Source organism: uncultured Campylobacter sp., assembly GCF_938039245.1.
Classification (GTDB): domain Bacteria; phylum Campylobacterota; class Campylobacteria; order Campylobacterales; family Campylobacteraceae; genus Campylobacter_A.
On the sequence record NZ_CALHVN010000040.1, the window covers coordinates 1 to 115,343 of the forward strand.

A 115,343-nucleotide genomic window follows, 5' to 3' on the forward strand; every position below is an offset into this window, starting at 1 on the left:
ATAGGTTGAGTTGTTATATCGGGCGAAGTTTGTATTTTTTAATATAGAAGTAAATGGTTATGGCTGAATATTTTTGCAATAGTAATTAAATTATGAGATTCTTTGGATACGGTTAATGAGATAGAGTAAAGAACAATAAATACAGATTATGTATGGCTAAATTTTTATCTTGTTAAGACATTAAATGCCAGGTGGTTGTTTAAATAAAAACTTCATCGCTACTAAAGGTCTGAGCTAGCAGAGCGGCAAATTGCCATTTTTAAACAAGATCAAAATTATCCAAAAGGGCATTAAATTTATGTCGGTGGGTACTTATGCAGGAAAAAATGAGCTTTATTGTCTGCTTCGTATCGGCAAGTCGGAATGAAACTATTTTCACTTTAACGAGAATTGCAAAGAGGAAGCTTACCGCGAAAAAATAGAAAGATCAAAGACAAAAACGGCTACTCAAAGCTAAGATGGGTAAAAATTTTCGATCGAAACGAAGCATTTAACATTATCCTTTTAGCTTATTCTGGAGTAAAAATGACAAATTTGGTATTAAATAGCAGGAGATGAAAATCGTAATTTTATAGCACTGCTGAAAGTAAAGCCAAAAGACAAAAATAGGAATCCTTGAAGTAGAGTTTTAGGGTGCGTCTCATACCCAAAGGATGGCGGTAGCGGCTAAATGGAAGCCAAGTAGTAAAGCTTTTGCCTGCAGCATGAATTAAATTTGCGCGAGGAGTAAGGGATGATAAATCCATAACAATCTAAAAATCAAAAAACGCGGTACGATTTTAAGATCAGCATCGACAACGCATCTACTTTTGAGCTACTTTGCGAAGCTTACGAGATGAAAAAGAGCGGTATAATAGATCTTATCATGGAGAATTTTACCAAAGGCAACCTCAAACTAAAGCACCACATTCAAAGCATCACCGAGCAAAAACGCGCATTAAAAGCAAAATGTGAAAGCGAACTATCGCTTTTTACAAAATCGGACGACAAATGTTAAATTTATACCGTTATTTTAGCGAACAGAGACCAAAATTTCAATTTTTACGTCGACTCCGAGAGCAGCGGTGTGCTTTAGATGGTTGCAGGAGTGAAGCTGCCGTTCGCAGTTCCTGCTTTACTCGGGCAAGGAGTTAAAATGGACGTGACGACTAAAGAGCTAAGCGATATTTTATCTCTTACTCAGCGGCGTATCCAAGATCTGGAAAACGAGGGCGTGATAACCAAGATCGGGCGCAATAAATGGGATCTAAAGGAGTGCGTCCAAAGCTATATCGAGTATAAAATAGCAAACGCTACGAGCACCTACGGGCTAACCGAAGCTAGGGCGCAGAAGGAATTTGCTGACGCTGAGATAAAAAAGCTGATTTTGGCCGAGAAAAAGGGCGAAGTAGTGCCGATTTTCAAGCTTGAAAAAGATCTTAGCGATATTAGCCTCGACATTATCAAATAGGCTTGATAATCTCCCTAATAAAATAAAAATGCGCGTAAATTTAAGCGACGAAACGCAAAGCGCGCTAAACTATGAAATAGAAGAGACGCTAAAAGAGCTCAAAGAGTCTAAAATTTATAGACAATACGCTTAAAAGGCTAAATTTAAAGCCCTGCTAGTTTTAAATTCGCTGCATCGGTTAGAAATTTAGAGCGATTTGAGCTTACCTTATCGATCGCCTCAAGCAGCGATTTAGGTAAATTTACGTTTACGCGCACGCGTTTTTCCTCGCTTATCGGCTCCGGAATCATCGCACCGCTTTCGATCAAAGTTTCTAAGGCTGCTCTAAAAGCTACTTCAAGCTCATCCAAGGCTTCATTTTTACTCTCGCCGTCACCGTAAAAAAATGCTACGCCGTTAAATTCAGGCATAAACGCGCCCCATCCCCCGCCTTCACTTTGCGGGATTTTTTTTAATTCTATTTTATACGGTAAATTTAAGTAATAATCTAGATCTTTTTTCATTTTACTCTCCTTTGGTAGCTTTTAAAACCGCTTTTACATAAAAAATTTTCATAGGTTTATGATACGGTAGAGTGATTAGCAACTTGCCGTTTGAAAAACTATGATGAGATCCTTTGATGCTTTTTAACTCAAATCCGCTATCTAGCAAAAGTTTTTCCAGTATCTCAAATCTTACGTTTGTCGGATTATTTTCAAGCTCTTTTAATAACTTATCTTTTTTGCTCATTTTTTAAACCTTGTATTGTGTATTATACACAAGTATTATTAAAAATCCCTTGTATAAGCCAAAAAGACGTTTTGATAATATGGCGTTCATGCGAAATCAGCAATGCGACCTAAGTGGAGTAGAGTAGTGGGTCTAGCGTGCAATGAAGTAGTAAACTAGAGAAATGAGAAGCTCTCTATACCGTCGTTGATTAGTAGCTGGATAAAAACTATGAGAGCATGAGTGATCGGGTGTTTAGGATATAAAAAACAATCAAGCTTTAAATACTTTTAAAAGGCAGCTTTAAGGAAATTTACGTTAGAAATCAAAGTAAAAATCGTAGTTTTACGCTTACATTAATCTGAAAAACAGTTTTACAACGCTTCTGTCTTCAAAAAAACGGATAGACATACATCTCAAGCAGCCTCTTATCTCTGTTTATGGTGTTTGGCTCTACACTAGTGGCTTTTGTTAAAATTAGCCTGCTCGTTTATCTCGCTCCCATGTTTGACGTCGATGCTGTCTCTTACCTTTTGCTCCAGCTTAAATCTCTCCTTGGGCGCCATGGCCAAACTAAATTCAGGGAAGTCTCCTAAATTTAGCCTTTTGATTTTATTGTCGGCCGGGCTTCGTAATTTGCGAAAAGCGACGAAATAGGTTTTTATGAGCTTGTATGGTGAGTGAATTTAGTGAGTTTTTTTGTCGTAACGGCTCAGTAAGTGACGGTAGCGCTTATAAAGATTGGTCAGAATACGATGTTTTGAAACATTTTTCCATAAATCTGGTTACCCTGAAAGGATTCGAACCTCTGTTAGCTGATCCAGAGTCAGCAGTTCTACCACTAAACTACAGGGTAACGATAGGCGAAATTATAGCGAGCGAAATTTAAATCAGCTTTAATTATCTCAAATTTTGAGGATAAAATCGTAAAAAATAATCAAAGCGCGATAAAATGAGCTTGCAATCGTCGCTGGCAGCACTGCAAAAATATTCGAGAGTAAAGGCGGAAGTTCTTGCGGTCAAAATTCGGAAGCAAATTTAACCGCATTAAAAAACTTTTCCGAATTTAATACGATAAAATCGCCGCATAAATTTGACCGGATTTAAATTCGCAAAATTTAAACGCCAAATTTGACTACAGAACAAAAACTAGGCCAAATTTACTTCCAAATTTTCCTACAGCACCGCGTTTTCGTAAATTTCACAGCCCGAATTTTTCAAGATGCTCTAAAAACTTTTCGGGCGAGTAAAAGCCGATGAGCCGTGCGTTTTTTAGCTCATCTTGCATGTGGCTACCTGCGCGAAAAAATAGGATCGCAGGCGGTCCGATGAGTCCGAATTTTTTCATTATCTGCGCGTCGTCACTGCTGTTTTTTGTTACGTCCACTCGCAAAAGAGTGAAATTTTCCAGTTTTTTTAGCACGGCTTCGTCTTTAAAAGTGATCTCGTCAAGCTCGTTACAGCTAGCGCACCAAGTCGCATAAAAATCGATCAGTACGAGCTTAGACGAGCTTTTTACTGCATTTTCTAGCTCGGTCAAATTTGAGACGGCGATAAAATTCGGTTCATTTTTGCTCAAATTTACGCCTGCACCGCCTGCATTTTTAAAACCTTCAAGCGGATTTAGCGCCGATTTAGCGCCCGAAAACGAGCCCGCGATCAGCAAGACGGAGTAGATAAAGGCTAGTAGCGCCGTGCCTTTTAGTAGTTTTTTGCCGCCGCTTTGCTCGCTACTTGTCGCATCAAAAGCTCCGAAAAATACGCTAGCAAACACGCCGATAATGCCGTAAAGCAGTAGCTCCGCCATAGCTCCCAGTACGCGCGCGCTCAGCCAAACCGCCATTATCAGCATGATAAAGCCAAAAATCGTCTTGATTTTGTCCATCCAGGCGCCCGGCCGCGGTAAAATTTTACCCGAGCTTGCTCCGATCAGCAGTAGCGGCACGCCCATACCAACCCCCATCGTAAAGAGCGCAAGCCCGCCAAACAGCGCGTTTCCGCTCTGCGCTATGTAAAGCAGTGCGCCCGCAAGAGGCGCTGCCACGCATGGGCTAGCGATGAGCGCGGATAAAAATCCCATCGCAAAAACACCGATTATGCCGCCCTTGCTTTGAGCTTTTTTGCTAAGCGCGTTTTGCATAGCAAGGGGCATCTGAAGCTCGTAAAGTCCGAACATCGAAAGCGCGAGTGCAACGAAAACGAGGCTAAAGCCGATCAGTACGGCTGGGGTTTGTAGCACGCTTTGTACGCCCGAGCCAAAAACGCTAGCCGCCACGCCTGCTACCGCGTAGGCACAGGCCATCGCAAAAACGTAGACGACAGAGAGAAAAAAGCCGCTAGTAGCGCGCGAGCTTTTGCTTTTGATGTTTTTAGCGTGCGGGTTACCGCTATCAAATTTGACCGAGTTTTCGTCCGACGCGCTTAAATTTACGGCGCCGTTTTTGTCACCGTGCGCGCTGCTAGCTTGCTTTGAGACGATGATAGAGGATAGGATCGGGATCATCGGAAATATGCAAGGCGTGAGCGATAGCAGCAACCCGTAGCCAAAAAACGTGGCGAGCGAGAGGAGGAAATTTGCGCTGCTAAGGCTTGCGGCGATGGAGTCTTGCTCGGAGAGCGGGGCTTGCGAGCTTGCAAAATCAGGCTCGGCGGCCTCTATAATCTGCGCGACGGAGTAGCCGCCAAGCCCCTTTTTGACGCTAAATTTGAGCACTTGCGGTTGGTAGCAGATGCCGTCTTTGGCGCAACCTTGGTATTCGAGCTTTAGAGTGAAATTTTCGCCGCCGCCAAGCCCTTTTAGCAAATTTATCGGCACGAAAAGGCTAAATTTATCCGTATAAACTTCGCGTTCGTCGTAAATTTCGCCTTTTGGGAAGTTTAGATGCGAGTTTAAATTTTTATCACCCAGGCTCGCTGCTAGGCTGTCTTTATAGACGTGGATATTTGGCGCGGGGGCAAATCTAAACTCGACATTTTGTTCGTCGGCATGCGTGGTGAGACCGAAGGCTTCTTTAACCGAAAGCGGTTCGGCAAACATAGCGCAGCAAGTCAGAATCGCCGCAAAAATCATCCTAAAAATCATAATATTCCTTGAAATTTTTGTCGCATTTTACACAAGCTCCCATAAAGTCAGCGTTAAATGTAAAATTAAGAGGCGTATTTTAGCTAAAATTTAATCATTTGATAGTAACATTTTAAAAATACCCAAAGGAGGTTTAGAGTGAGTAAAAACGGCACGGATAGCGTGAAATTCGACTACGAGCACGAGCTTAGAAAGCTGCAAATCGAGCTTTTAAAATTTCAAAATCACGTAAAAGAGCAGGGTCTACGCGTACTCATCATCATCGAGGGGCGCGACGCGGCGGGCAAGGGCGGCTCGATAAAGCGCCTAACCGAGCATCTAAATCCGCGCGGATGCCGCATCGTGGCGCTTGAAAAGCCAAGCGACGTCGAGCGCTCGCAGTGGTATTTCCAGCGTTACGTCGCGCATTTACCGAGTGCCGGCGAGATCGTGATCTTTGACCGCTCGTGGTACAACCGCGCTGGCGTGGAGCCCGTGATGGGCTTTTGCACACAGGAGGAACACAAGGAGTTTTTGCGCGAAGTGCCTAAATTTGAAGAGATGATCAAAAACTCGGGCATTATTTTCTTTAAATTTTACCTCTCGGTTTCAAAAGAGGAGCAAAAAAAGCGCTTCAAAGAGCGCCTCACCGATCCGCTCAAGCAGTTTAAAATCTCCCCAGTGGATGAAAAAAGCCAGGAGCTCTGGGATCAGTACACTATCGCCAAATACTCGATGCTGCTAGCCTCAAATACGCCGTTTTGTCCGTGGACGATCATCGTCTCAGATAGCAAAAAGCAGGCTCGCATAAACCTTTTTAGATACATCCTAGCAAATGTCGATTACCCGAAAAAAATAGACGCCAAAAACTTTGAGTGCGACAAAGGTATCGTAAGGAGCGGCGAGGAGGAGATCCGCCAGATGGAGGCAAATCTCAAAAACGAGAAGCTATCTAAGATGAACGGATAGGGCAAGTTTGGGTCAAATTTGACGCGCGGCGCGGCAAACGGTCTCGCGAGAATTTGCCTAAATGTGTCAAATTTGACTCGGCTGTTAAATTTATACTCAGGCGGCCAAACCCGCGCCTTTTTGATACGAACGGCAGTAGAATCAGCGCTTGTCCGTTTTATAAAAATAAACTTGCAAACGGCTATCGCAAATTCAATAAAGCCGGTCAGAGCTAAATTTAACTCAAATTTGCCAAATTCATCGCCACAGGGCATATCAAATTTAAACCACGCAGAGCCGTTATCAGCGCATCTTGCAGTCAAATTTAAACATCCTCCACGTCATCCACGCCGTACCATGCGCCAACTAGCAGAGCCTGAGCCGTCGCTGTTATCAAGATATTAGCCCAGTGGAGCGCGCTGCCGATTTGCACTTTTGCAAAAACCGCGATGTAGCCGGATAAAACCGAGAGTATAAATATGTAGGCATAAATTTTAAACAGCGGATTTTGCGTGACGCGCGCCAACCTAAAATTTAAAATCGTCCAAGAAATCGCCGACAAAGTAAATAATGTAAAAAATATAAGCATAAACTCGGCGCTATAAAATCTTTCCTTAAAATATGCCGTCGCCACCATAACAATCCAAAAAATCCAACTCGCATGAAACGGCCGTACGAGATTTATCTGGCATAGAGGCTGAAGCGCTTTAAAAGCCGCATAAAAACAAACGATTGCGCCTATGGATACGAGTACCCAATGGTTTCTGTCCTGAAACTGCGGCGAAAAAACTACAATGTAAGACGACAAAATCGTAAGCGACATGCAAATAGCCGCTAAAAATCCTAAATTTCTTGCGTTGTTTATTGTTTGGGCTTTGTCTTCGGTCAAATTTTGCTCGTTTTCGTCCACTTTACTCCTCCTTTATCATAGTCCAGGCGTATAGATAAAACGCAGTCGGCAGCACGTATAGTATCGCGATGCTTAGCGCCGCGGCTAACATATACATACCTCCTCCAAAAAAGCCAAACATCGCTAGAGTTTTTATCGCTCCTCCGACGACGGCGCTAATGATAGCAAAAAATACGTAAGTCTTAAAAAGCTTATTATTCGTGATTTTGGCCAGAGCAAAATTTAGCTTAAACCAGAGTATAAAAAAATATATGCCGATACCGACTAATACGTAGCTAACGGCTTTGACGGCGCCCGGCGTTATCCCTTCTAGACTAAGCGCTAACGAGATAAAAATCGCTAGTACGACCGCGATTACGGCTTTTATGAAGATTTCATAGACATCGGTGTCATAGATATCGGCTAGTTTTTTAATCGCTAACCAAATATAAATAGTAGCCGTTAGCGTCGTTAAGTTGGTGATTACGCTATCTATTAGCTCTAAGTTTTGCAGTTGCTTTAAGGTATGGGGTTGCGTAAAGGCTTTGTAAACCGCTATCAAAAACGATGCAGCAAAATTGGCTAGCAAAAACCAGCATGATATTATGCCTTGTCTTTTTGCTTCTTTTAGGACTTTTTGTTTATATGATATTTCTTACACATTTTTCCTTTTGCTTAGATTTGTTTACTTTCTTGGGTTTTTAGCGGCATAAATTTAGGCTCTAGCTCCTCCGCGTTTACGCCTGTTTCGTTTAAATTTGCTTTACTTTCGTTGCTAAATTTACCCACGCTGATCCATGCCGCAAGCAAAATGCACGAGGCCGCAAGATCAAGGGACGCGGCTACGGGGGGTTTTAAATTTAGCTATGGGCAAGATTAGGCCGGGCCAGGCGGCCTCTAGCGCGTAGTATGCGGCATTTACGGCGACGTTTACGGCAAACGTCCATCCGTAGACGCGAAAAAGGATGCGGTTTAGCGCGCGGGATAGCTTAAAATTTACCGCGATCCACGAGATCGCTACGGCAAATGCGACTAGCGGAAGTAGGGCGTAAAATATGACGTCGAGAAAATTTTCGTCAAGGACGTAGAGCGCGATGAGGCATAAAATAGCCGTTAAAAAGCCGTTGTAGGCGTTATTAAAGAGGTTAAAAACGTTTGCGCCCGATAGGTCTTGGGCGTGGGCTAGGGCGTAGTTAAAAGATGTTAGCGCAAGCAGCCACGCAAAAATATGAATCAGCCAAAATATGTTCCAATCGCCCGCCAGGTAGCTAGCATTTGTCGCTAAAATGCAAACCGCGCCGATGATGCCTTGGGTTTTGGCTTCGCTAAATTTTATTTTCAACCTTGCTCCTTTGTCGCGCTCGGGTCGTTTTTGGCTTTAAATTTATAAATTTGCGACCCGTAAAATCAGAGAATATACATAAATTTGTTTTAAACGACTATTAAATTTAAGCTAAGCTCCGTAAAAAGGTGAAAACAGACCAAGGGTCATAAAAGCTCAGACTAAATTTAGACGCCGCCCTAAAATTTATAAATTTAAACGCCGCGAAAAAGGCAAAAATTTTTGTATGGGTTTAGGTTTGGGCTTGGTACGGCAAGCTCGTTATTTTAAACGGTTTTGGTATTTATTTACGTTTCTACGCCGTTTAAAAAAATTTAGAGCGATAAATCGCAAAAGCGCCTAGGTTGGCGAGCTAAAAAACGCTTGCGTGTCGCGTTTAGGGGGGGCTACGCTAAAAACGCAGACATTTTGGCTAGATAGGGCTAAATTTACGGCTCAAAGGACATTAGCAAAATTTGGATGTTTGTAAATTTGAAGGCGTTAAATTTGACGTATTTTAGGCTAAATTTAGCGGCAAATAACGCAAAAAATCAAAGGCTATAAACTCGCTCTAGCCTTTTACTTTAGTATATGCCGCGTCTTTGCGCTTCCTGAGCTTATTGGCTTGTTGTTAGGACAGTCCTCTTAACTGATTTTAGCTAGTTCTATTTGCGCCGTCTATGCCTTTTTGGCGATCTGTGTTAAATTTTCCATAACTCATTTTGATTCGGCGCTACATTTATAAATATCAAATCTAAGACTAAAATAAAAGATTAACAATATATAAATTTTAAAAATGAAACGTAATCCTACCGCGCCGAATTTTATCTACGTTAAATTTATAAGTGCGGTGCAGAAAGACAAACGCTACGTTAAAGCATAAGTAAGCAGCAGACTTAACCGCCGTAAAACAAAAGCTCGCTTAAGCACTACTTAAATCTTTTTTCTAAAATTTTAGAAAATTCCCAAGTCTTTCTAGCTTCGCTCAGTTCTTTTTTTTCGAGTTTTGCTACCATCATCTCCTCGTTTTTGCCTAGGCGTGAAACCACCTCGCCAAAGGGGCTAATAAGCATCGAATCGCCGTAAAAGCTCCACTGTTCGCCGCTTGCGGCCTTGTGGTTGCCGACTCGGTTTACGCGCAGGACGTAGACGTTGTTTGTAAAGGCGCGGGTTTTTAGCAGCTCCTCCCAGCGCGACTCGCTAAAAAACGTGCACGCGGTAGGAACTACTACGGCATCGACTTTCTTGCGCGCCATATACGCCCACGCCGCGCCAAAATGCGCCTCAAAGCCAAACATCACGCCGATTTTAAATTTTTCGTAGCTAAAGACGGGTAAATTTAGCTCGCCCTCGTCTTTGTTGGTAAAAAATTTCGCCTCGTTCCAGTGCGGGTAGGGCATCAAGATCTGCTGCTCGTAAAAGCGCGAGGACGCGGGGCTAAATCTCGCCGCGACCTTTACAAAGCCTTTGCCTTTGGGTAGTACGAGCGGGGCTAGGATTTCTAGATTGTATTTTTGCGCCATCGCGGCAAGCGCATGCTTTTTGCGCTCGCTTTGCTCCTTGATGAGGCTTTTTGGCATGAGCTCAAGCTCTTTAAAAAAGCTATTTAGCACGTATTCTCCGAGCACCACGAGCCTAGCGCCCTCATCCGCGCAAATCCTAAAATAATAGTCTAACCGCGACTCGCTCATGGGCTGAGTCGGCAGCTGCAAGGCGCAAACGGCTGCGCTACTCATCGTCCGCGTCCTTTACGACTAGCTTTGCATTTTGCAGGATTTTGTCTGCTTCCTCGAGCAGCTTTTTGCCCTCTTTGTGTAGCTTGACGCTTTGCTCTAGGCTTAAATTTTCATCGCCGAGCTGTTTTAAAATTTCATTTGCTTTGGCGAGTTTACTCTCAAAATCCTCGCTTAAATTTTCACTCATCTAAAACCTTTTTTATGATTTTTTCAAATTTATCTACTTCGACCAAAAACGCGTCGTGACCGTAGTCGCTGTCTATCTCGTGGTAGTCGCACGCCTTGCCGATGCCGCGTAGCGTCTCGTGCATCTGCTGCATACAGCTTGGCGGAAACAGCATATCGCCGCTAAATGCTATAAGCGTAACTTTGGCGCAAACGGGCGAGAGAGCGTGCGCTAGGTCGTCGTAGTGGCGCGTGCAGTCAAAGATATTCATCATCTTTACTATATAAAGGTAGCTCAGCGGATCAAAGCGCTTGGGAAAACCGCGGCCGTTGTACTCCATATAGCGATCGACCTGAAACCGCCCCGTAAGCTCGTAAAGGCCGTCGGTCTCGACGTAGTTGCGGCCGAATTTGGAGTCCATGGAGCTAGGAGAAAGAAAGCTGATGTGCCCCGCCATGCGTCCTAGCGCCATGCCGGTTAGCCCCTGCGCGGCGATGTCGTTTTCGTCGTACTGGCCGTCTTTGAAACCAGGATCGCGCAGGATGCCCTCGATCGCGATTTTGTTAAACGCGATCGCCCAGGCCTTGCATTGATAGGTGCTGGCTAAAATGATGACGTTTTTAGCAAAATTCGGAAACTCGATCGCAAAGCAAAGCGCTTGCATACCGCCTAGGCTACCGCCCGCGACCGCATGCGCTCGCTCGATACCTAAGTGCTTAAAAAGCCTCATCTGCGCTTTTACTACGTCGCTGATGGTTAGCACAGGAAAGCGCAAGCGATACTGCTTGCCCGTGCTTTTTTCGATACTGAGCGGATTTGTCGAGCCGAAATTTGAGCCGAGGATGTTTACGCAGATGACGAAAAATTTGCTCGTATCTATGCCCTTGCCCTCGCCCACTAGCGCGTCCCACCAGCCGAATTTCTGCTCGTTTTCGTATCTGCCCGCGGCGTGGTGGCTACCGGTTAGAGCGTGACATACGACTATGACGTTGCTTTTATCCTCGTTTAGCTCGCCGTATGTTTCGTAGGCTAGCTCAAATTCGGGTAAAATTCGGCCGCTCTCAAGATAAAGCGGCTCATTAAATTTTACCTTGCCGGTTTTTAAATTTAACACTAATTGACTTTGTAGTTAGGGGCTTCTTGCGTGATTACTACGTCGTGGACGTGGCTTTCTTTTAGTCCTGCGCTCGTGATCTCCACAAACTCGGCTCTTTCTTGAAAGTCCGCGATATCCTTTGCACCCACGTAACCCATCGAGCTTCGCAGGCCGCCCACCATCTGATGCACGACGTCTTTTATAGAGCCCGCATACGGCACGCGGCCTTCGATACCCTCGGGCACGAGCTTATCTTGCGCAGTGCCTTCTTGAAAATACCTATCGCTGCTGCCTTTGGTCATCGCGCCGATGCTACCCATGCCGCGGTAGGTTTTATACTGGCGTCCTTGAAAGGTTATCATCTCTCCGGGACTCTCGTCGCAGCCTGCTAAAAGGCTACCGACCATGATGCAGCTAGCGCCGGCGGCTAGGGCTTTAGCTAGGTCGCCGGAGTATTTTATACCGCCGTCTGCGATTACCGGGATGCCGTATTTTTTAGCTTGCGTAGCGCAGTCGTCGATGGCTGAAATTTGCGGTACGCCTACGCCCGCGACTATACGAGTGGTGCAGATGGAGCCGGGTCCTATGCCTACTTTTATACCGTCAGCGCCGGCCTGCGCTAGGTCTTTAACGGCGGCTGGGTTCGCGATGTTGCCGACTACGACGTCTACGTTTAAATTCGACTTGACCCATTTTAGAGTGTCGATGATGCCTTTTGAGTGTCCGTGCGCGGAGTCGATAACGATGACGTCTACGCCCGCTTCGGTAAGAGCGCGAGCTCTCTCGAAGTGTCCTACTCCGATGGCTGCGGCGGCTCTTAGACGGCCTAGCTTATCTTTGTTGGCGTTTGGATACTCTTTTCGCTTTTTTAGGTCTTTTATGGTTATAAGACCCTCTAAGCGGCCGTCCTTATCGATGATAGGGAGCTTTTCTACGCGGTTTGAGTGGAAAATTTTCTCCGCTTCGTCTAACGTGCAGCCTTTTGGAGCCGTGATGAGCGGGGCTTTAGTCATCCTATCTTTTACCGGAGTGCCTCTGTTTGTCTCAAAGCGCAAATCGCGGTTGGTAAGAATGCCGATTAAAATTTTATTCTCATCCACGACCGGAACGCCCGAGATATGAAGGTCGGCCATGAGATCAAGCGCCTCGCCTACGGTAGCGTCGGGGCTAACGGAGATCGGATCGAAGATCACGCCGCTCTCGCTTTTTTTGACGCGGCGTACTTCGTGCACCTGCGATGCGACGTCCATATTTTTGTGTATGACGCCAAGGCCTCCTAGACGCGCCATCATGATAGCTGCTCTATGCTCAGTTACCGTATCCATCGCGGCTGAGACGAGAGGGATGTTTAGTGAGACGTTTTTACTAAACATTGTTTTTATATCGACCTCTTTAGGCAAAATTTCAGAATACTGAGGCACCAAAAGAACATCCTCGAAGGTCAAAGCTCGCTTAATTATCTTCATCTTTTATCCTTTTATTAAATTTTCAAGGCTAAGAGCGCCCTCTAGTAGCGTTTTTTCATCCCACGCTTTGGCAATGAGTTGAGCTGAGACGTTTAGTCCGTCTGCGTCTTTGCCTACGGGAACCGAGATGGCGGGTAAGCCGGCTAAATTTACGCTGATCGTGTAAATATCCGATAAATAGGCCTCTAGCGGATCTTTTAGATCGCCGAATTTATACGCCGTACGAGGGGCGACGGGCATAAAAATGAGGTCGCATTCGCTCAAAATCCGCTCGTATTTAGCTTTAGCGTAGGCTCGAGCTTTTTGCGCTTTGATGTAATACGCGTCGTAATAGCCGCTGCTAAGCACGAAAGTACCTAGCAGGATTCGTCTTTTTACCTCTTCGCCAAAGCCCTCCGAGCGCGAATTTACGTAAAGTTCTTTTAAATTTTTAGCCTCTGCCCTGCGTCCGTATCTCACTCCGTCGTAGCGGCTGAGATTTGCGCTGGCTTCAGCGGTGGCGATGATGTAGTAAGTTGCGATGTCGCATTTTGAATTTTCTAAATTTTTATAGATTATTTTATGACCTGCGGATTTTAAAATATCGACCGCTTTTAAAAGCGCTTTTTTAGTCTCCTCTGAGGCCTCGTTTACGTAGTTTTCGATTACGCAGATCGTGAGCTTTTTGTTTGAGTCTAGCTTATCTGCGATGCTCTCAAATTTTATATCCGCGCTCGTGCTGTCTTTATCGTCGTGGCCGGCGATGATGTCGTATAGGATCGCGGCGTCTTCTACGTTTTGCGTTATAGGGCCGATTTGATCGAGCGAGCTGGAGTAAGCGCCAAGACCGTAGCGGCTAACGCGCCCGTAGGTGGGCTTTAGTCCGACGCAGCCGCAAAATGCCGCAGGCTGGCGTATCGAGCCGCCCGTATCGCTGCCTAGGGCGGCAACCGCTAGCCCCGCCGCTACCGCAGCCGCCGAGCCGCCCGAGCTGCCGCCCGGTACTCTTTCTCGGTTTAGGGGATTTAGCGTTTTGCCGTAGTAGCTACTTTCGGTCGTACTTCCCATGGCAAATTCGTCCATATTCGTGCGGCCAAACGGCGCTAAGCCCGCCGCTAGCAGCTTTTCGACGACGGTCGCGTTATAAGGCGCGACGTATCCTTGCAAAATTTTAGACGCGCACGTGACGCTCCAGCCTTTTACCTGGATGTTGTCTTTGATAGCGATCGGCACGCCCGCGCCCAGTTTGCCAAGCGGCAAATTTGCCAGCTGCTCGACGTAAGCGCCGAGTTCTTTGTCTGCGAAAATTTTCTTTTCTAGCTCGTTTCTAAGCTCGGCTACTTCGCCCGCGCTTAGCTTTAGAGCTTGCTTTAAAGTTATCATTTTTTATCCTTAAATTTATTTACCGCTACGATGCCTACGGCCGTAACCGCGAGTATCGCCGCGATGGTCGCCGCTACGAAGCTAAAGCTAACCGGCTCAGAGAGCATTTAGCGCCTTTTCGCATCTAGGGCAGGTTTCGCCGTCGTGCTTAGCGGTAAATTTCCAGCATCTCGGGCATTTGAAGCGTTTTGATAAAACAAGCTTAAATTTATCGTTTCCGACGTCAAATTCGGCTAAGCCGTCGCTGCCGTCTAGGCTTTGGACGTCGCTAACCATATACCAGTCGCTGATTTCGTTTATATCTTCGCTCAGAATCAAATTTGAGCTGGTTTGCAGTACGAGTTCTAGGGTCGATTTTATCTTTTTATCTTTTTTGAGTACGTCGATTAGCTCGAAAAACTTCTCGCGGCTAGCCACTAGCAGCTCGTCATCCACGTTAAACTCAAAATCTAGCGGTGCGTACTCTAGATCAAAGGCGTCGGTTGCACCGTTTTTTATGATCTTAGGCGCATAGTCCATCGCTTCATCCACGGTGTAGGTTAGCGTCGGAGCGATGAGCGGTAGGAGCGCTCTGGTGATTAGCGCCATGGCGCTTTGAGCCGAGCGGCGCGTATCGCTGTCTTTGGCGTCGCAGTATAGGCGGTCTTTGCAGATATCAAGATATATGCCGCTTAAATCCGCGCTTAAGAAATTCATCAGCAGGCTAAAGCCCTTTGAAAAGTCGTAATTTCTAAACGCCGTTTCAGCCTCGTCGAATGCTTTTTTCGCGCGGCTTAGTATCCAGCGGTCTAAGATGTTGAAATTTGACGTTTCGATATCTTCTAGATCGTTTACGTTGGCTAGTAGAAATCTTATCGTATTGCGTATTTTTCGGTATTGTTCGCTTACTTGTTTTAGGATATTTTCGCTGATTTTTAGGTCGCTGGAGTAGTCGCTAAGCGCAACCCAAAGGCGTAAAATTTCCACGCCGTAGGTTTTAGCGACGTCCGCCGGAGCTACGACGTTGCCCTTGCTTTTACTCATCTTTTGACCGTTTTCATCGACTGTAAAGCCGTGCGTGAGCACGTTTCTATACGGCGCTCTTCCTTGCGCGGCGCAGCTTAGCAGTAGCGAGCTTTGAAACCAGCCTCTGTGCTGATCGCTTCCCTCTAGGTACATATCCGCAGGATAGCTGCCCGCATCGTAGTCGCCGCTTTTTAGCACCGCAGCCCACGTCGAGCCGCTGTCAAACCAGACGTCGAGGATGTCCATAACTTTTTCTAAATTTTGCGGATCGTATTTGCAGTTTGCAGGCAAGAGATCCTTTATCTCGCTATCCCACCACGCATCCGCGCCTTTTTGCTCAAATATCGCCGCGACGTTATCTAAAATTTCATCGTCAAATATCGGCTCTTTTGTATCCTTGCGTCTAAAAAACGCTATCGGCACGCCCCAGTCGCGTTGGCGCGAGATGCACCAGTCGGGACGATTTTCTATCATTGAGCCTATCCTTTTTACGCCGCTTGCAGGGTAAAATTTGACGTTTTCTAGCTCTTTTAGCGCGACTTCTCGTAGCGTTTTGCCCTCGATTTTAGGCTCGTCCATCGCGATAAACCACTGCTTGGTAGCGCGGTAGATAACGGGCTTATGCGTCCTCCAGCAAAACGGATACGAGTGGACGAATTTACTAACTTTTAGCAAATTTGAGCCTAGAAGCTCTAAAATTTTCTCGTTGGCTTTAAAGATATGCATACCGATTAGCTCGTCTACTACGTCATCTGGGAATAACTTTTTCGCCTTTAGCGTCTCGTCGTATAGACCGCCTTCATCAACCGGCATGATGACTTCGATGCCGTATTTTAGGCTCACGTGGTAGTCGTCCTCGCCGTGACCGGGAGCTGTGTGAACCAGGCCCGTACCGCCGTCCATCGTGACGTGATCGCCTAGGATAAATAGCGATTTTCTACCGTTTAGCGGGTTTATCGCGTGCAGATTTTCAAGCTCGGCGGAGGCGAATTCTTTTAAAATTTCGCCCTTAGTTAGCCCTTCTTTTTCCAGTTCGCCAAGCATCTCTTTGGCAAATATCAAATTTTCAGACGTTAAAACGTAAATTTCATTTGGACTTAGCGAGATGGCTTGGTTTGCCGGCAGCGTCCAAGGCGTGGTCGTCCAGATGACCGCTCGAGCGTCTTTCGCGCCGATTTTTGCGGCGGCTTCTTCGCCTAGTTTAAACGCGACGTAGATGCTGTAGTCCTCTTTATCCTCGTACTCGACCTCGGCTTCTGCTAGAGCGCTTCTAGCCGCCCAGCTCCAGTACACCGGTTTGCTTCGCTCGACTAAAAGCCCGCGTTTGGCGACTTTGCAAAGCGTTTTGTAAATTTCTGCTTCAAATTTAAATTTCATCGTCAGATACGGGTCGTCCCAGTCGCTAGCGACGCCTAGCTGTTTAAAGCTCTCCTTTTGCACGCCGATAAATTCTCTGGCGTGCTCGCGGCAAAGCTCGCGGATTTGCGTTTTGCTGAGACTTTTTTTCTTCTCGCCCAGTTTTACCTCGACTTGCTGCTCGATCGGTAGCCCGTGGCAGTCCCAGCCAGGCGTAAATCTCACGTTTTCGCCGAAGAAATAGTGCGTTTTTAAGATAATGTCTTTTAGGGTTTTGTTTAGCGCGTGTCCGATGTGGATGTTGCCGTTGGCGTAGGGAGGGCCGTCGTGCAGAGTGAAGCTTTTAGCCGCTTTTTGCCTTTTAGCTTTCATTTTTTCGTAGATTTTTCTATCGTCAAACCACGATTTTAAGCGTTTGGGTTCGTTTTCCGGCAGGTTGCCGCGCATGGGAAATTCGGTGTTTGGAAGCAATAAAGTATCTTTGTAATCCATAGGTTCGCCTTGAAGTAAAAAATTGGTAGATTTTATCCAAACGGCGATTAAACGCTACTGAAAAAACGCTATTTTAAGCTAAATTTATGTAAGATATTTTTAGCTTTTAAAGGAGAAAACAGTGAAAAACGCACTACTGATCATCGGCGAAGATATCGGCGTAAACGCGCCTTTTTTAGATTATATTATTTGCGCTTACAAGCGGCATTTCGGCGAGTTGGGCGAGTTTAGGTTTGTTAGTCGCAGCGACAAGGAACTGCCGTTTATCATCGAGCATCTTTGCGCGCGCTCGGACGGTCTTTGTATATTTGCGTCAAGTAAAAACTACTCCGTCGCGGCTAAAATTTTAGCTACGCTTAGCGGCGACGTTTTGGAGCTAAAATCCCCTCAGATGCTAGCTCCCAGTAGAGCGGAAATCTTTAGCGATGAGAGCTTTTTAGTAAGACTAGACCAAACATACGTAAATTTAATAAAAGCCGACGCAAATCAAAAATTGCCCGCCATAGAGATCAAAACGCAGCGCGATTTCGGATATTTTCACTTGGTAGACTTTGACGAGGAGAGCGCGAAAATCCTGCTCGAACCGCTAGCTAAAACATACGAAGTGCAGATTTATTCGTCTCAAATTTTATCAAATTTGGCGTTAATCAGAGTAGAAGCGAATAAATTCGGTCAAATCGGCGGCTTTATAAACGGCGCGAAAAATCTCTTTTCGGGCAAATTTTTTGAAGGCGAAGACATCGCGGCTCACGTAGCGCGTATACTTACGTCAAGCGGGCTGAAGCTTACCTTTGCTGAGTCTTGCACTGCGGGACTTGCGGCGGCAAAATTCGGCGCTTTTGCCGGAGTTTCGGCGGCATTTAACGGCTCGCTAGTGACCTACGCAAATAAGATGAAGCGCGACTGGCTGGGCGTTAGCGATGAAATTTTGCAAACCTACGGCGCGGTGAGCGAGCAGTGCGTGATGGCGATGCTAAAAGGCGCTCTAAAGGCGAGCGAATCGGACTTCTCTCTAGCTATCAGCGGTATCGCGGGGCCTGAGGGCGGTAGCGAGGCAAAGCCCGTGGGGACGGTATTTGTAGGAGCTTACGCAAAGGACGGCGAGTGTATCATCGAAAGGCTAAATTTAAACGGAGACCGCAACTATATAAGAGAGCAAAGCGCGCTGGCTGCGTATGTTTGCCTACTAAAGCTAAAGCCGAGGCTGTTTTTAGCGTAAATTTGGTCAAATTTGGTGAAATTTACGCTCGCTAAAATTTAAAGCAGATGCGTTTTGTTGTATTAAATTTGCAAAAAACGGCAGTAAGTTTAAAATTTGCCGCCGTCTTGCGCGAGAGTAGAGTGTAAAACAGCTACGCTAGACTTAAAATTTAGCGCATTTAAGTCTAGCGGATAAAGTAAATTTGCGGATTATTTTTGATACGGCGCAGTTTCGTAGCCTTGATTTATTAGGCTGCTCATGCCGCCGTCAAGATTTATTATATTTAGCTCCGGCGAATCTATCGCCATAGCCGCCGCAGCGCTTCTACGCCCGCTCCTGCAAATTAGCGCGACGGGCTTTTTTAGATCGAGATTGGCTTTTAGTTCGTTTAAAAAGCTATCTTTGTCGGCGGGGTTAAAAGTGATGGTCTTTGCGCCTTTTATCACGCCCGTTTCCGCCCATTCAGAAGGCGTTCTGATATCCACGATTTGCTTGTAGTTTTTTATCGCCTCGGGACTAACTTGCACCGTAGTAATTTCAGCAAAAGCCATCGCTGCAGCCGCTCCTAAAAGTATAAATTTTCTCATTTTTTCTCCTTAAATTTTGTAGCGCAAATATTAGCACCGAATTTTAAACATTTTGTCATTCTAAAGTCACTCCTAAATTTTTTATGAGCTAAGACGACGCAATCTCAAATTTACGTCAATGAAAAAAATAAAACATAAATTTGCGCTTTTTTGTTTTAATCGCCGCTTTATCCAAGGCATAGTTTTAGCAAAACCTCTTTTAAAACGCAGCCATAGCGATTTTTGTCGATTGTAAAATTATAAATTCTCCGGTTTTGCCGTATCTAGAGCTGCATTTTTGCCTCGCTCGGCGACCGAGGCGCAGCGATGCGAGCTTTTATGCCTGAGCGGTCTACTAAATTTTACTTCTAACGGTGGTTATCGTAGCTGCCTTAGCATCAAGCCGATAAAAACGCGCGACCGTCGAAGAAATATAAAATCTCTAAGCCAAAAGGCAAAACTTTTTGATTAAATTTTGGGCGCCCGAGCGCAGGGAGCGGCCTTTCGCTAGATAAAAGCCCACATTAGTTAAGCAATTTCGCTAGTAAACGTGCTAAAAAACAAGCTGAAATTAACGATAGCATCAAACGGTTTTGGGTTAAATTTAGGCTTTTGCGGAGTTAAATTTAAAGTCGTCGCTAGTTTAAATTTACGGATTTACGATAAATTTAAATTTAGCTTTGCTTAAATTTAAATGGGCTTAGCATAGTCGCGCGATTTTTCGCTTTTGTCGTCTAAATTTGCTCGAAACGCGAATTTGACGGGACCCACTTAGTCTTGATTGCGATTTTCGACGTGATCTACCCTCGACCAGGCAAGCACGTAGATAAACCCTAGCGCTAGGTAGATGCCAAGCACCGCAAGCTCGATAGGATAAGGGTCGCGCAGGGCTTTGGTAAGCAAAAACTTTAGCGCCGCGGCGATAAACGTCCCTACGATGCAAAGCACCGCGTAACCTGAAAATAGGGCGTTTTGCGTGACGGCGCCGAGTTTAAAATTTATCTTTATCCAAAGCAAAAACGCAAGCACGGCCGTGCCGCAAATGACGAAAAATAGGACCTTGTGCGTGCTAGCGGGGGCATAATTTGCGCTAAAGCTTAGCAAAATCATCGCGCTACTAACCGCGATAAAAATGCGGTAAAGCTTAAACACGCCTCCGCCTGCAAGTTTGTTTACCTTTGATATCGCGCCGTAAAGGCAGATGACGGAGACGAACAACATCGCTACGCGCGCACTCGTTGCGATATCAAAGAGGCTTTTTGGTAAAACCATCTCTTGCGAAAGTAAATTTAAAATAACTAAAATCCCGGACGTCATGCCTAGCGCTTTTGCCGTGTTTAGAGGCTTCATAAAGCTCGTTTGCATCTTTTTCCTTTATAAATTTTTGGGATATTTTATCTAAATATATTTAGAACTAACATTAAATTTATCTCTTTTTGGTTCGGCGCGACAATGCGCGTGTAAATTTAAATAAATACTAGCTTAAATTTATAGGATAATATTAGTATCTTTTCTTAAGTTTATTAATAAAAAATGGTCTCAATGATAAAATAAAACGAAAATATCTTACAAATTTTTGATATTTGAAAGTCTATATAGCTATTTTAGCTTAAGACCGATTTAATATCAAAATTTATGCATATCCGCGTTTTTTCGGACATAACTAGCGCTTTTAGTATAAAATAAAGCTTAAAAAAATGATAAATTCGTAATAAAAAAATAAATAAAAAATTAAAATCTTAATTTAAAAATCAGTTTAATTGCGCTATAGTTTCATTATTCAATTTCATCACAAGGAGAACCGATATGGGAACCAGAAGAGAACACGACTTCATAGGCGAGCTAGAGATAGCCGACGACGTATATTACGGAGTGCAAACGTTTAGGGCGCTTGAGAATTTCCACATGAGCGGACGACCGCTTAAAGATTATCCGTATTTCGTTAAGGCATTTGCTCAAATCAAAAAGGCTGCGGCCTTAGCCAACAAAGAAGTCGGAGTTCTAGACGCGCAAAAAGCCGACGCCATCGCAAAAGCGTGCGACGAGCTGATCGCGGGTAAATATTTAGATCAATTCGTAGTAGATATGATCCAAGGCGGTGCGGGAACTAGCACCAATATGAATGCGAACGAAGTTATAACAAACGTCGCGCTTGAGAGCCTAGGACACAAAAAAGGCGAGTATCAGTATCTGCATCCAAACGACCATACGAATTTAGGCCAAAGCACCAACGACACTTATCCAAGCTCGATCAAAGTCGCTACATACGCTAAACTAACCGATCTTTTAAAGGCTATGGAGCTACTTAAAAACGAGCTGGAAGCCAAGGCAAAAGACTTTAAAGATATCATCAAAATGGGTAGAACCGAGCTAGAGGACGCTGTTCCTACTACGCTTGGCAACACGTTTAACGCATTTGCAAGCTACATCAAAAGCGATATCGAAAAAATCACCGCCGCAAGAGAGTCTATGGCTGTGCTAAACATGGGCGCAACCGCGATCGGAACGGGCATCAACTGCCATCCTGATTACAAAGCAGCTGTTCATAAAATTTTGAGCCAAATCACAGGCGTAAACTTTAAACCTGCCGATGATTTTATCGCGGCTACGCAAGATACCGCAGATTTCGTTCACGTTAGCGGCGCGCTAAAAACTGCTGCCGTTAGATTAAGCAAGATCGCAAACGATTTAAGACTAATGAACTCAGGCCCAAGATGCGGTCTTGGCGAGATAAATCTACCACAAATGCAACCAGGTAGCTCAATTATGCCTGGTAAAGTAAATCCGGTCATCGCAGAGGTCGTAGGCGAGGCGTGCTACGAGGTAATCGGCAACGACGTAACCATCATGCTTTGCAGCGAGAGAGGCGAATTTGAGCTAAACGCGTTTGAGCCAGGTATCGCTTACGCGCTATTTAACTCTATCTTTATCCTTGAAAATGCGATGAAAACCCTAGCCGAAAAAGCCGTTAGAAAACTAACCGCAAATCCTGAGGCATGCCTAAAATCAGTACTCGGCTCAGTCGGTATCGTAACTGCGTTTAACCCGTACATCGGCTACGAAAAGTCCGCAAGCATCGCTAAAGAAGCGTTGCAAACCGGCAAAGCCGTAGGCGATATCTGCTTGGAGAGAGGCTACCTCAAAAAAGAGGAAATCGACAAAATCTTAGAGCCTAAAAATATGCTAAACCCTCATATGGGTAAATAAATTTAGGCATTCGCGCGCCGAGAGAGCGATCTTTCGGCGTTTTTAAATTTATAAGTTAAATTTACTTAAAGGAGTTTTTCTATGGATATTATGCTGATTTTGCAGTTCATAGTCCTACTTGGAGGCATCTACCTAGGCGTTAAGCTGGGCGGTATGGGTATCGGTTACGCCGGTGGCGTAGGCGTTATTGTTTTGACGCTCGTCTTGGGAATGAAAACGGAGATGAAACATATCCCAACCGACGTTATTTTAATTATCGCATCGGTTATCTCTGCGATTTCCGCTATGCAAGTTGCGGGCGGCCTTGATTGGCTTGTTCAGCAAGCAGAGAAAATTTTGCGTAAAAACCCAAAGCAAATCAACTATTTAGCACCTATCGTTACATATTTGCTTACTATTTTTGCAGGCACCGGACACACGGCATTTTCTATGATACCTGTTATCGTAGACGTTGCAAAGGGGCAAAATATAAAACCTAGCGCGCCTCTTGCGCTTTCAGTGGTTTCGTCTCAGGTGGCCATTACCGCTAGCCCAGTAGCGGCAGCATTTGTCGCTATGACTGGCGTAATGGAAAAACTGGGTGTAAGCTATCCGATGTTACTTTTTATCTGTATTTCTACGACTTTTATAGCTATGCTGATTACTGCATTTATCGTAAATAAATTTTACGATCTAGACCTCTCAAAAGATCCTATATACCAACAAAGATTAGCCCAGGGTTTGGTTTCCGATGTCAAAGGCGAATCGGGACATAAAGAGTTACCGCTGTATGCGAAACGTTCAGTAGCAATCTTTGCTATAGGAGTTCTTGCGGTAGTGTTCTACGCTCTTGCTATTTCTAAAAATGTCGGCATCATAAAACCAAGCTATGTCGTAGGATATGAAAAAGTCTATGAAGCTAAAGCCCCTGAAAAATTTCAGCAAATCGCTTCAATGCCCAATGTTAAAGTTAGCATAGACGATGCTACGGGTGCAAAATACGTTGAAGATAAAGAAAAGCCAAGCAAGGTTTTAACTCTCGATAGAGATGGCGCTATTATGACATTTATGCTTACTATCGGATTTCTTATCGTCGTACTTTGCAAGGTGGATACTAGCAAGCTTCTTTCGACCAGTACTTTCCAAAGCGGTATGAACGCATGCATCTGCGTCCTGGGTATAGCATGGCTGGGTACCGTTTTTGTGCAAGGACACTTGGGGCAAATTACCGATATTGCAAAAAACGTCGTCGTTAAGTATCCTTTCGTACTCGCTATCGCTCTATATTTCCTAAGCTGCTTGCTATATTCGCAGGCTGCAACTACGAAGGTTATGATGCCTGCCGTTGCGGCTGCTATGGGCATGACCAGCCCTGAAAATGCACAAAATGCTTGGATATTGGTTGCTTCATTTGCCGCAGTTTCAGGACTATTCGTACTTCCTACGTATCCTACGACTTTGGGCGCTATCGCCATGGATGACACGGGTACTACTAGAGTCGGTAAATTTGTTATAAATCACAGCTTTATCGTTCCGGGAACCATCATGGTTGCACTTTCGGTTGCATTAGGATTTGTGGTAGCTCCTATTCTTCTTTAATAGCTAGAGCTAAATTTAGCCGAGACTTCGCTCTCGGCTTTTTAAATTTAAGGACTTTTTCATGAAACGAATCGGAATTTTAGGCGGTATGGGACCGCTAGCTACGATAGATCTATACGCTAAGATCGTAGAACTCACAAACGCCGCAAAAGATCAGGATAACATCCCCATCGTCATCGACAACTATCCGCAGATACCCGACCGCACGGCGTATATCTTGCACGGAGGCGAGGATCCGTTTCCTTTTATGAAAGAGTCTGCAACCAGGCTAAAAAACGCCGGTTGCGAGGCTATCTGTATAGCTTGCAACACGGCTCACTATTTTGCCGAGCGCCTAACGCAGGAGTGCGGCGTAAATATCCTGCACATCGCTAAAATCGCGACCGCATCGATAAAATCAAGTTTCCCGCACGCTAAAAAGATCGCCGTCATCGCCACCACCGGCACGACCACAGCTAAAATTTACGAAAACGAGCTGGTAGCAGCAGGCCTAGAGTGCGTAAAAATCCCGGAAAATTTGATGAGCGACGTCATGGACTGCATTTATAAGGGCGCAAAGGCAAACAGGCTAAAAGAGTACGTGGGTCTTTTTAACGATACTATCGCGGCTATCGAGGCTGACGCGTATATCGCGGCTTGTACGGAGATACCGCTATTTTTGCCGTACGCGACGAAAAAAGATAAATTCGTAGACGCCACTCTCGAGCTTGCTAAAGCAGCCGTCAAATTCGGCCTAGAAAAATAACCAAATTTGCGTCTAATCGGCGCAAATTTACCCCCTCTTAAAATAAATTTTTATAAAATCCAAGCTAAATTTAAAGGATAAAAGATGAAATTTAGCGAATTTAAAAATGCAAAAACTTTAAGCCTGGCAAGCTTGCTCTGCGAGCAAAATCCGCAGCTAGCGGAGCAGATAAAGCAAAACGAGTTTTTATATATTTCTTGCTTTGAGGATAAAATTTTAGGCGCTGAAAGTCTCGTTCGCTGCGAGATCGGATCGGCTAGCTACGTGCTAGCGTTGCTTTGTAAATACTCGCTTGACGCGTCTAAATTTGACGAGCAAACGCGCGAATATTTTGAGGGGCTTGACGAAGGATACCTAAGCGGCGAGTGCAACGTCGGCGAGGAGGAGTTTGAGCAGATCGCGGAGTTTTTAGAGGAGTGCGAAAATATCGTGATAGATAGCTCCTTTTTGGCGCATGCGGACGCGAAAAATATATTCGAGTTTTTGCAAATGCTCGGCAAGAACGTCGTTTTGGCTGACGGCGCGCAGGGCGAGTTTAAAACGGACGGCAAGCTTACGCCGCTAAAAGAGCCCGAGAGCTTTGACGGTAGCGTCGTGTTTTTTATGGATGAGGCGGACGGGTCAAATTTAAGCAGCGAGATAAAGGAGCTAATCGGCTCGGCGTCGTTTGCCGCGGCCGCAAAGGTAAAAGACGGCGATATAGCAAGCGTGCAGGCTGATGGCGTAGAAATAAGGGCTAAATTTAGGTTAGAGCCGCAGATGAAGGGCACGGTCGCGCTTTGCAGAGCGAAATTTAGCGGATATGCGTTTAAGCTAGTTAATATCTCAAAAGAGGCGTAGCGGCAAACGGTCAAATTCGGAAGGCGGATTTATCCGCCGAGGCGGGCAAATTTTATAAATTTAATCACAAAAGCCGGACTTGCTACGTCAAATTTGACGTAGCGGACGGAGCTTTTGACGTGAGGCGATTAAATTTATCCGCAGCCACGCTGCTTTAAAATCCAAATTTCTTGCTATGGCAAAGTTAAATTTAGGCTAAATAAAATTTTATCCAAACGCGCTAAATTTAGTAAAAAAATAGCCTTTAAAGCGCGTAATATTCGCTTTTATAGCGCTTTTTAAACGAAAAAGGGTATAATGGTCGCATGAGAAAATATTTTTTACTTTTTTTACCGATTTTGGCGTTTTCTTTTAGCCTGAGCGTAAATTCGGGCGCAGAGGACGGCAGGCCCTACACCGTGATAAACATCAGCGACGAGAAGGGACTCGTTTGTAAAGAGGAGATCCTCGCCTACGACCGCAAGCTTTATTTTTGCGATCTTCCTGGCGGCGCGTTGCCGAAGGTCGAGGATAAAATTTTGGCTCTTGCGGAGGTGAGATTCCGCGAAGAAAAGGGCGGCATGCGAGTCTATATCGTGCCGCGCGCGAATTCTCGCTTGATATCTTCTAGCGAGTCTCTTTACGGCGCGCCTACCGTGCCTTTTAGCAAAAACGGCGGAGTAGCCAAACGCCACGCCATCGTGATAGATCAAAATTTAAACGAATTTAAAAAACAAGCAAATGCGGGGATAAATTTCGCCCCGATATTTGAGCAGATGACCGCGCCTAGCGTCGGACCGCTAGATCTAAACAAGGCTCCGATAGAAAGCAGCGATAGCAACGATATAAACATGTACCTAGACGTCAAAAAAAGCTATGAGGCCAAGCGCTACGATGAGACGATAAGCACGACGCAAACGGCGCTACGCCGCTATCCAAATAGTATCTTTGCCAGCGAGTTTTTGCTGTATAGGCTGCGCGCTTTGGATAAAATTTTAGACTCGCAAAATAGCTTTGAGGGGCTTGGCGCAGCTGATGTCGCAAGCGAGGGGCGCGCGTGGATGCGTAGGTTCGTATCGGACGAAAACTACCCCGAGGCGCTATATCTAGTGACTAGGGCTTATCTTAGACAGGAGCTGGTTAGCGATGCGAGCTACACGTTAGATATCCTTAAAAGCGAACATCCAAGCTCAAATTTTACCAAGCTAGCCGAGCTTGAGTTTGCCGATAAGCTCTACGCCTCCGGTAGGCAGGACGAGGCCGTGAGGATGTATGAGGACGTGCTGTACTCGGCGCAGACGCTAGACGTAGCTAGCCGCGCGGCTCTTAGCCTCGTGCAAGGCAGTATCGACAAGGCCAAATTTGACCGCGCCAAGGACTTTATGCTTAAAATTTTAAACAGAAACCAAGAATACCTACTAAACGATGCGTCCAAGCTAATGGCGCTGGCTGGGGTATTTCACGAGAAAAAGATGGACGATATCGCCGCGAGAATTTATGAAATTTTACTTGCTCGATTAGACAAAAACGACGATGATTACGAAACCGTGCTAAAAAATCTAGGCATCGCTCTAGCCGGCACCCCCGATACGCAAAAGGCCTACGACTACCTAAAAAGATACCAAAACGAGTTTGCGGACGGGCAGTACGCCGCCGCCGTGCAAAATGCGCTCGATAAGCTATTTTTTGCAAGAAACGACGAGAGCAACGCGACAAAGCTGCACCAGCACTATGATGCGCTTATAGATAAATACGGCAAAACGGACGTCGGCGTTAAAGCGCTAAAAGAGCAGGTCGCGCTCTATCTAAAAGAGCGTAAATTTGACTCCGTCCTGCGCTATACCCAGGCCGTGCGCGATCTAAACGATACGGACGCAAGCGCCGTTTTAGCTCAGGCTGCGCTAAATTTGGCGGATGAAGCTATCCGTCAAAACGACTGCGCTACGGCGGTAAATTTGACCGAAAACTACGGCGTAGGCGATAAAATCGGGGCTAAATTTAAGCTCTTTGACTGCTATATGCGCCTCTCTCGTTTCGCCGCCGCGCACGAGCTCGCCTCGCAAAATATCCTTGCGCCCGACATGCTCGACCGCGTGGAGTGGCTCATCAAACTAGCCTCCGTTTTGATAAAAACGGAAAAGTATAACGACGCCTTGCGCGTGGCCGACGAGGCGCTGGCTATCGCGTCTAGGCAGGAGTACGCCGACGTCTCGCCAGTGCTTTTTTATAGATTTGAGGCGCTGATGGGGCTAGGCAGGCTCACCGACGCCGCCGCGACGATAACGGCCGTCGAGACGCTACGCAAAAACGACTTTAAGGTCATCGAGCTATACGACCGCATGGCCGAGGCGACGTACGGCGCGAACGACTTTTTAAACGCGTCGGTTTACGCCAAAAAGGCGATCGACCTGCAAAAACGCCTGCATATCGCCACCTTTAGCCCAAAAATCGACTTTGAGTACATCGGCTCGCTAAGCAAGCTAGATAGACTAGGCGAGGCTCTAGACGCCGCGCGAGAACTCGTAGATACGCGCCTAGATCCCGAAAGCAGGCTACGCGCTCTAGCTCAGATCTCGGAAATCTACATCAAGCTAAAACGCGAAAGCGAAGCAAAGCCGTATCTGCAGGAGTGCGTCGGCTCAAATCTGCAAAGCTCGTGGAAGGCTATCTGCGCCGAGCAGATGAAGCTCGTGGAGTAAATTTCGAGCTTTTGCTTTTTACGTTAAATTCGGCCAAAATTTGACTAAAAAACCAGCTCAAAAAACGGGTCAAATTTAAGGCCATTTGACGTTAAATTTGACTCTCCTTGCCTTTGCCTGATTAAATTTGCCAAGCGGCGGCAAATCGAAAAAATAAAAATGCGGCTACGCCTTTGCAACCAAATTTAAGCCTGAATTTAGGCGTTTTACTGGGTTAAATTTTTAAAATGACTGACCGTGAATGCAAAATTTCAAGCTGAGATGAAAGAGTTGGACGAGAAATTTGCTGCTATCCCCGAGGACGCAAAAAGGCGGTATGATAGGCACAGGTTTATCAGACGGGCGATTATGACGTACTGGTCGTCGACGTTTGTCGTTTTTTATCTTTTTGCGATGTTGGCGCCGTATTTAAAATCATTTTTTGTAAACAACGGCATAGAATTGCCTCCTAAAATGTTTAGCTATATTCGGGGCGCTGTGATGATAGTTCTGCCTATTTGTGCTACTATTTATGTTTTAAGGCGAAGTAAAACTAAGCGATACAGCTATCTTTTCGTGAGGGATCAGCGCGCTAGCTTCCTGGCCTTTAGGATTGAAAATTTTGCCAGCATAGTTTTGATTTTATATCCGATTTTGCTTATTATCGGGTCGTTTTTCGTGAGGGATAGCGGCGGATACGGCGTTTATGCGTTTTTATACGGCCTTGTCGTGGCTCCGATTTGCTTGCTTGTTTTCGCTGTATGCTACTCTTTGAACATAAGCTCATATGAGCCCGCACCCAAGGATGCAGATCTGCGCAGGGAGTCCGGTCTAGCTCAAAGCGCGAAGTCCGCTAAGGAAAGACTCTGCGAGCTAAACGACCTGGACGCGGAATTTGATCAAATACCTTGGGGTTTAAAAAACCGTTACGACGTCCATAGGCTTATCAGGCGCGCTAGTATGGCATTTATCGGATTTAAGCTCATGGTTTCGTGGTTTGCGGGCTTTATAGGAAACATCTTAGGAGTTGCATACCTTGCCGTGGTGCTAATTTTGCCGTATATTTTTACTAAAATTTACCTAAAAAGCTACCCTACGAAAAAATACAGCAAATTTTTTATAAAAAATCAGCGACTTTGTTTGGCGATTTTTACGGTTGAAAATTTAGCTAGCATTGCTTTGATCTTGTATCCGGTTGTTCTCATAGTAGCGGCTCTAATCGCTAGAAATGAGGAAAAGACGATGAGCTTGCTTTTGGGCGGTTCAAACGTACTGTCTGCTTGCCTTATTATTTTTGCGGCGTGCTATCTGTTTAACCGAAGTACATATATCCCAAAAGACGAGGCATAATTAAATTTAAGCATGCTTGACGCGGTTTTTGCGGACGCGACAGGGCGACAAATTTGGGCGGTTGTGTAAAATTGGCTCGCCTAAACCCGGTTTGGCAGGCAAGCCTAAATTTGACGAGACTTGCCATCCGCGCTAAAAAGCGTTAAATTTAACGCGACTAAAACCTGCAAGCGGGCTTTAGATTAGGGTCTAAATAAATTCAAATTTGACCGCATAGCCGAACTTGGTTTTAAAGTATGTGTCAAATTTGAGCGAGTTTGGGGCGTTATGGCTTTGACGAACGGTTTAAATTTAACGAATCAGCGGCTAAATTTGTATAGCAAATCGCTCAAATTTAGCCGACTTTATTTACGAAATTTAAAAAATCAGCCCCTCGTCGTCTTGTTTTATTAGCATATCCTGGGCGTCGGGTTTAGGTACGGGCGAGATCTTCGTATAGATCTCCGCTAAGCCCTCGTGCGCGGTATGAAAGACGCCTTCAGGCTCGATGAAGGTTTTTTGTTTTAGCGGGTACTCCTTCATATAGCTTTCCATAAATTTCTTAAACACCGGAGCCGCCGTGCGTCCGCCGCCCTCGACCTTTCTCATCGGCGTATTATCGTCGTTGCCGTACCACACTAGCACCTCGACCTCGGGCGTAAATCCGCAAAACCACGCATCGACGTTATTATTCGTCGTGCCCGTTTTACCCGCGACTTGCACGCCGTTTAGCCTGGCGTTTTGCCCGGTGCCGCGCTCTACTACCGTCCTCATCATATCGGTCATCAGATATGCCTGCTCGGGTTCCGTAATAAATACGCGCGCAGGCTCGAAAACGGCTTCTAAATTTTGATAGTTTATAATGCGTTTTATGAGGCTTGGCTCTACGATTTCGCCGCCGTTTGGAAACATCGAGTAAAATTTAGCAAACTCTAACGGCGAGATGCCGAAGCTACCAAGCGCGATGGAGAGGTTTTTAGGGATGTTTTTAAAGCCCATCTCGGTTAGCTTTTTATAAGCCGTATCAAGTCCGATCTCGTCGAGTAAATTTATCGTAGCGAGGTTACGTGACTGGCGTAGAGCCTCTCGCAGCGTGATATAGCCCTGGAAGCCGCCGCTATAGTTTTTCGGTCGCCACTCGTACTGGCTGCCTTCGTTAAAAACCCTTGATATATCGGCGGCCTTGCTCATCGGCGAGTAGCCCATGTCTAGGGCGATTTGATAGATAAAGGGCTTAAAGCTAGAGCCAGGTTGGCGCATACTCTGCGTGGCGCGGTTGTAGCTGCTTTTGGCATAGTCTACGCCGCCTACTAGTGCGAGGATCTCGCCCGTTTTAGGTAGCGTAACGACGATAGCGCCGTTTAGGATACTGGCGTTTGCATCTTTGTTGCGTTTTAGTATCTCGTTGTAGCCGTATTTTAGCGCCTCAGACGCCATATCTTGCACCTTTAAATCAACGCTGGTTTCGATGACGTAGCCGCCGGTTTTGATATCCTCAAAGCGCTTTGAGGCCTCTTTTAGCACCTCGTCCACGATATACGGGGCTTTGTTTTGCGTGAGGGTGTCGTCAAAAACTACGGGCTGCTCGACTAGCGCGGCTTTGTACTCTGCGTCGCTGATCCAGCCTAGTGCGTTCATCCTTGCTATGACGTTGTTTGCGCGGCTAAGCGATAGATCTAGGTGACGGGTCGGGTCGTAGGTGCTAGGCGCCTTTGGTAAGCCCACTAGGATAGCGATCTCTTTTAGCGTGAGCCCGTCAAGCTCCTTTCTAAAGTATCCTTTTGCCGCGGTTTTTATACCGTGATAGCCGTGTCCTAGATAGACGTGATTTAGGTAGCGCTCTAAAATTTGCTCTTTGGTTAGCTCGTTTTCCAGTTTCATCGAGATGATCATCTCTTTTAGCTTACGAGTTAGCTTTTTTTCTCTGGTTAATACCATGTTTTTAACAAGCTGCTGCGTGAGCGTGCTAGCGCCCTCTACTAGTTTACCCGCTTTTATGTCCTTAACGATAGCTCGCGTGATGGCCTCAGGGTTTACGCCGCCGTGTTCAAAAAAGCTCGTATCCTCGATCGCTACTAGCGCCTCTATGACGCGCGGCGGGATGTCCTCGTACTTGACGTAGATTCTATTTTCGTCAAAGATATTTGCGATGAGTTCGCCGTTTCTATCGTAAATTTGAGTCGTGAGCTTTGGCTTAAAATCGATGATATTTGACGCATCAAAGGTAACTTGCGAGTAAAGATACGCAAACGCCGCGCTCAGCGAAACGAAGACAATAAACAAAATAGAAGCTAGAATTCTCATAAAAACGCCTTTAAAATTTTCACGTTTAGCCCCATTGCGGTGCTAGTTTCGCCGTTTTGGCTTAGGATATATTTTTTGTTGAAATTTTCTATCGTCATGGCTCCTGCCTTGCCCTGCCAAAGATCGCCCGATAGGTAGTTTTGCAAGTCGGCTTCGTCAAATTTGGCAAATTTATACTCGGCAAAGCTTACGTTAAAAAGCTCGAATTTCTCGCCTAAAAATATCGTCGCGGTTACGATCCTAGCGGTGCTACCGCTTTGCATTTTTAGCATTTTAAAAGCTTCTTTTTCGTCTTTTGCTTTGCCTAAAATTTTACCGCCACATACGACGACGCTATCGGCGAAAATGACGTTTTTTGCGCCGCTATTTGCCTTTAAAAACTGCTCTTTTTTTGCCGCGACTACCTTTTGGACGTAGATGTGCGGCGGTAAATTTTTATCTACGCCGCCCTCGTCGTAGTTAAAGAAGATTTGCTCGAAATTTATTCCGCTTTGCTTTAAAATTTTCGCTCGCGTTTGCGAACTTGAGGCCAAAAAAATCATCAAAACTCCCTATATGCTATGCCAAGATAAGTCGCTAGCAGCGCGAACGCAACGTTTAGCGGGATGAAATAATAAATCGTAACGATGAGATTCTCGTGAAGCTCGACGTATTCGCTATTTTTAAATGCTTTTACGGCCTTGTTTAGACGATAAGTAACATAAATTATATTTAGGAGCAAAAAGCCGTAAAGAGCCCACTTCGTCGTTAAAACCGTGTCTAGCATAGGATCGGCGGTTTTTGCCGCGCTTTCCTTAGCCAGCATCGGACCTGTCGCGCCTATGATTAAAATCGATCCATAAACCGCGTATCCTAGGCGCTTCATCATCGAGATTATCGTATCGTAGCTCTGTGCGTCGTTGCCTAAATTCTTCATAAAAAATTTAGCCATTAGTAAAAAATTCGCCTGAAATCCGATAAAAACGATAACAGCAAGGATATGGACGAAAGGTAAGGCGTTATCGATTCTTGCAAAAGCTATATTAAATTCAGGCATTTGCCCCCTTTGATTTTAAAATTTGTTTGTTTAAGTTCACCCTTGTCGGCGCCGAAATTTAACGACTTAATGCGCGGACAAAATTTTGGGCTTAGTTTATAAGCTATTAACTCCACGCATTTTTACTTTAAATTTAATCCTAGAAACCAAATAAATTAGGTTTGTAGCTTTATCCTAAATTTAGTATTAAAACCTACTTGAAACTCGCTTTAAGCCCCTTGAGATCAAATTTAGCCGGATTTTGGGTTAAATTTTACGGCTATTTTTGAGCTCGTTTTTAAATTTTAATTTAATAAAAATTGACGCTATAAACTAGCCCATTAAATTTGCCGACTTTCGACTATTTTAATTTAGCCTAGTTAAAGGTAGCTCAAATTTGCTTTAAATTTTACGCCTCAAAACCGCGGTCAAATTTAAGATAGCCGCTTAAATTTGACCGACGCGAGTTTATTTTTCAAGCTTTACTTTAGCAAATTCTAGCGCCTGCCTAACCGCATCCTCGATGGCTAGTACGTTTTTACCGCCTGCGGTTGCGAAGTCGTCTTTGCCGCCGCCGTTTCCGCCTAAAATTTGCGCCGTAAATTTGACCCATTCGCCCGCTTTTAAAGCCGCATTTTTCACGCCTGCTGCCAGAGCGATTTTGCCCTCTTCGTTTACTTGCACGAGCAGGATCGCCGCCTTTTCGTTCTCGTTTTTAAACTCGTCTATCGTGGCTTTTATATCGCCGCCGTCAAGCACCGCGACACAAAGCTTGGTTTCGTTTACGTTCACTACCGCCAGCGCGTGCGCGTCTTTGGCTTGCTTGGTCTTGTCTTTTAGGCTTTTTATCTCGGCTTTTAGTTTTTTTACCGCATTCATCGGCTCGGCGCTTTTTAGCTCGGTTTTTAGCTCCTCGATCTCGCCACGCCAGGCTTTTGCTAGATTTAGCGCGGCCTTAGAGCATACGGCCTCGATCCTACGCACGCCCGCGCTTACGCCGCTTTCTTTGGTGATAAAAAACGCGCCGATTTGGCTTAAATTGCTCACGTGCGTACCGCCGCAAAGCTCCTTGCTAACCTCGCCGAAGCTTAGCACGCGCACCTTGTCGGCGTACTTCTCGCCAAATAACGCGATAGCGCCGCTGTTTTTGGCATCCTCGATGTCCATTATCTCCGTTTTTGCTTCTATATTTTCGCTAATCGCGGCATTGACGAAATTTTCGATCTTCGTCAGCTCCTCCGCCGTCACTGCCTTTGGATGCGAGAAGTCAAATCTGAGTCTGTTTGCCTCGACGCTAGATCCGGCCTGCGCGATATGTGTTCCCAGCACGCTTCTAAGCGCAGAGTGGAGTAGGTGCGTGGCGCTGTGATGGCGCGCGATCTCGGCTCTTTGCTCACTTACTTTTAGCTTTACGGTATCGCTGATTTTTAGCTCTTTTTTAACCGCGACGTTTGATAAGCTTAACCCGAAAAATTTCTGCGTATCTAGTACGTCGGCCGCATCTGCGATCTCGCCGCTATCGCCTGCCTGGCCGCCGCTTTGCGCGTAAAAAGGCGTCACGTCAAACATCGCCCAGCCTTGCTCGCCTGCTTTTAAAATTTGAGTTTGCTTAAAGTCCTCGTCAAGTAGCGCTAAAACCTTGCTCGTGCGCTCAAGCTCCTCGTAGCCGCTAAATTTATTTTCGCCGAATTTCTCTAAAAGCGCCTTAAAATCGCCCTTTGCGCTCTTGTCGCCGCTGCCTTTCCAAGCAGCTTTAGCGCGCGCTTTTTGCTCGCTCATTAGCTCGTCAAATTTAGCTTCGTCTACTTTGAGTCCCTTTTCGCGTAGCATGTCGGCCGTGAGATCTAGCGGAAATCCGAATGTATCGTAAAGCTTAAACGCAGCCTCGCCGCTAAAAATATCTTTCGTGTGCGCTAGCTCGCTCTCAAAAAGCTCTAGTCCGCTTGCTATCGTGGCTAAAAATCTTTCTTCTTCGAGCCTGATTTGCTCTTTTACCGCCGCTTTTTTCTCGTTTAGGTAGGCGTAGTGGCCGCCCATTAGCTCGCAAACTTTATCGACGAGACGGTACATAAAGGGCTCTTTTATACCTAGTAGATATCCGTGTCTGATCGCGCGGCGTAGGATGCGGCGAAGCACGTAGCCGCGGCCCTCTTTGTCAAATGTAGTGCCCTGAGCTAGCAGGAAAGTTACCGAGCGGATGTGGTCGCTGATGACGCGGTAGCTAGCGCCGCTCTCGTAAGCGTAAGGCTTGCCGCAAAGCTTTGCGACTTCTTTGATAAGAGGCATAAAAAGCGAGCTATCGTAGTTGCTAAATTTACCTTCCATTATCGCCGTGACGCGCTCAAGTCCCATGCCCGTGTCGATGCTCGGTTTTGGTAGCGGAGTTAGCTTGCCGTCGCTACTGCGCTCGTACTGCATGAAGACTAGGTTCCAAATTTCAAGAAATCTATCTCCGTCGCCGCCCATGTAGTCCTCAGGCGTGTTAAAGTGCTCGCCGCCTTGGTCGTAAAAGATCTCGCTGCATGGTCCGCACGGTCCCGTATCGCCCATCTGCCAGAAGTTATCGTGATCGCCGAATCTATAAATGCGCTCCTTTGCGATGTGCTGCTCCCATAGCGCAAACGCCTCGTCGTCGCTCTCGTGAACCGTGACGTATAGGCGGTCTTTTGGTAGTTTTAACACCTGCGTCACAAACTCCCATGCATACGCGATCGCGTCTTTTTTGAAATACTCGCCGAAGCTAAAATTTCCCAGCATCTCAAAAAACGTGTGATGGCGCGCGGTGTAGCCGACGTTGTCTAGGTCGTTGTGCTTGCCGCCTGCGCGGATGCAGGTCTGGCAGCTCGTGCGGATCGGCGGAGTAGGGCGCGGCACTTCGCCGGTGAAAATGCTCTTAAACGGCACCATGCCGGCGTTTGTAAAAAGTAGCGTAGCGTCGTTTGGCACTAGCGGCGCAGACGGGATGATCTCATGACCTTTGCTTGCAAAAAAATTTAAATAAGCCTCTCTAATATCCATAGTTTTTTCCTGATTAAAGTTTTAAAATAGGGCTGATTTTATCATAAATTTGATAAAACTTGTTTGAGGCTAAACAATAAAAACGGTTGTAAAAAAGCTGGAAAAATCTAAAAATAGGGCGCATTATCCGTTTAATTACCGTTTTTTACTATAATTATTTTAAAAACATTAAAATTTGGGATTAATATGAAGAAAAAAGTTGCGATCATAGGCTTTACGGGCAATGCCAAAATTTATTACAATGAGCTGCGTCGCTCGGAAAATTTCGAGCTGGTTGGAATATTTGACGGAGTGCAAAATCACGAAATTTGCACGCGCATACCGTTTTTTAACAACATAAACGATCTTTTAAGTTCCGTTAAAATCGACGCCATAATCGTCACCGACACGCACAAGCACTTAAATTTAATACCAAAGTGCCTAAATTTTATAAAATTTATCATGCTTGATCCGTGGCTTTGCAAATCAGGTGAGATAAGAGAATTAAAATACTGCTTTAAGCCCCAAAATATCGGTGCTTACGTAGCTTTTACGGATAGGTTTAATCCCGTGATAGCCTCTATAAAAAAGGAGCTCGCTAAAGAAAGGGAAATTTTCTCGCTAAATATCTCGCGCGGTTTTAACAAAGGCGTAAATTTACAGCTGGAAATTTTAAAAAACGTCGATTTAGCAAGGTTTGTAACGGGTAGCGAAGTGGTGTTTGGCAACAAAATCTCTATCCAAAATGAAGACAAAAGAAGCGAAACCGATGCGCTTTTTCAGCTTAAATTTAAAAATCAAACCTTAGCCAGCATTCACAACTCGAAGCGATTTAAAGCCGAGCGATTTACGATCGAATTTGCCGCGAGCGGGGGCGTGTATTTCGGCGATATGTCGGGTCTTAAGCTAAACAAATATACTCTTGAGGGACAGCAAAATTTGAAAGTTTACGGCGATGTTTCGCCGGCTAAAGCATTGTTTGCAGAGTTTTATCAAGCTTGTTGCGGCGCAAAAAGCGATCTAAGCACGCTTGAAGACGCGCTAAAGGCTCAGGAGATTTGCGAATGAGACTTATTTTGCTACTAAACATGGGCGGGCCAAACGACCTTAGCGAGGTTGAAGTTTTTTTAAAAAATATGTTTAACGACCCCTGTATTTTGGGGATAAAAAGCCAGCTCTTGCGTAAAATCGCCTCATTTGCGATAACAAAATCCCGTCTAAAAACCGCGCAAAACAACTACCGTCAAATCGGCGGCAAGTCGCCTATCTGCGAGCTTACGGCTAGGCTTTGCGGTAAAATTTCGCATTTTTTAGAGGACGACGAGACGGCGGCATTTGCGATGAACTATACGCCGCCTTTTACAAAGGACGTTTTGGCCGAGTTTGCGCAGGCCTCGGAGATCGTCGTTTTCCCGCTATATCCGCATCACTCTATCACCACCGTGACGTCAAGTCTAAACGACTTTAAAAAGGCGTGCCGCGAGCTAAATTTAAAGGCGAAAATAAAAATCGTCGAGCCGTTTTTTGCGGACGATAGATATAACGAGATCATCGCAGACTGCATCGAAAAAAGCGCGCGTAATCTAAATACGGACGATATAACGCTAGTGTTTTCGGCGCACTCTTTGCCGCAAAAAATCATCGATGCAGGCGATGTTTACGAGGAGCACGTCAAGCGGCACGTTCAAATTTTAACCGAAATTTTGGAGAAGCGAGGGGTTAAATTTAAGCAAACGATGCTGGCGTATCAATCAAGACTAGGCCCCGTAAAATGGCTAGAACCCTCGCTAAATCAGGTCTTAGCCGAGCTAAAAGATAAAAAAGCGCTCATCTATCCGATCTCGTTTTGTATCGACAACTCCGAGACCGTTTTTGAGCTATCAAAGGAATTTAAGCGTATCGCAGACGAGCTAAAATTTGATTTTTACGACGTCGTAGCCTGCCCAAACGATGATGATAAATTTGCTAAATTTATCGCAGGTAAAGCTAGGGAATAAAATTTGCTTGTAAAAATGCATCTTGTATAAAGGATGCAAAATGACGATCGAAGAGCAGAAATTTATCCAAAAGATTTTGGCCGAACTCGCGCAAAAAGCTGCGCAAAATAGCGCAAAAGCGGCAAACGAGGGCGACTTTGAAAAGGAGCTTAAAAGAGCGGCAGAGCCGGTAAAAACCTCCAAAGAGCCCGATGTGGAGGGGTTTAAAAGGACTCTTACCGAGCTTGGCGCGGCCGGATATTTATCGCAGATGAACGAACAAAAAATCCAAGAAAAACTAAGAGCCAAAAAAGAGGAGCTGATGGAAGCTCTAGGGCTAAATACCGATATGAAAAAAAGTCTAAGAGACGAGCTTGAAGCCGTGCTAGACGAGCTTTTGACTAAATATGAAAAAGAGCTGCGAGCTAGTTTGCAAAGCAACTCATTACTAGAAAAACAGCAAGCTTTGCAGAATAAAAATCCGTCGATGCTAGGCTCGGCTCTGCTGGGAATCGTATAAAATTAGCATTGATTTTAAACGGCTAAGCGAAGACGAATTTGATGCTTTGCCGTTTAATTCTTTTAGTGTATTCTTCTATACGACGCCCTCGCATCAAGCAGAAGTTGTTTTAACGCAAGTTATTTAAAAGAGTATTAAGCCGCAACCTTTGTAGATAACGCAAAAGTATGCCAAGATAAAAATTTAGCGACTAGAATTTAACGGCTAGCAAGCATAAAAAGGTAAATAAATTTAGCTCCAAATTTTAAGCTTGAGAGCTTTTGCTTAAAAATACCGTTTTGCTTGTTTCATGATAAACGAAAGACTGCTTGCAATTGCATCAAAAAACTACAAACAAAGCGAGATAAGCTTAAAATATCAAAACTTGACGGCAAGGTAAAACGTTTAGCGTCTGTACCGTAAAATTTCAAAGAGTGCTTGCCGCCGGTAGCAAGTAAATCTGGAGCCAAGTATAAAAATAATCTCTTTAATGAGAGCGTGGCTTGGTTGTTTGAAACCGCGAGTCGGATGATTTTAAATTTAGAGTTACGCATTCAAAGATAAAACCGCATAATGTATATAAAATCTCGGAAATAGCGTGCCTCGTCGCTAGCGATAAAGCGCAAAAATCGTATAGTAGCCCAAAAAGGCTATGGGCGCAGCGAATCGGTAAAACGTCTAATCAAAAAGCAGTCGTAGCCGTAATAAAATCGGTAAAAAGTGCACTTCGTTAAAAGCGGTGGCTTTTTTGACTTGTACCGCGGTTGTGTAGTTTTTAAATATTCTTTAAAGAGCTAACGGCGGCTACGTAAAGCTAAGTAGAGCCCGGATATTTATAGCAATGCAAGAAAATTTATATCAAATCTCATTAAAGAAAAATATTTTTAGAACGGTTTTTAGAAGCGGGTGTTTTGCAAATTTGACCAAGCCGCTAAAATGGATTCAGATGTTTTAAAGATAGCAAGGCGCGTTTATAACTTTTGCATTTGGCGTACTTTGTTTGCAACTAAGACACGCTCATAAATTTGTTGAGTTTTATTTGTCTTTTGCCACTACGAACGCAGAAGAATAACTACCGCTCTTGTCTGCAAATTTAACGGCGGGTCAGTTAAGTATCTGTAGTTTTTGTTTCAAATATCTGGCTTGTAAATGTTTGAAGTTAGAGATAAAAAAATAGAGGGGAGGGCGAGAATTTATCCCGCCCAAGTTTGATTAGTAAAGCCCGAATTTGCCGTCGGAGCGTTTATAGATTACGCGCATTTTTGCGTCTATATCGTTAAATACGTAAAACTGCGCTTCGCTATCCTTTAGCTTTTGTAGCGCTTCTTCGATTTCTAGCGGTTTATACAACTCAAGCTCCATAGGGATTATCTCGTCTACCTCGCTATCGATTTTTTCCTCTGCTATGGCTGAGCGGATAGCCTTACCGTCGTCTTTGTTTTTGACGGTAGTATTTTTATCGTGTTCGCGGCGAAGCACCTTTGATGCGCGCTCAAGCGCGAGATCGACCGCAGCGTAGAGATCTTTGTCTTTATGGCGGATTACGATAGTGTCTTTTTTGGCTAAATTTAGCGCAAATTCTACGCTAAAGCCTTTTTTACCGTTTTTTTCGTCCGCTGAAACTACGCAACGACCCGAGATTATATCTAGGCCGTATTTGCCAAGCGCGTCAAATGCATTTTCTATGTGTTGTTTGATCGGATCTGTTAAATCAAACTGTTTGCCTACGATACTTAGGTTCATCTTCTCTCCTTATGTGCTAAGATTTTTGATTATTATAGCATATAAAGTATTATTTTAGAGTTTTTGGATCGTGCGTCTGTGGATTCTGATCGGCGGGACATTGGCATTTGCTGATCTAACGACTACGTCTAATATAACCGTTCCGGCAGACTCGGTCGTAGATATCGGGGTTACCGCCGTACCTCTACCGGCAGTACCGTCGCAAACCCCAACCTTACCAAACATTTTATTTATAGTTACGCTAGCTTGAAACAAAGACGTTGCTGCATTTTGGGTTGGAAAAAACGTTTGCATAAGGTTTGCATTAGTATCTATAAGCGCACAGTTTGCGGGTTGCATAAAATCTGTTTGCAATAGCCTTAAGATAGCTATTTCCGTAGCCCCTTTTGCTAGAAGTTCAGCTTGCTCTCGCAAGAATATATCTGATGTTTGTCTTGCGGTGGTTACTGAGACATTTAACGAAAACATAGCTAAAGTCGCTATTAAAACTACAAAAACAATCGCCGTTACTAAACTAAAACCTCTTTTCATTAATATACCGCCTTTGTTTTACATACCGTGGTCTCAGCCTCCGTAGGATCAAGAGACCTGCCGGCATCTCTTATGCACAGCTTTAAAACCAAAACGCCGTTTGCTTCTGTAAAGTTAAACCTAGTTACATTTGTTGCAAGGAGATTCCTGTTGCCATCCGTGTATTCTTGTCCTACCCATGGGCGGAAGTTATAGTGAAGAAATAAATCAAAATCGTTTTCGGCGCTAGCCTGACCGGGGACTATGGCATAAGCCGTATGAAGCAAATAATATTGCTCGGAAATAAGCGCACCTGCATATCCTTTAACGTTTAATGACGTATCTTGAGTATTTTTTGCAACCAAAGCCACTGCCCGGGCCGTCGAGTTGTTATATCCGAAAGACGAATTAGAGTTTAAATTCGTTCCCTTGAATATTACGCCTATATTTTCATTTTCTATACTAGCTTGATAGTTTGTTAGGTCTTTTATGTTTTGGTCTGCAGAGGCTGGACCTTGAGTCAGGAGTCTGCTTCCGGGCGTTGCTAGGGAACCGCCCAATGTATCAGTTGCTTTAGTGCTATTAGTAGATGGGTTGTTTAGGTCTATAAAACCGGTCCAGCTACCGTCCTGAAAGCTCTCATAACTATAAGCAACCCACTCTAAGATAGGAAAATTATTATTTAATTGTGTTGAGCTTGTGGATACAAAGTCTCCATGTCCACGTCCATTAATATCTATTTTTTTTCCTATTGCCGAGCCTTTGACTCGGATGGCAAGTCTTTTTGAAATTTGTTCCAAAACCAACTCGGTTTGCGTTTCTAGAGTATTAATAGCTCTACTTTGTAGATAGTTTTTATATACATTAAGAGTTATTTCCACGCCTATATAGGATATGATTCCTACTATGACTATTACGATAATAAGCTCGAGTAACGTAAAAGCTTTTTTCATTATACTTACCAAACTTTAGTTAAAATTACCGGAGCGTCGCCTATATTTGCCGAATATGACCGTAAAATGATCGTATAACCTACTGCCCCGCTAGCATCTCTAGTTGTTGCATTTACGCTAACTTCCCTCACGTCCTGATTTACCGTACCGTTCATATTTCTTGATAGGTTCACATTGCTAATCAAATTTGCCGTTATTATACTATCTCTATCGTATCCGGCTGTGCTAGTTATCTGTGTGCGTCTATTGTCAAACGATGCCAAGACTCCGGCTCTATTTTCCCATGCTTTGCATGTTACGCCCGTTCTTGCGATAGGTGAAAAGATTCTTCTTCCTTCTTGAGGTATATTGTTTTGGTCGTAGAAATTCGTCATATTCCCAAATACCGGAGTCGGAAGCCTTTGGTAGCTATCTTCCCCGGTGCAACTCCATGCGGCCGTAGATATAATGGCAAGTCTTGTTTTAGCGTCCATAACCGTCTCTTGTATTAGAGCCATTTTATTATTGTCTGACACCGTAGAAAATATTTTAGGCACGGCAGCCATCGTCAATCCCATAATGACGATGGCTAGTACGAGCTCTATTAGTGAAAATCCTTTTTTTGTCTTTACCATTCTATTCTCTTGCTTGATTTATCCATGATGTTGTTTAGTCTGCCGTTTCTACCCTCCGTACCGACTACGTTGCCTACGCCTACGTCCGTTCCGTTTTTATTGAGCGCTTGTCCTCCCCAATTTGTGTCGTTTGACGTAAAGTTAACCGTAAAGCGATTTACGGTAGCTGCCGCGTTAGAAGGGTCGAATATTAGCCAGCTTGAGGCATTCATTAGCACGATATCCGTTCCCACTGAGGTACTTGATAGATTTATCCTTTCCACGCCGTTATTTATAGGATTAGCTACGGTAACGGTAGTGGTGGCTGCATTAGTAAAGGCGCCGTGCGTTCCTTGATTGTTATTCCTGTGAGCCGCGTTTACGACCCAATTATCACCGGCTTGCGGCATAGTCACGTTAGTATTTGCTAAAGGATAAACGGCTTTATTGCATCTATTGCAGTAGATACCATAGTATATACTCCCAGCAAATCCGCTCATAGGCCCGGTATAAGTCGGCGCATATACTTGGCCGTAGTAAAATGTCGCATTGCTTACGGCAGTAGGTTTGACATACGCAGCTCCCGGTGCGCTAGCTAAGATACTAGAATTTGAGGATGAAATATTGTTAAAGGTAAACGTATTACTAGAAACGGTAAATGGATTTTTAGCCAAATTTGTAGTTCTGGCGAAGTTAAATCTTATATTTACTCTTGCCGTAGCGTCGGTATCGGCAAAAGCCGTCGCATTGACGCTATAGCTACCTATATTTGCCGCGCTACCGGCTATTTTTCTCGTGTCGGAGCCTGCATCGTTATCGAAAAATATCACCTCTCTTATCGCGCTTGCAAGGTTTCTGGCTAAAGTCGTGGCGTCGGTGGTAGATGCATCGGTAGTTTCGCCGTTATTGTCCGTATAACCAGGGATGATTCGGTCTATACCCATAGTAAAACTAGTTTGTTGTGCATAGCAACTTCTCGTATATAAATTTGCGACATTTCCATCTCCCAAAAGTGCATTTATATCAAACTTAGCCGTAGAACTCATGGCACTATCGTTTGAGACATAAGTCATATTGCTGCTACCAAAATTTGAAATTTGCAGATTTCTAACGGCTATGGATTGCGGTGCAAAGCTTAAAAATATTTCGCCTTTGATGTCGCAGCCTATTTTCCCATTTACTTTCGTAGTGCTATCGCTATTTTTTATACAATCATCTCCACTGCTATCTACGGCTGTAAATGTACTATCTTTTAGATATAAACTAGCAAGTCCGATGTCTGGGTAAGAGAAGTCGCCAATCGTCGTACCTACTACCTTTTTTAGTGTTCCTATGCCGTTAGTAAAGGATACCGTCGTTGTCATATTTTGTATATTGGTTATCACATTACTATTTATCGCATTTTGGCAAGCGGGAGTGAGATCGGGACTAAATCTTACGATTTGAATTTTATCTTTATCGTCTGTATGGTCAGTATCGGTCTTTAGATTTTTTTCAGCATAGTTGCTGGCTATTTTATCTGCGTTATATACCGCGGCAATGCCCATAGTAGGATAAGTTTTACCACCTATCAGTGAAATTCGGCTCGTATTTGATGTAGTTTTTACCGAGCCACCGTCGTAGCTTACGAATTTTTCAGGCCTTATAGCAAACAGGTCAGATATACATTCTGCTGCGGTATATTGTTTGGTATAAGGGTCTTTGTATGAAATTCTAAAAGATACAGCCTTATATGCGTTATTTATTAAGATATTTTGTAGATTAATGATCCCATTATCTTTGTTCAGTTCTACTTCTGCTATATTGTTTGCTAAAATAGAAGCCCCGGCAGGACAACTATTAACGGCGTCAATTTTTACTTTAATCGGTTCGTCTGGACCTTTTGGTACGCTACCGATAGGTAAGTCGGAGCTTATATATGCTATTTTTGCATTAAACGGCTTCCCTGCCAGCTGAGTATATAACTTTTCGGAGTCGCCATTTTTTTCAAAATTCTCGTTTGCTATTTTTATAGTAGACATGTCAAATACCGTTAAATAGTATTTTTTATCTACGCACTTTTTGATTCTCTTGTTTTTAATCTCAAATTTTATAGAGTCATTTTTAAATGTAGCTTCATATTCTACATTTGGTTGTAAACCGCCCTTAAGCGATAGGTCATACTGTATAAAAGCTTTTTTCGTAATGTCTAAAAGCCCGCCAACTCCTCGTTTCGCACCACTACCCAAGAAGAGAGTTAGTTCGCCGTTAGAATATTTTTGGAGTGCTCTCGTATCGCTGTCGTCAAATTTGTCCCCCAGAGAAAATCCGTCTCCGCTGCCTGCATAAGGTTTGACATAGGTAGAATTTTGTTGATATTTAGCATTTACGTCTGTTTTTGCAACTATAGATAGATATTCTGCATTGTCATTACTATTGTTTATTATGGTTAATTTTGTTCTTAATATATCTCCCGATCTCATTACTGTTTTGTCGTTTGCATTGGTACTTACTGGCTTAAATTTACTGTCATCATCGTTTTTACCCTTCACAAAGAGATCTTCTTCATAACAAACATTGGGTATATATGCGTCTGTTGCAAAAGCTACGAAGCTTATGTTTGATCTTTCGCCTAGTGTTATACCGGAGCTGGTTTCCTGTACTCTAGCCCTAAGCTTTATGTCAGCGCTAGTTTGCCTATTGGTTATGTAATTAGATATATCATATATGTCAAGATCTACTTGGTTGTTGTATTTTCTTGAACTATCCATATATTGTCCAAATTTTGAGATAGTGGAGTTAAACTGGCCACCAGACTTGTTCAGGCTACCATCTCCTATAGACTGAAACGTTGCCCCTTTCTTTATCTGAATATCCTCGCTATCGACTTCTTTTTTTGCTCCAAAAGAAAAAACGGTTAAACTTGATTTAATATTTCCTTGTGGCGGAGTATAAAAACCTTCAAATTTGACTAGCGCTTCCTTGTCCACAATACTCTTGCTGCCTAAATGTATAGGAGCTAATATGTAAAGTCCGTCAAAGATAGATACTGTTTTTGCTTTTGCTTTATCGTCGTCCTTTAGGTCATATACTACCACCAAAGCCCATCCGCCGTAGTGACCGGCAAAAGCGATTCCGTAGTTCCATCTGTTACTGCTACCATATCTGTAACCAAGCCAGCCGCCGTCACGGTACATCACAATACCCTGAGGATATCCCAGGGATGTCTTTATGCCTCCTACGTTAAAAGTTGCATTATTTAATATAGGATTGCCTTCCATGTTTCTGATGATGTGTGTTACGTCTACGCTAGCATGATACATAAACTGCATACCTCTTTGGGTATAGGCTCCATACCATCTAGTATCCGCTTCGTTTGCCGATAAACTATGATAATATTGCCCGTTGTATTTACTTGGAGTACCGAAGCTTATGTTTTTGAAACCTTGTATGTCGCTAAAAAAACGACTTTTCATGGCATTAAAATCTTGGCTCATGTTCCATACATTTGAAAGTCCTCCAGCCCAATATAACCTAGCAAACACTATATTTTTTGCTCTGATATCTACATTTACTGCTTGGTTTTTATCGTTTATTGGCTTACTGAAGTTAAAAGTAGCGCTATTGTAGCAGTTGGTATTTACACATTGAACACCCGTGAGGGTACTGTTGTATATGCCGGCTGACCCTACTGGACTAAAATTATACCCGCCGTTTATAGGAATGGATATAGTAGCGCCTATGGTTTCGATATCTCCGTTTATACTTCCTAGTCCTATATTTCTTAGATCTAGGCGTTCATCGCCTTTTCTATCTACGTATCCATCTAAGCCATTTGGGACGCCAACGTATTGAATATTATGATAGAAACCGTCGTTATCGTTGTAGGCAAAAGCATTTGCACAAAACACAATAACGGCAGTTAATGCAATATGAAATAACTTCATTTTACACTCCTTTATTATTTTTGATCTACTATAAAATCCGAAATTTTTTCGGCCTGTTTATACATCGGATACGCCCACGCATCAAGCACTATCTGCGAGAGCGTCATGTTTGTCATATTGCAAACGATAGGGGCGATAAAATTTACCGTCGAGGTCTCGATGGGGGTGCTTACAACCATGATGTTATAGATCCTTAGCTCGCTTTGGTCGTTTATGTCCATTAGCTCCTGATAGTATGTAGGTATTTCAAATTCGTAATTTCTCAAAGCGTATGGGTTTATCGCGGTAAAAGACGTCTCATCGTCCTTGCTTTGAAGCTTTACGAAAAATTGATCAAGCTCTTTTAGCTCGTAGCTTTTGATATGTTCAAAGCCCAGAATAGGGCTTTTAACCTGAAAAACCATATACGTCTCCTTAATTATACATTTACTTTTTAGGCAATTGTACCCAAATTTTTCTATTTTTAAGCATAAATAAAACCGAAATTTACCCAAAAGCAACAAAAACAATGGTAAAATAAACCGTCTGAAAAATTTAAATTTAAGGGAACGTATGAAAAAAACGATTAAATTTTTATCTGCGATTTTTTTTGTTTGCTTAGTCGGCGGCTGCGCTGAAAAATACACCGAGCTATATAATCTAACGCCCGATCAGTGGTACTCCGAGATCATCGGCGATATAAAAAATCGCGACCTAGAAAGCGCCGATAAACACTACACGGCGATGTCTAGCGAGCACGTAGCTAGTCCGCTTTTGGAGCAAATTTTACTAATCCTAGCCCAAGCTCACGCTAACGACGAAGAGTATCTGATGGCGAATTTTTACCTGGACGAATACCTCAAAAGATACGGCGATAGCGGCGCTAGGAGCGAATTTGCGCAGTATCTGAAGATAAAGGCGAATTTTGATTCGTTCTCGCAACCCAATCGCAACCAAAAGCTAATGCAAGACAGTATCGCCGAGATAGAAAAATTTCTCTACGTCTATCCAAACACGCAGTATCGCCCGCTGATCGAAACTATGCTGGTTAAATTTAAACTCGCTATCTACAACCTAGACGTGCAAATAGCCGATCTATACGAGCGCACGGGCAGAGACGAGTCGGCGCAAATTTATAAAGAAAAGGTGCAAGCCTCGCCGCTAAACGATGCAAATATCGTGCTCCCGCAGCTTCCTTGGTATAGAAAAATGTTTGAGTAGGAGCTAAATTTGCAAATTTACGAATCAAAAATGTTCCCTGCGCAGTTGCCCGTCATCGTAGAAGACGAGCTGTTTTTGTATCCGTTTATGATCACGCCGCTTTTTTTAAGCGACGAGGAGAATATCGAAGCGCTAAATTTGGCTCTCGAGTCGCAGAGCCCCATCCTAGTCGTGCCGGCAAAAGCGCAAAACGAGGGCGCGAGAAAATTTGACGCCGTATACGATGCTGGCGTCATAGGCACCGTAATGAGGCGAGTACCGCTACCAGACGGCAGGGTAAAAATTTTATTTCAAGGTACGAGCAAGGGCCGCATAGTCTCAAAAGTAGGTCAAAAGCCGCTGCGAGCCGTCGTAGACGTACTGCATGAAAAAAGACCCGAAAATACAAAAAGCGACGCGCTACTAACGGTGCTTCGCGAAAAGGTGCGAGATTTAGCCGCGCTTAGCCACTTTTTCCCGCCCGATCTTTTAAAAACGATAGAAGAGAGCGCCGAACCTAGCCGCGTTTGCGATCTCATCTTAAGCTCGCTAAGACTAAAGAAAAAAACGGCGTACGAGTTTTTTATCGAGGAAAATTTGGAGCAAAAGCTGCTAAAGCTCATCGACTACGTTATCGAGGAGATCGAGGCGAATAAACTCCAGCGCGAGATAAAAAACAAGGCTCACTCAAAAATCGATAAGGTAAATAAAGAGTACTTTCTGAAAGAGCAGCTAAAGCAGATACAGCAAGAACTGGGCTCAGATACCAGCCGCGAGGAGGAGATCGAGGAGTACCGCAAGAAGCTGGAAGCTAAAAAGAAATTTATGGGCGAGGATGCGTATAAGGAGATAAAAAAGCAAATCGACAAGCTATCGCGCATACATCCCGACTCCGCCGACGCAAACACGATACAAAGCTATCTGGACTGGGTAATCGAAGTACCGTTTGAAAATACGGCAAATAAAAAACTAAGCGTGCAGGAAGTCGCAAAGCAGCTAAATGCAGATCACTACGGGCTTGAAAGACCAAAGGATAGGATAGAGGAGTACTTTGCTCTGCGCGAGCTTTTGCAGCTACGAGGCGTCGCGGGCAAGGTAAATAACGGAGCGATCTTGTGCTTTGCGGGGCCTCCCGGCGTCGGTAAAACGAGCCTGGCAAACTCTATCGCAAGGGCGCTAAAGCGCGAGCTAGTGCGCGTAGCTCTGGGCGGCCTTGAGGACGTAAACGAGCTGCGCGGACACCGCCGCACCTACATAGGCGCGATGCCCGGCCGCATCGTGCAGGGGCTGATAGAGGCAAAACAGATGAACCCCGTCGTGGTGCTAGATGAGATCGACAAGGTCGGCAGGAGCTTTCGCGGCGACCCGACGGCGGTGCTACTAGAGATCCTAGACCCTGAGCAAAATAACAAATTTAGGGATTATTATTTAAATTTTAATATCGATCTGAGCAAGGTTGTTTTCGTCGCGACAGCAAACGACGTCGGCGCCATACCGCCAGCGCTTCGCGATAGGATGGAGTTTATCGAGCTTAGCTCATACACTCCGCAGGAAAAATTTGAGATCGCTAAAAAATATCTAATCCCTCAAGAGCTAAAAAAACACGGCCTAAAGCCCGGCGAAGTGACCCTAGGCAAAGACGTGCTAAGCCTCATCATCTCAGACTACACGCGCGAAAGCGGAGTGCGAAATCTACGCCGCCGCCTGGCCGATATCTTTAGAAAGGCGGCAAAAAGGCTGCTGGGGGGCGAGGCGCAAAAGATAACCGTAACGACTAAAAATTTGAACGAGTTTTTAGAAAAGAAGGTTTATGAGATCGAGCATGCGGACAAAAAGCCGCAAATCGGCCAGGTAAACGGGCTAGCGTGGACGAGCGTGGGCGGCGACGTGTTAAAGATCGAAGCTATACGCATACAGGGCAAAGGCGGCCTGCAGATCACGGGGTCTTTGGGCGAGGTGATGAAAGAAAGCGCGTATATCGCATTTAGTCTCGTTAAGGTGCTAATCGACGCTAAAAAGATAAAAGTACCCTCTAAAATCATCCCGAGCCTGGCTGAGGACGTCAAAGACGGCGTGAAAAAAGAGTTAAGCCCTAGCGAAGTGTATCGCCGATATGATCTGCACATCCACGTGCCCGAGGGCGCTACGCCAAAAGACGGGCCGAGCGCGGGTATCACGATGGTGACTGCGATCGCCTCGATCCTAACTGATACCAAGGTGCGAAGCGACGTGGCGATGACGGGCGAGATCACGCTAAGCGGTCGCGTGCTGCCTATCGGCGGGTTAAAAGAAAAGCTCATAGCTGCGCATAAGGCCGGTATCAAAACCGCTCTGATACCGCGCAAAAACTATGAGCGCGATCTAGGCGACATACCGCAAGACGTCAAAAACGATATGCAAATTTTACCCGTGGATGTCATCGAAGACGTGCTAAAAAATGCGTTCGTCGCAAAATAACTTTTGAAATTTGATTAAGCTTAGCCTTGCTTGCGGGGCTAAGCTTATTACTTATATCCGAAAAATCTACTTTAAATTTACTGATGTTTTTTGCGCGTAAATAGGCTGAGCCTTGCTGCTAAAATTCGGCATTTTGTTCGGTAAATTTTAATCAAGCTTGTATTTTTAAGAGCTAGAAGCAAATTTTAGACATTAAATTTCCATTTAAAGATAAATAAGCGAAAATTTTAAGCCCCTTGCGCGTATTTTGATATTTTCGCGTTTTTGAGCCTTTTTTGCTTAATGCGCCGGCGTAGTTACGATTTGAAGCGCTAAGGGCGGACTAGCCCGCCCGTTTGAGCCGGAAGCGGGCTAAATTTGTTTGCATCCCCACTCGGGATAAAATTTTCTAACGTAAGCGTTTAGCTCCCTTTCAGCTTCGCTATACTCGCGGCTTGAAGCGTTTTTGGCGTCAAATCCGCCGTCATGCAGATCGCCTAAAAACTCCGTTATCATACCCGCTCCCAGCGTCGCGTTGGTATAGCGGTCGATCACGATAAACGAACCGCTTTGACGATTTTGCTCGTATAAATCCGCACATACGCTCTTATCTAAGCTTACGGCGCATTTTGCTATGTCGTTTAGCTCCAAACGCCGGGCTTTAAGCTTGTCAAAATTATTAACGTCGCGTTTATATAAAATTTCATCAAATTGCGCGTTTATTAAGTTTGAGTTGATTTTGATTAGATATTGCTCGCCAGGCGTTAGCGGCGCTTCGTTCATCCATACGATATTTGCGTTAAATTTTCGCGTTACTCGCGGCAAATTTGAAGGTTTTGCTATCATATCGCCGCGGCTAACGTCTACTTCGCGGTCGAGGCAAAGCGTGATAGCTTGGGGCACAAAGGCTTGGGGCGCGGTTTTAAACGCGTCGTCTTTGCCTTTGACGCCAAGGTCTAGGTTATCAGTCGTTACTATAGATTTTACACGCGCTTTTTTGTTTGACGGCAGCACGACTACTTCGTCGTTTTCGCGTATTTCGCCGCCTGTTATAGTGCCGCAGTAGCCGCGGAAATTTAGATGCGGGCGATTTACGTACTGCACGGCAAATCTAAACTCGCTAGGGCGGTCCGGGCTAACGTCTAGCGCGTCTAGCGTCGGCAGTAACGCAAGCCCTTTATACCACGGCGTATTTTCGCTATTTTTTAAGATATTATCGCCGTTTAGCGCGCTAATGGGGATAAAGTCAAATTTTATCCGCTCGCTATGGGGTAAATTTCGGCTCATTTTTAGATAATCGCTCTTAATAGCCTCAAAAACGTCCTGCCTAAAATCCATCAGATCCATTTTATTTATAGCTACTATAATGTGCCTAATGCCCAGCAAGCTAGCGATAAACGAGTGGCGCTTGCTCTGCGTTAAAACGCCTTTTCTGGCGTCGATTAAAATAACCGCGACGTCCGCCGTACTCGCAGCAGTCGCCATATTTCTGGTGTATTGCTCGTGGCCGGGAGTATCGGCGATGATATATTTTTTCTTATCGGTGCTAAAAAATCTATACGCCACGTCAATCGTGATGCCTTGTTCGCGCTCGCTGGCCAGTCCGTCTACTAAATTTGCGAAATCTATCTCGCCGCGTTCGTTTCTAGCGCCGTTTAGCTGGTCTTCAAAGATACCCTTAGCGTCGTAAAGCAACCTGCCTATTAGCGTAGATTTGCCGTCGTCTACGCTGCCGCACGTGATAAAGCGCAAAATATCTACGCTCTCGTTTCGCTTTAAAAATTCTCTCAAATCCATTAAAAATACCCCTCTTGTTTTTTTGCTTCCATCGACGAGCCTTCGTCTGAGTCTATGAGCCTGCCTTGGCGCTCGCCGCTGTTTGCTACTAAAAGCTCGGCTACGATCTTTTCTAGCGTATCGGCGTCTGAGCTAATAGCGCCCGTTAGCGGATAGCAGCCTAGCGTGCGAAAGCGCACCAACTCGTCCTTGGCGGAGGCTCTAAGCTGTGCGGGCATCCGTTCGTCATCTACTAAAATTTTAGCGCCCTTATACTCTACGACGGGGCGGACTTTGGCAAAATATAGGCTTGGAATCGGGATATTTTCAAGCATTATGTACTGCCAAATATCAAGCTCGGTCCAGTTGCTAAGCGGAAATACGCGGATACTTTCATTCTCTTTTATGCGGCCGTTGTAGATATTCCATAGCTCGGGACGCTGATTTTTAGGGTCCCAGCGGTGAAATTTATCGCGAAACGAGTAGATACGCTCTTTTGCACGGGACTTTTCCTCGTCGCGCCTAGCTCCGCCGAAAACCGCGTCAAATTTATACGTATCTAGCATCTGTTTTAGCCCTTGCGTTTTCATGATATCCGTATGCATGGAGCTGCCGTGGACAAAAGGCGAAATGCCCATCTGCTCGCCTTTTGGATTTACGTAGACGATTAGCTTCATGCCGCTTTCTTTGGCTCTGCGGTCGCGAAACTCTATCATCTCGCGAAATTTCCACAGCGTATCGACGTGCACCAGCGGCACGGGCGGCACGGCGGGATAAAACGCCTTTTGCAACAAGTGTAGCATCACGGAGCTATCTTTGCCGATACTATAAAGCATCGCCGGATTTTTAAACTCCGCGACCACTTCGCGCATTATATGTATCGACTGCGCTTCTAGGGCTTGAAGATGGGTTAAATTTTGCATATTTCTCCTTTTTTTAAATTTAACTGCTTTTTAGCGACGACTTGAAATTCGCCGTTTAAATTTGGGCTTTTTAGCTCGCTTATTCGTCCGCCTACTTGTTTTCTCGCTAACTTCGCTTATGGGCGCTAGCTTCTGCTTTTTGCGCGCTTACACCGGCGACATAGCTAAATTTAGAGCCGTCAAGGGCGGGTCTAGGCGCATAAAATTTGAAACAAAATTTACAAATTCGACCTCAAATTCGAGCGCAAAGAGCTAAGGCAAAGTATCGCGCGATGGATTTAAGGGCTTTGTCTCCCTTGCGGTCGCATCTACTTGCAGTCGCGACGTAAAATTTAGCGAAGATAAGACATATAGTCTACCGGGCTAAATTTTTACTAGCTTTGTTAAAGACGCTTGTAAGACAAGCCGCCGGCTACAAAATTTTAATCTCGCCCTTTTATATGCAGCCCGCACTCTTTATGGTTAGGATCCTCCCACCACCACCTGCCCGCGCGTATGTCCTCGCCGGGTTTTATCGCGCGGGTACAGGGCTCGCAGCCAATACTGGCGTACCCCTTCGCATAAAGCTCGTTTACGGGCAAATTTAGCTCGCGCGCGATGCCCCACATAAACTCGTCGCTAAAATCAAATAGCGGGTTGATTTTTTTTAAATTAAAATTCGCGTCCGTTTCGCACAGGCTAACGCCCGTTCTAGTTACGCTTTGCGCCGCGCGTATGCCGCTTATCCACGCCCCTTTTTCGTTTAGAGCCTCGCGCAAAGGGATCATTTTTCGCTGATGGCAACAAAATTTGCGGTTTTCTACGCTATCTCTCATGCCCCATTGCCCGATCTTTTCGTCCACTTGGGCTAGCGTCTCGCCGCTAATAGCGTATGTTTTTATCTTGATACCGAAAAATTTCTCTACCTCTTTTTGATACTCTAAACTCTCTTTAAAAAGCTTATGCGTATCGAGGGTAAAAATTTCAAGCCTGTCTAGATCAAAGCCCGATTTTAGAGCCATATCGATCGCGATACAGTCCTCTATCTGATGCGAAAACGCCAGCGCGACGCGCCCCTTTATCTCTGCCAAAACCGCCGCCAAACGCGACGTCGCTTCATTATATGTAGTAATCACAAAAACTCCCGTCCTCTTGCGAGTAGCTATGCACGCTAGTAAAATTTAGATATACGAATTTTAAATTTTTCTCTTTTATGTCTTTAAATTTCGCGCTCGTGATATCGACCTCGACCATATCCGCGCTTTCTTGCATCTTAATATCAAGCCTAATGCGAGAGCCTAAAATTCGGCTATGCACGATCTCGCCCTTTTTAGAACCGACGCTGTATTCAAAGCCAAGCTCTATCTCGTGAGGCCGCACGAAAAGCAGATCTCCCGCGCTCTCGTCGCTTACGATACCATCAGCGCCCACTCTGCCGCGAAAGAGATTTACGTTGCCTAAAAAGCTATACACGAAAGGATTGGCCGGTTTTTCGTAAACGTCTACGGGCGTGCCTACTTGCTGGATCTCGCCTTTATTCATCACGACTATTTTATCGCTTACTTCTAGCGCTTCTTCTTGATCGTGCGTAACGAACACGCTAGTAATGTGAATTTCGTCGTGTAACTTCCTTAGCCATCTGCGTAGATCTGCTCTAACCTTTGCGTCTAGCGCCCCAAACGGTTCGTCTAGCAGCAAAATTTTAGGCTCCACCGCTAGCGCCCTAGCTAGTGCCACGCGCTGTTTTTGCCCGCCGCTTAGCTCGTCTGGAAAGCGCCCCGCCAAGCTTTCTAGCTGGATCATTTTTAGCAGGTGCATGACGCGCTGCTTTATCTCGTCTTTGCTCGGGCGCGAGGCTTTTGGACGGACGTTTAGTCCAAACGCGATGTTATCAAACACGCTCATATGCCTAAATAGCGCGTAGTGCTGAAAAACAAAGCCTATGCCGCGTTCTTTTATGCTTTTGCGGCTGACGTTTTCGCCGAAAAACGAGATTTCGCCGCTACCTGCGTTTTCTAAGCCCGCGATTATGCGAAGCAGCGTCGTTTTGCCGCTGCCGCTAGGTCCTAAAAGCGCGGTTAGCTCGCCTTTGTTTATCTCTAAATTTACGTTTTTAAGCGCTACGAAATCGCCGAAATTTTTATTTAAATTCGATATTTTTATACCCATTTAGCTCCTTTTGCTAGCTTTTTGAACTAAAAATTTTAGCGCCAGCGTGACTACCGAGAGCAGTAGCAACAAGCTAGCTACGCTAAAAGCCGCTACGTAAAGATAGTCGCTATATAAAATTTCTATATAAAGGGGCATCGTGGTAGTTAGCCCGATTATCTTGCCGCTTACGACCGCCACGGCGCCAAATTCGCCCATCGCTCTGGCGTTTGTTAGCACTACGCCGTAAAATAGCCCCCATTTTATGTTCGGCAACGTAACGCTAAAAAACGTACGAAGTCCGCCCGCACCCAAACTAAAAGCCGCCTCTTCCTCGCTATTTCCTTGCTCTTGCATTAACAAAAGCGTCTCCTTGGCTACAAACGGAAAGGTAACGAACGCGCTAGCTAGCAAAATCCCCGGCAGCGCAAAAATCACGTCGAAATTTAACGCGCTAAAAAATTTTCCCAAAAAGCCGCTATTTCCAAAAAGCAGCACGAACATTAGCCCCGCGATAACGGGCGAAACGGCAAATGGCATATCTAAAAGCGTAAGTAGCGCCGTCTTGCCGCGAAACTCGAATTTCGCCGCCGCGTAGGCTATCATAACGCCAAATACGGTATTTATAACAACGCAAAATCCCGCGCAAAGCAGGCTGAGCTTTACCGCGCTAATCGCGTAATCGTCGCTAATCGCGCTAAAATAGCCGCCAAGTCCGTCTTTTAGGGCTTCTGACATGATGGTATAAAGCGGAAGCGCGATAAAAACGAATAAAAACGCGGCGCTAATTAAAAGCAAAACGGGCTTTAAAAATTTCGGTTCGCTCATTTTGCGACCTTTTTTTGTATGAAATTTATCAAAAATAGCGAGGTAAACGCTACTAAAATCATGAAAAATCCGATTACGGCGGCTTCTTGATAATTAAAACTATCTAGGCGCGAGACGATTAAAACGGGTAAAATTTCGCTTTTAAAAGGGATGTTGCTCGAAATAAAAATGACCGAGCCGTATTCGCCAAGGCCTCTGGCAAAGGCTAGCGCAAAACCCGTTATCAAGGACGGAAGCAGGCTTGGAAGCATTATTAGCCTAAAAATTTGCCAAAAATTCGCGCCTAAATTTTCGGCCGCTTCAAGCACTTGTTTATCAAAATCTTTTATAACAGGCTCCGTCGTTCTCACTACAAACGGCATGCCTACGAATATCAAAACGATTACGACGCAAGTAAAATCCGCCCCTTGCAAATCTATGCCGAGCCTTAAAAGCGCAGCGCCCATAACGCCGCCGTGCGAGAATAAATATGCCAGGCAAATCCCAGCCACCGCCGTAGGCAGCGCAAAAGGAATATCTATGAGCGAGCTAATAAAGCCCTTGCCCCAAAATTCGTAACGCGCCAGGCACCACGCGATAATAAAACCGAAAAGCGAATTTATCGCGGCGGCGACGAATGAAGCCGTAAATGAAAATTTAAGCGCCGATAATACGCGAGGATCGCTAATAACGGCTAAAATTTCGCCTATGCCGCCCTTAAAGCTAAAAGCGCCCAGAGCCGCCAGCGGTAGTAAAACCAAAAAGCAAACGTAGCTAGCGCCAAGACCGAAGCAGATATTAAATCCCGGCAAAATCGAGGGCTTTTTAAGTAAAAATTTTCTCATTTTTTGCCCTTCGCTACGATCTCGTAAATTTTATCAAACTCGCCTCCGTCGCTAAAATGCCGCTTTTGCGCCGCGTCCCAGCCGCCAAAGCTCTCTATGCTTATTAAATTTATTCGCGGGAAAGTTTTCTCGTATTTTTTAGCGACGCTTTCATCCGTCGGGCGGAAGAAATTTTTCGCGATAATCTCCTGCGCATCGGGTAGATAAAGGCGTGCCAGATATTCGCGAGCAAGCGGGGCGTTGCCGTTTGCGGCGGCGTTTTTACTTAAAACCGCGACCGGAGGCTGCGCTAGGATGCTAAGGCTTGGGTAGATAATCTCAAACTCGTCCTCTCCTAGCCTTGCTTTGCTAAGATGCGCTTCGTTTTCCCAAGCAATCATCGCGTCGCCGATACCGCGGCGTATGAAAGTGTTTGCCGATCCGCGAGCACCCGCGTCTAGCACGGGAGCGTTGGCGTAGAGTTTAACCAAAAACTCGCGAATTTTATCCTCGTCGCCGTCAAATTTAGCCGCGGCATAGGCGTATGCGGCTAGGTGGTTATACCTCGCGCCGCCTGATGTTTTGGGATTTGGCGTTACGATTTTTACGTCGTTTCTTACTAGATCGTCCCAGTCTTTTATGCCTTTTGGATTGCCTTTTCTAACCAAAAATACGATCGTGGAGTTGTAAGGCGCGGAGTTTAGCGGGAACTCTTCTTGCCACGAAGCGTCCAAAGCGCCGCTTTTTCGCGCGACGGCGTTAATGTCGTAGGCAAGAGCCAGCGTCGCGACATCGGCTTTTAATCCGTCTATTAGCATCCTAGCCTGCGCGCCGCTACCGCCGTGGCTTTGTAAAATTTTAATCTTTTTGCCGCTTTTTTGCTCGTAGTATTTAACGAAAAGCGCGTTATATTCTTTAAAAAGCTCCCGCGTCGCGTCGTAAGAGACGTTTAAAAGCTGTTGCGCGGCGGCAAAATTTATAAGCGCTAAAAAGATTAAAATTTTATTCAACGGCTATCCTTTCGCATTTTGGTTTCAAGCTTAGCGATTTTTCGACGACGGGGCCGATTATTAAAATCGCCGGACGAGCGCATTTTAGCGCCATAGATTCTAAATTTTTTATTCGTCCGAGGATCGCTTTTTCATCCGCTCTATCTATATTTGAAACAAACGCCGCGGGCGTATCTAGGTCTAATTTTAGCTTTCTTGCCGCATTTAAAATTTCGCCCGCGTAAGCGTGCGCCATAAGCGCGACCGCCGTAATATCTCGCGTCTTTAAAATTTCAAGCCAAGCGGTGTTTATCGCGCCGCCTTTTAGATGCGCCGAGACTATCAAAACGCCGCTGCTAACGCCCCTAATCGTAGGCGTAATAAGCGCGCTAGCGCATCCGGCAAAAACCGAACTGACGCCGCTAATTAGCTCAAACTCTACGCCGTTTTCCTCTAAAAAGCTCATCTCTTCAAACGCTCTGCCAAACAAGCTCGCGTCGCCGCCTTTTAGCCGCCCGACGGTCTTGCCTTCTTTTGCCAGGCTTAGCATAAGGGCGTTTATTTGCTCCTGCGTCGCGCTATCTTCGTCTTTGCCTTTGCCTACGTTAATAATCTCTACGCCTAAATTGCGCAAAATTTCGCGCGTATCCTCGCCGACTAGTTTATCGCTTAGAGCTACGTCTAGCAGCTCAAACGCTTCAAGCGCGCCTAAGGTGAGATTTTGAAGGCTGCCGCTGCCGCAGCTGATTAAAAAAACTTTGCCTAAATTTTTGCGGCACTTCGGTTTTAAAATTTCGGCCTTTTGCGGGTTAAAATTTTCAATCGCCTCAAGCCTGACTAGTTTTAGCTTCGGGATAAAATCCGCTAAATTCCTAGGCAAAATTTTAGCTATTTTATCTCTTACGAGCGCGGCTAGGCTAGGACTCGCGCCGCTAGTGCTAACGCCTACGCTAAGCTCGCCTAAATGCGCGTTTGCGGTAAAATAAAAATCGCTTAAAGCAGGCTTATCGACTACGTTTAGCAAATAGCCCGAGCTTTTACGCTCGCTAAATAAAGCTTGCCCTAAATTTTCATCTCCGCTAGCGTCTATTATCATTTCAAAGCCGCTTAAATTTTCGCCCAAATTTTGCCGCGTTAGCTTGCGAATTTTTACGTTTTTATCGGCAAAAAACGGCTCCAAAATTTTTTCGGCTAAAATTTCGAACTCCCAATTAGCCGCTTTTAGAGCTAAAAATTTTTGCCGCGCGACCTTTCCGGCTCCGATTAAAAGCGTGCGTTTAGGCGTAAGGGCTACTGGTAGGGTCATTAAATTTTATCTTTTAGCGTTTCGCCAAAAAGCGCGTCCGCGCCGTAGTCGTAATACGCCCGCGGGTTTTCCTCAAACGTCCCCACGCGCTGATATAGCCCGCAAAGCTCTGCTATGACGCTATCTCCGCCGTTATCGACCCAGTCGTTGAAGTTTTTAAACTCGGATTTTACCTGCGTAAATTTTTTAAGCGTTTGATAGACGAATTCAGGCACGTGATAAGCGGCCACGCCGCCTACTTTTTTGCCGAATTTGCTTTTGCCTTCTTTTAGCTCGCCGCCGGCAAATACGCTGTAATAAGGAAGCGATCTGCCGTCCTCGCGCCTAGTGCCGCCCATAAAGCCTAAATTCGCGTTTTGATGAGCGGTGCAGGAGTTTGGACAGCCCGACATCTTAATAACGATATCTTTTAAAAGCGAAAAGTCTAAATCGCTGTTTCTAATATGATCGTGGATAGCCTCCACTGCGCCTTTTGGACGGCAAATTCCTAGCCGACAGGTCGATGCGCCCGTGCATGGAGTCATATTCGCAAACACGCGCGGATCGGCGCTCATAGGCGAAATCTCCGCGATAACGGGATAAAGCGCGATAAGATCGGTCTTTTTGAGATTTTTTAAGATGATATGCTGGTCTCGGCTGATAAAAAGCGAATCTTTTAGGCCGAGTTTAATAAGCGCTTTTGATAGCTTTATCGCATCGTCTCCGCGCACGTTTCCCCACAAAAACGGCACTACGGCGTAGTAATAGCCCTTTTGTTTTTGCGCGGTTGCGTAGTTTTGCGCCCAGGCTTTTTGCGCGGCGGAAAATCTAACGCGAGGTTCGCTTACTAGCGGCTTAACGCCCCTTGGCTCTTTGATATCCAGCTTCCATTTTTCGCTTGAAGCTCTAATTTTTGCGACCTCGTCCTCAATCATTTTAAAAATCGTCTCTTTTCCTAGCTTCTCGGCGGCATGGCGCAGGCGGGCGGAGTTTCTATGCTCGTAATCGCCGGTTTTAGCAAACACGAGCTTGATGGCTTGCGCGTATAAAAAGGCTTCGTTTGCGGGGATAAAGCTTTTAAATTTATCGCCTAGGCGCGGTTTTGAGCCCATTCCGCCCGCGACGTAGACTATAAAGCCTTTTTTGCCGCCTTTTTTGGTTGCTATAAAGCCCGCGTCCGTGATAGTCGCGTTTGCTCTGTCGGCCTTGGAGCCGGAAAAAGCGATTTTAAATTTCCTAGAAAGTCCGTAAGAATCGGCTCTGCCGATAAGCATGCTAGTAATGGCGTTTGCGTAGGGAAGGACGTTAAAAGCCTCGTCTTTGGCGACTCCCGCTAGCACGTCGCAAACCACGCCTCTAACGCAATCCCCGCATGCGCCGCGCGTAGTCATATTTATCGCGGCGATCTCGTTTTCAAGCTCTATAAATTCGTCGTCTTTTACAAAATGAAGCTGAATGCTAGCTCTCGTAGATAGATGCAAAAATCCGTTGGCGTAGCGCTTGCAAAGTTCGCCGAGGCGTGCGAATTCTTTCGCGCCGACGCCGCCGCCGTGCGTTTTTACCCGCGCCATGTAGCTGTCTTTTACGCGCTGTTCGTATATCCCAAACGCCACGCGAATTTTCTCAAAACCTTTAAAATCAAGCTCGCCGCTTTTATATTCTTGCCATTTTTGCCTAAAAAATTCCGCGTCTTTGACGCTTACTTCCGCCGGAATAATATAGGTGTCCATCGTTTGCCTTTTTATAAAATTTGGGCAAGATTTTACAATAAATTTACTTAAATAGATTAAATATTATTAAAATTTTTGGTTTTACGATAGAAATTTAACAATAAGGCAATTTAAAATTAAATACGAGATTTTATTGTAAGTCAATTGAAAGTCATTTGTCGGCATAGCAGGACTCGCGCCTATGGCTGCTTTTTATCGGCGTCATAATTGCGAGTTTTGTCGCGCTATCAAGCATTTCGCATTTTTGTACTTTGGCTTGCGAGACAATATAACAGCATGCGGGTTGCGGGCAAACTCTTTGTTGTCATGGATTTTTATTTTGTCTCCTTTTTGAGGGCTTAATTTTGGTTCTGTTCCCCTAAAAAGTAATTATATCCGCGTACTTTCGTATTTTTATTTTTCTTGAAATATCGTATTTTAGGCGCTTTGCGAACTCTTTAAACGCATAGGTTGTTATTTTTTGTTTACTTTACTTCTACTAGGTAAAAAAACGTCTAAATAGTAAAAAATGTATAGTAATCGAGGCTAATTCTTACTGCCAGTTGAGCGGAAGCTCTATTTATAATGCTGTATTCTAGGGGTTTTGAATGCTTAAATTGTGTGTAATGGTGCCCGAGGTCAAATTAATTTTTGCCTTGACTAATTGCCGATACATGCATAGTTTCGTCAAATTCTTAAAACGTATTCTATATTAATTTGCTTTAAAAGTCAAATTTAAACTCATGCAAAAAATTATTTTTATTTATTTTTTTTATATCTTACCTCGGTCAAGCGGAACGGATTTTTGAGCACTTCGAAAAAATCCGAGAAGCGCAAAAAAATACAAATTTGTTTTTTTTTAAAGAAAAAGATGTTTTTCTCTTTCCATTTTTAGGCGTCGCCCTCTCCCTAAAGAGAGGGGCGCCGAGAACACATCTATGGGGGACTTGTCCCCCATACCCCCAGCGTCTTTTAAAAGCAAAAAGAGAAGGGAGATAAGGAGAGGTTTACCCCTTTTTGGGTTTTGCTATATATCTATATTATAATATATTAAGAAAACGATTAAAATGCTCGCAAACGCCGTTTTTCCAGACGCGCGCGAGGGGTTAAAGGTTAAAGTTTTAACCCGTTTTCAGGCTGATTTACTCGTGGGGCGTAGCTTAACAGCCCGCTTTTTATGCCTGCGAAATAATCCGCAGAATATCGACCCTTTAAATAATCATCTAAACTATCGACTAAATGTTGCCCCTTCGGTTCGATGTGCAGCCGTCCAGAGCGCGCAAGCTCGGACAGCATAGAAGCTTGACCCAAACAAAAGCTATCGTTAGCAGAAACACCCAAACCCCCTTGATTCGATTTTTTAAGTGCCTCGATTTCGATATCTTTTTGTTTGACAAGCCCTACAGTATCTTTTAAAGTCTTTTGCAGTAATTCGTTTTGTTTTTGGAGGCTATCAAGAGTTTTCAGCAACCCCTCATTTTCTTTCTTGATAGCGTCGACATCAAAAGCAGGCTTTGAGCTAGTAGCCCCGAGAAACGAGCCTAGAATACGGTTTTCCTGCAAAGCCCGTAATTGCGCGCGCACGTTTATTTCTTTCTTGGCAGCGAGTTCAGTCAAAGCAGTTTGAGCCTCTTTTAATACGTCAGCAGCAGCTTGCTTCACAACTACAGAGTTCGATACGTAAGCAAGAACGCTAGCCTTATCAAAATTTCCAAAAGTAGTAGTTTTAATTTCGTTCTGAATTGTTTTCTCGACGACTTCATCTAGCTTAGGATGAGCTTTTAACTTTTTAATCTTTTCTTTAAATAGCTTAGAAAAATCCTCGAGGTCGGCGAGATCAGGAGCTTTTTTCAGCTCATCGAGCTCGTTTTTAAGTCGCTTGTTTTCGGCCTCGAGTGCAGCATAATCCCCACGACTAGCCCCTTGTTCCTGCAAATCAGCGCGAGCTTGCTTGTTAGCAGCCTTGAGTTGTTCCTCTAGCTCTTTTATTTGCTTTTTGGCGTCTTTGAGCTCATTTTTGATGTCTCCGAGTTTAGCCTGCAAAGGCTCTTGTAAGCTCATAGCTTGACGATATTGTCGAGGAGTGAGATGCGTCCGCTTCGTTATTTTCTTGCTAAGGCCGCGCTCCATGCCGAGGGCTTGCGCGATTTCCGTTTGAATTTGACTGATAAGGTTAGGCTTTCCAAAATTTCGACGATGTAGAGAGTTTCCGTTTTCATCCAGAGAAAACATAGCGACATGAACGTGATCGTTTAGGATAAAAGGTCTTTGGTCAGCAGATGATAGCCCTAACTCATCCATCTCATCATCGGTAGCGAAGTGCCCTTCATCCCTATGGCGCGTCCAAAAAACAGTTCGATACCCGAGGCGCTTCTCAAGGATTTGCACAACCTTTTCGATATCCTCACGAGTGTGAAAACCCCGCAAATTCACGGTAGCTTCCCAGTATATAGACTCAGAGTTATAGCTCGGTCGTCTCCCCGTCCGCGCTCGATAGGCGGCGTCAGCTTCGTCTTTCATCTTTTTAGCAAGAGCCCGAGCTTCAGAAAAGAGCAAGAATATAAGAATATTCATTGTCTTTCGTCATTGCGCCTTGCACGTTTGAGGCTTGAAAACCCTGTCTAAAATCGTGCCAATACGCGAACTCCGATTTCATGGGGTCGATCCGAAAACAAGATTTAGCGTTGTTGTCCATAGTTTTTTTTCCTTAAATATGGTATTATCGCATTTATATTTTTTTAGGGGTCTTGCGCCCCTAAAAAACGAGCGTCGCTTTATGCGATTAGTGAGCTCACTAATCAGCTACAGCAAAGCCGTAGCTGAAAGTTCGCCCGCAAGGGGGGGGGGGGTTACGCAGTGGTAGAGTTCGAGAGCTCGAACTTTTTAGCAAGCGCCTCAACTTCAGCACGCTCTTCCTCGATTTTAGCCATAGCTTTTTTGGCGTTTTCCAAAGCGTTTTTCGCCTTAGCCTCGCGTTTATCAATGCTCTTGAGTTTAGTAACAAGAGCATTCAAGTCTTTAAGTAATTTTGCACGGGGACTAAGCTCTTTTTTCTCTTTTTGTTCCGCAGGTTTTTGCTCTTGAGGTTGAGCGGTTTTTTGGCTCTGCGTTTGCGCTAGAGCGACGTTTTGGTTAGGTTTTTGGAAATTTTCCATCTAAAACTCCTTTATTTTTTTGATTTAATTATAAAAGCATGATAGATCAAAAGTCATTTAAAAGTGCTAGTTTTTTTTAAACAACCGTCGGTATTAAATCATCAGGCGCAAAGAGGCAAGGCTCGGCGACTTTTTGCGACTCGCTTTCCTTTATTTTTAACGGCGATTTTTCGAAAATCGGCGTGCGCTTTTGTTTCGGAAAAAGTTCGCCGAGCTTTTGATATTTTTCGCGTAAGCCAAGCTCCCAATACTCCTCCGTATCCAAAAGCTCGTCAACTATTGCATCGCAGGCTCCACCATGTAAGCCACTCATTAAGCCTTTCTGCCACAAATCCGTATGCCAAGTTTCATAAATTTCTGTCTTTATTTCGCCAAAAATATCGCGGTGCAAGTGATAGTTATATAGCTGTTGAATATTGTCTGCGCCGTATTCGCGGGCGAGCGCCAGATCTGCGCGAGCTTGTTTTTGTTGCGCCCGTCGTTGCTCTTGATGTCGCTCAAAAACGAAATTCAGATATGCACTTGCACGAGCGGGGGACAAGCTAGGCGTTAAACCATTTTGGTAATTTGAAAAAAGCGTGCGAATCAAACAGACTAATCCGTTTTTATTTTTTTGCTTTTTTGCGGCAATTTTTAAGGCTTTTAGTTGCCGTTCAGAGAGAAAAACCCGGCAGTTGCTAGCGTGATACCGTTCGCCATTTGCGGCGCGCAGGTCGCAATCAAGAGGGTTTAGGTTTTCTTTTTTACCGTTCTTTTTGGGCTTACGTTTTTTCTTTATCGAAGTTGGAAAAATCACAACCTTTTCAAGAATATAAGGGGCTTTGGTTTCTTTATTTATCGCATTCGCAGCCCTTGCACGATTCTTTTTAACCCCAAAAGTGTTGTTCCATGTTTCAAGCAATTCATTCATAAATACGTCGAGCTCAATATACGCATTTGGATATTTGCGAGCCATTTTAAAATTTTGCGCGCTGTGTAGAATTTTTCCCTCTTGCAAGCCTTTTATTTTATCGCATTTATAGACCCGTTTCTTGCCGTTTTCCCATTCGCTCGCGGTCTTTCTAAGTAACTTTGAAACATCATAACCGAGGATTTGCGCCGTTTTTTGTTTTAGGTGCCACTCGCCCGTACCTTCCTTGAATAAATACTCGGGGCTTAGGACTTCGACTGATACAGCCTTGCGGCTTAAATATCGCTCCAGAATGGCCGCAATTTTATGGAGATGCAAAGGCAGGCAAAAGACCATGGCATGGATATGCGGCATACCGCCCCTATGGGATTCAAAGACGTAACTGACAAAGATCGGATATTGCTCTAGCGCTTTCTCGATAAATGTTTTTAGATATTTTTCGAGAGCTCGCGCAGCTTCGACGGCAGTCATACGGCCGCAGGTTCCACGCTTGCGAATGCCCGAGTTGTCAAGCGTGATAGCTATGCCCAAGGCGGTAAAGCCGATTTTTTCGAGAGTTTTTGAAACGTCTATAGTTCGAAGGCGGACTTCCCGACCAATGCTAGAACGGGCGAGCAGATCGTCGCTGACAACCTCGCCGTCATCTATGCTTAAAAATTTTCTATCGATAGTCGCCATACAAGGCCCCGATTTTATAAGGATTTAAGCGACTTTTGGATATTATTGCATTGTATTTTTTATGTGAGGGGCAAGGCTCCAAAATCTGCCCCCCCCAAAAACAATCAGTCATCATTACATTCAACCCCTAGCAAGACTTCTTTAAAATTAAACAACGAGAGTAGATAACGATCCCACCACTCCGCGAGCTCTCGCAGCATATCTTGAATCTCGATATCGTCATATCGCAAATCGGTATATGCAGCCTCTACGTCGTTCATGCTAGGAATATGGCTCATATACATTTCGATAATATAGTTTGGGATTCCATGATTTACATCTGCTTCATAGCAAAGGTTTTAAAACTTCCTCGCAAGCCATGCTTCGTGATATTTGCCATCTTTTTTAATAAATAATTGATGACTTGGTCGGCAACGCCGTCAAAAACTAGCCCCTTACCGTTTGATTTTTCAAGCTTTTTCAAATATGTCAAAAGTTCAATCATAGTACCGCTTAGCGGAAGTATAAAATCTTGACGGCTTTTTTCGGTTTTTAATTCGCCCTTCATTCTTGACTTATCAAACTTTACGAGCTTTTTATCCCAATCGATATCCTCCCACCGTAACCCAAAAATATTCATACTACGCAAAGCAGTCTCAAGGCCAAAAAGAACTAAAATTCTTTTCTTTAGGGCTATTTTAGGCGTTAAGCAAATATTTTCGAGCAATTTTTTCAAATCTTGCGGATTAACTATTTTTGGGTGATGTTCGGTATTTTTCTTGTTCGGTACCTCGTAATCGTTGTTAAATTTGTAGGTTTCAAGGACGTTTTCGGCGATCCAATTATTTTTTTTCGCAAATTTAAGGACGTTGTCGATGACATAAAAGAGCTTCACATTAGTTGCAGGAATATGCTCGCAGACGTTAAAAATTTGAAGTTTAAGATCGCTTACGGAAATATCGGAGATATCCATATCCGCAAGACTCGTGTTTAGGATATGTTTATTGGTTCGAACTTTATAACTATGGATAGTTTTGTCTTTAAACCTAAGCGGGTTTTTCTTTATAAACTCCGCCCAAACCTCTCTAAAGGTTCGAGCGTTTCGCGGTTCTTCCTCTTGGTTGACATAGCTAGCGCCTTTTTTAAACGCAGCTTCAAAGGTTATATACGGTATTTCCCCGATTTTCACGAACACGGCTTTTCCGTTTTGCGGAGAGTAAAAGCGAATAACTTTCTTGCCTTTTGGGGGGACTTCCAATTTAAATTTTGGATAGCCGGGGATTGAATAACGGACGGTGTAGTTTTTACCGCCCGTATCTTGCCTTAAAATCCACTCATCGACTTGTTTAAAAGTCATAATAGAGTTTTTTGTTTTTGCCATAGCAAACATCCTTAAAAAAGATATAGGTTTTTGCCTATTCAGATTAATTATAAGATGTTGACTAACTATACAAATCTATACAAAAATAACCGTAAAAAGAGGTATTTTCACCCAATGCGATAATTATCGGATTAGATGTATTGACATTACCTTTTTTATTTGTTATATGCGTCTATTAGGGAATTTCGTCAGGCTTTTTAAACTTGAGATTTCGGGATAAATGGTGCCCGAGGTCGGACTCGAACCGACACAAGGTTGCCCTTACCAGATTTTGAGTCTGGGTCTTTACTAGACTATAGATTATTATAACTTTCTATAAATACCCTATTTTACGCTATTTTAGTATATTTATAATTTCCTTATAAGCGACAATTTTATACAATTTGCTATAAAAATGTGTACCCCAATGTGTACCCTAACAAAAATTTGATCATATAGATATAGGATTTTGCTGTGGCGGATAAGCTGATTAAAGTCAATCTTGATAATGCGGATTGTAAAAACATATATTTTGTAAATAATGACGATTTGTTCGCTGGAAAAGAGATCGTAAAAGCTCCAACTTACATTAGTAGAGACTATAAATTGATATTAAGAATTACTATTGTAAATATTAGCGGCATGAGAACTCAAACCAAGAAAACGTATTCCTTTAATAAAAAAATCACTTTCTTGCAAGCAATTAAGGAGGTGGCGTCAAAAAGAGAAGGGCTTTTGAGCAAGCTCAAAGAGGGTAAGCATAAAGAGATAAAAATAAAAATACCGACATTAAGTCAGGCGTGGGGCAGATATATGGATATGAAGAAAAATCAACTATCCTCAAATACGCTTGCTTCCTATAATCTATTTACAAATAAATGGATACTGTCTGATTCTAAGCTAGCCAAAACGCCTATAACCCACATTACCACCGAAATGCTGCAAAGCATAGTGAATAAAATGCTAGATTTAGGTATGAGCCCTAGAACCTCAAAATCTGTTAAAGAAGCTCTTAGGCCTATGTTTAACCTGTATGTTTTGGAGGGTATGGTTAAAACTAACCCAGCTAGCTTGATTCAAATACCTAAATTTGACAATCAGGTAAATGTTGAATTAGACGACGAAAAAATAAGAGAGCTATACGATGCGCTATATAGTTACCCTGTAGAGCCGTTTAGAAGTATATTTGTGTGGCTTTCGCATGGCAGAAGACTAAATGAGGTTTTGAGTTTAGAGTGGAGAGATATAAATATACCAAATGGCATATATAATATTAGATACGAAAATAATAAAGTTAGAAAGCCTATGACTTATAAATTAAGCAATGAGCTTTTAGAAACCCTTGACAATATCGATAGGCAAGAAAGTGGCTATATATTTCACGCCATAACAGATAAGAGTAAAAAAATAGATAAAAATACGATCAGACCTCATTGGGAAAAGATATTAGCAAAGCTTGGGATAAAAATTAGAATTCACGATTTAAGGCACTTGATAGGCGGAGTTTTGGTTTCGGAGGGTAAAACGTTAGAGCAGATAGCTTCTATACTAGGCCATACTTCTACAAATGTTACAAAAAGATATTCAAAGGTCAGAAGAGAAGTGGCTGCCGAAAGCCTAGATGATTTTTTTAAAAGAGTAAAAAAATAAAATCTATCGCCACTGATAAAATATCTACGCGCTAATAACGCTTATCGGTTTTATGGCTTCCAGCTCGGCTTTTTGCCTATTTTTGCTTTCTCTTAGCTCTATATCGCTTTGTAAATTAATAAAAAATCCGTCGGACATCGAGAAGTATCTTGAGAGCCTCAAGGCCGTATCTATAGATACTCTGCGTCTTCCATGTAAAATATCTTGTATGCGAGAAACCGGTAAATCTATATCTTTGGCTAGTCTATATGCCGATAGGCCGTAAGGTTCCATAAATTCGCTAGCTAAAATTTCTCCTATCGTAGGAAGAGGTATTCTATCCATAACTACTCCTTAATGATAATCCACTATTTGCACGTCGCAAAAATCGTTTTTGTTTTCTAACTTAAAACAAATGCGCCATTTGTCGTTTATTCTTATACTATACTCATCTTTTCTATCACCTATTAGTTTTTCTAGGCGATTGGACGGCGGGGAACGCAAATCGTTTAAATTATCCGCATTGTTTATCATCAAGAGTTTGCGCAAAGCCTTTTGCTGTACATCGGGCGGAAACTTTTTTGAAAAAGTTTCATTGTATATAAGCTCGGTCTCTTTGTCTGCAAAACTCTTTATCATAGTTAAGGATTATACACGAAATTCAGGTATAAGTCAATATGTTTTATTTTTTAAAAATATTCACTCGTTCGGCTTGACCGAACGAGTGAATATAAGATTATTTGTATAATTTTCATTTTTAGTATTTTGGCTATCAAATCTACGTTGCGAATGCTTGCTTTAATAATTTTTAGCATCAAATTTCAAAGGCGTTGTATTATTTTAAATTTTCTAGTGGCAATGCGTTTAGCATATTTTTGATCGTTCGCCAGTTTGGCAAAAACCTATCCATGTATGCTATGAAATTTTTATTATGGTGTCTTTCTAGCATATGCACAAGCTCATGAACGACTATGTATTCTAGGCATTCTAGCGGTTTTTTTGCGAGTTCGTAGTTGATAACAATATTGCCATCTTTTATATTACAACTTCCCCATTTGGTTTTCATTTTTAGGATTCTTATGGAGCTTGATTTTACTCCGATTTTTGTTTCCCAAATTTCTAGTATTTTTGCGATTTTTGTCCTTAGTTCATTTCGGTAGAATTTTTCTAAAATTCGTTTTCTGCTTTCAAAATTTCCGCCATCTTGCACGCTTAGTACCATCTTATTATGCTTTACCGTCACGCCGCCGACCCCGTTTATTACCTGCATTAGATACCGCTCGCCCCACAGATAATGACTTTCGCCGCTTACTATCTCTCTTGCACCTATGCGCTCTTGCGAGTTATAAATATTTTGATGTTTACGTATCCATGCGAGCCTGCCAGCCACAGCCATGCGAATTCTATCATCACTCGCATCAAACGGCGCACTTACTTTTACTTCGCCATTTGGCGGCATTACAGAGATGTGTAGATTTTTTATGTCTTTTCGCGTTACTGCAACATCAATCGAGCCTATTTTCATTGGTAGTCTTCTTGTAGTTTAATAAGCTCAAAAAGTTCGTTTATGTCCAAATCCTTTTCATCAGTTAGGGGCTTTATGACGCGTTTTAGTTCGCGTTCTTTCATTTTGTTACCGATATACCCGTCTGGTTTATATGTTTTGATTGTCTCATCTAGTCTGGCGATCCAGTCTATATCTTGACTAAAGTTATCATATATCGCTCGTTTGCCGTCGCTGTTTATCTCTGGCGGATATATGTTGTTTGTATTTTTTGTTTGTAGCTGTTTTGCTAGGTTTATAACCTCTTTTAGATACTTTTCATAGTCCAATGCGCCCTTTTTACGTTGTTCTATCAGTTCGTCTAGTATTTGGGATAAATTTTCGTAAAATTTTGGATTTAGGGGATTATTATCGACTATTATACGCCTTATGTTGTTTTCTATCGCCTCGGCAACCGCCTCATTGCCGCCTAGTGCCTCTTTTTTTTCTTTGCTAATGCCCTCGTTTTGGATCAAAATTTCAAGCAGGCCTTTGTCTTCAAATTCTGCTAAGACCTTACTGTCGCTGGCATTTACATACCTGTTGATAAGCGTACGCATGTCACTATCCCATTTGCGCATATCCACGTAGTCTCCGCTTGCTAGTTTGACGGTATCTCTTAGCATAGAGAAATTCTTTACGCGATTAGCCCATTGCTGCTCTTGCTCTGTACTATAACCTAGCTTTAAAAGTTCATTTGCTACTCCGTCATACGCTCTGATAAAACTCGCAACCGCACGGTAGAAGCTGAGCCTTCTGGTTTGCATCTCATCTTTTAAATTTTCCCTACTATCGCCGCAAAAATACTCTATAAATTCTTTATCGCTTTTTGGCGACTTTACACCCTCGCATATTGCGTCCAAGATTTCCCATGTATTTTCTAGGTCTTCTTTACCTTTTTCGAGTCTGTCTTTTAAAAGCCCAACTATATCGCTCTCGTCGTACCCATCAAATGCCTCTTTTGTATAGTCGCTATACGCTTTTTCTAAGCTCTTAAAAAGATCGCGATAATCCACGATATATCCATACTCTTTGCTCTCTCCGTCTAGTCGGTTTACTCGGCATATAGCTTGAAAAAGTCCGTGATCGCGCATAGGTTTATCGATATATAGATATGTCGCGCTTGGTGCGTCAAAACCAGTTAAGAGTTTATCGACGACGATTAAAAGCTTCATTTGTTCAGGTTTTTCTTTAAACTCTTTTTTTACGTCTAGCTCAAACTTATCAGCTTTGGCATCATCTACATCTTTAGTGTTTATGTCGTAGTAGTTAGCTATCATCTGCTTGTAAATTTTATACTTATATTCGCCGTCGCTCATACCATCTGGAGTTATTTCGTTTCTTATCGCTGACGCAGTCGGTCTGTAGCTAGATATCACGGCGCATTTTTGTTCAAATCCGTTATCGCTAAAAATCTTATACGCCTCGCATGCTTCATATACGCTAGAGCAGACGAATATCGCATTTCCGCGCTCTCTTAGTCTAGTTTTATTTTCCATATCAAAAAGTATATCGCCTGCGATTTTCTCAAGCCTTTGTTTTGAGCTCATTAGTTTTTGTAAAGTCGCCCATCTAGCCTTTACTTCACCCTTAGCTAGGTCGCTTAGTCCTCTTGTTTTGTTTTCAAATTCTTTGTCTAGTTTATCTTTTGAGCCTAGCCACTGCTCGATGTCTCTAGCTTCATATACAAGGTCTAGCACCACGCCGTCACGCACCGCTTCGTCAAATTTATATGCATGTATAAACTCGCCGAATACTTGCACCGAGCTTTTTTTGTCGTTTTTTAAAAGCGGTGTTCCTGTAAAGCCGATAAAAATCGCATCAGGCATTAACATTTTCATAGCTTCGTGTAGCTTTCCGGATTGCGTTCTGTGACACTCATCTACAAATACAACTACATCGCCGTTCACTTTAAAATTTCCCGCTCTACGCTTTATATCGTCCAGATACGCGCTCATGGCACCGTCATCGCTTTCGTCTTCTGCGCCGTTTCTGCCAAATTTATGCACCAACGAGCATATGAGTGAATGCTCGGCGTTGCTTAATTTTTCTAGCAAATCAGCTCCGCTTTTTGTTCTGTAAATGCTTTCTTTTACGCCGTTAAAGACATTTTCTATCTGCTCGTCAAGCTCGGTTCTGTCTGTGATTATAAGCACCCTAGAGTTTAGATTTTCTTTTATCCATTTTGCGAGCCAGACCATACTTAGGCTTTTGCCGCTACCTTGTGTATGCCAGATGATACCGCCTTTTTTATCGCGTAAAAACTCCTGCGCACGCTTTACACCGAAGTATTGATTGTGCCTACAAGTCTTTTTTATCCCACAGTCGTATATGATAAAGTCGTGTAAAATTTCAATCAGCCTCTCGCGCCTGCAAATCGCTTTAAGTCCGCCATACAAACTTAGTTTTTCGCCGTTTTCTTTAAATTCTAAGAAGTATTTTTCAGGCGTTTCTATCACGCCGTATCTTAGCCCTTCGCTTTCATTTCCAGCCATTACAAGCTGCACGGTAGTAAAAAAGCTCTCTATAAACCTCTTATCTTGGCTTGACAAATTTTGCCTTATGCCTTCACTAACCGACACGTTTGAACGCTTTAGCTCAAGCACGCAAACGGCTATACCGTTTATATAAAGCACTATATCGGGGCGTTTATCAAATTCGCCGTTTGTAGTTTTTACGCTTACCTCCTCGGCTATGCTAAATTTATTTGCCAGCGGATTATCCCAGTCGATGAGCCAAACACTCTGCATTGTTTCGCTAACACCTTCTTTTACTTTTACGCCGTATCTTAAAAGCGAATATATGGCTTCATTTGCATCGTATAGTTTTCGACCGCCGCTTGTGTGATTTTCATATTGTAGTTTTTTTAAGGCTTTATCTATAAGCTTATCGCTGTAGCCACGACTTTTTAGCCATGATTTAAGCTCATCTTCTCTTATGTTTTTATTATCAAGTCCTTGCAGATCGCCTATATATTCGTAGCCAAGCTCGTTTTTAAAAAGATCTATGACTCGCTCTTGTGTTTTTATCTCTTTTTCTACCGTATTTTCTTGCATAACTCACCCTTTAGCCTTATTTTGCCGCTTAATAGCTCGTCCATAGCGCCTTGTTTTATCATCTTTAGCTTTCCTATCTCATCTTGCAAAGCCGAAATTTCATCGTCCATATCGCTTAAAATTTGGGCAATTTTGGTTTGTTCTGATAAATTTGGAAAGGAAATTTCAATACTTTTTACTATCTTTGAATTTAAATTTCCTTGTGTTCCAGTTTCGATTAACGAATATATTTTTTCTTTAAATTTTATAAGAGCATAATACAAAAACTCCAAATCAATAATTTCTGGATTTATTACTATGCACATCATAGCTTGGCTAGTTGCTAGCTCTACTTTGTTTATAGATACAAATCCAACAGAAGCATACATTGAATATATCAAACTATCTATTGGCACAAGCCAAGCTGATGAATTTTCTAGACCAGCTTTTGTAATGGTGTATTGCGTCTTGTGAATATATTTTCCGCTTTGTGTTATATCGCTAATTTTTAAAAAATAAATATCTCCGCCATAAAATTTTTCATTTGTAGCTTGTGGTGTTCCACCTGACTGCATTTTTAAAGAAATTTCTCCAAGCGCGGCGGTGTGCCAGTGGGGTTTGGGAGTGAGAAGTTGTTGGGCAGCGGCTTGTTTTATGGTGCGTTTTTTGTCTAAAAGCTCGCATTTGGCACCGATAAGCTCGTCCATATCGCTCAGCACCTGCGCTATCCTATCTTGTTCCGCCTTTGGTGGAAGCGGAAATGAAAAATTTATAAAATCTTTTTGATACAAATGTGTTATGGTTGAACCAGCTGAAATAACATTGATAAAGTCGTCAAAATATTTAGACATAAACATATAAAATAAAAAATTTGGATTAATATCTGCTGATTTCGGACGTATTACATAAATTCCGCTATTTAGTGTGGCAGGATAGGGCAAATTTTTAACTAAACCAACTTTGCCAATTGTACCGTCTTTTGTAACTAGAATGTCTTTTTCTTTTAACTGGATATCTATGTCTTGGCTATAACGCCATTTTGAGACATACTGACAAGAATTCCAGTTAATCATACCCTCGTTAAAATCTGTGCCGGTAACAAGAGCGTAATCGCCTACATCTAAATATTCTTGGGTTCTGAGCGATTGCCAACCGATACGAGCCTTTATGAACGCATCTTGCCCGATATTAAATTTTTTCCAGTCATTTGGAATTTGATTTTTATAAATTTGACTACTCATCTTGCTTTATCCATAGCTTCTAGGTGGGTTTTTACGCGAAGCGATAGAATGTTTGCGCGCTCCGTAAGCTCATCTAGTGTCTTATCGTAGCGAGATGCAAGCGTGCTTATGCGAGTTATTTGCTCCTGCACAGCTCGTTCTACGGTGGATAAAATTTGCTCTTTTAGTTCATTTAGCCATTTATCATCTACGACTAATGTTTTTATCTCGTTCTCGTCAAGTCTTTTAAATTTCTCAAAAATCTTTTCACTTAGCTCTTCATTAAGGGTTTTTAGCTCACTTTTTTGGTTTGCAATACTTTCATCGAGTGTTATATAACGATGTATTGCCATGATTTCTTCTTTATAGTCAAAATCTTCGTTTTTATCCATAAGCTGCTTAAAAATATCTTGTATGGTGGCGTTTTGTTCTTTTTTAAGTTTACTTTGTTTTTTCATCGCATCTACTAGTTGCAGTAAAATTTGACTATCTTGTTCGTTTGAAATTTTTGATAGTTTTTGTAATTCGGCTTGATTAACTTTTGGCATTGAGATAATAACATGCTTGTTACGTAACTGAGATATAAGGTTATCATTTTGTAGAATTTCAGCATTTATCCTAGCTAGTTTATTATCTGGATATAGCTTATTGTAAGCTATAGTACAAAACTTATCAAGAGAGATATTTGCTTGTGTTTTGGACGTGATGTCGTTTAGTATTCCTTCGTCTTGGCCGTACTCATCCTGCAAGTCTTGTAGCTCTTCTTCGAGTCTAGTAATAGCGGCATCAATGTTTGAAATTTTTTCTACGTCTTGCGCAAAATAACGCTTTGATATAAGCTCCGGCGGGATGATCTCGCTTACAAATTTCTTTGCTTTGTTTCCCGAGCCTAGGATTAAATTCGGCGTTTGTTTATCGCCTTTTTCTACTGGCATTAGATCGCGCGCCGTTAGCCATCCGTTTTGCGCGATAGCATAAACGTCGTCGCTTAACGTATCTGCGACATAGTCCATAAAGACCTGGTAAACGTCATAATCGCTCACTAGCTTAGTTTCTTTAAAGTGTTTTAGAAGGCTTTCGCCGTATGTTTTAATAAGCTCTTTTGGATGGTCTTTTTGTTTTATGGATTTTAAATCGTTTTCATCGTGCCAATTCTCAAAGTGCGATAAAATTTCGTTTTCAAATTTTGCATATTCACTTGATGCTTGTATCGTTGTCTTTAGTTCGTTTGGGGCAAAATTTGGCGAATAAAGCGAGCCGTTGGGGGTAAAAATTTTAGTTTTTGTTTGTGTAAAAATACTCCAAAATTCGCCCAAGTCATCAATGTCGCTTTTTGGAATCCCCCCGCCATATAAATGCGCATGTAAGTCTTGCGTATCTGCTTTGTCGGCACTATCGATATATCGCGGTATGTTTAGATTGTAGTCGTTGCGAGAAATTTCATCTAATGAGACTAAGCGGCTATAGCGTTCTAGCTCTTTTTGCGTCGTAAAGGTATCTACTATCTTGTGTATGTCTTGCTCGCGAAGGCGATTTTTGTTGCCGTCTTTTATAAAACCTTTTGACGCATCTATCATAAAGACGCCTCGACCGCTTAAAACTTCGCCTTTTTCGTTAAATGTAGCGTCAAATGAATTTTGCTTATCTATAACTATAATGCATGCCGGTATACCTGTGCCGTAAAATAGGTTTGTCGGTAGTCCGATGATGCCTTTTATAATGCCTCGGCGAAGTAGCTCCGTACGAATACGAGCCTCAGCATCGCCCCGAAATAGCACGCCGTGAGGCAAGATGATAGCGCCCTTGCCAGTAGTTTTAAGACTCGCTATAAGATGGAGTAAAAATGCATAATCGCCGTTTTTTTCTGGTGGGATGCCTATTTTAAAACGGTTGTAGATGTCTGCTGTTGGAACTATACCGTTTGTCCAGTTTTTGTTAGAAAACGGCGGATTTGCCACGGCAAAATCAAAACGTTTTAGCGTATTTTTATCGGCAAATGCAGGCTGAGCCATAGTGTTTCCTTGGCGGATGTCGGCGGTGTCGTTGCCATGGAGTATCATATTCATACGAGCAAGTGCATATGTGGCTACATCCATCTCTTGACCGTAAATGCTAAGTCCTAATTCTGACTGATTGGCAGCTTTAAGCAAGAGTGAGCCGGACCCGCAAGTTGGGTCGTAAACCGTTGTAGAACGGTTGGCGGTAGGCGGAATGCCTATGATTTGCGCCATGATGCGCGATACTTCGGCTGGGGTATAGAACTGTCCTTTAGATTTACCGGATTCCGTCGCAAAATGGCGCATGAGATACTCGTATGCATCGCCCAACAAGTCATCGCCCTCAGAGCTGTTTGACGAAAAGTCAAGGTTCTCAAAAATCGATACTAGTGTACTAAGCCTATCAACCAGCTCTTTGCCTTTGCCTAATTTATCCTCGTCGTTAAAATCAGCTTGATTTATAACGCCTTGAAGGTCGTTTGCTTCTGCGATAGAGGCTATCTTTTTGTTTATTTCATCGCCTATGCTTGGTTTGTGTTTAAGCGCGACAATGCTTGCGTAATCTGTACCAGTAGGTAGCTCCAAAACCGTGCTGTCTTTGCGGTCTGAGATATATTTTAAAAATAAGAGCGTTAGAACATAGTTTTTATAAAGGCTTGCGTCCATGCCGCCGCGCAGTTCATCGCAACTAGCCCAAAGCGATGAATAAAGTTCTGTCTTTTTGAGTGCCATATTTATACCTAGGTTATTGAAATTTTGGCTAGATTATAGCATTTAGAGCGTGAAAATTGATATAAAATACATCAATACGGCTAATTCTTTCTAGGCCTGCCTTTATTGGTTTTCTTTGGCATGACGCCTCTCCTTAAAGCTCTAAAGCCTTTTCCGTCTGCATTGACTATATTTTGCTCTCCCTTGCATAGATATGACAGCACTTTCTCTTTCAGAATTTGTATTTTTTCTTTGTCGTTGTAGCAAAATCTACCCAGCCCATTATTCTTATATTTTCCTAAATTGCAATTATGAGAACACCCTTTACCTTTTGTAATATTATTATTCCAATAGTCGCAAAGACGTTTGGCTGTCTTTGGTGTTGTTTGCTCTCTAGTATTTTGCCCATCCATAAAGATAACGACGTGAGCGTGTAAGTGGTTATATCCACTATCTCCTTGCTCCATTTTGATAATATAGCCTTTTGAATTTTTAAATAGCGTATTGCCTCGTTTATTGGTGTACAAGTGGTTGATATCATTGTCAAAGCTTTCCAATGTAACGTCGTCTCTATTTTCTTGTCTATAATACAAATCAACTCTTATCACGTCTATCCTGGAATTAGTTTGCATAATTCCATCTACATATTCATTTAGGCTTTCTTGCCTTCTCTGTGCTGTTCTGCCGCAGTGTTTCTTTGTCATATTTAACTCCTTTGATATTTTAGATAACTACAGATTGTATATTTAGCTATTTTTGTATCTATTAATAACTTTAAATTAATTAATAATACTTATTATGCTAAAATCAAAGCCTGTAGAAAACAATATAGCGGATTGGCTAAGGGTTTGATATTCTATACGTCTTAAATTATCAGTTAATATACGTACTTATGGCAAAACAAAAAAAGTAAAATATTAATATACGCTCAAAGCCCATATCGGACTTTGAGCGTATATTTATTATGCAACGTTAGGGCTAATGGCTTTATACCATTGCTTGCTACCGTTGTCCCATCTAAAGCCAAGAGATTTAATCGTATCCTTCTTTGAAAATACGTCTTTCCCAGTAACTAGCAAAAATCCGTTTCGTTGGACGATATCTAAACCTAAATTTTGTAAGGTCGTTTGCTCGTCGGTTTGGCTGAGGTTGTTCTGTCTGGTATAGAAGTTAGGTTTTTGTTCTTGCTTGTGTAGGCTGACAGTAGCTTTTGACAAATTGTTTTGCTGTGCATTTTGCGGAACGTAGTTACGGCTTTTGTCGTATAGAGAATTGCCGAATTGATTTCCAAATGTCCGCAAACTCCTTTTTAGTGCATCCGTTACGGCTTCTTTTGCGCTATTCTCGTGGGCTTCGGCTGGACTTTTGGCTACTCCGGTACCAAATCCTACGTCTTGGCGAAAGATATGCTTAGAGTGGTCTAAATCAAAAATATCTACTTTCACTATGGCTTTATAGCAAATAACTACGTTTTGATTATTGTTCGTCTCTTGCGATACCTGCTCTAGTAAAACGGTACTATAGTTCCAATTCCCAAATCCAAAAATATAGTTGGCAGCATCTATGACATCAAAGCCTTCTAAATAGGGCAACTTGATGTTGGCCTTTTCCCTGATTCTTATCCTACTACTATCTAGTTCTTTTTGCAGGGCTTTAGTCTGTTTTTCGTTAAACACTCTATATCCTTTCAAACTGCTTGCGCGAGCGCGTCATCTATCGAGAATATATCGGAATTATCTATTCTGATATCTCTCTTTTTATTAACCTTGATTTTTGCTGGATAAAAGGTAGTAACGACCGAAATTTCCGCAAAATCCTTTATTTCATCTCGCCTATCGTCTTTTAACCCTTCTTCTATGGCCTCCATGTCAAGGCTAAACTTTACGTAACCCAGGCTCATTAACGCCGCCTCGTCTTTAATTTGAATTTCCTCTTTAGTTTTCACGCTTTCCTTAATTAGAGTCAAAGAGGAGATTACGTTGCCGTCGATCCTATCGATACCGTTTTCTATGAAAACTTCTGCCGCGATTTCTTTTGCGATATCTAATGCTTGTATTAAGTTTCGTTTCAGTGTCTGAAGCTCTTGTATGTCTTGAGATAAAATGTCTATCTTATTTTTAATCTCGTCTAGAGATAACCCTAAGTAGTCGCATTTTTGAAAGTAGCTCGTACTATTATTTTCTAAGATACTTTTAAGATATTCTTTAAAATTTTGCGTAGGCTTATTTTCATTTAAGCGTTCTATCTCGGATTGTAGCTTGTAGTTTATAAGTTTCATTTTTCTGCCTTATACTATCAACTTGCTTTGAGTAGCTTTAATCTTGGCAATGTTTTCTGCCATATTCCAAAGCTTCTTGTTTATATCGGTATCGGTAGAAATCGATTTTATAATCTTGCTAGTAAATCGCCTATTCGTTTCGGCGTTAATTCCGCTAATGTTACCCCTAATCAAATGTTCCTGGATGGTGTTAAAGGTAGTGTATAGGTCGTCTCTCTCGTCTTCTATCCTGTGCGGAACCAATAAATCCCTATAATCAACTTCCAAATGCTTTTCAAATCTTAACGGGATCGCAGCCTTGGCAAAGCTTGCTTTATCGTCTTGAGTTAGCGGTATTTTGCTAAATAGCTTTATTTTGTCCAAAATATCGTATTTGGCTTTGGCTATTTTGTTTATAGCGATCGATACGTCGTTTTCTTTGTCGCCCAAGTGTTTTATTTGGTAAGACTCGAATACTTCGTCTGATACCACTAGGCCGTTAGCGCAAACGAATCTAAATACGCCCGCGCTTATACTAAAGCATTTGCTTCTATCGTGCGAATTGAACAGCAAAAGCTCTACTACATTCTCTCCCGGGTTTAAAAAATCGTCTAGATGACGAAACCTTACGTAATGCTTTTGAAATCCCTCTTTCTTTTCGTCTCTCACGTTTGCTTCGCTTACGCCTACGGGATACCAAGCGTAATCCCTGATCTCGTTTATTACGTCGATCGTAGATATAAAGTGATACTTGTCGCTTGCTTCAAAATACGGTTCGTCCGCAAACAAAGACGGAGCTAGTTGCTCTAATTGCTCATTAGTGAGCGGTTCGTTTGATATAGTCATTTTTTGTTTCTCCTTTCGACTATTATTTCGGTTATGAATAGCAAGGTTATTCGTCTATGCTATCCTTAATTATTTTAGCGACAGCTATCACTATCTCTAAAAAAACTCCCATTTTACGCCTCCTAAAAGTATAATTTAAAAATTACGCAGTTGATTGGAAAATATCCAAAACCTGTTTCTGCCGTCGGTGAACTATCGCCTATACTGACTACGCTAGAACTCATATCTATTCCTTTTGCGTTTTAGACGTAATAGTTTATGGATTAGTCTTTTGATCCAAGACGGCCTCTTATTTGGTAAAAAGCAACGATTTACCATATTAGCTCCTTGAAAAGTGAGGTAGCGATATATTTCTATATGCTTATATAAATAATATATAATTGAAATTTTTTCATTTTGATCCTATCTCCACCCATGGCAGATTAGCCATAGGTGGAGATCTTTGTGCCTTGTTGAAGTAGGGGAGGCGTTTTGTAAGTGCGTAAAATAAAAAGGGTGATATTGTTTAATTTGTAGCGGTTTTGTTAGTTTAGGGCGGGCAGAGTGTTGCTTTCTAAGAATAAAATCAAGACTTGCCTACTAATAAAATTCTTGATGCCGATCTTCACCACCTCTATTTCTCTATTGTAAATCAACTTCTTTAGCATATCAGATTTTATCAAGTTCATCTCCTCTATATCCTTTATGCTAAACAGCAATCCTTTTGGAAGGAGCGAATCATAATTTGCATAAATTTCCATTTTCAAAATCCTTGGGTTGTATTTTGTCAATGGATTGAGCTGCTGAAAAAAGAAAGTACTAAAAGCGCATACGAAATCTAAAATTTATGCAACTATTTTTTTAGATAGTATATATTTACTTTTATCATTGTATAATGTACAAATAGTTTCTATATAATTATATATGTATATAAGTAAAAAGTATTGTATTTTTAAAATATAATATTTTAATAGTATAGAAACAAAAGTGCTATAAAATACGCTTTTTTAGGTATTTTATAAGTATTTCTATATTATATTTTTAATGTTTCTAACTTTAGAATAGAAACATTAAATTTGTTTTTATCTATATCTAGAAATATAATAGAAACACTAAAAGAAACATAATATTAATTAAGTATAATATTAATACTTTAAAAATATTTATCTAATTTTTGTCTGGGAAATAGAAGCATTTTGCTCCGCCTGAAGCTAGCACTGTTTTGAATAAATTTCCATCAATCTCTTTTAGTTTTTTATATAAAATAGTAGCGCTAATATCATAGTCGTATTTTTGTTTAAAGACTTCGTATATGTATTTTCGTTCTACTTTTTTATGTTTATCATATAGTTTTTCTATGTCCTTAAAAATTTTATCGACATATAATTCTTGTAGTTTAGTCAATAAATTATTGTCATTCTTAAGACCATCTGCAAATTTTGCAACGCAATATTCTAGTGCTGGCCTTATTGTTACATCAACATCTTTTGGTATAGTTAATGCATTTTTGTTTTTTAATACATAGGCTCGCAGTATATTGGCAAAATTTTCTAAATCTAATAAAATTTTATTTTTTAATTCATCAATTGTGTTTATATTATTTTCTTTTATAGATTGTAAGAAATTTTCTAAACTTCCTGATACCATAAAAACACTATACTCAAATTTAATATTAAAAGGCAAATAGCTTTTTTCTGCTGTAATAATTTTTATATCAATAGAAGAATACAAATAATCAGTAGGGCAAAAAAAGTTCTCTAGAGCTTCTTTTTTGGTTTTATTTGTTGTTATTTTGGCGGTTATATTATTAAAAATATATAAAATTTTATTTTTTGCTTGATTTTTTATATCATGATTTTGCATTGTATCGTCGTTTATTTCTATGCAATTTAAAGATCCGCATAATGGAATTAAAATTTCATTTATTAATATATCTATTCCGCTATCTTTATTTGCTACAAAAACCAATATGTTACTTGTGGGGGATGGAGTGAATAAGTCTGTTACCATACTTATATGTTTAACAAACTTGGATAGCAAGCTCATGATGTAATTGAATTTATCTATATTGTAGTTCGAAATATAGTTTATATACTCGATAATAATGGAAAATTTAATATCGTTCCTTTTATTTGTTTCCAAATAAAAGGAACGATGAAAAGTATTTCTGTAAAAAACATTAATGGAGTAAGATTGATTTATAAAACCTCTGAATTGGCGTAAGTTGCAAACACTTCCCCGTTTACTATGCGAAGTGTGCTTAAAAGCAATATGCTATTTCTAGGTAATAGGGTTTTTTTAGTTTTATTGTTGAATTCCAAAGTATTTCTAAAAATATATATCTGGCGACCAAGCAGAGACGACAAGAGTTGAGACAAGTTGCTCCTGTTGACATTTCTAACTATATTATTACTATAATGGCATATTTTTCCTGTATTATCCAGCCAAAATACACTGCCAATATTCTCTAGTTCTATTAAAATATTATAGCTAGACTGAAAAACATCCGTTGGATTATAACTATAGTTGAAATTATAAAGTCGCATAGTATTTAATTTTATTGGTTCACTACTTGTGACCAAATCATAGCTGCCGAAATTTATTTCATTGTTTGTATGTGGATACATATATTTCCCCTAAGCATAAAAAGAATATTATACGGTTTTTTAAAAATCTTTATGTGCTAAGTATATAAAATTATAAAAAAATGTGCACCCTAGGATATAATTATAGATTTTCCAATTTTGAGAAAAAGTGCTCAAACATACATAAAATCGATGGTGCCCGAGGTCGGACTCGAACCGACACAAGGTTGCCCTTACCAGATTTTGAGTCTGGCGCGTCTACCAGTTTCACCACTCGGGCTAAGAAAGTTGAGATTTTACCTTGAAAGATATAAAAAAGAGATTAAAAAATATGGAAGCTCAAATTTAAGCTTCCATAAAAAAGAAATTATTTCTTTTTAGTTTTTTTGCCTGCGCCTGCTACGACGGCTTCTTTTAGTTTTTTGCCGACTTTAAATTTAACCGCTTTGCTAGCAGGAACATCGATGGTTCTGTCCGTTCCAGGAACTCTAGCTTTTCTAGCGGCTCTTTCTGCAGTACCGAACGTACCAAAGCCTATAAAGCTAATGCTATCGCCGTTTTTAAGAACCTCTTCAATGGTTTCTAGCGCAGCATCAACCGCCTTTAGAGAATCTTTTTTAGAAAGACCGGCCTTATCGGCGACAGCTTGAATGAAATCAGCTTTTTTCATGGAATAATCCTTAATAATGAAGTGGTATGCGCGCATTTTACAACGTTTTTCTAAAAAATACAATAGTTTTTAGCCGAAAATTTAACGATTTTTACGTAAATTCGGCAAAAACCGACGAATTTTAGACGATTTGCACCAAAAATTCGCTTTTTAGCCCCGTTTTTTTGATGTCTATGAGGCGTAAATTTTCTATGTCCATTTTACAAAGCTCGTCAAAATTTTTTATTCCGTTTTTCGCTGCTTGCCTCAAGACTATCCCGCGGTAAGCTTTGGCGTAGTGGCTGACGACTTTACCGTTTTTTAAAAATTTAAAGGTCGCAAACGGCTTTTGTATGCGGTAAAATTTCTCGTAAAATTCGGCTCTAAGGTCTAAAATATCGTCATTTCCCAGCCACTCATCTATCTCGCCGCTAAAATTTTGCCTATAAAATTCTTCCAAATTTAGTCCTTCTATGCGCTCGCCTTGCTTTAGTTTGTATTCTGGCAGGGCGTCTGCGGCAAGTACCGGACCGAATAAATTTGAAAAAATCAGCGTATTTTTATCTATAAACTCCTGTGCAGCGCTATCAAGACTGCGGTAGTCAAGGTGCTTGTAGGCTACTCCGTCGTAGCGAAGGACGGCTTTTATTGCACCTTTTTTAAAGAGGCTTTCGCGCAAGCTCGGCTCATCGGTCAAATTTTTCACGCCAAAAAGTTTTGAGATTTTTTTAGCGGTAGCCTTTTGTAAAAAATCATCGTAAATTTTTAAAATTTCGCACCGTTTCTCATATAAATTTGGAAAAATAAAGTCGCCCCTATCTATAAATTTATTTGGACTTACGGCGGTTTTGGCTTCGCTCGGCGAAAAGAGTATTTTCATTTATGCTCCTTAAATTTGGCAAAATCATATCTAAAACTAAATAAATTTCGAAATTTGACGATATAGCGAGTGGAACTTTATTTGCTTGCAAGAGTTTGATTAAATTTAAGGAAAATGCGATGAGAATGACGAATCAGTTGATGAAATTTACAAACAACTACGACTATCAGACAAATATGAAAGCGCTACACAAGCTAAACACGCAAATTTCAAGCGGTCTAAAAATCCAAAATTCTTTCGAGGATAGCAGCGTCTATAACGACGGTATGAGGCTTGATTACGAGGTTGCGACGCTTGAGCAGGTGCAAACGGCGACTTCAAAGGCGCAGCACTTTTCAAAAAACACCGACAAGGCTTTGGGTGAATTTAAGCAGCAACTTGAAAATTTTAAAACAAAGCTGGTTCAAGGCGCCAATGAAATCCACTCGCAAACTTCGCGAGAAGCCATTGCAAACGACCTTCAAGGTATCAAAAATCATCTGGTAAATATCGCCAACACCTCGATAAACGGGCAGTTTTTGTTTGCTGGAAGCGCGATAAACACAAAACCTATAAACGGCGATACGAACGAGTATTTCGGCAATGCGCAAGCGATGAAAGCCGTAGGCGGAGCTCAGGTAAATTTGACCTACAACCAAAATGGGCAGGAGCTGTTTCTGGGCAAAGACGGCGATTATAATAAAAAAATCACCTCCAACACGATGCTAAAAGCGCAAAATTTAGACGACAGAAACAAGACCGTTTATATTGGTAGCGAGCATAAAATGCGCGATCTAATCGGCTTTAAATACGTAAAAGATGAAAAAACTCTAACTAATCAAGATTTCACGGGCACCGGCGCGCGAGAGTTTCAAAAGACTACGTTTTTCTTGCAGGGCAAAAAGCCAAACGGTACGAGCTTTACGAGTAAATTTAAGATGACTTCGGATGCTTCGATAAACGATCTGCTAGAAAAAATCGGCACCGAATACGGCAATACGCCGACTAATAAAGTCGTCGAAGTAACGATAAACAACCAAGGCCAAATCAACGTAAAAGACCTAAGCAAAGGCAATCAGGTTATCGATTTTCACATGATAGCGGCGACGAAAAAACTAAATAAGGCAGAGGATCTAACGGCTGCTAACATTAGCGCCGCCTCAGGTGAGTTTGACTCGGTCGATAGCCTAACTAGCGGCGCAAACTCGCTTGAGGCTAAGGTACGCGCAAACCCTAACGACTATGAAATCACGGAATTTGTAAAAAGCAAATACGAAGACCTAGGCAGCGCCGTCACGAACGCCTACGACTACGACAAGATAAATTTAAAGCAAGAAGGCAGAAATCTAGTAGGCACCGTATCGCAAGTAGAGCGCGGCAGCGGTAAATTCGCCGACGATAACACGACTCTAAGCCAAGTCGTCGGAGCTAAAAATTTATACGACGGCGAGCGAGATAAATACAACATAAACGACCAAACTCTAAAAATGCAGATAAAATCCAGAAGCGGCGGAAACTATAAAGTAGACGTAAAATTCGGCGCAGGCTCTCCTCCGACGGCTTCAGGTAATGCTACGGTGAAAATTACCAGGCCGGACGGAACTACGTATGCGACGAAGGTTTGGGATAGTTTTTATAACGACACGACCAATCCTCCGACTACCGAGGGTAGAGATACGCAGTCAAAAAATATGACTTTTAGGCAGCTAAACGACATCATCGGTATGGTCGCTAGCGATAGCGTCCCTGCAGGAGCCGGCGGTAGCGCTCCGGCCGATTATGTCGCCTACAAACAAGCCATCGCAAATTCGCAAGGTAGCGTCGAAGCAAATATGGATCATAGAGGCCGCATAAAAGTAACCGATAAGCAAAACGCCGTCACGCCGATAAAAGTAGGTATATACGATGAGGTAAATGCCGATAAATTTGCCGGAGACAGCACCGGAGCTACGCCGGCTACATCCCAGGGCAAGGGTTCGCTGTGGAGCTTTTCAGCCAACAACGGCGTTGAGATAGACAGCCCGAGCGTGGATATTTTTGCGGATTTAGATAGGATGATAGAGGCCGTTAGGAGCGGTCAGTACCGCGCCGATAGCCAGGGCGAGCATCCGCGTAACTCCGGTATCCAAGGCGCGATCGAGAGACTAGATCATATCGCCGATCACGTAAATAAAATCCATACCAAAGTAGGCAATCAAACAAACACGCTAACGCAAACGAACACGCACGCTAGCGTCATGGAAGTAAACGTAAAAACCGTCAAAGCCGATATCACGAATGCCGACTATGGCGAGACCTATATGAATCTAATGCAAAAAATGATGTCGTATCAGGCGATGCTACAGTCCGTGGCTAAGATAAACCAGCTTTCGTTATTAAACTATATGTAAAAACTCGCTATAATCTACCGTTTTATTAAAGTTTCGTTATCAAAGCGGGCGGAGCGAAAATGGGGTCAAATTTGATAAATTCGGCTCAAAATTCGCCCTCCCGCAAATTTAAATTTACCGAATTTAAAGGACGTGCCATTTTAAGAGAATCGGTTTTAGTTATAGTCGTTTGTTTTTTGATATTTTTCGGGATCGCCACCATCGCGCCTGCGGCAAATTTCGTCGGGAGCTTCGGCAATGCGATCGGGCTTTGGAACTTCAAGCTTTTTGGCTTTATAGCTTACGTTTATCCATTTGTTTTTATATTTTTTGCATATTATATTTACAAATATTTTGACGGCTTTGACGCAAAATTCGCCCAAACCGCGCTCGGAGCGGCGCTGCTTTTTTTGGCGTTTTTGATGTTTCAATCAGGCTCAAATACTATTTACGGCGGACTAGTCGCAAATAGCGCAAACGAGGCGCTAAAAGACGTTATCGGCGTGATAGGTATGTGGGTCTTTATCGTGATGCTTTTTGTGCTTAGCTTCGGTCTCATCGCGCAAGACAACATCCTAGCTATCCTAAAAAAGGCCTTTGTAGAACCTAGCGCCAACGAATATAAATTTGAAAACGCGGGCGAGCTTAAGCCTAAATCGCAAAAAAAGCCTAAACGAATCAAAAAGCAAAAAGCAACGAACGAGGCGAATTTGGGCGATGAAAATAGTGAAAATTTAGAAGATGAAGCGCAAGATTTCGGTAACGACGAATCAGATGAATCAGATGAAGGCGAGTTAAATTTAGAAGCTAACGAAACGGGGGCGGTTACTATAAACGGCGTCGAGATCCTAAACGAAGTCGCCGAAAACAAAAAACTACTCGAACAAATCGAAAAAGGTAAGGTCGAAAAGCCTAAGGATTTTGCGTTGCCGCCGCTTAAATTTTTAGCCGATCCGCCGAGGCGCTCAAACAGCGTAAACGAAGCCGAAATCGATCAAAAGATATCAGATCTGCTCGATAAACTGCGTAAATTTAAAATAGACGGCGACGTCGTGCGAACATACACGGGGCCGATCGTTACGACGTTTGAGTTTCGCCCCGCGCCGCACATCAAGGTAAGTAAAATTTTAACCCTACAAGACGATCTAGCTATGGCTTTGCGCGCGCAGACTATCCGCATCCAAGCGCCCATACCGGGCAAGGACGTCGTAGGCATCGAGGTGCCTAACCAAAATATCGAAACTATCTACCTAAAAGAAATTTTAGATAGCGAAGTCTTTAAAAACTCAAGCAGTCCGCTAACTATCGCGCTAGGCAAGGATATCGTCGGCGCGCCCTTTATCACCGATCTAAAAAAGCTGCCTCACCTGCTAATCGCGGGGACGACGGGCTCGGGTAAGAGCGTAGGCATAAACGCGATGCTGCTAAGCCTGCTATATCGCAACAGCCCGCAGACGCTGCGTCTGATGATGATAGATCCAAAGATGCTGGAATTTAGCATCTATAACGACATCCCGCACCTGCTAACGCCCGTCATCACGCAGGCTAAGCAGGCCATCACCGCGCTATCAAACATGGTCGCCGAGATGGAGCGCCGCTACAAGATAATGAGCCACACTCGCACCAAAAACATCGAAAGCTACAACGAAAAAATGAAAGAGGAGGGCGGCGAGCAGTTTCCCTACATCGTCGTTATCATCGACGAGCTAGCCGATCTCATGATGACTAGCGGCAAGGACGTGGAGCTATATATCGGGCGCCTAGCGCAGATGGCAAGGGCTAGCGGCATACATCTCATCGTAGCCACCCAGCGCCCCAGCGTGGACGTCGTGACGGGGCTAATCAAGGCAAATTTACCTAGCCGCATCAGCTACCGCGTCGGTCAGCGCATCGATAGCAAGGTAATCCTAGATCAAATGGGCGCAGAGAGCTTGCTAGGACGTGGCGATATGTTATTTACGCCTCCAGGAAGTCCCGGCGTCATCAGACTGCACGCGCCCTTTGCTAGCGAAAAAGAGATCGACGTGATCGTAAATTTCCTAAAAGCGCAGCAAGAGGTGGTCTATGACGAGAGATTTTTAGCAGAGGATGGCGCTAGCGGCGGCGCAGGCGGCGGGCCTGCGATCGCGGGCGAGTTAGACGAGCTCTACGAAGAGGCCAAAGAGATCGTTCTAAGCGAGCAAAAAACTTCTATCAGCTACCTTCAAAGACGCCTAAAAATCGGCTACAACCGCGCAGCTACGATCATCGAGCAGATGGAGCAAATGGGCGTGCTAAGCCCGGTAAATGCTAAAGGGCAGAGGGATATTTTGTAAATTCGGCTCAAATTTGCAGGCAAGCGCCGACTGTGTTTATTTTTAGGTTGGTGCCGTTAAATTTGAAAATAGGCTTCGCTACGAGCGACTGATTTCGCGCGGCGTTGCGAAGTTTTGTGCGTTTAATTCGCGCTATATTTAAATTTCTGAGCGAATTTACGGTCAAATTTTAAGCTCATAGTCGGCAAAATTTACCGCCCAAGCAAAATTATTTATAAACGTCAAGGCTTAAATTTAACTCGTCTATGACGCGTAACAGCCGCAATATCTCGTCTTTTATGGTCTGCGCGTCAGAAAGGCTTAGCGGCGGGTCCAATAGCGAACTTTCAAAACGGTTTTTCGCGCCGTTTAAAAAGAGATAAAATTTATCGTCCATAAATGCCGCGCTTAGCGATACGGTGCTGTCAAAACCCTGCTTAACCTCGCGCAGGCGTTGCATAAAACCGGGGCTTAAAAGATAGCGCGCTTCTATTTTATCGTCGGTAAATACGCGAAATTCGTCATTAAACTCAGTATCGTCAAGTATCTCTTTTTCGCCAGATATTTTCGTATTTAGCACCTTCTTATCGGCTAGTATCGTTTGTCCTTTGAAATTTTTATAAAACTCGCAGACTAGTACTGTACCGCTAAAGTCCATGTATTCGTCGTATATAACCTTGCTTACTCTCAAAAGCGCCAGATAAGGGTCTTTTGAGCCGTTTGAGTCGTATGTTTTTTCTACTTTTATAGCCTCGCTTAATTGAAATTTGACATTAGCGTAAGTACCGCTTATTTGGTCTTCGCCGTAAAAATTTACGCGTCTGTATATTCCGCTTTTATAAAATTCTTTTGCGCTGATGCCTTTATGAGGCTCGTATGTAAAATTACTATCTATATCGGCAACTACCGTGCTAACAAAAACGTTTTTGTAGAAGTTCCTATACTCTTCCAGCGTTTTTTCTACTTTTGGAATCCTCGGCGTGACGTATATCGGGATGACTGCAAATGAAAGAAAGAATATTTCAAAGCGTCGCTCCATAATAATAAAAAGTAGTATCGGCGCGACAAATGTCGTTATAGTCATAAACGTAGCGTATTTTTTGACTACTTTTTTGCACTCTTTTTGCTTTTGCGTTACGGCGTCGATGGCTTCTATGATTTTTGGGCTTATCATTCGTAAAAAACTCGGTTTAGATAAAGGCCGTTTGGCGGTGCGGGGATACGAGTGAGCGGCTTTTGCTCGTAGATAGCTCGGCGTAAAAGCTCTTTTGCTTTGAGGAAATTTGCATCGCGGCAACCGTTTGAGTTTTTATCGCCGATTTTTGCGCGATTTTTTTCGGTATCTATGCTTGCGGCCTTGTTTAAATTTGAGTTTGTAGTGTCAAAATTTGAGATACCGCAAACCGCTTGCTCGGCGCTCAAATTTATGCTTTCGCCGCTTGCGGTTAAGTTTTTTTCACGGCTGTTTTGGTTTAAATTTGCCTTTCCGCTCGGTTTTGCCTTCTGCGCACGTTCAAATTTAAACTCTAGCGCGTCCGTTTCTTTAAATTTGCCGTTTTTTGCAAGCTCTAGCGCCTTAAGTACGCTAGCGACCATGAGGCGAACCTGGGCGCGCAAAAAGCCGTTTGCTTTAAAAACGATGATCGACCGCTCGCCGCGCGCGTAACAAAACGCTTTTTTGACGCTCCGCACTGGGCTTTTGACGTCGCTGCCAAGCTTCATAAACGCGCTAAAATCATGTTCGCCGACAAAAAGCGCAAGCAGCTCGTTTGCTAAATTTGGGTCGAATTTCGGTAAAAAAGTCTCGTAAGGCGCCAAAAAAGGCGAAAACTCGCCGTGATTTACGATGTAGCGGTAGGCTCTAGCCGTAGCGTCGTAGCGCGGGTGAAAGCAGTCCTGCGCGCGGCTTATAAATTTAACGTGAACGGCGGGGTGAGCGTGGCGGTTGATGAGCGATTTTAGACGAGTAAAGTCGCTAAAATGCTCGCCGCACTCGACGCAGGCTACTTGGTTGTTTGCATGCACGCCCTTGTCGGTACGCGAGCTAGAGATTATTTTGCCAAAAATGCCCACGTGCGCTAAAGCCGCGCCCAGAGCATCCTCGACGCCGTTTTCGTGCGGCTGCGTCTGCGAGCCCTGAAATTTAGACCCGTCGTAGCTAAAAACGAGCTTAAGGCGCACTTAGTATCTTTTTAAAATTTTAGCCCTAAAGCTAAAAATCGAGGCGATAAAAAATAGCGAAAATATCGCCGCAATCGCGATAAAAACTCGCGAACTAAAGAGCATAATGAGCGTAAAATAGCCAAAAAGCACGCCAAATATCCCAAAATACACAAAGCCCTTTTCATAGCGGTAGGTCACGATACCAAGGCTCAAAGCAAAAAGCGTCGTCGCTAGCGGGAAAAGCGCGATTAGAACGTAGGTAGCAAAGTCTTTAGCGCGCTTTTTATCCTCGCTCATCATTTGCCAATACTGCCAAAACGACTTCGTCTGCGCGACGCTGTCCTCTTGGACGGTGCGGATCTTCATCGTGCCAAAGTCCGTTTTATGCCACGATGTATCGCCGATATCGTAAATTTTACCCTCGGCTAGCGTAAGCTCGAGCGTGGCATTGCTATTAGTTAGGCGAGCGTTTTTGGCTAGAACGAATCTATGCGCGCCCTCTTTTGGCGAATAAAGCGTCACGCCCTCGTAAAGAGTGCCGTTTTCGTCGTGTTTTTCGTTTTGGATAAAGACCATCCAGTCGGAGAATTTTTGTCCAAATTCGGTCGTTTTTAAATTTAGCTTGGCGACGGTTTTTTTGTATGAGACGAAATTTGAGTTTAGCTCCGCAGCCGTAGGGATCAGTACTACCGCGGTAACGATGAGAAAGATTGAGACCGCGCCGCTAACGATGAGGAAAAATTTAGCGATCCTAACGGGTGAATATCCGAGCGTAAAAAGCACGATACTCTCGTTTTCGCGAGAAAGCCTGAAAAACATGAGCGCAAGAGATGCAAAAAACGCGATCGGTACGGTAAAAAGCAGCACTCTAGGCAACATAAACATATAAAGCTTAAAAAGCTCTAAAAACGTGATCTCGATATAGGAGGTGATGCGTGCGATCTGGATAAAAAACACGATCGACATGATGAGAAAAAGCGTCGCAAACATCGATGCGAACGTGCCTAGGAAATTTGAGAAAAGATAACGCGCCGTCCTATCCATAAATGAGCCCCAAGATGTATATAAACCAATCCTTAAACGCATAAACTATAAGCGTAGCAAGGCTCAAAAACGGCACGAAAGGCAACTCGTATCCGCGCTTTCGCACGATAACGTATGCAGGCAGCGTCAGCAGTGCTGAGACGTAGATTGCCATGAGGCCTAGCTTGATGCCTAAAATAGCACCCATAACGCCCGCGATAAAAATATCTGCAGAACCCATGGCTTCGCGCTTAAGAGCTAGACTAACGACCGCACGAAGTAGCCAAAAAGCAAACATAAAAATCGCGGCGTTTATAAACGAATCAAATGCGCGTAAAAGCCCCTCCGAGTCAAAAGAGGTGGGAAGATTAAATCCGTAAAGCAGCGAAATTGCGACACTGGCAAAAAGCAGCGGATCGGGAACGGCTTTGTAGCGAAAATCAATAATGCTAAGCGCTAGCAGCAAGATAAAGCAGATACCAAGCATCGCCGCCTTGAAAATCGCGCCGTAAAAGCCGTCTGCAAACATCTCTAGCCCGCGCGTTTCATAAAAATACGCAAGCACGCAAAGTAGGGCGCTAGCAAGCTCAATTAGCGGATACTGAAAGCTGATTTTTTCGCCGCAAAACGTGCATTTGCCGCGCAAAAACAACCACGCGAAAATAGGGATGTTGTGATACGGCTTTAGCGGCATTTTACAGCTTTGGCAGTGCGAGGCGGGAAAATTTATACTCTCGCCGCGCGGCATACGGTAGATTAAGACGTTGCTAAAGCTGCCGACTGCGGCACCCAATATAAAAAACAAAACGGCAAAAAACATAACTCTCCTATTTAAATTTATTCCGTTTTTGCGAGCTTGCGCTAAAAACTGGGCTTTTTAAACCAAGTCGCGACGTTTTAAAAGATAATCTTTGCGTAAAATTGCTGATTTATCGCGTTAATTTGATCTAAAATTTGCCTCGTCTTTTGCGCCGCAAAAATATAAAATGCAAAAATTTAAAGGCGATTTTAGCGAAATATTGCCTTGAATGATTTTAAATTTAAAGATTTGGGTTAAAAACTTATGCAAAACGGCGTTGCGGCAAGGCTTTTGGCTCGTAAAATTTAAAAGCCTTTTTTGCGAGCGGGTAAAATAAAAAGAGGTAAATTTAAAAGAGGTAAATTTAAAAGAGGGCGGCAGCTAAAAGCTCAATTAAAGTCCGCCAAACCTTCTGTCTTTTTTCTTAAACTTAGCCGTTATCAAGGCTAGCTCCTCGCGCGTAAAATCGGGCCAAAGCGTGGGCGTAAAGGCAAACTCGGCGTAGCTAGCCTGCCAAAGCATAAAATTTGATAGCCTCTGCTCGCCGCCCGTGCGCACGAGAAGGTCGATGGGTGCGGGCTCGTCGAGGCAGCATTGCAGGCTATTTTCGCTTAAATTTAGAGCTAGTTTTTCGGCGTCAAATTCGCCGCCGTTTTTTTCGCAAAATCTCCTAAAAGCTCTTAAAATTTCATCTTTAGCGCCGTAGTTTAGCGCTAAATTTAGCTTTAGTCTAGAGTTTTGAGCGGTTGCGTTTTTGATACTATTTATCTCGTTTTTTAGCTTCTCGCTTAGCGGACTTTCGTCGCCGATAACGTTAAATTTGATGCCGTTTTTGATAAAGCTCTCGCGTTTTGAGAGCAAAAATTTATGCAAAAGCTCCATCAAAAACGCTACTTCGCTCTTTGGGCGCTTCCAGTTTTCGGTGCTAAATGCGTATAGACTCAGTACCGCCACGCCCTCGTCGATGCAAAACTCGCACATTTGCTCCACGACGTTTGCGCCCGTTTCGTGCCCTTTGGTGCGTAGCAAACCGCGGCGCTTAGCCCATCTGCCGTTGCCGTCCATTATGATAGCTAGGTGATTTAGCTCGTTCATTTTAGCCCTTAAAATCAATTATTTTGCCGCTTGGATCAAAAAAAGCGGCGATGTTTTGCGTCGTTTGCGCTTCGCAGTCAAATTCATTTCGCAAGAGCCTAGCGACCTTGTCAAACGGCGTCTGTGCGCTGATTATTTTGGCGCCTTTTAGCGTAAAAATAATCGGAGCGAAATTTGAAAAAACGAGGTAAATTTGACTCGTGCGGGCGTCCTCGAATTTCATCTGAAAAACGCCTTTTGCGCCGTTATAAACAAACGAAATATTAATAATATTTTTTTGCAGTGCAAGCAGCATTTGAGCTAGATTTTCAAACGTTTCTCGCGAGTCTGCCGCGCTAAGATTGTTAAATATATATTCATAAAACCAGTTTAGATCGGGCTCGCTTATCAGCCGCTCTATTAGCGCAAGTCCCTCGGGCGCGGCGTATGATAAGCTCGGCTTTTTAAAGAGATTTCTTATCACGATATTTTCGGTGCCGCTTGCGATTTCGCCCCAGTATTCGCCGTTCACGTCGAGGCTTTTCATACTTTTCGTGCTTAGAATTTTGTTGCCCATTTTTAGATTGTAGCGATTGTAGCCCGTCTTTTCGGCGACTTTGATGCTGATGGGCAGGCTCGCGTTTAGAGCCGCGGTTGCGCCGCCGCTTGCGATTTTTTGCACTCGCGAGACGGGATTTATCATAGCGTGCTTGCTAAATTTACGATTTGCCGCGCCGCGTCCTCTTTGGACGTTAGCGCGATGTTTTGCGCGCCTCGATGCGTGATAAAGGTTATTTGCGTGCTATCCGAGCCCAAATTTACCTCGCCGCCAAGCACGTTTAGGCAAACTGCGTCTAGGCTCTTTTTTTCAAGCATATTTTTTGCGTTTTGCATGGCGTTTGCGGCGTCCGTTTCCATTTTAAAGCCGATTTTTTTGACGTTTTTAAAATCCGCCAAAGAGCCCAAAATATCCTCGTTTTGCGCTAGTTCAAGCCGCCAAATTTCGCCTAAGTCTTGTTTTTTTAGCTTGCCTTCAAATTTGGTTTTCGGAGCGTAATCGCTAACCGCAGCCGCCATCGCGAGCAAATTTGCGTCCGTCAAATTTGCGCGTAGCAGATCTTTTAGCTGTGCCGTGCTTTGAAATTTTAGCGTTTTGTAGGGCGCGTTAGTCGTTTCAAAGCTAGCTATGAGCGTCACGTCCGCGCCCGCGTAGTAAAAGGCGTCCGCCAGCGCTTTTGCCGTCTTGCCGCTAGATAGATTGGTCACGGCTCTTACATCGTCGATCTTTTCGCTCGTGGCGCCGCCCGTGACGATCACCTTTTGTCCTTTAAATTTTGGCTTTGTTAGCATCCTTTTGGTTTCGCAAACGATCGTAGAAACGTCTGCCAGCGCGCCTTTGCCGACGTCGCCGCAGGCTAAGATTTTTTCCACGGGATCGATAAAATTTACGCCTCGTTTACGTAAAATTTCGATATTTTCTCGCGTGGCGGGATTTTCAAGCATCTTGTTATTTGCGGCGGGCGCTATCAAAACGGGCGCGTCCGAGGCTATAAGCGTCTGCAAAAAGACGTTATCGCAGATCCCGCTTGCGTATTTATTTATCGTATTTACGGAGGCCGGCGCGATGAGGATCATATCGGTTTTGGCGTAGGCGATGTGATTTAGCCCGTCCCGCCAACTCTCCGTGCGCGAGGTTAAAATTTTATGCTCGCACAGCGCTTCAAAGCCTGCTTCCGAGCAAAATTTGAGCGCTCCGTCGCTAAGCATAACCCGCACGTCCGCGCCCTCTTTTTTTAGCGCGGATAAAATTTCATAAGCCTTATAAAACGCGATGCTGCCGCAAACCGCGAGCAAAATTTTTTTATTTTTTAGCATTTTCGTCGCTTTTTGCGCCGTTAAAAAATTTATAAAAAAAGCCTTCTTTATTTACCTGTTTTGTGCGGCTAATGGCTAGAGCGCCGCTTGGTACATCGCTAGTTACGGTGCTGCCCGCGGCGATTAGCACGTCGTCGCCGACTTTTACGGGAGCTATGAGCTGCGTGTCCGAGCCGATAAAGACGTTTTTGCCGATTATCGTTTTGTGCTTGGCTTTGCCGTCGTAGTTGCACGTGATGGTGCCGCAGCCTACGTTTGTGCCAGGGCCTATCTCGCAGTCGCCCAGATAGCTTAGGTGGCCTGCCTTGACGCCGTTTAGCCTGGCTGCTTTTAGCTCGACGAAATTTCCGATGTGAGTGTTTTTGATCTCGCATTTTGGACGCAGGTGCGCTAGAGGGCCGACGTCCGAGTCCTCGACGACGGAGTTTTCTACGACCGAGCCGCTTTTGATGACGGAGTTTTTAATGAGGCACTCTCCGATGATGCTTACGTTTTCTTCGATGAAGCATTCGCCTTCAAATTTTGCTCTAGAGTCGATATAGACGCTATTTGGCAGACGCATTAGCACGCCCGCTTTCATTAAATTTTTCTTGATTTCGTCCTGCATCAAATTTTCTGCGACACTGAGCTGAAATTTGTCGTTTATACCCATGAAATTTTGCTCTTCGACGCTGACGGCCCAGCATTTTAGACCGCGCTCGTTTGCGATTTTTATCGTGTCGGTTAGGTAAAATTCTTTCTGCGAGTTTTCGTTGCCGATGAGAGGCAAAATTTCGCGTAAAACTTCGCTTTTAAAGCAGTAGCAGCCGGCGTTTGCGCTTTTTATCATTTTTTGCGTCTCGGTCGCGTCTTTTTGCTCGACGATGGCTTCTACTTTGCCGTTATTTATGATCACGCGACCGTATCCGTAGGGGTCTGCGGCCTCAAAAACGCTTAGCGCGATGTCTGAGTTGCCCGCGCTTAGGCGGATTAGGTCGTTGGTTTTGATAAGCGGCATATCTCCGCACAAAATCAGCGTTTTTTCGCTATTTAGCGGGATGTTTTTTAGCGCGCCCGCAGTGCCGGGGAACTCTTTTAAATTTTGTTCGTAAATTTTAGTTTGAGGAAAAATTTCTTTGATTTTGGCTTCCACTAGCTCTTTTTGATAGCTCAAAACCACGCTCACGTCGCTACTGATCTCATAAGCCTTACGTAAAATATGGATAATCATCGGCTCTCCGCAAAGCTCGAAAAGCACCTTTGGTCTGCTTGATTTCATCCTCGTGCCAAGCCCCGCGGCAAGCACCACTACGCCGATATCGCTCATCTTTTTTCCTTGTTTAAATTTGAGCGATTTTATCTCAAATTTGCTAAATGCGGGATTAAGGTTTTTGCGATTAACAAAATCTTAAGGATTAAACAATATAATCACGACCTTTTAGCATAATCAAAATCAAATTTACAATAAAGGATACGGTTTGTTTTCATTTTTTAAAAAAATGCTCAGGAAAAATAAATTTTTGTTTAATCTCCACCTGATTTTATCGATTATTTTTGCTATTCCGCTACTACTTATCGGCGTTACGGGCGCGATTTTGTCGTATCAAGACGAGCTTGAGGAGCTTATAAATTTAAACTCCGTCAAGGTCGAAAAAACCGGCGAAATGCTAAGCGTGGAGAAAATCCTGCAAAGCTTTAGCGAGCAAACGGGCGTCAAACAGCCCGCAAGGCTGGTGCTGCAAAAAAGCGAAAACGAAGCGGTCAAAATTTATGCTAACAGGAGCGAAGCGTATTTGGTTAATCCCTATACCGCGCAAATAATCGGCAAGGACTACGGCACCGCTTTCGTGCGCACGGTTATGTCGCTGCACCGAAATTTAGGCCTTGCGCTAACGGGCAATAAAACCGCTGGCGAGGTCGGCAAGCAAATAGTAGGCGCAAGCACGGTCGCAATGATAATCCTCGTGATAAGCGGCGTTTGGTTGCATTTTCCGCGCCTTAAGCAAAAATTTTCCGCAGCTATCACGCCGAATTTTAAGCTCAAAAAATACGCCCTTTTTCACAACCTGCACACGAGCCTAGGCGCCTTAAGCGCGGTAATCTATCTAATTATCTGTTTAACGGGTCTAACATGGTCGTACCGCTGGTATAGCGATATGGAAATAAAACTTTTCGTCAGTTCGCAAAATATGCCCCAAAGCGAATCTAAGCCGGGTCCCGTAAAAGACGAGGCTAAAAAGAGCGCCGAGTATAAATTTAGCGACGCGCAGAGAGCTTACGAGATATTTAAATCAAGCGGCACTGAGTATAAAGAACTTAGCTTGATGCTAGCAGCCGGAGATAAGATAAACATCAGATACTACGAGCCCGATGCGCCTAGTACGGCTTTTCCTGAAATGACGTCCGTAGACGTAAAAGAGGGCAAGATGGCGGAGCAAAAGCAAACGAGCGGCATAACGGCGGGTATGGTAAAAAGCGCGAACTATCAGCTGCATACGGGATATTTTTTCGGAATTGCGGGTAAAATTTTGTGGTCGGCGGTTTCGCTTTTGATGGTGCTTTTTATATTTAGCGGATTTTACATGACCGCAAAAAGGGCGTTTAAGCCAAAAAGAGCTTAGCCTAGCTTTGCGCCTCAATACTTAAAATTTTACCTTAAAATAGATCAAATTTAACTCTAGTAAAGGCGGTAGATTTGCCGCCTTATCAGCCGAATTTATGCCTAAAATCGCGCCTAAACGTTAGGATAAATTTTATCGCCCAAAGCGCGCAAAAATCGAAATTTAAACCAAAATGCGGTTTTTGAAAAAAATTATGCCGGTTTGGAACGTATTTTGCAAATAGTTAGCCTGAGTTTAACTGTTTTTTCAACTAAAAAAAACTAAAATACAAACCAAATTTTATAGGTGGAAAGTTCAAGATGGATTTAGGTAGCGTCGTCGGTTGGATAGTTGTTATGGTGCTTTTGCTTGGTTCGATGCAAATGGGCGTCGGAATCGGAGCTTATATCGATATTCCCTCGGTTTTGATCGTTTTTGGCGGTACGATTTGCGCTTTGATGATCGGCTTTAAGATGGAGCAGATAAAAAAGCTAGGCACGTTTTACGGTATTGCCGCAAAACCAAAAACCTATAATCTGCCCGAAATCGTAAAAAAAATGGTCGATTACTCTACAAAAGCTCGCCGCGACGGTATCTTGGCGCTTGAGAGCGACGCAAATAACGAAACCGATCCATTTCTAAAAAAAGGCTTATCTATGGCGGTTGACGGCAACGAACCGGACGCCATCAGATCTCTACTTGAGATAGATATGGAGCAGGCTAGCTCGAGGCACGGCGATAATATCAAAATTTTCGAACAAATCGCGGGTTTTGCGGGCTCGATGGGTATGATCGGTACGCTCATCGGCCTGGTTGCGATGCTTATGAACATGTCCGATCCTTCGGCTATCGGTCCGTCGATGGCGGTCGCTCTTATCACGACGCTTTACGGAGCGATGATAGGAAACATCCTAGGCTCGCCCGTAGCAAACATCCTAAGTATCCGCGACAAGGACGAAGGCACGGCAAAGGTGCTAATGCTAGAGGGCATAATGGCTATCCAGGCAGGCGACAACCCTAGGACGCTCGAGATGAAGCTACTATCGTTTTTGCCGCCTAAAGACCGCGTTAGTCAGTTTGATAAGTAGAAAAAATGGCTAAAAAGTTAATCGATCCAAGCGATTGCCCCAAATGCTTACCCGAGTGGCTCGCAGCGTTTGGCGACTTGATGTCGCTTCTGCTTTGCTTTTTCGTACTGCTTCTTTCGATGAGTACGATGGACGCAAAGAAGCTAGAGGCCGCGATCGGCTCGCTAAACGGAGCGCTAGGCGTACTTGAGGGCGGAGCAAAGCCAGACGTCAGCGCCGAGCAAAACCAAGACGACCATGCCACCTCAAATAAAGAACGCACGGGCGTGAAGTCGAATTTCGAGCAGACGCTGCGCTCTATCAACGAGCTTTTGCACGCTAGTGGCTCGCCTGAAATCACGTTTGAGGAGAGCGAGAGCGGATTTGTGATTAGATTACCCGCAAATTTACTTTTTGCAAAAGATAGCGCCAAGCTACAAAACGACGATGCGCTGCTATTTTTAAAACGTATCGCGATGGTAATAGCCAAGCTACCCCCGGACGTCGTAGCAAACGTGATCGGCCACACCGATAGCGAGCAGCCCGCGTCTACCGAGTTTAAAGACAACTGGCAGCTATCGTCGGCTAGAGCTATCAGCGTAGTTGGCGAGCTCATCAAAGACGGAGTCGATCCTAAAAAGCTAACCGCATCCGCAAAGGCCGAATTTGAGCCGTTTGCGACAAATTTCACCGAACAGGGCAGGGAGAAAAACCGCAGGGTCGAGATACACTTCGTTTCGTTAAATTTAGACGATAAAGCCAAAACGCAAAAAAGCATACTGGACGCGCAGGAGTAAATTTGAAAAAACTGACGTTTTTGCTGTTTTTTATCTTTGCGGCGGTCGCGATCGGCGAGGATAACGTCACGATCCCGACCGTAAATCTCAGCCTGAGCGCGCCTACTACACCCACTCAGCTAGTTAGCTCGCTAAATGTCTTACTGGTCCTAACCGTCCTTACGCTCGCTCCTTCGCTCATTTTTATGATGACTAGCTTTTTGCGGCTCATTATCGTTTTTTCGTTCTTGCGACAGGCGATGGGCACGCAGCAGATGCCGCCCTCTACGGTGCTTATTAGCCTTGCGATGGTGCTTACGTTTTTTATCATGGAGCCTGTAGGCAAGAAAGCCTACGAAGCGGGCGTGCAGCCCTATCTAAGCGAACAAATCGGCTATCAAGAGGCTTTTGAGCGCGGCGTGAAGCCTTTTCGCGAGTTTATGATAAAAAATACCCGCGAGAAGGACTTGGCGCTGTTTTTACGCATCAGAAATATGCCAAACCCGCAAAGCTTTGACGATATCCCGCTTACGGTCGTGATGAGCGCGTTTATGATCAGCGAGATGAAAACGGCGTTTGAGATCGCATTTTTGCTCTATCTGCCGTTTTTGGTCATCGATATGGTTGTTAGCTCCGTGCTCATGGCGATGGGTATGATGATGCTACCGCCGACGATGATTTCATTGCCGTTTAAGCTGCTTATTTTCGTGCTCGTAGACGGGTGGAATTTGCTCGTCATGAACCTCGTTAAAAGCTTTCATTAGGTTTTTTATCGCTATAATCTTAAAAAAGCTCCGCGCGCCGCTTAAATTTTCATTTTATTTTACCTACGGCGCCAGGCCCCGGGCGGGCAAATCCGCTCAAATTTAGCCCGCGCCGCCCAGAGCTAACAGGGAAGGGTTTGGATGAAAAAAATTTATATATTTTTGAGTTTTTGCGTTTTTTTAGGCGGTTTGGAGGCTAAATCTGAAGGAAATTTGCCCGAGCTGATTTTGGCCGCGCAGAGCTCAAATTTAGCTCAAATTTCAAACTACGAACCGCAAAAAGCGCAACTGCAAAAGGACGCAGTAAAGAGTGCGTATATGCCAAGCCTCAGGGTTGAGGGCGGATACAGCTTTTTAAGCGGCGACATAAACGTCCTGCGGCCGCAAAGAGCCGCCACGGCAAGAGCTATTTTGGAGCTTGCCGTTTATGACGGCGGCAAAAGAGAAGCCCTGCTAAGCTCGCTTTCGCACCTTAGCGCGGCTGAAATTTTAAAAAACGAGGAGTATCAAAACCTGCTTGCATTTAACGCAACCAAGCTTTATTTTAGCTTTTTGTCGCTGGACGAGCTTGCGCTGGCAAAAGAGAGCGAGATAAACTACCTAAAAAACGCGCTAAATAGGCTGGAAAAATACTACCGCGCGGGGCTTAGCGACGAGAGCGAGTATGAAGCGATAAACGCTAGATACGCCATGGCGCTGGCCGAACGCCTCGAGATTTCGCAAAATCAAAACGAGATAAAAAATCAAATTTACGCGCTAACGGGCAGAGATATCGAGCCTGTGGCGGGCTCTAGGATCGCGCTTGCTGATGAGGACTTCGCGCCACAAAAAAACGAAAAGCCCGAGCTTGAGGCGCTTAGGTTAAATTTCGCCGCGGCTCTTGAGGACGAAAAAATAACCGCGTCCGAGACGAACCCGCAAATTTTCATCAAAAACACCTACACCTTTATGCGCACGCATTACGATAGAAACTTGCTGCCCGCGCAGTATAGAAGCGCGCTGGAGCCGTACTTCGACGATTTTTTTAAGCCGAATTTAAACACCAATGAGCTGATTTTGGGCTTTAGCTGGAAGGCGTTTGATTTTGGCGCAAACAAAAAGCAGCGCGAGATAAAGCGTATAAGCGCGCTGCAAGCGAAGTTAAATCTGGATCAAAAGCGCTTGCAAAACGAGCTAAATTTAGCAAATATCAAAAACGACCTAAAGACGCTCGAGCAAAAGATCGCCGCAGGTAAAAGCGCGCTAAACTCGGCACAAACCTCGCTAAATGCCGTTAGCAAAAAGTATGAAGCCGGGCTGCTTGGATACGTCGAGTTTTTAAACGCGACCGCGCAGAACTTTAGCACAGGCAGCGCGCTGGAGCTAAGCAAGAGTAAATTTGAGATCAAAAAAGCGGAGTATCTATACGAGCGCGGCGGCAAAATCGCCGAAAATATCGAAAAAACGGAGCGCAAATGAATAAAATTTTACTTTTTTTACTGAGTGCGGCGGTTGCGCTTTACGCACAGGATAGGATCTACGCGAGTTTTGACGTCGCGCCCGCAAAAGACGCGCAGCTCGTGCTAAAGGCCGTCGGTATCGTAAAGAGCATAAACGTAGAAATCGGCTCTGCGGTAAAGCGCGGCGACGTGCTGCTCGAGCTTGAAAACGAGAGCGAAAAGCTAGCCGTAAAACTCGCTCAAAACGATCTAGAGAGCGCGCAGACGGCAAAAGCCCACGCAAAAAGCGTGCTGGATAAATTTAAGCTCGTTCAAAGCGTGAGCTCGAAGCAGGCTTTTGAAAATGCGGAGTTTGATTTTAAAAATGCAGCGCTAGCCGAAAACAGAGCGCATCTGGCACTAAATTTGGCGCAAAAGCGGCTAGAAGACACGCGACTACTAGCACCTTTTGACGGGACGATCTCAGGCAAGAGCATCGAGGTCGGCGAGGGTGTTGGCGGCGTAGCACAAAAGCTGATGTCGATCTTTTCGTATCCGGACGTGAAGCTCAAACTTAGCTTTGATGAAAAATTTAAAGACCGCGTGAAAATCGGCAGTGAATTTGTCTATAAACTAGACGGCGAAAATAAGGAAAGACGCGGCGAGATCAGCCTCATCTATCCGACTATCGACACGAAAAACGGCAAAATTTACGCCGAAGTACGGGCGCGAAATTTGATGCCGGGGCTTTTTGGCGAGGGATATATCGTCTCAGATTCACAGATTGAAACGGATACCGAGCCTAAAAAAGAGGACGCAAATAAAACATTTGGGCATAAATTTGAAGGCTTTAAAAACGATGGGCTAGCAGGCGCGAAATTTGACGTAGAAAAAACTAGCTTCAGCGTAGCGCGGTTTTCAAATTTAATGTCGCAAACGAAAAGCGAGATAAATTTGAGCTCAAATTTGGCGAATGTAGTTAAATTTGACTCCGCTGCGAAAAATGCAAATTTGATGAGCGGGTCAAATTTATCGTATAAACAGCGAGATATAAATTTAAACGCCGAATTTGACACGGCGCAATTTTTGCTTGCCGCCAAACGCCAAACGCTTTTTATGGAGCAGAGCGGACGGGTAAATTTGACGCAAAAGGCAGTTTTAGCGAAGGCGCGAAATGTATAAACTAGCCATAAATCGCCCGATTACGACGCTGATGTTTTTCGTAGCGCTCGTATTTTTCGGCGCGATGTCGCTTTTTAGGATGCCGGTAAATCTCTTTCCCGAAGTCGTCATCCCGCTGGTTAAGATCACGACCTACGCGCCGGGCGATATGAGCCTCATCGAGAGCAGGGTCACTAAAAAGATCGAAGACGAGGTCTCGACGATAGACGGTATCAAAAAGATTAGGTCGTATACGTTTAATAACCTCAGCATCGTTTTGGTCGAGTTTAATCTCAAGAAAAACATCGACGTCGCCGCAAACGACGTGCGCGATAAGGTCGCAAAGGCAAAGCTTGACGCCCAGCCCGAGATAGAGAAAATCAACAGTGACAGCGGCAAGGTGGCGAGCTTTTTCGTTAGCCGCAAGGACGAAAATTTAACCGCGCTCATGCAAGCGGTCAAAGACGAGGCAAAGCCGTTTTTGCAGCGCGTAAAAGGCGTTGGTAAGGTCGATGACAAGGGTTTTTTGGAGCCTGAGATCAAAATTTACCTTGATCCGTTTAAACTTGATAAATACGCCCTGACCGCAGCCTCGGTCATAAATATAATCAAATCGCAAAATTTAAAAGCGCCGCTTGGTAAGCTGGAAAACAGCGAATTCGAGATATTTTTAAAGAGCGAATTTGACGCTAAAAGCGTGCGAGAGCTAGAGGAGATCCGCCTGCAAAAAGACGTGTTTTTAAAAGACGTCGCGCGCATAGAGCTATCTCATCACGACACCGACGCCGTAGCGATGTATAACGGCAAGCGCGGAGTGTTGCTTGACGCCATAAAAGTAAGCGGCGCAAACACGATCGAGACGGTAAACGCGCTCAAGGCTAAAACGGGCGAACTAGCGGCAAGACTGGGCGAAAACTACGAAGTAGAGCGGGTTTATGAAAAGAGCGAAAGCATCCTAAAGCACATAAATCAGGTCAAATTCGACATGATGCTAGGCGTCGCGCTCACCGTCGTCATCGTCTTTTTCTTTTTGCGAAGCTTTAGCGCGACTATCATCGCCGCGCTTGCGATCCCGGCTAGTATCGTGGGGACGTTTTTCATCATCGACGTTTTGGGCTTTGATCTAAACCGCCTCACGCTACTGGCTCTCACGCTTGGTATCGGTATATTTATCGACGATGCGATCGTGGTCGTGGAAAATATCTCCAAAAAGATGCAAGAAGGCGAGAGCAATCCGCTAAAAGCGAGCTTCGAGGGCGTGCGCGAGATAGCCTTTAGCGTGCTTAGCATTAGCGCGGTGCTGCTTTGCGTTTTTGTGCCGATTGCCTTTATGGAGGGCATCGTCGGGCAGTATTTTAACTCCTTTGGTATGAGCGTGAGCGGCGGTATCGTGGTGTCGTTTTTGGTTTGCATTATGCTGATACCTAGTCTGGCGGCGAGATTTTTGAGCGAGGGCGAGAGTAAATTTTACCGCGTGACGGAGCCCGTATTTGAGGCGCTTGAGAGCGGTTACGAGCGGCTTTTGAAGCTTATTTTGAGGTTTAAAACCGCGTTTGTTATCCTTACCTTCGGCGTATTGGCTCTTTGTATGAGCCTAGCGGGCAAGGTCGGTATGGACTTTTTGCCCGTCGAGGACGAGGGACAGTTTGAGATATTTTTAAAGGCAAACCCTGGTATCTCGGTCGAGGCTATGAGCGCTAGAGCCGGCGAGGTCGTGCGCGCCGTAGATAGCGATCCGCGCGTCGAGTACTCCTATATGATCGCTGGCTATACGGACTCAAAGGACGCGTATAAGGCTAAAATTTACGTCCGCCTAAAGGGCTTTGAGTCGCGAAAAGAGCGCCAAACGCAGATAATGGACGAGTATAGAAAGAAGCTTAAATTTGAAGATCTCAGCGTCAAAGTCCTACAGATACCCTACGTCGATACGGGTAGCGACAGCGAGCCGGTGCAGCTAACGATCACGGGCGATAGTTTGGAAAAGCTAGATGAAATTTTGCCTAAAGCCATAGCGATGGTGCGCGCTATCGAGGGCACGACGGATGTGGGCAGCGATAACGAAGACAAGATAAACGAGCTACAAATCAGCGTAAATAAAGACAAAGCTAAACGCCTAAACGTCGATCCTAGCGCGGTTGCGCAGGTGATATACGCGTCGTTTGGGCAAAACAGGCTAGGTAGCTTTGATAACGGCGACGCGCAGTACGATATGATACTGAGGTTTGACGACGAGTACCGCAGGGACGCGCAGGCACTGCAAAAACTAAAGATCAAAAACGCCCACGGCGAGAGTATAAGCCTAAGCGCGGTGGCGGAGTTTAAGACGAATAAGACCTTTTCCGTGATAAACCGCTTTAACAAACAGCGCCAGATCAGGATCGTGGCAAACGTGGATAACGTCCCGCTGGGCGCCGTACAAAAAGGCATAGATGAAAATATCGGTAAAATTTTGCCCGAGGGCTTTGATTACGTGATGACGGGCTTTATCGAGATGATGAACGATACGAACGCGGCCTTTGTATTTACGATCAGCCTTAGCGTCGTGCTCATCTATATGATCCTGGCCGCGCTTTACGAGAGCTTCGTGCTGCCGCTCATCATCATGATCTCGATGCCGCTGGCGTTTGGCGGCGTGGCGGTCGGGCTGTACCTTAGCGGCAACTCATTTAGCTTGTTCGTCATGGTCGGCGCGATCTTGCTTTTTGGTATGGTGGGTAAAAATGCGATTTTGGTCGTGGATTTTGCCAACCGATACGCAAACGAGGGCGCGCCGCTAAACGAAGCCATCGTGCGCGCGGGAGTTAAAAGACTGCGAGCGATACTGATGACAACTTTTGCGATGATATTTGCTATGCTGCCGCTAGCTCTTAGCAGAGGTGCCGGATACGAGGGCAACTCCCCGATGGCGATCTCGATCATTTCGGGGCTTATTAGCTCGACGCTGCTAACGCTGCTAGTAGTGCCCGCGCTCTTTGGCGCGGCGTATAAGATAGATAAATTCGTGAGTAAAATTTATAAAAGAGAGGAAATTTAGGGCTTAAATTTAAGCTTGCTTTAGGCGAGACCTGCATCAAATTTGCGCTCGACGTTTGCTCTACCGTTGGGCGCTGGTTTTGTTTAAACTAAAAAGCTGATTTTGCTTTGAGACCACATTAAATTGATTTCCGTAATTTAACGTAACAAATTTGTCGTTTTGTATTCGTCTGCCTCTACTAAACCCTGTTTTTAAATATTTAGCGCAAAATATATATTCCTTATTTATTTGATAATGGTTTTAGAAATTATTAATTATTAAAATGCTAAAATCCGCGCCGGTTTAAAGAAATTTTAAAAGGGCAAATTTTAAACGTGAATATATTTAGCAAAAAGATTATGTATAAGATTCACACTTACGCTTCGCTGATATTTTGCATTCCTTTAGTCGTCGCGTGCTTTACGGGCTCTGTTTTGGTTTATAAAGATGAGATAAATAATTTATTAATGCCGGGCGTCATATACGTTGCAAAAAATAGCGATAAAACCGAGCAGAAAAGTAGATTAAAATTTGACGAGCTAAGAGAAAAAATAGAAAAAGAGTATCCAAGGCACGAGATCGTAGGTTGGAATATCGACGTAGATCCCCAAAAAACGGACAAAATTTGGCTACTGCCTCACGGTGCGGGCCAAAAAGAGTGGGCGTGCGTATATTTAGACGCATTTAGCGGCGAGATAAAAAGCGGCCTCGTGCCGCATGATAGCGGATTTATCGGGGTTATCACCGAGCTTCACGAAAATTTACTCCTTGAAAAAAGCGGTCAAATTTTGCTCGGTCTGACGGCGATTTTTGCCTTTATTATTTCGATTAGCGGCTTTATCGTTTACCGAAATTTTTGGGCGAATTTACTGCGCCTTCGGTTTGCGCGAATGGCGGTTTTTATGAGCGATTCGCACAAATTTATCGGCGTTTTTTCGACGCCCGTTATCTTTGCGGTCGCGCTTAGCGGTACTTGGTGGGAGCTTAGGTTTATGTTTATGCCGCCTTTTGATAACTCTAAATTCGTAATCGGTCCGCAAATTTACGATAAAAATATCTCAATCGACGCCCTTGTGCAAAAAGCGGCCACGGATATGCCAGGATTTAAGACGCATTACGTTAGTTTTCCGTTTTTTGAGGGCGCAAATATCACTCTTTACGGGCAAAAACCGAGTCAAAGCTTCCTTCATAGCCAGTACTCAAGCACCGTTTCTTACGATAAAAATAGCGCAAATTTAATCGACGTAAAAGATATCGAGCTAGCAAGCAAAACGGATAAGTTTTTATCGACGTTTAGGCGCGCTCACTACGGCGATTATAACTCTGCGACTAGATTTTTTTGGTTTTTGTGCGGGCTAGCTCCGCTTGCGCTTAGCGTTTCGGGGATTTATTTATGGATAAAAAGATCAAATTTTAAAAGGAGAAAAAGATGAAAAATAAAATTTTGTTTTCGGTTGCGGCGATAAATTTGCTCGCATCGGTTCAAATTTTAGCCGCACAAAACGGCGAGAACGCAGCGGGCAAAGAGACGCTGCAGGCCGTCGAGGTAACTAGCGAGCAAAGGCGCGACGACGTCAAATACAACGCCAAAGAGCTGGTAAAAAGCACCACGAGGCTAGACCTCACTTCGCGCCAGACGCCTCAGTCGCTAACCGTCATAACGGAGGCTAGGCTAAAGGATCAAAATATCAACGACTATCAGGTGCTTTTGCGAAATATCCCGGGCGTCACGCTTAGCAAGTGGGACGAGCGCGTATATCCTACGGCAAGGGGCTTTAAGATAGATTATTATTTGCTTGATTCGATGCCAAGCTTCGGCGGATTTAGCCTGGGCGCAAACGATATGAGCATGTTGCCCTATGAACGCGTCGAAGTCGTAAAGGGCGCAAACGGCCTGCTAGCGGGTGCCGGCAATCCGGCAGCTAGTTTAAATTTCATCCGAAAAAGAGCAAATTCTAAAGAACTCACGGGAAATTTTAAACTAAGCGCGGGCTCGTACGATAGATACGGCGTCTCAGGCGACGTGCAGACCCCAGTGACTGCTGACGGCAGCGTGCGGGCTAGAGCGTCTTTTATGCACGAGAAGTCTCGCTCGTATATGGACTACTATAACCGTAAAAACACCGCTATCTACGGCGTAGTGGACGCAGATATCATGGATAGTTCGTGGCTTAGCCTGGGCGCATTTTATCAGGAGCTAAAGCGTCACGGCGTACGCTGGGGAGGAATGCCTGCGTTTTACAAAAACGACGTTAGGCGTGAGTTTGGTAAAAACGAAATTTTTTCGCAGCCTTGGACTAGGTGGGATATCAAGACTTTTGATGTTTATGCCGATTTTAGGCACTATTTTGAAAACGAAGCCAGCCTAAATCTCTCCTACTCCTTCCGCCGCGCAAATACGGATACTAATTTGCTCTACTACGGCGGCAAGATAAATTTAGACGACACGGGCGACATCGGCGGGCTTAGCGCCTACGCAAACAAACGCGAAGAAAATATCCACAACGTAGACGCCTACGTAAATATGCCCTACGAAGCGTTTAGCTTGCCTCACGAGGTGGTTTTCGGCGCTATGTATAACAACTACCAAAACAGCTCCGACAAGGTCAGTAGTTATTGGTTAAATCGTACGACTCCGGCTGGTCTAGCCTACTCGGCACGCACTAGGATAGATTTTAAAAACCTTCATATCGACGATCCGAGATTCCCTTACGCCGATCAAAACAACGCCGATAAGACGGTGCAAAAGGCCGTATATTTGGCTAATAAATTCTCAATCACGGACGAGCTAAAGTTTTTGCTGGGAGCCAGGATGAGCTACTATAAGTACCGCATAACAGGCGGCAACGGAAATAGAAATTTCACTCAAGAAATCACGCCGTATCTAGGCATCACGTACGATATCGGCGAAAATCACACTCTTTATGCTAGCTACACGAGTATCTTTAAACCTCAAACCGTAAAGGATATCAACGGCAAATATCTAGATCCGATCCAAGGCAAAGACTATGAGCTGGGCATAAAGGGGGATTATTTTGACGGAGCGCTTTCGGCTTCTTTTGGCGTATTTAAGGTCGTGCAAGATAAGCTAGGCGCAAAAACCGGACAAAAGATCCCCGGCACTACGACTGACGCATACGAAGCTAAAAAAGGCGTAACGAGCAAGGGCTTTGAGGTGGACGTAAACGGCGAGATAAATCAAAATTTAAGCCTAGGTCTTGGACTTACTCACTTTAACGCTAAGGACGCCGACGGCAAGAAATTTGATACCGAAAGCTCGCGCACTACGGCAAACCTCTTTGCCAAATACTCTATAGCGGACTTTAGAGCGGGCGCGGGAGTGCAGTATAAAAGTAAAATTTACGTCGGTAGCGGCGCAAACGAAATCACGCAAAAGGCCTACACGCTGGCAAATTTGATGTTTGGCTACAAGATAAGCAAAAATTTCGACATCCAGCTAAATATCGACAACGTGTTTAATAAAAAATACTTCGAGGGCATCGGAAACAACAAGATGGTCTACGGCGACCCGCGAACGTTTAATCTAGGTTTTACGTATAATTTCTAAGGCGTTTTTAGCGCGTCTTGGGGCTTGGGTTGCGCCCGTAGTGATCCAAGCTATAAATTCGGCGTTTTTTGTCGGCACTAAACCATAAATTTACGAGTTATGACAGGCGCTGAATTTGGATATAAAACTATGGGTAAATTCGCCTTAATACGCTAAAAACGCCCTTTTAACGAGCGATAAATTTGTTACAAATTTGGTTCTGTTTGGTTACTGCCGAGGATTTTAAAGTTTATTTTAAGCGTTATTTTGGCGAGCGTAAGGTAAGATTAAGGCAAAATTTTCTTAAGGCTAAATTTTGAAACGCGCTTTTTTTCAAGCTATCTCGCATGTTGCCGTTTTTGCGCTGGTTGCGGCGTTTGCTAGCGGTTGCGCTGCGCCGAAAAAGGCAACCCCCGCACCGCCAAAGCCCGTTACGCAGTCTGAAATAAAAAACATCTGTGACGGCAAAAGCCCAAAAGAGTGTAACGATACGGGCGTGAAATTTGAAAACGCTAAAGACTATGAGCGCGCGAAACTCTGCTATCAAAAGGCCTGCGAGAGCGGCGAGGGCGTAGCGTGTTCGAATTTAGGCTCTCTTTATCAAAAAATCGATCCTGCTAGCGATCAAATTTTACCTCTTTTTTTAAAGGCCTGCCAAGCGGGCAATAAATACGGCTGCTTTAATGCCGCAAACGTTTACCGCCTGGGGCTTGGCGCGCGTAAAAACGACTTCGTGCGCGCGATAAAACTCTACGAAAAATCCTGCGTGCAGCTAAAACACGCTAAAAGCTGCACGAATTTAGGCAGCATGCATCAGTTTTCTTTGGGCGTAGAGACGGCGAGCAGGGATGTGGCGAGGAAATTTTATGAGATAGGATGCGAGCTTGGCGATGAGGTCGGCTGCAGAAATCTTTCGCTCGTAAATAGCGAATAGGCTTTGCCTGGGCATTGGCGAGTAAATTTAAACCGCAAGCATACCCCCGCGCGAAATCTTTACTCGCCGCGTAAATTTGGATTTGACTAAGATTTTAATCGAATTTTATTAAACCCGCAAAGTTTTGAAATTTTAAAGATGGGGTTTAACCCTTAATTTAATCGCAAGGAACTTTACGGAATATTTTAACTAAACGACCCGAGGTTTTAAGGATGGTTTGAGCTAAGAATCTATGAAAATCACTTTTTATTCTCGGGATGCATCATGCGATTTTAACCGCACGGCGCAAATTTTACGACTAAAATTTGCTTAAGAGCCAAAAAACGTAAAAAATTTCGCAAAGTCGTTTTTGTTACTTCAAAAAGGAGTCGGATTAAATTTTGGTCATATAGCGTAATGCTAAATTTAAAATCTCAAATTCGGCTCAAAGCCCAAACCGCCGAATTTGATGTCGAATTTATGCTTGCCACCGCAGCCTAAACGTCGTTTCTTTGCCGGATTCGCTTTCGCATGTTACGGATATGGCGTTGTTTTCGCAGGCTCTTTTGACCAAATTTAGCCCGATACCAAAGCCGCCTTGGTCTTCGTTAAACCTCGTGTATCGCTCGAAAATTTTATCTTGCTGCTCTTTGCTGAGCCCCTCGCCGCTATTTGAGATTTTTAGCTCGCCGTCTTGCAAACTAACCGCGACGTAGCCGCCTTGGTTTGCGTATTTTACGGCGTTGCTTAGTAGGTTATCCACTGCACGTTTTAGCTCATAGCCGTTTGCATTTATGAGAGCGTCTTTTAAATTTAGCCTTAAATCAAGCCCTCGTTTAGCAAAAAACGGAGCAAAAAATTCGAGTCGCTCGTTTAAAATATCTTTCAAATTTAGCTCCTCTTTTGGTGCGCAGCGCTCGGCACCAAAGGATAAATACGTGAGGTCCTCATAGGTACGGCTTAGCGTTTTGGCGGCGGTTTGGATGTTGTTTAGGCGCTTTAGATTTCTCTGGCTTAGGCTACTTTTATCTGCCGTTTCGATGCTCATAAGTATGACGCTAAGGGGCGCGTTTATCTCGTGAGTAGAGTCTTTTATAAAGCGATTTAGCGCGGCGATCTTGGCGTGTAGCGGCGCTAGCGCGGTCTTTGCTAGATAAAAGGCGATTATCATGATGACGCCTAAAACGATAAGCAAATTTAGCGCCGTACGCAGTCGCAGCAAATTTAGCTCGCTCGTGACGTCCTTGCCGATTAGCGCGATCTTTGCCGTGGCTAGCTCGTCCGCGCCGCCTTCGTCCATGTTTTGTAGCGCCTCAAATATCGTCGCCTTGCCGTCCGATACGACCGTGCTACTCTGGACGTCGTCAAATTTAGCGCAGCCCGCCTCGCCGTATAAAATTTGACCGCTTTTAGCTACGATGCAGGCTTTGACGTCTTTTTCGGCGGTAAAGCTTTTTACTGCGCCAAGCCCGTACATGCGCGCTTTCATGTAGATACCCATCTTGATCTCTTTTAGATTTTTTACCTCGTTTGAGATGAGGGCTTCCTTTTTCATTTTATAGTCGTTCGTAAAGAAATACCCCAAAAATAGGGTGCTAGTGATGAGATAAAGCGAGAGGATTTTAGCTATAACGGCAGAGCGCTCAGACATAGATATAGCCGTCGCCGCGCCTATTTATGATCGCGTCCTTGCCTAAAATGCGGCGTAAGTTTTTGACGTAAACTCGCAGGCTCAGCTCGCTGGGCTCTTCGCCGTAGTTCCAAATTTTCTCAAATATCGTCTCCTTGCTCAGCAGCGTGTTTTTATTTTCCAAAAATAGCGCCAAAAGTTCGCTTTCTTTGTTTGAGAGGTTTACGATTTGCCCGTTTTGCCTTAGCGTTTTGGAGCTTGGATAGAATTTATATCCATCGTTAAGCTCGATAAATTCGTCATTTACGTGAGAAAATTTGCGCTTGAGTAAAATTTGAATACGAAGCAAAAGCTCTTTTAGCTCGTACGGCTTTTTAAGGTAGTCGTCGCAGCCGCTTTTGTAGCCGATCTCTAGGTCTTGCAGCGCGTTTAGCGAGGTGGTAAAGATCGCAGGCGTGTCGTCGCCAAGCCGCCTAAGTTCGCGCAAAAGGGAGAAACCGTCGCCTTTAGGTAGCTTGACGTCGAGGATGAGGATATCAAAATTTCGCTCGTAGGCGGTATCTAGAGCTGCTTTAGCATCGGCGCGAACGGTCACGTCGTAGCCTTGTTCGCTCAGATACTCGTTGATGAGTTCGCTTAGCGTCTCATCGTCCTCTACGAGCAAAATTTGCGTCATTACATCTTATCCTTTTTCATATCTTTCATATCGTCTTTCTTTTTACCCATATCGTCTTTCATCTCTTTCATGTCGCCCTTCATTTCGTCCTTTTTTATCATCATATCGTCTTTTTTCTCCATCATGGCGTCTTTCTTTTCCATCATGGTATCTTTTTTCTCCATCATATCGCCTTTCATCTCGGCGGCAAAGATAGAACCTGTAACGAACAACGCGCTAAGCGCAACTAAAGCTAACTTTTTCATAGCATCTCCTTTAAGAAAATTTATGATGGAAGTTTAGCCAAGAAACGTGAAACGAGCGTGAATTTACGCCATCAAGCTAAAAACGTACGATAAAAGCGGTAGGCTAATAAAGCTAAACGCGACTCCGACGGCTACTGCGGCGACAGCTAGCTGGCTATCAAGCTCTGCTTTCATGATCATCGCGCTTGCTAGCACCATCGGCGGCATGGCGCACTGCAGGATACCGATCATCCAAATTTGACCGAAATTTACGCCAAAAACTATCGTGACTAATATAAAAATAAAAGGCGCTAGCAACATCTTGCCTGCGATTACCACGGCCGTTGATTTGTAGCAGCTCTTGATACTGCGAAATCCAAGTCCGATGCCGATCGCAAAAAGAGCGACGGGAACGACGCTTTGCGCAAAAAGCGTAAGCGCGTCAAATAGCACCTTTGGAAGCGGAACACCGCGGAGCAAAAAGCCCAAAATAAGCGCGACAAACGGCGGAAATTTAATCACTTTCATAACGTTTTGCACGAGCGAAACCTTTGCCGGAGCGCCGAAAGCCAGGATAAAAGGCCCAAAAATGCTAATCGGGATCGAGGTGGCTAACTGATCGTAAAAGATAACTTCGTTCATCGCGTCCTCGCCGAAAAAACCCTTGATAATAGGCATGCCCATAAATACGGTATTTCCGAACATCCCGAGCAGTACGGCGCTCACGGTCGTGGCTTTGTTAAATTTTAAAAATCTGCATGCCAAAAATATCGCCGCAGCGCCCAGCATCGAACAGGCAAAACCCGTGGCGATGACGTTAATGAGCGTGGTGTCGATGTTTACGTGGTAAATTTTATCGAAAATCAGCGCCGGAAGCGCGAAGCAAAGCGCGTAGTTTATGAAAACGGAGGCGTTTTTTTGCTCAAAGACCTTAAATTTTTTCGCCCCGTAGCCTGAGGCAATAATGATAAAAATAGATAATAATTGCGTAAACATTTGCGTAATCCGAGTTATAAATTTTAAAAACGCGATTATACGGCGGCTAGCATTAAAGAAAAATAAAATTTAGTTGAATTACTTAACATCGCCTTAACGCATTTTTGTATATAATCGCGCATTTTAAATTAAATAAAGCGAGAAAAATGAAGAAATTTATCAAATTTATCGTCATAGCAGCTATTTTGGCGGGTGCGGGCTATTATTTTTACGATAAGAATAACGTCCCGCAGGGCGATCAGTTTATCACCTCAAAAGCCGTTCGCGGCGAGCTGGTTAAAAGCATCGAAAGCAACGGCGAGATTTACGCTACCGAGCTAATCGACGTGGGCGCACAGGTCGGCGGCCAGATCAAAAAACTCTACGTAAAGCTCGGCGACGTCGTAAAAGCCGGAGATATGATAGCTGAAATCGACTCTGCGACCCAGCAAAATAACGTAGATACCAAAAAAGCCCAGCTTGGAATTTACGAAGCGAAGTTAAATTCGGCCAAAGTCGCGCTTGAAATCTCAAAAACCAAATTTAAGCGCGAGCAAGAGCTTTTTGCCAAAAACGCAACCTCAAAAGAGGAGTTTGAAAACGCTAAAAACACCCTAGCCGCAAACGAAGCCTCGCTAAAAGAGATCGAGGCGCAAATCGTGCAGGCTAAAATCTCTCTAAACACCGCTCAGATCGACCTTGGCTACACTAAAATCACTGCTCCAAAAGACGGCGTCGTGGTCTCCGTGCAGGTCGAAGAGGGGCAAACCGTAAACTCAAACCAAACTACGCCCACTATCGTAAATATCGCCGATCTAAGCAAAGTGCTGCTAAAAATGGAGATCGCCGAGGGCGACATAACTAAAATCAAAGTCGGCTCAAAAGTCGAATACTCGATACTATCCGAGCCGAATCGTAAATTTTACGCCCAAATTAGCTCGATTGATCCCGGTCTAACCACGCTAAGTAACGGCAAATACAAAACCACCTCAAGCTCGGGCTCTACTACCTCAAGCTCTAGCAGTTCGGCGATCTACTACTACGCTAAGGCCGTGGTAGATAATCCTGACGGCACGCTAAGGATCGGTATGACTACGCAAAACACAATCATCCTAGATAGCGCTAAAGATGCCGTCATAGTGCCCTCTATAGCCGTTAAAAACGAAGAGGGTAAAAGCGTAGTCTACGTGCTAAAAAGAGATAAAAACGGACTAGAAACGGCCGAGCGAAGATGGGTGCAAACGGGACTAATCGATAGCCTAAAAACTCAAATTTTAAGCGGAGTAGAGGAGGGCGAGGAGGTCGTAACGAAGCAAAACTCGGCGGCTGAAATCAGCGAAATGCTCGAAAAAGAAAAAAGAAGAATGAAGTTCTAAGGCTAAGTCTTGAAAAATTTGATAGAACTTAAAAATTTAAGCAAGAAATTTAAACTCGGCGATAACGTATTTGACGCACTAAAAGACGTAAATTTAACCATAAAAAAGGGCGAGTTTATCGCTATCATTGGTCAAAGCGGATCGGGAAAATCTACGCTCATGAACATCCTTGGCTGCCTAGACAACCCAAGCGGCGGGCAATATCTGCTAGAAGAGCGCGACATATCTAAATTTGAAGGCGACGAGCTAGCGCGTTTACGCAGAGAAAAATTCGGCTTTATCTTTCAGCGCTACAACCTTTTATCTACCCTAACTACGCTGCAAAACGTGGCTTTGCCTAGCGTGTATGCGGGCGTTTCTAAAAAAGAGCGCGAGAAAAAGGCCGGCGAGCTTTTAGAGGGGCTGGGGCTTGGCGAAAAGCTGCAAAATTTGCCTAGTAAACTTAGCGGCGGACAGCAGCAGCGAGTCTCGATCGCTAGGGCGCT

The 115,343-nt window shown here is 43.8% G+C and carries 93 protein-coding genes and 2 tRNA genes (1 of these 95 running past the window's edge); 30 read left to right on the forward strand and 65 right to left on the reverse strand.

Annotation, left to right across the window (positions count from 1 at the left end; all coding sequences use genetic code 11):
- Positions 1 to 835: 835 nt before the first annotated feature.
- Both Q0218_RS06655 and Q0218_RS06660 read left to right on the forward strand, forming a co-directional pair.
- The gene (locus tag Q0218_RS06655; RefSeq protein ID WP_297967792.1) at positions 836 to 997 is read left to right on the forward strand and encodes a hypothetical protein; all 162 of its coding nucleotides are present in this window, start codon (positions 836 to 838) and stop codon (positions 995 to 997) included.
- A 138-nt stretch (positions 998 to 1,135) separates the two neighbouring features.
- Positions 1,136 to 1,450 carry a hypothetical protein gene (locus Q0218_RS06660; RefSeq protein WP_297967795.1) on the forward strand — a complete coding sequence of 105 codons (315 nt, stop codon included), beginning with the start codon at positions 1,136 to 1,138 and terminating at the stop codon, positions 1,448 to 1,450.
- A 143-nt stretch (positions 1,451 to 1,593) separates the two neighbouring features.
- Here the strand turns inward: Q0218_RS06660 and Q0218_RS06665 are convergent, their stop codons facing one another.
- The 4 genes from Q0218_RS06665 to dsbD form a co-directional block, all read right to left on the reverse strand.
- Entirely contained in the window at positions 1,594 to 1,953 is a 360-nt protein-coding gene (locus tag Q0218_RS06665; RefSeq protein WP_297967798.1) for a type II toxin-antitoxin system HicB family antitoxin, read from the reverse strand.
- 1 nt (position 1,954) lies between these two features.
- Entirely contained in the window at positions 1,955 to 2,179 is a 225-nt protein-coding gene (locus tag Q0218_RS06670; RefSeq protein WP_170020632.1) for a type II toxin-antitoxin system HicA family toxin, read from the reverse strand.
- A 761-nt stretch (positions 2,180 to 2,940) separates the two neighbouring features.
- Positions 2,941 to 3,014: transfer RNA gene (locus Q0218_RS06675), tRNA-Gln, on the reverse strand.
- 345 nt (positions 3,015 to 3,359) lie between these two features.
- A complete protein-coding gene (dsbD, locus tag Q0218_RS06680; RefSeq protein WP_297967805.1) occupies positions 3,360 to 5,240 on the reverse strand; it encodes a protein-disulfide reductase DsbD in 1,881 nt (626 codons plus the stop codon).
- Between the two features lie 138 nt (positions 5,241 to 5,378).
- Between dsbD and ppk2 the strand changes: the two genes are divergently transcribed.
- The gene (ppk2, locus tag Q0218_RS06685; protein ID WP_297967808.1) at positions 5,379 to 6,188 is read left to right on the forward strand and encodes a polyphosphate kinase 2; all 810 of its coding nucleotides are present in this window, start codon (positions 5,379 to 5,381) and stop codon (positions 6,186 to 6,188) included.
- A 304-nt stretch (positions 6,189 to 6,492) separates the two neighbouring features.
- Here ppk2 and Q0218_RS06690 read toward each other — a convergent pair whose 3' ends face one another.
- The 9 genes from Q0218_RS06690 to ileS all read right to left on the reverse strand — a co-directional run bounded on the left by Q0218_RS06690 (position 6,493) and on the right by ileS (position 17,056).
- Positions 6,493 to 7,077 (reverse strand): hypothetical protein, encoded by a 585-nt coding sequence (locus tag Q0218_RS06690; RefSeq protein ID WP_297967811.1) that lies wholly within the window; start codon positions 7,075 to 7,077, stop codon positions 6,493 to 6,495.
- 1 nt (position 7,078) lies between these two features.
- A complete protein-coding gene (locus tag Q0218_RS06695) occupies positions 7,079 to 7,645 on the reverse strand; it encodes a hypothetical protein (RefSeq protein ID WP_297967814.1) in 567 nt (188 codons plus the stop codon).
- A 240-nt stretch (positions 7,646 to 7,885) separates the two neighbouring features.
- Positions 7,886 to 8,398, reverse strand: coding sequence for a hypothetical protein (locus tag Q0218_RS06700; RefSeq protein ID WP_297967817.1), 513 nt, complete (start codon positions 8,396 to 8,398; stop codon positions 7,886 to 7,888).
- Between the two features lie 908 nt (positions 8,399 to 9,306).
- Complete coding sequence (locus Q0218_RS06705) at positions 9,307 to 10,113, reverse strand: carbon-nitrogen hydrolase family protein (protein WP_297967819.1); 807 nt, start codon at positions 10,111 to 10,113, stop codon at positions 9,307 to 9,309.
- Complete coding sequence (xseB, locus tag Q0218_RS06710; protein WP_002948190.1) at positions 10,106 to 10,300, reverse strand: exodeoxyribonuclease VII small subunit; 195 nt, start codon at positions 10,298 to 10,300, stop codon at positions 10,106 to 10,108. The genes Q0218_RS06705 and xseB overlap by 8 nt, the downstream gene beginning before the upstream one ends.
- Complete coding sequence (locus Q0218_RS06715) at positions 10,293 to 11,393, reverse strand: homoserine O-acetyltransferase (RefSeq protein ID WP_297967822.1); 1,101 nt, start codon at positions 11,391 to 11,393, stop codon at positions 10,293 to 10,295. Before Q0218_RS06715 ends, xseB begins: the two co-directional genes overlap by 8 nt.
- Complete coding sequence (guaB, locus tag Q0218_RS06720; RefSeq protein WP_297967825.1) at positions 11,393 to 12,841, reverse strand: IMP dehydrogenase; 1,449 nt, start codon at positions 12,839 to 12,841, stop codon at positions 11,393 to 11,395. Before guaB ends, Q0218_RS06715 begins: the two co-directional genes overlap by 1 nt.
- 3 nt (positions 12,842 to 12,844) lie before the next feature.
- Positions 12,845 to 14,203: an Asp-tRNA(Asn)/Glu-tRNA(Gln) amidotransferase subunit GatA gene (gene gatA, locus Q0218_RS06725; protein WP_297967827.1), complete on the reverse strand. Its 1,359-nt coding sequence runs from the start codon at positions 14,201 to 14,203 to the stop codon at positions 12,845 to 12,847.
- Positions 14,204 to 14,299: 96 nt separating this feature from the next.
- Positions 14,300 to 17,056: an isoleucine--tRNA ligase gene (ileS, locus tag Q0218_RS06730; protein ID WP_297967830.1), complete on the reverse strand. Its 2,757-nt coding sequence runs from the start codon at positions 17,054 to 17,056 to the stop codon at positions 14,300 to 14,302.
- Between the two features lie 121 nt (positions 17,057 to 17,177).
- Between ileS and Q0218_RS06735 the strand changes: the two genes are divergently transcribed.
- The gene (locus tag Q0218_RS06735; protein WP_297967833.1) at positions 17,178 to 18,275 is read left to right on the forward strand and encodes a CinA family protein; all 1,098 of its coding nucleotides are present in this window, start codon (positions 17,178 to 17,180) and stop codon (positions 18,273 to 18,275) included.
- A gap of 191 nt (positions 18,276 to 18,466) precedes the next feature.
- Here the strand turns inward: Q0218_RS06735 and Q0218_RS06740 are convergent, their stop codons facing one another.
- The gene (locus Q0218_RS06740) at positions 18,467 to 18,844 is read right to left on the reverse strand and encodes a rhodanese-like domain-containing protein (protein WP_297967836.1); all 378 of its coding nucleotides are present in this window, start codon (positions 18,842 to 18,844) and stop codon (positions 18,467 to 18,469) included.
- Between the two features lie 750 nt (positions 18,845 to 19,594).
- Positions 19,595 to 20,188 (reverse strand): hypothetical protein, encoded by a 594-nt coding sequence (locus tag Q0218_RS06745; RefSeq protein ID WP_297967839.1) that lies wholly within the window; start codon positions 20,186 to 20,188, stop codon positions 19,595 to 19,597.
- A 441-nt stretch (positions 20,189 to 20,629) separates the two neighbouring features.
- Here Q0218_RS06745 and Q0218_RS06750 point away from each other — a divergent pair, with 441 nt between their 5' ends.
- From Q0218_RS06750 to Q0218_RS06775, 6 genes are all read left to right on the forward strand, one after another.
- Entirely contained in the window at positions 20,630 to 22,030 is a 1,401-nt protein-coding gene (locus Q0218_RS06750; RefSeq protein WP_297967842.1) for an aspartate ammonia-lyase, read from the forward strand.
- A gap of 81 nt (positions 22,031 to 22,111) precedes the next feature.
- A complete protein-coding gene (locus Q0218_RS06755) occupies positions 22,112 to 23,608 on the forward strand; it encodes an anaerobic C4-dicarboxylate transporter (RefSeq protein WP_297967845.1) in 1,497 nt (498 codons plus the stop codon).
- 61 nt (positions 23,609 to 23,669) lie between these two features.
- Entirely contained in the window at positions 23,670 to 24,353 is a 684-nt protein-coding gene (locus tag Q0218_RS06760) for an amino acid racemase (protein ID WP_297967848.1), read from the forward strand.
- An 84-nt stretch (positions 24,354 to 24,437) separates the two neighbouring features.
- A complete protein-coding gene (locus Q0218_RS06765; RefSeq protein WP_297967851.1) occupies positions 24,438 to 25,193 on the forward strand; it encodes a hypothetical protein in 756 nt (251 codons plus the stop codon).
- 305 nt (positions 25,194 to 25,498) lie between these two features.
- Positions 25,499 to 27,871 carry a hypothetical protein gene (locus Q0218_RS06770; RefSeq protein WP_297967854.1) on the forward strand — a complete coding sequence of 791 codons (2,373 nt, stop codon included), beginning with the start codon at positions 25,499 to 25,501 and terminating at the stop codon, positions 27,869 to 27,871.
- Positions 27,872 to 28,108: 237 nt separating this feature from the next.
- Positions 28,109 to 29,200, forward strand: coding sequence for a hypothetical protein (locus Q0218_RS06775; protein WP_297967857.1), 1,092 nt, complete (start codon positions 28,109 to 28,111; stop codon positions 29,198 to 29,200).
- Between the two features lie 357 nt (positions 29,201 to 29,557).
- On the opposite strand, the gene Q0218_RS06780 is transcribed toward Q0218_RS06775, so the two are convergent.
- The 4 genes from Q0218_RS06780 to alaS all read right to left on the reverse strand — a co-directional run bounded on the left by Q0218_RS06780 (position 29,558) and on the right by alaS (position 35,516).
- The gene (locus Q0218_RS06780) at positions 29,558 to 31,483 is read right to left on the reverse strand and encodes a PBP1A family penicillin-binding protein (RefSeq protein WP_297967860.1); all 1,926 of its coding nucleotides are present in this window, start codon (positions 31,481 to 31,483) and stop codon (positions 29,558 to 29,560) included.
- Positions 31,480 to 32,025, reverse strand: coding sequence for a septum formation inhibitor Maf (maf, locus tag Q0218_RS06785; protein WP_297967864.1), 546 nt, complete (start codon positions 32,023 to 32,025; stop codon positions 31,480 to 31,482). The genes Q0218_RS06780 and maf overlap by 4 nt, the downstream gene beginning before the upstream one ends.
- The gene (locus tag Q0218_RS06790) at positions 32,025 to 32,519 is read right to left on the reverse strand and encodes a 3-isopropylmalate dehydratase (protein WP_297967867.1); all 495 of its coding nucleotides are present in this window, start codon (positions 32,517 to 32,519) and stop codon (positions 32,025 to 32,027) included. Before Q0218_RS06790 ends, maf begins: the two co-directional genes overlap by 1 nt.
- 447 nt (positions 32,520 to 32,966) lie before the next feature.
- Positions 32,967 to 35,516 (reverse strand): alanine--tRNA ligase, encoded by a 2,550-nt coding sequence (gene alaS, locus Q0218_RS06795; RefSeq protein WP_297967869.1) that lies wholly within the window; start codon positions 35,514 to 35,516, stop codon positions 32,967 to 32,969.
- A 186-nt stretch (positions 35,517 to 35,702) separates the two neighbouring features.
- Here alaS and Q0218_RS06800 point away from each other — a divergent pair, with 186 nt between their 5' ends.
- From Q0218_RS06800 to Q0218_RS06810, 3 genes are read left to right on the forward strand one after another with little or no spacing between them, the layout of a single operon-like run.
- Positions 35,703 to 36,563: a Gfo/Idh/MocA family oxidoreductase gene (locus tag Q0218_RS06800; protein ID WP_297967872.1), complete on the forward strand. Its 861-nt coding sequence runs from the start codon at positions 35,703 to 35,705 to the stop codon at positions 36,561 to 36,563.
- On the forward strand, positions 36,560 to 37,492 hold the full coding sequence (hemH, locus tag Q0218_RS06805; protein ID WP_297967874.1) for a ferrochelatase: 933 nt from the start codon (positions 36,560 to 36,562) through the stop codon (positions 37,490 to 37,492). Before Q0218_RS06800 ends, hemH begins: the two co-directional genes overlap by 4 nt.
- A 40-nt stretch (positions 37,493 to 37,532) precedes the next feature.
- Complete coding sequence (locus Q0218_RS06810) at positions 37,533 to 37,991, forward strand: response regulator (protein ID WP_297967877.1); 459 nt, start codon at positions 37,533 to 37,535, stop codon at positions 37,989 to 37,991.
- Positions 37,992 to 39,182: 1,191 nt separating this feature from the next.
- Here Q0218_RS06810 and raiA read toward each other — a convergent pair.
- The 6 genes from raiA to fliW are packed head-to-tail and all read right to left on the reverse strand — an operon-like array spanning position 39,183 to position 46,099.
- Complete coding sequence (raiA, locus tag Q0218_RS06815) at positions 39,183 to 39,713, reverse strand: ribosome-associated translation inhibitor RaiA (protein ID WP_297967879.1); 531 nt, start codon at positions 39,711 to 39,713, stop codon at positions 39,183 to 39,185.
- 54 nt (positions 39,714 to 39,767) lie between these two features.
- Positions 39,768 to 40,244, reverse strand: a complete 477-nt coding sequence (locus tag Q0218_RS06820) for a hypothetical protein (RefSeq protein WP_297967882.1) — start codon at positions 40,242 to 40,244, stop codon at positions 39,768 to 39,770.
- Entirely contained in the window at positions 40,244 to 41,176 is a 933-nt protein-coding gene (locus Q0218_RS06825) for a prepilin-type N-terminal cleavage/methylation domain-containing protein (RefSeq protein WP_297967884.1), read from the reverse strand. The genes Q0218_RS06820 and Q0218_RS06825 overlap by 1 nt, the downstream gene beginning before the upstream one ends.
- 5 nt (positions 41,177 to 41,181) lie before the next feature.
- On the reverse strand, positions 41,182 to 41,790 hold the full coding sequence (locus tag Q0218_RS06830; RefSeq protein ID WP_297967886.1) for a prepilin-type N-terminal cleavage/methylation domain-containing protein: 609 nt from the start codon (positions 41,788 to 41,790) through the stop codon (positions 41,182 to 41,184).
- Positions 41,784 to 45,695, reverse strand: a complete 3,912-nt coding sequence (locus tag Q0218_RS06835; RefSeq protein ID WP_297967888.1) for a hypothetical protein — start codon at positions 45,693 to 45,695, stop codon at positions 41,784 to 41,786. The genes Q0218_RS06830 and Q0218_RS06835 overlap by 7 nt, the downstream gene beginning before the upstream one ends.
- Positions 45,696 to 45,709: 14 nt before the next feature.
- Entirely contained in the window at positions 45,710 to 46,099 is a 390-nt protein-coding gene (gene fliW, locus Q0218_RS06840) for a flagellar assembly protein FliW (protein ID WP_297967890.1), read from the reverse strand.
- Positions 46,100 to 46,247: 148 nt separating this feature from the next.
- On the opposite strand from fliW, the gene bamD reads away from it, so the two are divergent.
- Both bamD and lon read left to right on the forward strand, forming a co-directional pair.
- Positions 46,248 to 46,895, forward strand: coding sequence for an outer membrane protein assembly factor BamD (gene bamD / locus Q0218_RS06845; protein ID WP_297967892.1), 648 nt, complete (start codon positions 46,248 to 46,250; stop codon positions 46,893 to 46,895).
- A gap of 9 nt (positions 46,896 to 46,904) precedes the next feature.
- On the forward strand, positions 46,905 to 49,331 hold the full coding sequence (gene lon / locus Q0218_RS06850) for an endopeptidase La (protein WP_297967894.1): 2,427 nt from the start codon (positions 46,905 to 46,907) through the stop codon (positions 49,329 to 49,331).
- A gap of 351 nt (positions 49,332 to 49,682) precedes the next feature.
- Here lon and cysN read toward each other — a convergent pair whose 3' ends face one another.
- The 14 genes from cysN to Q0218_RS06920 form a co-directional block, all read right to left on the reverse strand.
- Positions 49,683 to 51,107, reverse strand: coding sequence for a sulfate adenylyltransferase subunit CysN (cysN, locus tag Q0218_RS06855; RefSeq protein ID WP_297967898.1), 1,425 nt, complete (start codon positions 51,105 to 51,107; stop codon positions 49,683 to 49,685).
- A complete protein-coding gene (gene cysD, locus Q0218_RS06860) occupies positions 51,107 to 52,009 on the reverse strand; it encodes a sulfate adenylyltransferase subunit CysD (protein WP_297967900.1) in 903 nt (300 codons plus the stop codon). The genes cysN and cysD overlap by 1 nt, the downstream gene beginning before the upstream one ends.
- Positions 52,010 to 52,431: 422 nt before the next feature.
- The gene (locus Q0218_RS06865; protein WP_297967902.1) at positions 52,432 to 53,124 is read right to left on the reverse strand and encodes a phosphoadenylyl-sulfate reductase; all 693 of its coding nucleotides are present in this window, start codon (positions 53,122 to 53,124) and stop codon (positions 52,432 to 52,434) included.
- A complete protein-coding gene (locus tag Q0218_RS06870) occupies positions 53,108 to 54,157 on the reverse strand; it encodes a sulfate/molybdate ABC transporter ATP-binding protein (RefSeq protein ID WP_297967904.1) in 1,050 nt (349 codons plus the stop codon). The genes Q0218_RS06865 and Q0218_RS06870 overlap by 17 nt, the downstream gene beginning before the upstream one ends.
- A complete protein-coding gene (gene cysW, locus Q0218_RS06875; RefSeq protein ID WP_297967906.1) occupies positions 54,158 to 54,964 on the reverse strand; it encodes a sulfate ABC transporter permease subunit CysW in 807 nt (268 codons plus the stop codon). It abuts the gene before it with no gap.
- The gene (gene cysT, locus Q0218_RS06880; protein ID WP_297967908.1) at positions 54,961 to 55,788 is read right to left on the reverse strand and encodes a sulfate ABC transporter permease subunit CysT; all 828 of its coding nucleotides are present in this window, start codon (positions 55,786 to 55,788) and stop codon (positions 54,961 to 54,963) included. Before cysT ends, cysW begins: the two co-directional genes overlap by 4 nt.
- The gene (locus tag Q0218_RS06885) at positions 55,785 to 56,777 is read right to left on the reverse strand and encodes a sulfate ABC transporter substrate-binding protein (protein WP_297967910.1); all 993 of its coding nucleotides are present in this window, start codon (positions 56,775 to 56,777) and stop codon (positions 55,785 to 55,787) included. The genes cysT and Q0218_RS06885 overlap by 4 nt, the downstream gene beginning before the upstream one ends.
- The gene (locus Q0218_RS06890; protein WP_297967913.1) at positions 56,770 to 58,062 is read right to left on the reverse strand and encodes an SAM-dependent methyltransferase; all 1,293 of its coding nucleotides are present in this window, start codon (positions 58,060 to 58,062) and stop codon (positions 56,770 to 56,772) included. Before Q0218_RS06890 ends, Q0218_RS06885 begins: the two co-directional genes overlap by 8 nt.
- Entirely contained in the window at positions 58,062 to 59,771 is a 1,710-nt protein-coding gene (locus tag Q0218_RS06895) for a nitrite/sulfite reductase (protein WP_297967916.1), read from the reverse strand. Before Q0218_RS06895 ends, Q0218_RS06890 begins: the two co-directional genes overlap by 1 nt.
- Before the next feature lie 1,092 nt (positions 59,772 to 60,863).
- Positions 60,864 to 62,324 (reverse strand): mobilization protein, encoded by a 1,461-nt coding sequence (locus tag Q0218_RS06900; RefSeq protein WP_297967918.1) that lies wholly within the window; start codon positions 62,322 to 62,324, stop codon positions 60,864 to 60,866.
- A gap of 275 nt (positions 62,325 to 62,599) precedes the next feature.
- Positions 62,600 to 62,905, reverse strand: coding sequence for a hypothetical protein (locus Q0218_RS06905; protein WP_297967921.1), 306 nt, complete (start codon positions 62,903 to 62,905; stop codon positions 62,600 to 62,602).
- A gap of 76 nt (positions 62,906 to 62,981) precedes the next feature.
- Positions 62,982 to 64,493, reverse strand: coding sequence for a hypothetical protein (locus Q0218_RS06910; protein WP_297967923.1), 1,512 nt, complete (start codon positions 64,491 to 64,493; stop codon positions 62,982 to 62,984).
- A 104-nt stretch (positions 64,494 to 64,597) separates the two neighbouring features.
- On the reverse strand, positions 64,598 to 64,771 hold the full coding sequence (locus Q0218_RS06915; RefSeq protein WP_297967925.1) for a hypothetical protein: 174 nt from the start codon (positions 64,769 to 64,771) through the stop codon (positions 64,598 to 64,600).
- A 35-nt stretch (positions 64,772 to 64,806) separates the two neighbouring features.
- A complete protein-coding gene (locus Q0218_RS06920) occupies positions 64,807 to 65,853 on the reverse strand; it encodes a tyrosine-type recombinase/integrase (protein WP_297967928.1) in 1,047 nt (348 codons plus the stop codon).
- A gap of 453 nt (positions 65,854 to 66,306) precedes the next feature.
- On the opposite strand from Q0218_RS06920, the gene Q0218_RS06925 reads away from it, so the two are divergent.
- A complete protein-coding gene (locus Q0218_RS06925; RefSeq protein WP_297967930.1) occupies positions 66,307 to 67,482 on the forward strand; it encodes a site-specific integrase in 1,176 nt (391 codons plus the stop codon).
- A 24-nt stretch (positions 67,483 to 67,506) separates the two neighbouring features.
- Here the strand turns inward: Q0218_RS06925 and Q0218_RS06930 are convergent, their stop codons facing one another.
- From Q0218_RS06930 to Q0218_RS06995, 14 genes are all read right to left on the reverse strand, one after another.
- On the reverse strand, positions 67,507 to 67,806 hold the full coding sequence (locus Q0218_RS06930; protein WP_002948089.1) for a HigA family addiction module antitoxin: 300 nt from the start codon (positions 67,804 to 67,806) through the stop codon (positions 67,507 to 67,509).
- Between the two features lie 9 nt (positions 67,807 to 67,815).
- Complete coding sequence (locus Q0218_RS06935; protein ID WP_002948088.1) at positions 67,816 to 68,100, reverse strand: type II toxin-antitoxin system RelE/ParE family toxin; 285 nt, start codon at positions 68,098 to 68,100, stop codon at positions 67,816 to 67,818.
- A gap of 196 nt (positions 68,101 to 68,296) precedes the next feature.
- On the reverse strand, positions 68,297 to 68,986 hold the full coding sequence (locus Q0218_RS06940; protein ID WP_297967933.1) for a SprT family zinc-dependent metalloprotease: 690 nt from the start codon (positions 68,984 to 68,986) through the stop codon (positions 68,297 to 68,299).
- Positions 68,983 to 72,060 carry an HsdR family type I site-specific deoxyribonuclease gene (locus tag Q0218_RS06945; protein ID WP_297967936.1) on the reverse strand — a complete coding sequence of 1,026 codons (3,078 nt, stop codon included), beginning with the start codon at positions 72,058 to 72,060 and terminating at the stop codon, positions 68,983 to 68,985. The genes Q0218_RS06940 and Q0218_RS06945 overlap by 4 nt, the downstream gene beginning before the upstream one ends.
- A complete protein-coding gene (locus Q0218_RS06950; protein WP_297967939.1) occupies positions 72,042 to 73,280 on the reverse strand; it encodes a restriction endonuclease subunit S in 1,239 nt (412 codons plus the stop codon). Before Q0218_RS06950 ends, Q0218_RS06945 begins: the two co-directional genes overlap by 19 nt.
- Positions 73,277 to 75,988 carry a type I restriction-modification system subunit M gene (locus tag Q0218_RS06955; protein ID WP_297967941.1) on the reverse strand — a complete coding sequence of 904 codons (2,712 nt, stop codon included), beginning with the start codon at positions 75,986 to 75,988 and terminating at the stop codon, positions 73,277 to 73,279. The genes Q0218_RS06950 and Q0218_RS06955 overlap by 4 nt, the downstream gene beginning before the upstream one ends.
- An 80-nt stretch (positions 75,989 to 76,068) precedes the next feature.
- Positions 76,069 to 76,671, reverse strand: a complete 603-nt coding sequence (locus Q0218_RS06960; protein ID WP_297967944.1) for an inovirus-type Gp2 protein — start codon at positions 76,669 to 76,671, stop codon at positions 76,069 to 76,071.
- A 258-nt stretch (positions 76,672 to 76,929) separates the two neighbouring features.
- The gene (locus tag Q0218_RS06965; RefSeq protein WP_297967947.1) at positions 76,930 to 77,658 is read right to left on the reverse strand and encodes a Rad52/Rad22 family DNA repair protein; all 729 of its coding nucleotides are present in this window, start codon (positions 77,656 to 77,658) and stop codon (positions 76,930 to 76,932) included.
- Positions 77,655 to 78,245: a hypothetical protein gene (locus Q0218_RS06970; protein WP_297967950.1), complete on the reverse strand. Its 591-nt coding sequence runs from the start codon at positions 78,243 to 78,245 to the stop codon at positions 77,655 to 77,657. The genes Q0218_RS06965 and Q0218_RS06970 overlap by 4 nt, the downstream gene beginning before the upstream one ends.
- Before the next feature lie 9 nt (positions 78,246 to 78,254).
- Positions 78,255 to 79,070, reverse strand: coding sequence for a DUF932 domain-containing protein (locus Q0218_RS06975; RefSeq protein ID WP_297967953.1), 816 nt, complete (start codon positions 79,068 to 79,070; stop codon positions 78,255 to 78,257).
- Positions 79,071 to 80,216: 1,146 nt separating this feature from the next.
- Positions 80,217 to 81,059, reverse strand: a complete 843-nt coding sequence (locus Q0218_RS06980; RefSeq protein WP_297967955.1) for a hypothetical protein — start codon at positions 81,057 to 81,059, stop codon at positions 80,217 to 80,219.
- A 768-nt stretch (positions 81,060 to 81,827) separates the two neighbouring features.
- Positions 81,828 to 81,914, reverse strand: a tRNA-Leu gene (locus Q0218_RS06985).
- 87 nt (positions 81,915 to 82,001) lie between these two features.
- Positions 82,002 to 82,304: an HU family DNA-binding protein gene (locus Q0218_RS06990; RefSeq protein WP_295142603.1), complete on the reverse strand. Its 303-nt coding sequence runs from the start codon at positions 82,302 to 82,304 to the stop codon at positions 82,002 to 82,004.
- A gap of 121 nt (positions 82,305 to 82,425) precedes the next feature.
- A complete protein-coding gene (locus Q0218_RS06995; RefSeq protein ID WP_297967957.1) occupies positions 82,426 to 83,163 on the reverse strand; it encodes a YaaA family protein in 738 nt (245 codons plus the stop codon).
- A 119-nt stretch (positions 83,164 to 83,282) separates the two neighbouring features.
- On the opposite strand from Q0218_RS06995, the gene Q0218_RS07000 reads away from it, so the two are divergent.
- Both Q0218_RS07000 and Q0218_RS07005 read left to right on the forward strand, forming a co-directional pair.
- The gene (locus Q0218_RS07000) at positions 83,283 to 85,532 is read left to right on the forward strand and encodes a flagellin (RefSeq protein ID WP_297967960.1); all 2,250 of its coding nucleotides are present in this window, start codon (positions 83,283 to 83,285) and stop codon (positions 85,530 to 85,532) included.
- A gap of 176 nt (positions 85,533 to 85,708) precedes the next feature.
- On the forward strand, positions 85,709 to 87,826 hold the full coding sequence (locus tag Q0218_RS07005) for a DNA translocase FtsK (RefSeq protein WP_297968090.1): 2,118 nt from the start codon (positions 85,709 to 85,711) through the stop codon (positions 87,824 to 87,826).
- A 208-nt stretch (positions 87,827 to 88,034) separates the two neighbouring features.
- On the opposite strand, the gene Q0218_RS07010 is transcribed toward Q0218_RS07005, so the two are convergent.
- From Q0218_RS07010 to glmU, 8 genes are all read right to left on the reverse strand, one after another.
- Positions 88,035 to 88,979 (reverse strand): DUF3137 domain-containing protein, encoded by a 945-nt coding sequence (locus tag Q0218_RS07010; protein WP_297967963.1) that lies wholly within the window; start codon positions 88,977 to 88,979, stop codon positions 88,035 to 88,037.
- Positions 88,976 to 89,986: a tRNA pseudouridine(38-40) synthase TruA gene (truA, locus tag Q0218_RS07015; protein ID WP_297967967.1), complete on the reverse strand. Its 1,011-nt coding sequence runs from the start codon at positions 89,984 to 89,986 to the stop codon at positions 88,976 to 88,978. The genes Q0218_RS07010 and truA overlap by 4 nt, the downstream gene beginning before the upstream one ends.
- Complete coding sequence (locus tag Q0218_RS07020) at positions 89,987 to 91,012, reverse strand: LptF/LptG family permease (protein ID WP_297967970.1); 1,026 nt, start codon at positions 91,010 to 91,012, stop codon at positions 89,987 to 89,989.
- Positions 91,005 to 91,811 carry an A24 family peptidase gene (locus Q0218_RS07025; RefSeq protein WP_297967973.1) on the reverse strand — a complete coding sequence of 269 codons (807 nt, stop codon included), beginning with the start codon at positions 91,809 to 91,811 and terminating at the stop codon, positions 91,005 to 91,007. The genes Q0218_RS07020 and Q0218_RS07025 overlap by 8 nt, the downstream gene beginning before the upstream one ends.
- A 372-nt stretch (positions 91,812 to 92,183) precedes the next feature.
- On the reverse strand, positions 92,184 to 92,885 hold the full coding sequence (uppS, locus tag Q0218_RS07030; RefSeq protein ID WP_297967976.1) for a polyprenyl diphosphate synthase: 702 nt from the start codon (positions 92,883 to 92,885) through the stop codon (positions 92,184 to 92,186).
- A 1-nt stretch (position 92,886) separates the two neighbouring features.
- Entirely contained in the window at positions 92,887 to 93,567 is a 681-nt protein-coding gene (locus Q0218_RS07035) for a hypothetical protein (RefSeq protein WP_297967979.1), read from the reverse strand.
- Positions 93,564 to 94,739 carry a bifunctional phosphopantothenoylcysteine decarboxylase/phosphopantothenate--cysteine ligase CoaBC gene (coaBC, locus tag Q0218_RS07040; RefSeq protein WP_297967982.1) on the reverse strand — a complete coding sequence of 392 codons (1,176 nt, stop codon included), beginning with the start codon at positions 94,737 to 94,739 and terminating at the stop codon, positions 93,564 to 93,566. The genes Q0218_RS07035 and coaBC overlap by 4 nt, the downstream gene beginning before the upstream one ends.
- Entirely contained in the window at positions 94,726 to 96,045 is a 1,320-nt protein-coding gene (gene glmU / locus Q0218_RS07045; protein ID WP_297967985.1) for a bifunctional UDP-N-acetylglucosamine diphosphorylase/glucosamine-1-phosphate N-acetyltransferase GlmU, read from the reverse strand. Before glmU ends, coaBC begins: the two co-directional genes overlap by 14 nt.
- A 151-nt stretch (positions 96,046 to 96,196) precedes the next feature.
- Here glmU and Q0218_RS07050 point away from each other — a divergent pair, with 151 nt between their 5' ends.
- From Q0218_RS07050 to Q0218_RS07095, 10 genes are all read left to right on the forward strand, one after another.
- Entirely contained in the window at positions 96,197 to 97,339 is a 1,143-nt protein-coding gene (locus Q0218_RS07050) for a PepSY-associated TM helix domain-containing protein (protein WP_297967987.1), read from the forward strand.
- A 299-nt stretch (positions 97,340 to 97,638) separates the two neighbouring features.
- A complete protein-coding gene (locus Q0218_RS07055) occupies positions 97,639 to 98,406 on the forward strand; it encodes a motility protein A (protein ID WP_297967989.1) in 768 nt (255 codons plus the stop codon).
- Between the two features lie 5 nt (positions 98,407 to 98,411).
- Positions 98,412 to 99,182 (forward strand): flagellar motor protein MotB, encoded by a 771-nt coding sequence (locus tag Q0218_RS07060; RefSeq protein WP_297967991.1) that lies wholly within the window; start codon positions 98,412 to 98,414, stop codon positions 99,180 to 99,182.
- A gap of 2 nt (positions 99,183 to 99,184) precedes the next feature.
- Positions 99,185 to 99,925, forward strand: a complete 741-nt coding sequence (gene fliP, locus Q0218_RS07065; RefSeq protein WP_297967995.1) for a flagellar type III secretion system pore protein FliP — start codon at positions 99,185 to 99,187, stop codon at positions 99,923 to 99,925.
- 141 nt (positions 99,926 to 100,066) lie between these two features.
- Complete coding sequence (locus Q0218_RS07070; protein ID WP_297967998.1) at positions 100,067 to 101,383, forward strand: TolC family protein; 1,317 nt, start codon at positions 100,067 to 100,069, stop codon at positions 101,381 to 101,383.
- Complete coding sequence (locus tag Q0218_RS07075) at positions 101,380 to 102,525, forward strand: efflux RND transporter periplasmic adaptor subunit (protein WP_297968001.1); 1,146 nt, start codon at positions 101,380 to 101,382, stop codon at positions 102,523 to 102,525. The genes Q0218_RS07070 and Q0218_RS07075 overlap by 4 nt, the downstream gene beginning before the upstream one ends.
- Positions 102,518 to 105,538 (forward strand): efflux RND transporter permease subunit, encoded by a 3,021-nt coding sequence (locus Q0218_RS07080; protein ID WP_297968004.1) that lies wholly within the window; start codon positions 102,518 to 102,520, stop codon positions 105,536 to 105,538. The genes Q0218_RS07075 and Q0218_RS07080 overlap by 8 nt, the downstream gene beginning before the upstream one ends.
- Positions 105,539 to 105,876: 338 nt before the next feature.
- The gene (locus Q0218_RS07085) at positions 105,877 to 106,950 is read left to right on the forward strand and encodes a PepSY-associated TM helix domain-containing protein (RefSeq protein WP_297968007.1); all 1,074 of its coding nucleotides are present in this window, start codon (positions 105,877 to 105,879) and stop codon (positions 106,948 to 106,950) included.
- On the forward strand, positions 106,947 to 109,085 hold the full coding sequence (locus Q0218_RS07090; RefSeq protein ID WP_297968009.1) for a TonB-dependent siderophore receptor: 2,139 nt from the start codon (positions 106,947 to 106,949) through the stop codon (positions 109,083 to 109,085). The genes Q0218_RS07085 and Q0218_RS07090 overlap by 4 nt, the downstream gene beginning before the upstream one ends.
- 295 nt (positions 109,086 to 109,380) lie before the next feature.
- Positions 109,381 to 109,998, forward strand: coding sequence for a tetratricopeptide repeat protein (locus Q0218_RS07095; RefSeq protein ID WP_297968012.1), 618 nt, complete (start codon positions 109,381 to 109,383; stop codon positions 109,996 to 109,998).
- A 457-nt stretch (positions 109,999 to 110,455) separates the two neighbouring features.
- On the opposite strand, the gene Q0218_RS07100 is transcribed toward Q0218_RS07095, so the two are convergent.
- From Q0218_RS07100 to Q0218_RS07115, 4 genes are all read right to left on the reverse strand, one after another.
- Complete coding sequence (locus Q0218_RS07100; protein ID WP_297968015.1) at positions 110,456 to 111,628, reverse strand: HAMP domain-containing sensor histidine kinase; 1,173 nt, start codon at positions 111,626 to 111,628, stop codon at positions 110,456 to 110,458.
- Positions 111,621 to 112,283 (reverse strand): response regulator transcription factor, encoded by a 663-nt coding sequence (locus Q0218_RS07105; protein WP_297968018.1) that lies wholly within the window; start codon positions 112,281 to 112,283, stop codon positions 111,621 to 111,623. The genes Q0218_RS07100 and Q0218_RS07105 overlap by 8 nt, the downstream gene beginning before the upstream one ends.
- Positions 112,283 to 112,528 carry a hypothetical protein gene (locus Q0218_RS07110; RefSeq protein WP_002944746.1) on the reverse strand — a complete coding sequence of 82 codons (246 nt, stop codon included), beginning with the start codon at positions 112,526 to 112,528 and terminating at the stop codon, positions 112,283 to 112,285. Before Q0218_RS07110 ends, Q0218_RS07105 begins: the two co-directional genes overlap by 1 nt.
- A gap of 63 nt (positions 112,529 to 112,591) precedes the next feature.
- A complete protein-coding gene (locus Q0218_RS07115; RefSeq protein WP_297968023.1) occupies positions 112,592 to 113,503 on the reverse strand; it encodes an AEC family transporter in 912 nt (303 codons plus the stop codon).
- A gap of 146 nt (positions 113,504 to 113,649) precedes the next feature.
- Here Q0218_RS07115 and Q0218_RS07120 point away from each other — a divergent pair, with 146 nt between their 5' ends.
- Positions 113,650 to 114,858 (forward strand): efflux RND transporter periplasmic adaptor subunit, encoded by a 1,209-nt coding sequence (locus Q0218_RS07120; RefSeq protein WP_297968025.1) that lies wholly within the window; start codon positions 113,650 to 113,652, stop codon positions 114,856 to 114,858.
- Between the two features lie 18 nt (positions 114,859 to 114,876).
- Positions 114,877 to 115,343 carry the 5' portion of a MacB family efflux pump subunit gene (locus Q0218_RS07125; protein WP_297968092.1) on the forward strand. Its footprint extends 1,462 nt past the window's final position, so 467 of the gene's 1,929 nt are visible here — the first part of the coding sequence; the start codon lies at positions 114,877 to 114,879; its stop codon lies off the right edge, out of view.

Excerpts from the sequence above, each read along its gene's own strand:
- Q0218_RS06755 (WP_297967845.1), top strand. The coding sequence starts at position 22,112 with ATGGATATTATGCTGATTTTGCAGTTCATAGTCCTACTTGGAGGCATC.
- Q0218_RS06940 (WP_297967933.1), bottom strand. The coding sequence starts at position 68,986 with ATGAAAATAGGCTCGATTGATGTTGCAGTAACGCGAAAAGACATAAAA.
- Q0218_RS06960 (WP_297967944.1), bottom strand. The coding sequence starts at position 76,671 with ATGACAAAGAAACACTGCGGCAGAACAGCACAGAGAAGGCAAGAAAGC.
- Q0218_RS06900 (WP_297967918.1), bottom strand. The coding sequence starts at position 62,324 with ATGAATATTCTTATATTCTTGCTCTTTTCTGAAGCTCGGGCTCTTGCT.
- Q0218_RS06945 (WP_297967936.1), bottom strand. The coding sequence starts at position 72,060 with ATGCAAGAAAATACGGTAGAAAAAGAGATAAAAACACAAGAGCGAGTC.
- Q0218_RS06835 (WP_297967888.1), bottom strand. The coding sequence starts at position 45,695 with ATGAAGTTATTTCATATTGCATTAACTGCCGTTATTGTGTTTTGTGCA.
- maf (WP_297967864.1), bottom strand. The coding sequence starts at position 32,025 with ATGATTTTTTTGGCCTCAAGTTCGCAAACGCGAGCGAAAATTTTAAAG.
- Q0218_RS07035 (WP_297967979.1), bottom strand. The coding sequence starts at position 93,567 with ATGATAAATCCCGTCTCGCGAGTGCAAAAAATCGCAAGCGGCGGCGCA.
- Q0218_RS07070 (WP_297967998.1), top strand. The coding sequence starts at position 100,067 with ATGAAAAAAATTTATATATTTTTGAGTTTTTGCGTTTTTTTAGGCGGT.
- alaS (WP_297967869.1), bottom strand. The coding sequence starts at position 35,516 with ATGGATATTAGAGAGGCTTATTTAAATTTTTTTGCAAGCAAAGGTCAT.
- Q0218_RS06990 (WP_295142603.1), bottom strand. The coding sequence starts at position 82,304 with ATGAAAAAAGCTGATTTCATTCAAGCTGTCGCCGATAAGGCCGGTCTT.
- Q0218_RS07115 (WP_297968023.1), bottom strand. The coding sequence starts at position 113,503 with ATGTTTACGCAATTATTATCTATTTTTATCATTATTGCCTCAGGCTAC.
- Q0218_RS07055 (WP_297967989.1), top strand. The coding sequence starts at position 97,639 with ATGGATTTAGGTAGCGTCGTCGGTTGGATAGTTGTTATGGTGCTTTTG.
- Q0218_RS07110 (WP_002944746.1), bottom strand. The coding sequence starts at position 112,528 with ATGAAAAAGTTAGCTTTAGTTGCGCTTAGCGCGTTGTTCGTTACAGGT.
- Q0218_RS06810 (WP_297967877.1), top strand. The coding sequence starts at position 37,533 with ATGACGATCGAAGAGCAGAAATTTATCCAAAAGATTTTGGCCGAACTC.
- cysD (WP_297967900.1), bottom strand. The coding sequence starts at position 52,009 with ATGCAAAATTTAACCCATCTTCAAGCCCTAGAAGCGCAGTCGATACAT.
- Q0218_RS06995 (WP_297967957.1), bottom strand. The coding sequence starts at position 83,163 with ATGAAAATACTCTTTTCGCCGAGCGAAGCCAAAACCGCCGTAAGTCCA.
- Q0218_RS07120 (WP_297968025.1), top strand. The coding sequence starts at position 113,650 with ATGAAGAAATTTATCAAATTTATCGTCATAGCAGCTATTTTGGCGGGT.
- Q0218_RS06910 (WP_297967923.1), bottom strand. The coding sequence starts at position 64,493 with ATGGCGACTATCGATAGAAAATTTTTAAGCATAGATGACGGCGAGGTT.
- cysW (WP_297967906.1), bottom strand. The coding sequence starts at position 54,964 with ATGAGCGAACCGAAATTTTTAAAGCCCGTTTTGCTTTTAATTAGCGCC.
- Q0218_RS06800 (WP_297967872.1), top strand. The coding sequence starts at position 35,703 with ATGAAGAAAAAAGTTGCGATCATAGGCTTTACGGGCAATGCCAAAATT.
- Q0218_RS07080 (WP_297968004.1), top strand. The coding sequence starts at position 102,518 with ATGTATAAACTAGCCATAAATCGCCCGATTACGACGCTGATGTTTTTC.
- Q0218_RS07020 (WP_297967970.1), bottom strand. The coding sequence starts at position 91,012 with ATGGATAGGACGGCGCGTTATCTTTTCTCAAATTTCCTAGGCACGTTC.
- Q0218_RS06930 (WP_002948089.1), bottom strand. The coding sequence starts at position 67,806 with ATGGATAGAATACCTCTTCCTACGATAGGAGAAATTTTAGCTAGCGAA.
- bamD (WP_297967892.1), top strand. The coding sequence starts at position 46,248 with ATGAAAAAAACGATTAAATTTTTATCTGCGATTTTTTTTGTTTGCTTA.
- Q0218_RS06765 (WP_297967851.1), top strand. The coding sequence starts at position 24,438 with ATGAAATTTAGCGAATTTAAAAATGCAAAAACTTTAAGCCTGGCAAGC.
- Q0218_RS06760 (WP_297967848.1), top strand. The coding sequence starts at position 23,670 with ATGAAACGAATCGGAATTTTAGGCGGTATGGGACCGCTAGCTACGATA.
- Q0218_RS06665 (WP_297967798.1), bottom strand. The coding sequence starts at position 1,953 with ATGAAAAAAGATCTAGATTATTACTTAAATTTACCGTATAAAATAGAA.
- Q0218_RS06750 (WP_297967842.1), top strand. The coding sequence starts at position 20,630 with ATGGGAACCAGAAGAGAACACGACTTCATAGGCGAGCTAGAGATAGCC.
- Q0218_RS07100 (WP_297968015.1), bottom strand. The coding sequence starts at position 111,628 with ATGTCTGAGCGCTCTGCCGTTATAGCTAAAATCCTCTCGCTTTATCTC.
- Q0218_RS06970 (WP_297967950.1), bottom strand. The coding sequence starts at position 78,245 with ATGAAACTTATAAACTACAAGCTACAATCCGAGATAGAACGCTTAAAT.
- Q0218_RS06790 (WP_297967867.1), bottom strand. The coding sequence starts at position 32,519 with ATGCCTGAATTTAATATAGCTTTTGCAAGAATCGATAACGCCTTACCT.
- Q0218_RS06905 (WP_297967921.1), bottom strand. The coding sequence starts at position 62,905 with ATGGAAAATTTCCAAAAACCTAACCAAAACGTCGCTCTAGCGCAAACG.
- Q0218_RS06705 (WP_297967819.1), bottom strand. The coding sequence starts at position 10,113 with ATGAGTAGCGCAGCCGTTTGCGCCTTGCAGCTGCCGACTCAGCCCATG.
- Q0218_RS06950 (WP_297967939.1), bottom strand. The coding sequence starts at position 73,280 with ATGAGTAGTCAAATTTATAAAAATCAAATTCCAAATGACTGGAAAAAA.
- Q0218_RS06895 (WP_297967916.1), bottom strand. The coding sequence starts at position 59,771 with ATGGACACCTATATTATTCCGGCGGAAGTAAGCGTCAAAGACGCGGAA.
- Q0218_RS06655 (WP_297967792.1), top strand. The coding sequence starts at position 836 with ATGAAAAAGAGCGGTATAATAGATCTTATCATGGAGAATTTTACCAAA.
- Q0218_RS06825 (WP_297967884.1), bottom strand. The coding sequence starts at position 41,176 with ATGAAAAAAGCTTTTACGTTACTCGAGCTTATTATCGTAATAGTCATA.
- Q0218_RS06820 (WP_297967882.1), bottom strand. The coding sequence starts at position 40,244 with ATGAAAAGAGGTTTTAGTTTAGTAACGGCGATTGTTTTTGTAGTTTTA.
- hemH (WP_297967874.1), top strand. The coding sequence starts at position 36,560 with ATGAGACTTATTTTGCTACTAAACATGGGCGGGCCAAACGACCTTAGC.
- Q0218_RS06660 (WP_297967795.1), top strand. The coding sequence starts at position 1,136 with ATGGACGTGACGACTAAAGAGCTAAGCGATATTTTATCTCTTACTCAG.
- Q0218_RS07060 (WP_297967991.1), top strand. The coding sequence starts at position 98,412 with ATGGCTAAAAAGTTAATCGATCCAAGCGATTGCCCCAAATGCTTACCC.
- xseB (WP_002948190.1), bottom strand. The coding sequence starts at position 10,300 with ATGAGTGAAAATTTAAGCGAGGATTTTGAGAGTAAACTCGCCAAAGCA.
- Q0218_RS06740 (WP_297967836.1), bottom strand. The coding sequence starts at position 18,844 with ATGAGAAAATTTATACTTTTAGGAGCGGCTGCAGCGATGGCTTTTGCT.
- Q0218_RS06780 (WP_297967860.1), bottom strand. The coding sequence starts at position 31,483 with ATGAGAATTCTAGCTTCTATTTTGTTTATTGTCTTCGTTTCGCTGAGC.
- coaBC (WP_297967982.1), bottom strand. The coding sequence starts at position 94,739 with ATGCTAAAAAATAAAAAAATTTTGCTCGCGGTTTGCGGCAGCATCGCG.
- Q0218_RS06915 (WP_297967925.1), bottom strand. The coding sequence starts at position 64,771 with ATGAGCCATATTCCTAGCATGAACGACGTAGAGGCTGCATATACCGAT.
- cysT (WP_297967908.1), bottom strand. The coding sequence starts at position 55,788 with ATGAGAAAATTTTTACTTAAAAAGCCCTCGATTTTGCCGGGATTTAAT.
- Q0218_RS07010 (WP_297967963.1), bottom strand. The coding sequence starts at position 88,979 with ATGATAAGCCCAAAAATCATAGAAGCCATCGACGCCGTAACGCAAAAG.
- Q0218_RS06935 (WP_002948088.1), bottom strand. The coding sequence starts at position 68,100 with ATGATAAAGAGTTTTGCAGACAAAGAGACCGAGCTTATATACAATGAA.
- Q0218_RS06890 (WP_297967913.1), bottom strand. The coding sequence starts at position 58,062 with ATGACCCTACCAGTAGCCCTTACGCCTAAACGCACGCTTTTAATCGGA.
- Q0218_RS06955 (WP_297967941.1), bottom strand. The coding sequence starts at position 75,988 with ATGGCACTCAAAAAGACAGAACTTTATTCATCGCTTTGGGCTAGTTGC.
- Q0218_RS07085 (WP_297968007.1), top strand. The coding sequence starts at position 105,877 with ATGTATAAGATTCACACTTACGCTTCGCTGATATTTTGCATTCCTTTA.
- Q0218_RS06980 (WP_297967955.1), bottom strand. The coding sequence starts at position 81,059 with ATGGTAACAGACTTATTCACTCCATCCCCCACAAGTAACATATTGGTT.
- fliW (WP_297967890.1), bottom strand. The coding sequence starts at position 46,099 with ATGGTTTTTCAGGTTAAAAGCCCTATTCTGGGCTTTGAACATATCAAA.
- Q0218_RS06745 (WP_297967839.1), bottom strand. The coding sequence starts at position 20,188 with ATGCAAACGAGCTTTATGAAGCCTCTAAACACGGCAAAAGCGCTAGGC.
- uppS (WP_297967976.1), bottom strand. The coding sequence starts at position 92,885 with ATGAACGAGCTAAATCACCTAGCTATCATAATGGACGGCAACGGCAGA.
- Q0218_RS06870 (WP_297967904.1), bottom strand. The coding sequence starts at position 54,157 with ATGGGTATAAAAATATCGAATTTAAATAAAAATTTCGGCGATTTCGTA.
- gatA (WP_297967827.1), bottom strand. The coding sequence starts at position 14,203 with ATGATAACTTTAAAGCAAGCTCTAAAGCTAAGCGCGGGCGAAGTAGCC.
- Q0218_RS06975 (WP_297967953.1), bottom strand. The coding sequence starts at position 79,070 with ATGACTATATCAAACGAACCGCTCACTAATGAGCAATTAGAGCAACTA.
- glmU (WP_297967985.1), bottom strand. The coding sequence starts at position 96,045 with ATGAGCGATATCGGCGTAGTGGTGCTTGCCGCGGGGCTTGGCACGAGG.
- Q0218_RS06920 (WP_297967928.1), bottom strand. The coding sequence starts at position 65,853 with ATGGCAAAAACAAAAAACTCTATTATGACTTTTAAACAAGTCGATGAG.
- raiA (WP_297967879.1), bottom strand. The coding sequence starts at position 39,713 with ATGAACCTAAGTATCGTAGGCAAACAGTTTGATTTAACAGATCCGATC.
- Q0218_RS07105 (WP_297968018.1), bottom strand. The coding sequence starts at position 112,283 with ATGACGCAAATTTTGCTCGTAGAGGACGATGAGACGCTAAGCGAACTC.
- Q0218_RS07025 (WP_297967973.1), bottom strand. The coding sequence starts at position 91,811 with ATGTTTTTTGCCGTTTTGTTTTTTATATTGGGTGCCGCAGTCGGCAGC.
- Q0218_RS07090 (WP_297968009.1), top strand. The coding sequence starts at position 106,947 with ATGAAAAATAAAATTTTGTTTTCGGTTGCGGCGATAAATTTGCTCGCA.
- guaB (WP_297967825.1), bottom strand. The coding sequence starts at position 12,841 with ATGAAGATAATTAAGCGAGCTTTGACCTTCGAGGATGTTCTTTTGGTG.
- ileS (WP_297967830.1), bottom strand. The coding sequence starts at position 17,056 with ATGGATTACAAAGATACTTTATTGCTTCCAAACACCGAATTTCCCATG.
- Q0218_RS06670 (WP_170020632.1), bottom strand. The coding sequence starts at position 2,179 with ATGAGCAAAAAAGATAAGTTATTAAAAGAGCTTGAAAATAATCCGACA.
- cysN (WP_297967898.1), bottom strand. The coding sequence starts at position 51,107 with ATGGATTTGAGAGAATTTTTAAAGCGAAACGAGAGCGTAGATATTTTG.
- Q0218_RS07075 (WP_297968001.1), top strand. The coding sequence starts at position 101,380 with ATGAATAAAATTTTACTTTTTTTACTGAGTGCGGCGGTTGCGCTTTAC.
- Q0218_RS07000 (WP_297967960.1), top strand. The coding sequence starts at position 83,283 with ATGAGAATGACGAATCAGTTGATGAAATTTACAAACAACTACGACTAT.
- Q0218_RS06770 (WP_297967854.1), top strand. The coding sequence starts at position 25,499 with ATGAGAAAATATTTTTTACTTTTTTTACCGATTTTGGCGTTTTCTTTT.
- Q0218_RS06830 (WP_297967886.1), bottom strand. The coding sequence starts at position 41,790 with ATGGTAAAGACAAAAAAAGGATTTTCACTAATAGAGCTCGTACTAGCC.
- dsbD (WP_297967805.1), bottom strand. The coding sequence starts at position 5,240 with ATGATTTTTAGGATGATTTTTGCGGCGATTCTGACTTGCTGCGCTATG.